General features: G+C 63.2%; 94 protein-coding genes, 1 tRNA gene, 1 pseudogene and 1 riboswitch. Of the genes and pseudogenes, 70 read left to right on the top strand and 26 right to left on the bottom strand.

Features of this window, described 5'->3' with window-relative positions; translation table 11 throughout:
* Positions 1-41 precede the first annotated feature (41 nt).
* Complete coding sequence (locus tag AC3WK8_RS20105; RefSeq protein WP_053132415.1) at positions 42-1,313, bottom strand: O-acetylhomoserine aminocarboxypropyltransferase/cysteine synthase family protein; 1,272 nt, start codon at positions 1,311-1,313, stop codon at positions 42-44.
* 256 nt (positions 1,314-1,569) lie between these two features.
* Between AC3WK8_RS20105 and AC3WK8_RS20110 the strand changes: the two genes are divergently transcribed.
* Entirely contained in the window at positions 1,570-2,415 is an 846-nt protein-coding gene (locus AC3WK8_RS20110; RefSeq protein ID WP_085595577.1) for a 23S rRNA (adenine(2030)-N(6))-methyltransferase RlmJ, read from the top strand.
* Between the two features lie 66 nt (positions 2,416-2,481).
* On the opposite strand, the gene msrA is transcribed toward AC3WK8_RS20110, so the two are convergent.
* The 4 genes from msrA to aceE all read right to left on the bottom strand — a co-directional run bounded on the left by msrA (position 2,482) and on the right by aceE (position 10,825).
* Positions 2,482-3,129: a peptide-methionine (S)-S-oxide reductase MsrA gene (gene msrA / locus AC3WK8_RS20115; protein ID WP_022640794.1), complete on the bottom strand. Its 648-nt coding sequence runs from the start codon at positions 3,127-3,129 to the stop codon at positions 2,482-2,484.
* 69 nt (positions 3,130-3,198) lie between these two features.
* Positions 3,199-5,892 (bottom strand): sensor domain-containing phosphodiesterase, encoded by a 2,694-nt coding sequence (locus AC3WK8_RS20120; RefSeq protein WP_085595575.1) that lies wholly within the window; start codon positions 5,890-5,892, stop codon positions 3,199-3,201.
* Between the two features lie 314 nt (positions 5,893-6,206).
* Positions 6,207-8,168 carry a dihydrolipoyllysine-residue acetyltransferase gene (aceF, locus tag AC3WK8_RS20125; protein ID WP_103325739.1) on the bottom strand — a complete coding sequence of 654 codons (1,962 nt, stop codon included), beginning with the start codon at positions 8,166-8,168 and terminating at the stop codon, positions 6,207-6,209.
* An 11-nt stretch (positions 8,169-8,179) separates the two neighbouring features.
* Complete coding sequence (gene aceE, locus AC3WK8_RS20130; RefSeq protein WP_053132405.1) at positions 8,180-10,825, bottom strand: pyruvate dehydrogenase (acetyl-transferring), homodimeric type; 2,646 nt, start codon at positions 10,823-10,825, stop codon at positions 8,180-8,182.
* 380 nt (positions 10,826-11,205) lie between these two features.
* Here aceE and glnE point away from each other — a divergent pair, with 380 nt between their 5' ends.
* The 15 genes from glnE to AC3WK8_RS20205 all read left to right on the top strand — a co-directional run bounded on the left by glnE (position 11,206) and on the right by AC3WK8_RS20205 (position 29,591).
* Complete coding sequence (gene glnE, locus AC3WK8_RS20135; RefSeq protein ID WP_103325738.1) at positions 11,206-14,145, top strand: bifunctional [glutamate--ammonia ligase]-adenylyl-L-tyrosine phosphorylase/[glutamate--ammonia-ligase] adenylyltransferase; 2,940 nt, start codon at positions 11,206-11,208, stop codon at positions 14,143-14,145.
* A 134-nt stretch (positions 14,146-14,279) separates the two neighbouring features.
* A complete protein-coding gene (gene waaF, locus AC3WK8_RS20140) occupies positions 14,280-15,314 on the top strand; it encodes a lipopolysaccharide heptosyltransferase II (protein ID WP_103325737.1) in 1,035 nt (344 codons plus the stop codon).
* Position 15,315: 1 nt separating this feature from the next.
* On the top strand, positions 15,316-16,377 hold the full coding sequence (waaC, locus tag AC3WK8_RS20145; protein WP_103325736.1) for a lipopolysaccharide heptosyltransferase I: 1,062 nt from the start codon (positions 15,316-15,318) through the stop codon (positions 16,375-16,377).
* Positions 16,377-17,501, top strand: coding sequence for a glycosyltransferase family 4 protein (locus tag AC3WK8_RS20150; RefSeq protein ID WP_103325735.1), 1,125 nt, complete (start codon positions 16,377-16,379; stop codon positions 17,499-17,501). Before waaC ends, AC3WK8_RS20150 begins: the two co-directional genes overlap by 1 nt.
* The gene (gene rfaP, locus AC3WK8_RS20155; RefSeq protein WP_022641021.1) at positions 17,498-18,304 is read left to right on the top strand and encodes a lipopolysaccharide core heptose(I) kinase RfaP; all 807 of its coding nucleotides are present in this window, start codon (positions 17,498-17,500) and stop codon (positions 18,302-18,304) included. Before AC3WK8_RS20150 ends, rfaP begins: the two co-directional genes overlap by 4 nt.
* Positions 18,304-19,038: a lipopolysaccharide kinase InaA family protein gene (locus AC3WK8_RS20160; protein ID WP_085595565.1), complete on the top strand. Its 735-nt coding sequence runs from the start codon at positions 18,304-18,306 to the stop codon at positions 19,036-19,038. The genes rfaP and AC3WK8_RS20160 overlap by 1 nt, the downstream gene beginning before the upstream one ends.
* Positions 19,035-19,787, top strand: coding sequence for a lipopolysaccharide kinase InaA family protein (locus tag AC3WK8_RS20165; protein ID WP_085595563.1), 753 nt, complete (start codon positions 19,035-19,037; stop codon positions 19,785-19,787). Before AC3WK8_RS20160 ends, AC3WK8_RS20165 begins: the two co-directional genes overlap by 4 nt.
* The gene (locus AC3WK8_RS20170; protein WP_103325734.1) at positions 19,787-21,241 is read left to right on the top strand and encodes a lipopolysaccharide kinase InaA family protein; all 1,455 of its coding nucleotides are present in this window, start codon (positions 19,787-19,789) and stop codon (positions 21,239-21,241) included. The genes AC3WK8_RS20165 and AC3WK8_RS20170 overlap by 1 nt, the downstream gene beginning before the upstream one ends.
* A 236-nt stretch (positions 21,242-21,477) precedes the next feature.
* A complete protein-coding gene (locus AC3WK8_RS20175; RefSeq protein WP_085595559.1) occupies positions 21,478-23,235 on the top strand; it encodes a carbamoyltransferase family protein in 1,758 nt (585 codons plus the stop codon).
* Entirely contained in the window at positions 23,219-24,349 is a 1,131-nt protein-coding gene (locus AC3WK8_RS20180) for a glycosyltransferase (protein WP_103325733.1), read from the top strand. Before AC3WK8_RS20175 ends, AC3WK8_RS20180 begins: the two co-directional genes overlap by 17 nt.
* Positions 24,349-25,245 (top strand): antimicrobial resistance protein Mig-14, encoded by an 897-nt coding sequence (locus AC3WK8_RS20185; protein WP_103325732.1) that lies wholly within the window; start codon positions 24,349-24,351, stop codon positions 25,243-25,245. Before AC3WK8_RS20180 ends, AC3WK8_RS20185 begins: the two co-directional genes overlap by 1 nt.
* Before the next feature lie 8 nt (positions 25,246-25,253).
* Complete coding sequence (locus AC3WK8_RS20190; RefSeq protein WP_103325731.1) at positions 25,254-26,678, top strand: PIG-L deacetylase family protein; 1,425 nt, start codon at positions 25,254-25,256, stop codon at positions 26,676-26,678.
* On the top strand, positions 26,675-27,631 hold the full coding sequence (locus tag AC3WK8_RS20195) for a glycosyltransferase family protein (RefSeq protein ID WP_085595551.1): 957 nt from the start codon (positions 26,675-26,677) through the stop codon (positions 27,629-27,631). Before AC3WK8_RS20190 ends, AC3WK8_RS20195 begins: the two co-directional genes overlap by 4 nt.
* A gap of 42 nt (positions 27,632-27,673) precedes the next feature.
* Positions 27,674-28,441: a glycosyltransferase family 2 protein gene (locus AC3WK8_RS20200; RefSeq protein ID WP_085595549.1), complete on the top strand. Its 768-nt coding sequence runs from the start codon at positions 27,674-27,676 to the stop codon at positions 28,439-28,441.
* A complete protein-coding gene (locus tag AC3WK8_RS20205; protein ID WP_085595546.1) occupies positions 28,431-29,591 on the top strand; it encodes an O-antigen ligase family protein in 1,161 nt (386 codons plus the stop codon). Before AC3WK8_RS20200 ends, AC3WK8_RS20205 begins: the two co-directional genes overlap by 11 nt.
* A 24-nt stretch (positions 29,592-29,615) precedes the next feature.
* Here AC3WK8_RS20205 and AC3WK8_RS20210 read toward each other — a convergent pair whose 3' ends face one another.
* Entirely contained in the window at positions 29,616-30,260 is a 645-nt protein-coding gene (locus tag AC3WK8_RS20210; protein ID WP_103325730.1) for a phosphotransferase, read from the bottom strand.
* A gap of 117 nt (positions 30,261-30,377) precedes the next feature.
* Between AC3WK8_RS20210 and msbA the strand changes: the two genes are divergently transcribed.
* From msbA to hldE, 4 genes are all read left to right on the top strand, one after another.
* The gene (gene msbA / locus AC3WK8_RS20215; RefSeq protein WP_103325729.1) at positions 30,378-32,180 is read left to right on the top strand and encodes a lipid A export permease/ATP-binding protein MsbA; all 1,803 of its coding nucleotides are present in this window, start codon (positions 30,378-30,380) and stop codon (positions 32,178-32,180) included.
* 184 nt (positions 32,181-32,364) lie between these two features.
* Positions 32,365-33,069, top strand: coding sequence for a sulfotransferase family 2 domain-containing protein (locus tag AC3WK8_RS20220; RefSeq protein WP_103325728.1), 705 nt, complete (start codon positions 32,365-32,367; stop codon positions 33,067-33,069).
* The gene (gene cysC / locus AC3WK8_RS20225) at positions 33,062-33,673 is read left to right on the top strand and encodes an adenylyl-sulfate kinase (RefSeq protein ID WP_103325727.1); all 612 of its coding nucleotides are present in this window, start codon (positions 33,062-33,064) and stop codon (positions 33,671-33,673) included. Before AC3WK8_RS20220 ends, cysC begins: the two co-directional genes overlap by 8 nt.
* A gap of 102 nt (positions 33,674-33,775) precedes the next feature.
* Positions 33,776-35,209 (top strand): bifunctional D-glycero-beta-D-manno-heptose-7-phosphate kinase/D-glycero-beta-D-manno-heptose 1-phosphate adenylyltransferase HldE, encoded by a 1,434-nt coding sequence (gene hldE, locus AC3WK8_RS20230; protein ID WP_103325726.1) that lies wholly within the window; start codon positions 33,776-33,778, stop codon positions 35,207-35,209.
* A 44-nt stretch (positions 35,210-35,253) separates the two neighbouring features.
* Here hldE and AC3WK8_RS20235 read toward each other — a convergent pair whose 3' ends face one another.
* The 4 genes and pseudogenes from AC3WK8_RS20235 to AC3WK8_RS20250 form a co-directional block, all read right to left on the bottom strand.
* On the bottom strand, positions 35,254-36,225 hold the full coding sequence (locus AC3WK8_RS20235; protein WP_053132372.1) for a hypothetical protein: 972 nt from the start codon (positions 36,223-36,225) through the stop codon (positions 35,254-35,256).
* 41 nt (positions 36,226-36,266) lie between these two features.
* Entirely contained in the window at positions 36,267-37,079 is an 813-nt protein-coding gene (locus tag AC3WK8_RS20240) for an aldo/keto reductase (protein WP_085595533.1), read from the bottom strand.
* A pseudogene (locus AC3WK8_RS20245) lies at positions 37,076-38,261 on the bottom strand (NAD(P)/FAD-dependent oxidoreductase). The gene AC3WK8_RS20240 and the pseudogene AC3WK8_RS20245 overlap by 4 nt, the downstream one beginning before the upstream one ends.
* Positions 38,262-38,373: 112 nt before the next feature.
* Complete coding sequence (locus AC3WK8_RS20250) at positions 38,374-38,706, bottom strand: DMT family transporter (RefSeq protein WP_022641336.1); 333 nt, start codon at positions 38,704-38,706, stop codon at positions 38,374-38,376.
* 104 nt (positions 38,707-38,810) lie between these two features.
* Here AC3WK8_RS20250 and AC3WK8_RS20255 point away from each other — a divergent pair, with 104 nt between their 5' ends.
* Together AC3WK8_RS20255 and waaA are read left to right on the top strand one after the other, a co-directional pair.
* Positions 38,811-39,701 (top strand): LysR family transcriptional regulator, encoded by an 891-nt coding sequence (locus AC3WK8_RS20255; RefSeq protein WP_085595529.1) that lies wholly within the window; start codon positions 38,811-38,813, stop codon positions 39,699-39,701.
* A gap of 22 nt (positions 39,702-39,723) precedes the next feature.
* The gene (gene waaA / locus AC3WK8_RS20260; protein ID WP_103325725.1) at positions 39,724-41,004 is read left to right on the top strand and encodes a lipid IV(A) 3-deoxy-D-manno-octulosonic acid transferase; all 1,281 of its coding nucleotides are present in this window, start codon (positions 39,724-39,726) and stop codon (positions 41,002-41,004) included.
* Positions 41,005-41,356: 352 nt separating this feature from the next.
* Here waaA and AC3WK8_RS20265 read toward each other — a convergent pair whose 3' ends face one another.
* Both AC3WK8_RS20265 and AC3WK8_RS20270 read right to left on the bottom strand, forming a co-directional pair.
* Positions 41,357-43,675, bottom strand: coding sequence for a molybdopterin-dependent oxidoreductase (locus AC3WK8_RS20265; RefSeq protein ID WP_103325724.1), 2,319 nt, complete (start codon positions 43,673-43,675; stop codon positions 41,357-41,359).
* Between the two features lie 647 nt (positions 43,676-44,322).
* Complete coding sequence (locus AC3WK8_RS20270) at positions 44,323-45,756, bottom strand: TolC family outer membrane protein (RefSeq protein ID WP_085595523.1); 1,434 nt, start codon at positions 45,754-45,756, stop codon at positions 44,323-44,325.
* Positions 45,757-45,952: 196 nt separating this feature from the next.
* Positions 45,953-46,057, top strand: a riboswitch (TPP riboswitch).
* A 165-nt stretch (positions 46,058-46,222) separates the two neighbouring features.
* Here AC3WK8_RS20270 and thiC point away from each other — a divergent pair.
* Both thiC and cytX read left to right on the top strand, forming a co-directional pair.
* Entirely contained in the window at positions 46,223-48,112 is a 1,890-nt protein-coding gene (gene thiC / locus AC3WK8_RS20275) for a phosphomethylpyrimidine synthase ThiC (protein WP_022641340.1), read from the top strand.
* Positions 48,113-48,230: 118 nt separating this feature from the next.
* Complete coding sequence (gene cytX, locus AC3WK8_RS20280; protein ID WP_103325723.1) at positions 48,231-49,517, top strand: putative hydroxymethylpyrimidine transporter CytX; 1,287 nt, start codon at positions 48,231-48,233, stop codon at positions 49,515-49,517.
* Here the strand turns inward: cytX and AC3WK8_RS20285 are convergent.
* A complete protein-coding gene (locus tag AC3WK8_RS20285) occupies positions 49,486-50,232 on the bottom strand; it encodes a DUF3298 domain-containing protein (protein ID WP_103325722.1) in 747 nt (248 codons plus the stop codon). The two genes, cytX and AC3WK8_RS20285, sit on opposite strands and share 32 nt — an antisense overlap.
* 224 nt (positions 50,233-50,456) lie before the next feature.
* Here AC3WK8_RS20285 and AC3WK8_RS20290 point away from each other — a divergent pair, with 224 nt between their 5' ends.
* The 9 genes from AC3WK8_RS20290 to AC3WK8_RS20330 all read left to right on the top strand — a co-directional run bounded on the left by AC3WK8_RS20290 (position 50,457) and on the right by AC3WK8_RS20330 (position 59,718).
* Positions 50,457-51,074: an NUDIX domain-containing protein gene (locus tag AC3WK8_RS20290; RefSeq protein ID WP_022641343.1), complete on the top strand. Its 618-nt coding sequence runs from the start codon at positions 50,457-50,459 to the stop codon at positions 51,072-51,074.
* Positions 51,065-51,517, top strand: a complete 453-nt coding sequence (locus tag AC3WK8_RS20295) for a DUF1249 domain-containing protein (protein ID WP_022641344.1) — start codon at positions 51,065-51,067, stop codon at positions 51,515-51,517. Before AC3WK8_RS20290 ends, AC3WK8_RS20295 begins: the two co-directional genes overlap by 10 nt.
* 119 nt (positions 51,518-51,636) lie before the next feature.
* Positions 51,637-52,452, top strand: coding sequence for a 3',5'-cyclic-AMP phosphodiesterase (gene cpdA, locus AC3WK8_RS20300; protein WP_103325740.1), 816 nt, complete (start codon positions 51,637-51,639; stop codon positions 52,450-52,452).
* Between the two features lie 65 nt (positions 52,453-52,517).
* Entirely contained in the window at positions 52,518-53,126 is a 609-nt protein-coding gene (locus tag AC3WK8_RS20305; RefSeq protein WP_085595520.1) for a YqiA/YcfP family alpha/beta fold hydrolase, read from the top strand.
* Between the two features lie 42 nt (positions 53,127-53,168).
* Entirely contained in the window at positions 53,169-55,073 is a 1,905-nt protein-coding gene (gene parE / locus AC3WK8_RS20310; protein WP_022641347.1) for a DNA topoisomerase IV subunit B, read from the top strand.
* Positions 55,073-56,056 carry an esterase-like activity of phytase family protein gene (locus AC3WK8_RS20315; RefSeq protein ID WP_103325721.1) on the top strand — a complete coding sequence of 328 codons (984 nt, stop codon included), beginning with the start codon at positions 55,073-55,075 and terminating at the stop codon, positions 56,054-56,056. Before parE ends, AC3WK8_RS20315 begins: the two co-directional genes overlap by 1 nt.
* On the top strand, positions 56,053-56,574 hold the full coding sequence (locus AC3WK8_RS20320) for a retropepsin-like aspartic protease family protein (RefSeq protein WP_103325720.1): 522 nt from the start codon (positions 56,053-56,055) through the stop codon (positions 56,572-56,574). The genes AC3WK8_RS20315 and AC3WK8_RS20320 overlap by 4 nt, the downstream gene beginning before the upstream one ends.
* A 7-nt stretch (positions 56,575-56,581) precedes the next feature.
* Positions 56,582-58,840 (top strand): DNA topoisomerase IV subunit A, encoded by a 2,259-nt coding sequence (gene parC, locus AC3WK8_RS20325; protein WP_022641350.1) that lies wholly within the window; start codon positions 56,582-56,584, stop codon positions 58,838-58,840.
* A gap of 167 nt (positions 58,841-59,007) precedes the next feature.
* Positions 59,008-59,718: a PqiC family protein gene (locus tag AC3WK8_RS20330; RefSeq protein ID WP_022641351.1), complete on the top strand. Its 711-nt coding sequence runs from the start codon at positions 59,008-59,010 to the stop codon at positions 59,716-59,718.
* A 280-nt stretch (positions 59,719-59,998) separates the two neighbouring features.
* On the opposite strand, the gene AC3WK8_RS20335 is transcribed toward AC3WK8_RS20330, so the two are convergent.
* Positions 59,999-61,531, bottom strand: coding sequence for an AhpA/YtjB family protein (locus AC3WK8_RS20335; RefSeq protein ID WP_031320620.1), 1,533 nt, complete (start codon positions 61,529-61,531; stop codon positions 59,999-60,001).
* 133 nt (positions 61,532-61,664) lie between these two features.
* Here AC3WK8_RS20335 and serB point away from each other — a divergent pair, with 133 nt between their 5' ends.
* The gene (gene serB / locus AC3WK8_RS20340) at positions 61,665-62,879 is read left to right on the top strand and encodes a phosphoserine phosphatase SerB (protein WP_022641353.1); all 1,215 of its coding nucleotides are present in this window, start codon (positions 61,665-61,667) and stop codon (positions 62,877-62,879) included.
* 73 nt (positions 62,880-62,952) lie between these two features.
* On the opposite strand, the gene asd is transcribed toward serB, so the two are convergent.
* Genes asd through AC3WK8_RS20355 form a run of 3 tightly spaced genes read right to left on the bottom strand, consistent with a single transcriptional unit; the run spans position 62,953 to position 66,230 of the window.
* Positions 62,953-63,813: an archaetidylserine decarboxylase gene (gene asd, locus AC3WK8_RS20345; RefSeq protein ID WP_053132362.1), complete on the bottom strand. Its 861-nt coding sequence runs from the start codon at positions 63,811-63,813 to the stop codon at positions 62,953-62,955.
* A gap of 19 nt (positions 63,814-63,832) precedes the next feature.
* Positions 63,833-64,648, bottom strand: coding sequence for a thiosulfate sulfurtransferase (rhdA, locus tag AC3WK8_RS20350; RefSeq protein ID WP_103325719.1), 816 nt, complete (start codon positions 64,646-64,648; stop codon positions 63,833-63,835).
* A gap of 43 nt (positions 64,649-64,691) precedes the next feature.
* Positions 64,692-66,230, bottom strand: coding sequence for an HDOD domain-containing protein (locus tag AC3WK8_RS20355; protein WP_103325718.1), 1,539 nt, complete (start codon positions 66,228-66,230; stop codon positions 64,692-64,694).
* 165 nt (positions 66,231-66,395) lie between these two features.
* On the opposite strand from AC3WK8_RS20355, the gene motA reads away from it, so the two are divergent.
* Entirely contained in the window at positions 66,396-67,247 is an 852-nt protein-coding gene (gene motA / locus AC3WK8_RS20360) for a flagellar motor stator protein MotA (protein ID WP_022641357.1), read from the top strand.
* Between the two features lie 3 nt (positions 67,248-67,250).
* Entirely contained in the window at positions 67,251-68,339 is a 1,089-nt protein-coding gene (gene motB, locus AC3WK8_RS20365) for a flagellar motor protein MotB (RefSeq protein WP_103325717.1), read from the top strand.
* Between the two features lie 72 nt (positions 68,340-68,411).
* On the opposite strand, the gene rsgA is transcribed toward motB, so the two are convergent.
* Positions 68,412-69,443, bottom strand: a complete 1,032-nt coding sequence (gene rsgA, locus AC3WK8_RS20370) for a small ribosomal subunit biogenesis GTPase RsgA (RefSeq protein ID WP_085595508.1) — start codon at positions 69,441-69,443, stop codon at positions 68,412-68,414.
* A 108-nt stretch (positions 69,444-69,551) separates the two neighbouring features.
* Here rsgA and orn point away from each other — a divergent pair, with 108 nt between their 5' ends.
* Together orn and AC3WK8_RS20380 are read left to right on the top strand one after the other, a co-directional pair.
* Positions 69,552-70,094 (top strand): oligoribonuclease, encoded by a 543-nt coding sequence (gene orn / locus AC3WK8_RS20375; RefSeq protein WP_022641360.1) that lies wholly within the window; start codon positions 69,552-69,554, stop codon positions 70,092-70,094.
* Between the two features lie 102 nt (positions 70,095-70,196).
* The gene (locus AC3WK8_RS20380; protein ID WP_022641361.1) at positions 70,197-70,808 is read left to right on the top strand and encodes a trimeric intracellular cation channel family protein; all 612 of its coding nucleotides are present in this window, start codon (positions 70,197-70,199) and stop codon (positions 70,806-70,808) included.
* On the opposite strand, the gene queG is transcribed toward AC3WK8_RS20380, so the two are convergent.
* The gene (gene queG / locus AC3WK8_RS20385; protein ID WP_053132359.1) at positions 70,790-71,869 is read right to left on the bottom strand and encodes a tRNA epoxyqueuosine(34) reductase QueG; all 1,080 of its coding nucleotides are present in this window, start codon (positions 71,867-71,869) and stop codon (positions 70,790-70,792) included. The genes AC3WK8_RS20380 and queG overlap by 19 nt on opposite strands.
* Positions 71,870-71,933: 64 nt before the next feature.
* Here queG and AC3WK8_RS20390 point away from each other — a divergent pair, with 64 nt between their 5' ends.
* The 12 genes from AC3WK8_RS20390 (at position 71,934) to AC3WK8_RS20445 (ending at position 86,276) form a co-directional block, all read left to right on the top strand.
* Complete coding sequence (locus AC3WK8_RS20390) at positions 71,934-72,794, top strand: NAD(P)H-hydrate dehydratase (protein WP_103325716.1); 861 nt, start codon at positions 71,934-71,936, stop codon at positions 72,792-72,794.
* Positions 72,782-73,252: a tRNA (adenosine(37)-N6)-threonylcarbamoyltransferase complex ATPase subunit type 1 TsaE gene (gene tsaE, locus AC3WK8_RS20395; RefSeq protein WP_031320622.1), complete on the top strand. Its 471-nt coding sequence runs from the start codon at positions 72,782-72,784 to the stop codon at positions 73,250-73,252. The genes AC3WK8_RS20390 and tsaE overlap by 13 nt, the downstream gene beginning before the upstream one ends.
* 3 nt (positions 73,253-73,255) lie before the next feature.
* A complete protein-coding gene (locus tag AC3WK8_RS20400; RefSeq protein WP_207245095.1) occupies positions 73,256-74,683 on the top strand; it encodes an N-acetylmuramoyl-L-alanine amidase in 1,428 nt (475 codons plus the stop codon).
* Positions 74,680-76,593, top strand: coding sequence for a DNA mismatch repair endonuclease MutL (mutL, locus tag AC3WK8_RS20405; protein ID WP_085595502.1), 1,914 nt, complete (start codon positions 74,680-74,682; stop codon positions 76,591-76,593). Before AC3WK8_RS20400 ends, mutL begins: the two co-directional genes overlap by 4 nt.
* A complete protein-coding gene (miaA, locus tag AC3WK8_RS20410) occupies positions 76,593-77,564 on the top strand; it encodes a tRNA (adenosine(37)-N6)-dimethylallyltransferase MiaA (protein WP_103325715.1) in 972 nt (323 codons plus the stop codon). The genes mutL and miaA overlap by 1 nt, the downstream gene beginning before the upstream one ends.
* Positions 77,565-77,656: 92 nt before the next feature.
* On the top strand, positions 77,657-77,917 hold the full coding sequence (hfq, locus tag AC3WK8_RS20415) for an RNA chaperone Hfq (RefSeq protein ID WP_007921378.1): 261 nt from the start codon (positions 77,657-77,659) through the stop codon (positions 77,915-77,917).
* 12 nt (positions 77,918-77,929) lie between these two features.
* A complete protein-coding gene (hflX, locus tag AC3WK8_RS20420) occupies positions 77,930-79,231 on the top strand; it encodes a ribosome rescue GTPase HflX (RefSeq protein WP_022641367.1) in 1,302 nt (433 codons plus the stop codon).
* A gap of 96 nt (positions 79,232-79,327) precedes the next feature.
* Positions 79,328-80,506 (top strand): FtsH protease activity modulator HflK, encoded by a 1,179-nt coding sequence (hflK, locus tag AC3WK8_RS20425; RefSeq protein ID WP_022641566.1) that lies wholly within the window; start codon positions 79,328-79,330, stop codon positions 80,504-80,506.
* Positions 80,506-81,375: a protease modulator HflC gene (hflC, locus tag AC3WK8_RS20430; RefSeq protein WP_085595497.1), complete on the top strand. Its 870-nt coding sequence runs from the start codon at positions 80,506-80,508 to the stop codon at positions 81,373-81,375. Before hflK ends, hflC begins: the two co-directional genes overlap by 1 nt.
* A 292-nt stretch (positions 81,376-81,667) precedes the next feature.
* Positions 81,668-82,855: an ATP phosphoribosyltransferase regulatory subunit gene (locus AC3WK8_RS20435; protein ID WP_085595495.1), complete on the top strand. Its 1,188-nt coding sequence runs from the start codon at positions 81,668-81,670 to the stop codon at positions 82,853-82,855.
* A gap of 54 nt (positions 82,856-82,909) precedes the next feature.
* Positions 82,910-84,202, top strand: a complete 1,293-nt coding sequence (locus AC3WK8_RS20440; RefSeq protein ID WP_022641569.1) for an adenylosuccinate synthase — start codon at positions 82,910-82,912, stop codon at positions 84,200-84,202.
* A 139-nt stretch (positions 84,203-84,341) separates the two neighbouring features.
* Positions 84,342-86,276, top strand: coding sequence for a methyl-accepting chemotaxis protein (locus tag AC3WK8_RS20445; RefSeq protein ID WP_103325714.1), 1,935 nt, complete (start codon positions 84,342-84,344; stop codon positions 86,274-86,276).
* A gap of 50 nt (positions 86,277-86,326) precedes the next feature.
* Here the strand turns inward: AC3WK8_RS20445 and AC3WK8_RS20450 are convergent, their stop codons facing one another.
* The 3 genes from AC3WK8_RS20450 to AC3WK8_RS20460 all read right to left on the bottom strand — a co-directional run bounded on the left by AC3WK8_RS20450 (position 86,327) and on the right by AC3WK8_RS20460 (position 89,180).
* On the bottom strand, positions 86,327-87,886 hold the full coding sequence (locus AC3WK8_RS20450) for an ABC transporter permease (protein ID WP_103325713.1): 1,560 nt from the start codon (positions 87,884-87,886) through the stop codon (positions 86,327-86,329).
* Entirely contained in the window at positions 87,886-88,911 is a 1,026-nt protein-coding gene (locus AC3WK8_RS20455; RefSeq protein ID WP_103325712.1) for an extracellular solute-binding protein, read from the bottom strand. Before AC3WK8_RS20455 ends, AC3WK8_RS20450 begins: the two co-directional genes overlap by 1 nt.
* A 182-nt stretch (positions 88,912-89,093) precedes the next feature.
* A tRNA-Leu gene (locus tag AC3WK8_RS20460) sits at positions 89,094-89,180 on the bottom strand.
* A 225-nt stretch (positions 89,181-89,405) separates the two neighbouring features.
* Between AC3WK8_RS20460 and rnr the strand changes: the two genes are divergently transcribed.
* From rnr to AC3WK8_RS20510, 10 genes are all read left to right on the top strand, one after another.
* A complete protein-coding gene (rnr, locus tag AC3WK8_RS20465) occupies positions 89,406-92,012 on the top strand; it encodes a ribonuclease R (RefSeq protein ID WP_103325711.1) in 2,607 nt (868 codons plus the stop codon).
* A complete protein-coding gene (rlmB, locus tag AC3WK8_RS20470; protein ID WP_022641808.1) occupies positions 92,009-92,770 on the top strand; it encodes a 23S rRNA (guanosine(2251)-2'-O)-methyltransferase RlmB in 762 nt (253 codons plus the stop codon). Before rnr ends, rlmB begins: the two co-directional genes overlap by 4 nt.
* A gap of 252 nt (positions 92,771-93,022) precedes the next feature.
* Positions 93,023-93,448, top strand: coding sequence for a 30S ribosomal protein S6 (gene rpsF / locus AC3WK8_RS20475; RefSeq protein ID WP_022641809.1), 426 nt, complete (start codon positions 93,023-93,025; stop codon positions 93,446-93,448).
* 28 nt (positions 93,449-93,476) lie between these two features.
* Positions 93,477-93,707, top strand: a complete 231-nt coding sequence (gene rpsR / locus AC3WK8_RS20480; protein ID WP_002551829.1) for a 30S ribosomal protein S18 — start codon at positions 93,477-93,479, stop codon at positions 93,705-93,707.
* Positions 93,708-93,743: 36 nt separating this feature from the next.
* Positions 93,744-94,643, top strand: a complete 900-nt coding sequence (locus AC3WK8_RS20485) for a hypothetical protein (protein ID WP_031320687.1) — start codon at positions 93,744-93,746, stop codon at positions 94,641-94,643.
* A 21-nt stretch (positions 94,644-94,664) separates the two neighbouring features.
* Positions 94,665-95,111 carry a 50S ribosomal protein L9 gene (gene rplI / locus AC3WK8_RS20490; RefSeq protein WP_007921484.1) on the top strand — a complete coding sequence of 149 codons (447 nt, stop codon included), beginning with the start codon at positions 94,665-94,667 and terminating at the stop codon, positions 95,109-95,111.
* 124 nt (positions 95,112-95,235) lie between these two features.
* The gene (dnaB, locus tag AC3WK8_RS20495) at positions 95,236-96,633 is read left to right on the top strand and encodes a replicative DNA helicase (RefSeq protein ID WP_053132335.1); all 1,398 of its coding nucleotides are present in this window, start codon (positions 95,236-95,238) and stop codon (positions 96,631-96,633) included.
* Between the two features lie 181 nt (positions 96,634-96,814).
* A complete protein-coding gene (locus AC3WK8_RS20500) occupies positions 96,815-99,112 on the top strand; it encodes a YgiQ family radical SAM protein (RefSeq protein ID WP_103325710.1) in 2,298 nt (765 codons plus the stop codon).
* Positions 99,113-99,337: 225 nt separating this feature from the next.
* Positions 99,338-100,222 carry an Ssp4 family T6SS effector gene (ssp4, locus tag AC3WK8_RS20505; protein ID WP_219738426.1) on the top strand — a complete coding sequence of 295 codons (885 nt, stop codon included), beginning with the start codon at positions 99,338-99,340 and terminating at the stop codon, positions 100,220-100,222.
* Entirely contained in the window at positions 100,219-100,680 is a 462-nt protein-coding gene (locus AC3WK8_RS20510; protein ID WP_103325708.1) for a hypothetical protein, read from the top strand. The genes ssp4 and AC3WK8_RS20510 overlap by 4 nt, the downstream gene beginning before the upstream one ends.
* 29 nt (positions 100,681-100,709) lie before the next feature.
* Here AC3WK8_RS20510 and AC3WK8_RS20515 read toward each other — a convergent pair whose 3' ends face one another.
* Complete coding sequence (locus AC3WK8_RS20515; RefSeq protein ID WP_103325707.1) at positions 100,710-101,297, bottom strand: cytokinin riboside 5'-monophosphate phosphoribohydrolase; 588 nt, start codon at positions 101,295-101,297, stop codon at positions 100,710-100,712.
* Positions 101,298-101,647: 350 nt separating this feature from the next.
* Between AC3WK8_RS20515 and azu the strand changes: the two genes are divergently transcribed.
* A complete protein-coding gene (gene azu, locus AC3WK8_RS20520) occupies positions 101,648-102,094 on the top strand; it encodes an azurin (RefSeq protein WP_022641902.1) in 447 nt (148 codons plus the stop codon).
* 57 nt (positions 102,095-102,151) lie between these two features.
* On the opposite strand, the gene nadE is transcribed toward azu, so the two are convergent.
* The 3 genes from nadE to AC3WK8_RS20535 form a co-directional block, all read right to left on the bottom strand.
* Positions 102,152-102,979: an NAD(+) synthase gene (gene nadE, locus AC3WK8_RS20525; RefSeq protein WP_085595477.1), complete on the bottom strand. Its 828-nt coding sequence runs from the start codon at positions 102,977-102,979 to the stop codon at positions 102,152-102,154.
* Between the two features lie 3 nt (positions 102,980-102,982).
* Positions 102,983-104,197, bottom strand: a complete 1,215-nt coding sequence (pncB, locus tag AC3WK8_RS20530; RefSeq protein WP_085595475.1) for a nicotinate phosphoribosyltransferase — start codon at positions 104,195-104,197, stop codon at positions 102,983-102,985.
* A gap of 128 nt (positions 104,198-104,325) precedes the next feature.
* Positions 104,326-105,219 (bottom strand): LysR family transcriptional regulator, encoded by an 894-nt coding sequence (locus tag AC3WK8_RS20535; protein WP_022641905.1) that lies wholly within the window; start codon positions 105,217-105,219, stop codon positions 104,326-104,328.
* A gap of 170 nt (positions 105,220-105,389) precedes the next feature.
* Between AC3WK8_RS20535 and amaB the strand changes: the two genes are divergently transcribed.
* The 9 genes from amaB to AC3WK8_RS20580 all read left to right on the top strand — a co-directional run bounded on the left by amaB (position 105,390) and on the right by AC3WK8_RS20580 (position 115,278).
* A complete protein-coding gene (gene amaB, locus AC3WK8_RS20540) occupies positions 105,390-106,880 on the top strand; it encodes an L-piperidine-6-carboxylate dehydrogenase (RefSeq protein ID WP_103325706.1) in 1,491 nt (496 codons plus the stop codon).
* A 71-nt stretch (positions 106,881-106,951) separates the two neighbouring features.
* The gene (gene amaA, locus AC3WK8_RS20545; protein WP_085595470.1) at positions 106,952-108,235 is read left to right on the top strand and encodes an L-pipecolate oxidase; all 1,284 of its coding nucleotides are present in this window, start codon (positions 106,952-106,954) and stop codon (positions 108,233-108,235) included.
* Positions 108,236-108,596: 361 nt separating this feature from the next.
* Entirely contained in the window at positions 108,597-109,733 is a 1,137-nt protein-coding gene (locus AC3WK8_RS20550) for a branched-chain amino acid ABC transporter substrate-binding protein (protein ID WP_022641908.1), read from the top strand.
* Positions 109,734-109,894: 161 nt separating this feature from the next.
* Positions 109,895-110,809 (top strand): ABC transporter permease subunit, encoded by a 915-nt coding sequence (locus tag AC3WK8_RS20555; protein ID WP_022641909.1) that lies wholly within the window; start codon positions 109,895-109,897, stop codon positions 110,807-110,809.
* Positions 110,810-110,811: 2 nt separating this feature from the next.
* A complete protein-coding gene (gene livM / locus AC3WK8_RS20560) occupies positions 110,812-112,107 on the top strand; it encodes a high-affinity branched-chain amino acid ABC transporter permease LivM (protein WP_053132324.1) in 1,296 nt (431 codons plus the stop codon).
* Positions 112,104-112,976: an ATP-binding cassette domain-containing protein gene (locus AC3WK8_RS20565; RefSeq protein ID WP_022641910.1), complete on the top strand. Its 873-nt coding sequence runs from the start codon at positions 112,104-112,106 to the stop codon at positions 112,974-112,976. The genes livM and AC3WK8_RS20565 overlap by 4 nt, the downstream gene beginning before the upstream one ends.
* The gene (locus tag AC3WK8_RS20570) at positions 112,973-113,689 is read left to right on the top strand and encodes an ABC transporter ATP-binding protein (RefSeq protein ID WP_103325705.1); all 717 of its coding nucleotides are present in this window, start codon (positions 112,973-112,975) and stop codon (positions 113,687-113,689) included. The genes AC3WK8_RS20565 and AC3WK8_RS20570 overlap by 4 nt, the downstream gene beginning before the upstream one ends.
* A gap of 6 nt (positions 113,690-113,695) precedes the next feature.
* Positions 113,696-113,887, top strand: coding sequence for a hypothetical protein (locus AC3WK8_RS20575; RefSeq protein ID WP_146043275.1), 192 nt, complete (start codon positions 113,696-113,698; stop codon positions 113,885-113,887).
* Positions 113,888-114,513: 626 nt separating this feature from the next.
* Positions 114,514-115,278 (top strand): SDR family oxidoreductase, encoded by a 765-nt coding sequence (locus AC3WK8_RS20580; protein WP_103325703.1) that lies wholly within the window; start codon positions 114,514-114,516, stop codon positions 115,276-115,278.
* Positions 115,279-115,343: the final 65 nt, after the last annotated feature.

Raw genomic sequence — 115,343 nt, forward strand, 5'->3', positions numbered from 1 at the left:
GGAACAAGGAGCCCCGCCGGTGCGGGCGGGGCCGGTTTGGATCAGGCTTGGCGCAGGGCCTGGTCCAGGTCTTCGAGCAGGTCCTCGATGGCTTCGATACCCACCGAGAGGCGGATCATTTCCGGCTTGACCCCGGCCTTGGCCTGTTCCTGTTCGTTCATCTGCCGGTGGGTGGTGGAGGCCGGGTGGCAGGCCAGGGACTTGGCGTCGCCGATGTTCACCAGGCGCTTGAAGATCTGCAGCGCATCGTAGAAGCGCACGCCCGCCTCGTAGCCGCCCTTGAGGCCGAAGGAGAGGATCGCCGACGGCTTGCCCTGCATGTACTTGCGCGCCAGTTCGTGGTGCGGATGATCCTCCAGGCCCGCATAGCTGACCCAGGCCACCAACGGGTGGGCCTTGAGGAACTGCGCCACCTTGAGGGCGTTGTCGGTGTGGCGCTCCATGCGCAGGGCCAGGGTCTCCAGGCCTTGCAGCAACAGGAAGGCATTCATGGGCGCCAGGGCCGCGCCGGTGTTGCGCAGCGGCACGGTGCGGGCGCGAGCGACGAAGGCGGCGGGGCCGAACTTCTCGGTATAGACCACGCCGTGGTAGGCCGGCTCGGGGGTATTGAGGCTGGCGAACTTCTGCGGGTGCTCGGTCCAGGGGAAGTTGCCGCTGTCGACGATCACTCCGCCAAGGGCGTTGCCATGGCCGCCGACGTACTTGGTCACCGAATGCACGACGATGTCGGCACCGAACTGGATCGGCTTGCACAGGATCGGCGTGGCCACGGTGTTGTCCACCATCAGCGGTACGCCACGGGCATGGGCGACCTGGGCCAGGCCTTCGATATCTACGATGTTGCCCGCCGGGTTGCCGATGCTCTCGCAGTACACCGCCTTGGTGTTGTCGTCGATCAGTTCGGCGATGGCCTCGGGGGAGTCGTCGCGGGCGAAGCGCACTTCGACGCCGAAGCTGGGCAGCAGGTGGGCGAACAGGGTGTAGGTGCCACCGTACAGCTGCGGGGTGGAGACGATGTTGTCGCCGGCCTGGGTCAGGGTCTGGATGGCGTAGTGGATCGCGGCGCTACCGGCCGATACCGCCAGCGCCGCGACTCCGCCTTCCAGGGCGGCGATGCGCTGTTCCAGCACATCGTTGGTGGGGTTCATGATCCGGGTATAGATGTTGCCTGGCACATCGAGATTGAACAGGTCGGCACCGTGCTGGGCGTTGTCGAACTCGAAGGCGACGTTCTGGTAGATGGGCACGGCCACGGCCTTGGTGGCGGGGTCCGACTTGAATCCATGGTGCAGCGCAATCGTTGCGTCTTTCATAAATTCTCAACTCAGTAGCAGTCCATTAATGAGCACAGCCAGGCAGGGTCGTGCCCGTACAGCAGTCAGTGGTCCCTTGTGTCTGAGTCGCCAGCAACCGCTTGGTGTACCTGCCCCTTGGCCACGGGCAGGCGCGTCAGTGTCCATCAGGCGTGGCGGATGGGCAAGCTGGCGCGCCGTGCTGGGCAAATGCGATGGCCTGTCCTGACGCGGTCCATGGCACAGGGTAAACTTGCGCTCCTGCGCAGGAGCAACCATGAACTATCGTCACGCCTTCCATGCCGGCAATCACGCCGACGTCTTCAAACACCTGACCCTGACCCGCCTCATCGCCCTGATGTCGCGCAAGGAACAGCCGTTCGCCTATATCGACAGCCATGCCGGCATCGGCTTGTATGACCTCAAGGGCGACCAGGCGACACGCACCGGCGAGTACCTGGAAGGTATCGCCCGGCTGTGGGGCGCGGACGACCTGCCAGAGCTGACCGCCGACTACATGCGCGTGCTGCGCCGGCTGAACCCGGATGGCGAGCTGCGCTACTACCCCGGTTCCCCGGAGCTGGCCCGGCGCCTGATGCGCAACCAGGACCGGGCGCTGCTCAACGAGAAGCATCCCGAGGATGGCCTGCTGCTCAAGGACAACATGAAGGGCGATCGGCGGGTGGCGGTACACCTGGGCGAGGGTTGGCATGTGGCCCGGGCGCTGCTGCCGGTGGCGGAGAAGCGGGCGGTGATGTTGATCGACCCGCCGTTCGAGAAGCTCGACGAGATGCAGCGTTGCGCCGCGTCGATGAAGGAGGCCATCGGTCGCATGCGCCAGACCGTGGCGGCCATCTGGTATCCGGTCAAGGACCAGCGCGCCCTGCGCCGTTTCTACCAGGACCTGGCCGGCACTGGTGCGCCGAAGCTGCTGCGGGTGGAATTGCTGGTGCATCCGCTGGATACGCCCAACAGCCTCAACGGTTCGGGCCTGGCCATCGCCAACCCGCCGTGGGGCCTGGAGGAGGAATTGCGCGAGCTGCTGCCCTGGCTGTCGCAAAAGCTCGGCCAGACCCAGGGCGGCTGGCAGATGGACTGGCTGATCGCCGAAGAGCAGCGGTAAGTTGCAAGCTGCAAGCAAGCTGCAGCGCTACCACTTGCAGCTTGAGGCTTGCAGCTTGCAGCTGCTTTAGATCGGGCAGGTCACCCCGGTGCCGCCGATGCCGCAGTAGCCTTCCGGATTCTTCGCCAGATACTGCTGGTGATAAGCCTCGGCGAAGTAGACGGTCGGCGCCTCTTCGATCTCGGTGGTGATGGTGCCCAGGCCTGCCTTGGTCAGCTCGGCCTGGAACACCTCCTTGCTGTGCAGCGCCTGCTGCAGCTGGGTCGGGTTGGTGGTGTAGATCACCGAGCGGTACTGGGTGCCGATATCGTTGCCCTGGCGCATGCCCTGGGTCGGGTTGTGCAGTTCCCAGAACATCGCCAGCAGTTGCTGGTAGCTGACCTTCTCCGGCTCGTACACCACCAGTACCACTTCGGTATGGCCGGTCAGGCCCGAGCAGACTTCCTCGTAGGTCGGGTTCGGGGTAAAGCCGCCGGCATAACCCACGCAGGTGCTGAACACCCCCTCGCGCTGCCAGAAGCGCCGTTCCGCGCCCCAGAAGCAACCCAGGCCGAAAATGGCGAAGTCCACGTTGCCCGGGAACGGGCCCAGCAGCGGATTGCCGTTGACGAAATGCTCCTCCGGGACGGTCATTGGAGTTTCACGGCCAGGCAGAGCTTGTTCTTTGGTTGGAAGCACGTTTTTGTTCACCAGAATTTCCGAGCGCAAGACCATGTAGCAGTCCTCCAGTCAGTTGGATTGTCGTTATTCAGACCTGCAGTTTGCCCGAGTGTCGCGACGCTGTCAGGCGATTGGTCCGCGCGGATAGCGCTTGAGCCTGGCGATCAGCTCGGTGCCGGGAATCGGCCGGTCGAACAGGTAGCCCTGGCCTACGTCGCAGCGATGGCGGCGCAGGAAGGCCAGCTGCTCGGCGGTTTCGATACCTTCGGCGACCACCTTGATCTTCAGGTTGTGGGCCATGGCGATCACCGCCGAGGTGATCTCCATGTCGTCCTGGTTGTCCGGGATGTCGTGGATGAAGCTGCGATCGATCTTGATGATATCGATGGGGAATTTCTTCAGGTAGCTCAGGGACGAATAACCGGTGCCGAAGTCGTCCATGGCCAGGGTCAGGCCGAGCTTTTTCAGCTGTTCGAGTTGCTGGTGGGTGTCGTCGGTGGCTTCCAGCAGCAGGCCCTCGGTCAGCTCCAGCTCCAGCAGCGACGGCGGCAGTTGCTCTTCCTTGAGGATGCCGGCGATGGAGGCCACCAGGTCCGGGTCGGAGAACTGCTTGGGCGACAGGTTGATGGCCACGTGCAGGTTGCCCATGCCGGCGGCGGTCAGTTGCTTGCTCATGCGGCAGGCCTGGCGGGCGATCCACTTGCCGATGGGAATGATCAGCCCGGTCTCCTCCGCCACGCTGATGAACTGATCCGGGCGGATCATGCCCTTCTCCGGGTGGTTCCAGCGCAGCAGCGCCTCCATGCCCAGCAGCCGGCCGCTGCGCAGGCACAGCTTGGGCTGGTAGAACACGTCCAGTTCGTTCTGGGTCAGGGCCCGGCGCAGGTTGTTCTCGACGAACAGCTTGTAGCTGGCCTCGGCGTTCAGGGCCTCAGTGAATACCTGCACCTGGTGCTTGCCGTTGGCCTTGGCCTTGTGCAGCGCCAGGCCAGCGTTGCGCATCAAGGTCTGTGGGTCGCGGCCGTGCAGCGGCGCGCTGGCCAGGCCCACGGAGCCGGTGACGCTGATCAACTGGTTGTCGACGAACATCGGCTTGTCCAGGGTCATCAGCAACTGGCTGGCGATCTGCTGGCCGGCTTCCAGGTCGGTGTTGTCCAGCAGCACGGCGAACTCGTTGCTGGCGAAGCGCGCCAGGCTGCCGCTGGGGCTCAGGCTATTGCGCAGGCGCCGGGCCAGGCTGATCAGCAGCTTGTCGCCGGTCTGGTGGCCGAGGCTGTCGTTGATCCGCTTGAAGTTGTCGATGTCCACCAGCAGCAGGCTGATCGGGGTATCGCTATCCCGGGCGAAGCGTTCGTCCAGGTTGCGGATGAATGCAGGGCGGTTGCCCAGGTTGGTCAGGTTGTCGGTGTAGGCCAGGCGCTCGATGCGCTGCTGGGCCAGCTTGGTCTGGGTGATGTCTTCGTAGATGCCGATGTAGTGGGTCAGCTCGCGGTTGTCGCCATAGACCTTGGAAATCGACAGCTGGCCCCAGTAGGGCTCGAGGTTCTTGCGCCGGCTCTTGAACTCGCCCTGCCAGCTATTGCTCTTGGCCAGGCTGGAAGGGGCGTCGAACAGCAGTTCGCTGAGGTTCTCCAGAGCCGGTAATTCCGACAGGCGGTGACCGTGGACTTCCTCGGTGCTGTATTGGGTGATCGCCGTGAAGCTGGGGTTGACGTATTCCACCACGCCGTCGCAGTTGACCAGCAGGAAGGCGTTGGCGCTTTGTTCCACGGCCCGCTGGAACAGGTGCAGGGCGCTGGTGGCGGCCCGGCGATTGTGGTTGTTGATGACCTGGGCGAACTGGTCGGCCAGCTCGCCGGCGAAGGCGATCTCGTCCGACTGCCAGGCGCGGGTGGTGCCGGTCTGTTCCAGGCACAGCACCCCGACCACCTGGCCGTCGATGCGGATGCTGGCATCGAGCATGGCGTTCACGTCCCGGGGGCGCAGGCTCTCGGCCATTTCCCGGGTACGTGGGTCGCGCATGGCGTTCTGGGCATCGATGGCGCGGCAGCTGTGCAGGGCTTCCATGTAGTCCGGGAAGCTGCTGGCGTCGATGGCGTCGGGCAGGTGGTACTCCTGGGTGGCGCGATGGTAGGCCGCGATCGGCTCCAGGCGCTGGCCTTCCAGGTCCCAGATGCTGGCGCAGTCGATCTGGTAGATGTCGCAGGCACTGCGGGTGATCAGCTCGGCGGCTTCCTTCAGGGAGTTGCCGCTGCTGTAGCGCTGGCGGGTCAGCAGCAGGATCAGGTCCTGCTGGGCCCGTACCCGCTCCAGGTGTTGCAGCTGTTCCTGCTGGGCCCGCTGGTTGAGTTCCAGGGCGATCTGCAGGCGGCTGTTCTGGGTTTCAAGGTCCAGGGTCGGTGTCGTTGGGCTATTGCCGAACAGGCCTTCGACCACCAGCAGGTAGCCACGCAGCAGGTGTCGGTTGTGCTGTTTGTAGGCTTCGCCCAGTTCCAGGATGCTCAGGGGGCCTTGGGCGGTGTGCAGGGTATAGCGGATCAGGTAATGGGAAGCACTGGCCAGTTGCTGCTGGATATTGTCATGCAGTTGATAGCGCGCTTCGGGCTCCATCAGGCTGGCGTAGGGCGAGCCGACCAGGGCGCAGAGCTCCACGGCGGGCAGGCCGAACTGGCGTTCGCAGTTGGGATCGAGAAACAGTAGCGCCCAGCTCGCTTCATTCAGCCGTTCGAAACGCAACATGCCGAGCCGCGAAGGCACAGGCAACTGCGTCACTACCTCGGCCACCATACGGCTGGCGGCATCGGGTTGGCTTTTCATGGGGAAACTCGCTTCGAAATTGCTGATCGCGCCGGGCTCACGCCCTCTTTACTGTTGCCTGCGGCAAGGTTGCATCATGGCGCATCGACTGACAAGAGAGATGAAGGCCAAGTGCTATAAACCTTTATATCGGCAGGTAAGGGGATTTCTGCAAAGTTACTTTGCGCCACTTGCATGGCTCGTTCCACAGCGGGATCCAGGTTGTTTTTCCGGAAAAAAAAGCCCCGCCAGATTGACGGGGTTGAGGTACGAGCGTGGCGCTCGAAAAAGGCTGCGATGCCAGCCCTCCCATGACAGGAGGGCTGGCTCGCGAGTTACAGCAGGATGGTGCGGATGTCCGCCAGCAGGTCGCTCAGGCGCTTGGTGAAGCGCGCGGCGGCTGCGCCGTTGATCACACGGTGATCGTAGGACAGCGACAGCGGCAGCATCAGCTTCGGCTGGAAGGCCTTGCCGTCCCAGACCGGCTGGATGGTGGCCTTGGAAACACCGAGGATCGCCACTTCTGGCGCGTTGACGATCGGCGTGAAGCCGGTGCCGCCAATGTGGCCGAGGCTGGAGATGGTGAAGCAAGCGCCTTGCATCTCGTCCGCGGAGAGTTTCTTGGTCCGGGCCTTTTCCGCCAGGGAAGCGGCTTCGGCCGCCAGTTGCAGCAGGCTCTTCTGGTCGACGTTCTTGATCACTGGTACCAGCAGGCCATCCGGGGTGTCCACGGCGAAGCCGATGTGCACGTACTTCTTGCGGATGATCGCCTTGCCGCTCGGAGCCAGCGAGCTGTTGAAGTCCGGCAGTTCCTTGAGCAGGTGGGCGCAGGACTTGAGCAGCAGCGGCAGGATGGTCAGCTTGACGCCGGCTTTCTCGGCCACGGCCTTCTGGGCAACGCGGAAGGCTTCCAGCTCGGTGATGTCGGCGGAGTCGAACTGGGTCACGTGCGGCACGTTCAGCCAGCTGCGGTGCAGGTTGGAAGCGCCGACCTGCATCAGGCGGGTCATGGCCACTTCTTCGACTTCACCGAACTTGCTGAAGTCCACGGCCGGGATCGGCGGGATGCCTGCGCCGCCGGTCGCGCCAGCGGCTGGCGCTTCCTTGGCCTTCTGCATCATGGCCTTGACGTAGACCTGCACGTCTTCCTTGAGGATCCGGCCATGGGGGCCACTGGCGCTCACGGCGTTCAGTTCGACGCCGAACTCGCGGGCCAGCTGGCGCACGGCCGGGCCGGCGTGCACCTTGGCACCTGGCTTGGCAGGCGCAGCTGCTGCGGCGACTGGTGCTGGAGCGGCTGGTGCGGCTTCGGCCTTGGCTGGCGCAGGAGCGGCAGCCGGGGCAGCCGGGGCAGGTGCGGCAGGGGCCGGAGCGGCTGCTGGAGCCGCGCCCTTTACCTTGAGCTTGAGGATCAGGTCGCCGGTACCGACTTCGTCGTCCAGCTTGATCAATACGCTTTCCACGATGCCGGCGGTTGGCGATGGGATTTCCATGCTGGCCTTGTCGGATTCGAGGGTGATCAGCGACTGGTCGGCTTCGACGCTGTCGCCGGCCTTGACCATGACTTCGATGATCTTGGCCTTGCCGGCCGAGCCGATGTCCGGAACGTGGATATCCTGCACGCTGTCGGCCGCTGCTGGCGCAGGAGCGGCAGCCGGGGCAGGGGCTGCAGCGGGCGCGGCCGCAGGGGCCTGGACTGGAGCGGCGGCAGGGGCCGCGGCACCGGCCACTTCCAGGTCCAGGATCAGGTCGCCGGTACCGACTTCATCGTTGAGCTTGACGCTGATGGCCTTGACCACGCCGGCGGCTGGCGATGGGATCTCCATGCTGGCCTTGTCGGACTCGAGGGTGATCAGCGACTGGTCGGCCTCGACACTGTCGCCGACCTTGACCTGGAGCTCGATGATCTGGGCCTTGCCCGAGGAGCCGATGTCCGGCACGTGCACCTGCTGTACCGAAGTACCGGCAGGGGCGGCGCTCGGCGCAGCGGCAGGCGCTGCCGGGGCCGGCGCGGCCTCGGCTTTCGGCGCTTGGGCGGCAGGCGCAGGGGCCGCAGCGGCGGCGCCCTCGACTTCCAGTTCCAGCAGTTCGTCGCCTTCTTTCAGGCGGTCGCCCAGCTTCACTTTCACGCTCTTGACCACGCCGGCGCTCGGGGCAGGGATTTCCATGCTCGCCTTGTCCGACTCCAGGGTCAGGATGCTCTGGTCGGCTTCGATGCGATCGCCGACTTTCACCATCAGTTCGATTACTTCACCTTCACCGCTGCCGATGTCAGGTACGCGAATGAGTTCGCTCACAGAAAGTCTCCTCAGCAGTCCAGTGGGTTGCGTTTTTCCGGGTCGATACCGAACTTGGCGATGGCCTCGGCCACGACCTTGGGTTCGATGTCGCCACGGTCAGCCAGGGCTTCCAGGGCTGCCAGCACCACGAAGTGACGGTCGACTTCGAAGAAGTGACGCAGTTTCTTGCGGCTGTCGCTGCGGCCGAAACCGTCGGTGCCCAGGACCTTGAATTCCTTGGATGGGACCCACTGGCGGATTTGTTCGGCGAACAGCTTCATGTAGTCGGTGGAGGCGATGACCGGCCCCTTGCGGCCGTTCAGGCACTCTTCGACGTAGCTCTGCTGTGGCTTCTGGCCCGGGTGCAGGCGGTTGCTGCGTTCCACGGCCAGGCCGTTGCGGCGCAGTTCGTTGAAGCTGGTCACGCTCCAGACGTCGGCGGCGACGTTGAATTCGTCACGCAGGATCTTCGCCGCTTCGCGGACTTCGCGCAGGATGGTGCCGGAGCCCATCAGCTGTACGTGGTGCGCGGCATCGCGGGTGTCTTCCTCGAGCAGGTACATGCCCTTGATGATGCCTTCCTCGACACCTTCGGGCATGGCTGGCTGCTGGTACGACTCGTTCATCACGGTGATGTAGTAGAAGACGTCCTGCTGCTCTTCGGTCATCTTCTTCATGCCGTCCTGGATGATCACCGCCAGCTCGTAGCCGTAGGTCGGATCGTAGGTGCGGCAGTTCGGGATGGTGCCGGCCAGCATGTGGCTGTGGCCGTCTTCGTGCTGCAGGCCTTCACCGTTGAGGGTGGTACGGCCGGCGGTGCCGCCGATCAGGAACCCACGGGTACGGCTGTCGCCAGCGGCCCAGGCCAGGTCGCCGATCCGCTGGAAACCGAACATCGAGTAGAAGATGTAGAACGGCAGCATCGGCTGGTTGTGGCTGGAATACGAAGTGCCGGCAGCGATGAAGGAGCTCATGGCGCCCGCTTCGTTGATGCCTTCCTCGAGGATCTGGCCCTTCTTGTCTTCCTTGTAGAACATCACCTGGTCTTTATCGACTGGCTCGTAGAGCTGGCCGACCGAGGAGTAGATGCCCAACTGGCGGAACATGCCTTCCATACCGAAGGTACGGGCTTCGTCCGGGATGATCGGCACGATGCGCGGGCCGATTTCCTTGTCCTTGACCAGCTGCGCCAGGATGCGCACGAAGGCCATGGTGGTGGAGATTTCACGGTCGCCGGAACCATCGAGGATCGCCTTGAGGGTATCCAGTGGTGGCGTCGGCACGCTGAAGCTCATGGCGCGGCGCTGCGGCACGAAGCCACCCAGCGCGGTGCGGCGCTCGCTCAGGTAGCGGGCTTCGGCGCTGCCGGTCTCCGGCTTGAAGAACGGCAGGTGTTCCAGGTCTTCGTCCTTGACCGGGATGTCGAAGCGGTCGCGGAACAGCTTCAGGCTCTCGACGTCGACCTTCTTGGTGTTGTGCGCGGTGTTCTTCGCTTCGCCGGCGCCAGTGCCATAACCCTTGATGGTCTTGGCCAGGATGACGGTCGGCTGCTCTTTGTGGTTGACCGCCTGGTGGTAGGCCGCATAGACCTTGTACGGGTCGTGGCCACCGCGGTTGAGTTTCCAGATCTCGTCGTCGGACAGATCGGCAACCATCGCCTTGAGTTCAGGGGTGTTGAAGAAGTGCTCACGGACGAACGCGCCGTCCTTGGCCTTGTAGTTCTGGTACTCGCCGTCGATGACTTCGTCCATGCGGCGTTGCAGGATGCCGTCGACGTCCTTGGCCAGCAGTGGGTCCCAGAAACGGCCCCAGATGACCTTGGTGACATTCCACTGGGCACCACGGAACACGCCTTCGAGTTCCTGGATGATCTTGCCGTTGCCGCGAACCGGGCCGTCGAGGCGCTGCAGGTTGCAGTTGATGACGAAGATCAGGTTGTCCAGCTTCTCGCGGCCGGCCAGGGAAATGGCGCCCAGGGCTTCTGGCTCGTCGCACTCGCCGTCGCCCAGGAAGCACCAGACCTTCTGCTTGCCGGCAGGGATGAAGCCACGGGCTTCCAGGTACTTCATGAAGCGTGCCTGGTAGATCGCCTGGATCGGGCCCAGGCCCATGGAAACGGTCGGGAACTGCCAGAAGTCAGGCATCAGCCATGGGTGTGGATAGGACGACAGGCCCTTGCCATCCACTTCCTGGCGGAAGTTGTTCATCTGTTCTTCGCTGATGCGGCCTTCCATGAAGGCGCGAGCGTAGACGCCAGGGGAGGTGTGGCCCTGGAAGTAGATCAGGTCGCCGCCGTGTTCGTCGGTCGGGGCCTGGAAGAAGTAGTTGAAGCCGATGTCGTACAGGGTGGCGCTGGAGGCGAAGCTGGAGATGTGACCGCCCAGGTCGGAATCCCTCAGGTTCGTGCGCATCACCATGGCCATCGCGTTCCAGCGCACCAGCGAGCGAATGCGGCGTTCCATGAACAGGTCGCCAGGCATGCGTGCTTCGTGGGTGACGGGGATAGTGTTGCGATAGGGAGTGGTGATGGCGTAGGGCAGTTGCGAGCCGCTGCGGGTCGCGAGTTCACCCATGCGGGTCATCAGGTAGTGAGCACGGTCTTCGCCTTCTTTGTCGAGAACCGATTCCAGGGCGTCCAGCCATTCCTGGGTTTCGACGGGATCGAGGTCTTGCATGGCTTGCTCCAGGGCGGAAAGGCTTCCAGAATCGGTTGCCTGAGTTTGCGACTGGCCTTGTGGGCAGACGTTATGAATTCTTGGATTGCCGGAGGTTGCTCCAGCGATGTGTAGTTTTACTACAAATCATCGGCCGTTTCAGCCTTTCGAATGTATAGACGAGTAGTAAAACTACAGAAGAATGGCTCGTGGCCTCCTGCTGTGTTGTGAGAATAATCGTTACTCTTGGTCAATGAATGACGCGAATAGATGGTGGGTTGATGCTGGCTGCTAAAAAAAATCTATTTTCAGCTATTTCTAACTTTTGTTCGACACTCCGTCGCTGCTTGTCCTCTACCTCTCCCTCAGCCTGCACGTTCCACGCCCATCAAGGATAGCCCATGAGCCTGCCCCCGCTTGCCCAAGTCCCCGCGATTCTCCTGCCACTGGTCAGCCGTGCGGAGCAATCATTTCGCAATGCGGTGGCAGCCCTGGAAAATGACTCCGCAGTGGCGCACTGGAGCACCGAGCGCTGGGGTGAATTCGCCCGGGTTTGTGCCGCCAGCGACTTCGTCATCGATCAGAGCCTGCGTGATCCTTCGATGCTGCTGGAGCTGGTCCGTTCCGGCGAGCTGGATCGCGGGTTCGCCCCGGGCGAGCTATGTGCGCAGATCGCCGCGGCGGTGCAGGCGGCCGAGACCGAAGATCAACTGGGGCGAGTGCTGCGTCGCCAGCGCACCCGGCAGCAGGTGCGTATCATCTGGCGCGACCTGACCCGCCAGGCGGACCTGGTGCAGACCTGCCGCGATCTTTCCAACCTGGCCGATGCCTGCATCGACCAGGCCTACCAATGGTTGTACCTGCGCCATTGCCAACAGTTCGGCGTGCCCACCGGCCACCGCAGCGGCGAGCCGCAGCAGATGGTCATCCTGGGCATGGGCAAGCTGGGAGCCGTGGAGCTCAACCTGTCGTCGGACATCGACCTGATCTTCGCCTACCCCGAAGGCGGCGAGACCGTCGGGGCCAAGCGGGGGTTGGACAACCAGGAGTTCTTCATCCGCCTGGGGCAGCGCCTGATCAAGGCCCTGGACCCGATGACCGTCGACGGCTTCGTGTTTCGCGTCGATATGCGCCTGCGTCCCTATGGCTCCTCGGGGGCGCTGGTCCTGAGCTTCAATGCCCTGGAGCAGTACTACCAGGACCAGGGACGTGACTGGGAGCGCTACGCGATGATCAAGGCACGGGTGGTGGCCGGCGACCAGGCATCCGGCGCCCAATTGCTGGAATTGCTGCGGCCCTTCGTCTACCGCCGTTACCTGGACTTCTCCGCCATCGAGGCGCTGCGCACCATGAAGCAGCTGATCCAGCAGGAAGTGCGGCGCAAGGGCATGGCCGACAACATCAAGCTGGGCTCGGGCGGTATCCGTGAAGTGGAGTTCATCGCCCAGGCCTTCCAGCTGATCCATGGCGGTCGCGACCTGAGCTTGCAGCAGCGTCCTCTATTAAAGGTACTGGGAACCCTGGAAGGACAGGGCTACCTGCCGCCGGCGGTGGTCAGCGAGTTGCGCGAGGGTTATGAATTCCTGCGCTACACCGAGCATGCGATCCAGGCCATCGCCGACCGCCAGACCCAGATGCTGCCGGACAATCCCCAGGATCAGGCGCGGATCGCCTTCATGCTGGGGTTCGCCGACTGGGAGGCCTTCCATGAACGGCTGATGCATTGGCGGGCCCGGGTGGAATGGCACTTCCGCCAGGTGATCGCCGATCCCGATGAGGACGAGGGGGCCCAGAGCGAGGTCGTCGTGGGTGGCGAGTGGTTGCCGTTGTGGGAAGAAGCCCAGGATGAAGAGGCAGCTTGCCGCCAGTTGCAGGAAGGTGGTTTCGTCGATGCGCCCAAGGCCTTGCGGGCCCTGGCCAGCCTGCGCAGCAGTCCGCAGTTGCGGGCCATGCAGCGCCTGGGGCGTGAACGGCTGGATGCCTTCATTCCGCGCCTGCTGGCCCAGGCGGTGGAGCATGCCAGCCCGGACCTGGTGCTGGAGCGGGTGCTGCCCCTGGTGGAAGCGGTGGCTCGGCGTTCTGCCTACCTGGTACTGCTCACCGAGAACCCCGGAGCGTTGCGCCGCCTGCTGACCTTGTGCGCGGCCAGCCCATGGATTGCCGAGCAGATCACTCGCTTCCCGCTGTTGCTGGATGAGTTGCTCAACGAAGGTCGACTGTTCAAGCCGCCCCTGGCGCCGGAGCTGGCGGCCGAGTTGCGTGAGCGCCTGACGCGGATTCCCGAGGACGACCTGGAACAGCAGATGGAGGCCTTGCGCCATTTCAAGCTGGCCCATCGCCTGCGAGTGGCAGCGTCGGAGATCGCCGGCAGCCTGCCCTTGATGAAGGTCAGCGACTACCTGACCTGGTTGGCCGAGGCGATCCTCGAGCAGGTGCTGGCCCTGGCCTGGCGCCAGACCGTGGCCCGCCATGGTGCACCGCTGCGCACCGACGGCACCCTGTGCGATCCGGGGTTCATCATCGTCGGCTATGGCAAGGTCGGCGGTATCGAGCTGGGCCACGGGTCCGACCTGGACCTGGTGTTCATCCATGATGGCGACCCCCAGGCCGAGACCGATGGGCCCAAGCCCATCGATGGCGCGCAATTCTTCACCCGGCTCGGCCAGCGCATCATCCACCTGCTGACCACCCAGACCAACTCCGGCCAGCTCTATGAGGTGGACATGCGCCTGCGGCCATCCGGCGCTTCGGGCCTGCTGGTCAGTTCCCTGGGGGCCTTCGGGCGTTACCAGGAGAACGAGGCCTGGACCTGGGAGCACCAGGCGCTGGTGCGGGCCCGGGTGCTGGTGGGCAGCCAGGATGTCGGCCAGGCTTTCGAAAAGGTCCGGGCCGCGGTGTTGGGCAAGCATCGCGACCTGGCCAAGCTGCGGCAGGAGGTCAGCGAAATGCGCGCCAAGATGCGCGACAACCTGGGTAGTCGCCTGACCGCCGCCGGTACGGCCGCCAATGCCTTCGAAGCCACGGTGCCCTTCGACCTCAAGCAGGACGCCGGAGGTATCGTCGATATCGAATTTATGGTGCAATACGCGGCCCTGGCGTGGTCCGAAGAGCACCCGTCATTGCTGCGCTATACCGATAACATCCGCATCCTGGAAGGCCTGGAAGAAGTCGGGCTGATGTCGGCGAGCGATGCCAGCCTGCTGCGCGAGGTCTACAAGGCCTACCGTTCCGCCGCTCATCGACAGGCGTTGCAGAATGAGGCCGGGATCATCACCGGTGATCAATTCGTGACCGAGCGGGGGGAAGTGTTGCGGATTTGGCGCGAGCTGGGGCTAAGCTAGGCGGCCTGACAGGGGCCGTCATGTACTCGGCGGGCCTTGCGGCTCGCCAAAACTGAACCGGCGGCTGAGGCCGCGGTGCTGGATTCTCGAGGCGGGGAGGCGTATGCCCCCCCCGGCTCGTTTATGGAAACCACATGAATATTCTGATCGTTGGGCCCAGTTGGGTCGGTGACATGGTGATGGCGCAGACACTCTTCGAGTGCCTGAAGCAGCGCCATCCTCAATGCGAGATCGACGTGCTGGCCCCCGAATGGAGCCGGCCGATCCTCGAGCGCATGCCCCAGGTGCGCCGGGCCCTGAGTTTCCCCCTGGGCCACGGGGCCCTGGAACTGGCGACCCGGCGCGGCATCGGCAAGTCCCTGGCCGGCCAGTACGATCAGGCCATCCTGCTGCCCAATTCGCTGAAGTCGGCACTGGTGCCCTTCTTCGCCGGCATTCCCAAGCGCACCGGCTGGCGTGGCGAGTTCCGCTACGGCCTGCTCAACGATGTGCGCAAGCTCGATAAAGAGCGTTATCCGTTGATGATCGAGCGCTTCATGGCCCTGGCCTACGAGCCTGGCGCCGACTTGCCTGCGCCCTATCCGCGGCCCAGCCTGCAGATCGATCCGCAGAGCCGTGACGCGGCCCTGGCCAAGTTCGGCCTGGCCCTGGACCGTCCGGTCCTGGCGCTGTGTCCGGGAGCTGAGTTCGGCGAGGCCAAGCGCTGGCCGTCGGAACACTACGCCCAGGTGGCTGAGGCCAGGATCCGTGACGGCTGGCAGGTCTGGCTGTTCGGCTCGAAGAACGATCACGCCGTGGGCGAGGAAATCCGCAGCCGGCTGATTCCCGGCCTGCGCGAGGAGTCGGTCAACCTCAGTGGCGGGACCTCCCTGGCCGAGGCCATCGACCTGCTGTCCTGTGCCGATTCCGTGGTGTCCAACGACTCCGGGCTGATGCACGTGGCCGCTGCGCTGAACCGCCCGCTGGTGGCGGTGTACGGCTCCACCTCGCCGGGTTTCACCCCGCCGTTGGCCGATCAGGTCGAAGTGGTGCGCCTGGGTATCGAATGCAGTCCGTGCTTTGACCGCACCTGCCGCTTCGGCCATTACAACTGCCTGCGCCAGCTGATGCCGCAGTCGGTGAACGAGGCCCTGCAGCGGTTGCAGGGCACTGTGGTCGAGGTTCGATAAGTTGCGGGTACTGTTGATCAAGACCTCTTCCCTGGGTGACGTGATTCACGCCTTGCCGGCTGTCACCGATGCCGCGCGGGCGATCCCGGGGATCAAGTTCGACTGGGTGGTGGAAGAGGGTTTCGCCGAAATTCCCACCTGGCACCCGGCTGTGGGCAAGGTGATCCCGGTGGCGATCCGTCGCTGGCGCAAGAATATCTGGCAGACCATCAAGAGCGGCGAGTGGCGGCGCTTCAAGCAGAGCGTGCGCTCGACCAAGTACGACCTGGTGATCGATGCCCAGGGCCTGCTCAAGAGCGCCTGGCTGACCCGCTACGTGCGTGCGCCGGTGGCCGGGTTGGACAAGGACTCGGCCCGCGAACCGCTGGCTTCGCGCTTCTATTCCCGGCGCCTGGCGGTGGCCCGTGGGCAGCATGCCGTGGAGCGGGTGCGCCAGCTGTTCGCCTTGGCCCTGGGTTATGACCTGCCCCAGGGGATGGGCGACTACGGCCTGGATGCCGAAAAGCTGGTGGAACTGCCACGCAAGAATCCTTTCGTGCTGTTCCTGCATGGCACCACCTGGGACACCAAGCATTGGCCCGAGGCTTACTGGCGCGAGCTGGCCGAGCGCATGGGCATGCTCGGGGTCGAGGTCAAGTTGCCCTGGGGCAATGCCGCCGAGAAGGCCCGGGCCGAGCGTATCGCCAGCGGCCTGAAGAACGCCACGGTACTGCCCAGGCTGAACCTGGCCGGCGTGGCCCGGGTGCTGGTCGACGCCCAGGCCTGCGTCGCCGTGGATACCGGGCTGGGGCACCTTGCCGCCGCCCTGGATGTACCCACCATCTCGCTGTTCGGCCCGACCAATCCGGGGCTGACCGGTGCCTATGGCCGGGTGCAGATCCACCTGGGGAGCAACTTCCCCTGCGCCCCGTGCCTGCAGAAGCAGTGCACCTACCAGCCGACTGCCGTGGACCGGCAGCGGTTCGATCTCAAGCGCGAGTGGCCCCTGTGCTTTACCCGCCTCAACCCCGAGCGTGTCGCCAGCCGACTGAGCGCCTTGTTACTGGCTGAGGAGCCACGCTGATGCAATTGGCTTTTGTCCTTTATAAGTATTTTCCCTTTGGCGGCCTGCAGCGCGATTTCATGCGCATTGCCCTGGAGTGCCAGCGGCGCGGCCACCAGATTCGCGTCTACACCCTGATCTGGGAAGGTGACGTACCCCCTGGCTTCGAAGTGCTGGTGGCGCCGGTCAAGGCGCTGTTCAACCATCACCGCAACGAAAAACTCAGTGCCTGGATGGCGGCCGACCTGGCCAAGCGCCCGGTGGACCGGCTGGTGGGCTTCAACAAGATGCCCGGGCTGGATGTCTACTACGCGGCCGATGGCTGCTTCGAGGACAAGGCGCAGAACCTGCGGCACTCCCTGTACCGGCGCTGGGGTCGCTACCGGCATTTCGCCGAGTATGAGCGGGCGGTGTTCGCCAAGGATGCCAAGACCGAGATCCTGATGATCTCCGAAGTCCAGCAGCCGCTGTTCATCAAGCATTACGACACCCCGCTGTCGCGTTTCCACCTGCTGCCACCCGGGATTGCCCAGGACCGTCGGGCACCGGCCAACGCGGCCGAGATCCGTGCCGGGTTTCGCCGCGAGTTCGACCTCAAGGACGACGACCTGCTGCTGGTGCAGATCGGTTCCGGGTTCAAGACCAAGGGCGTGGATCGCAGCCTCAAGGCCCTGGCGGCCTTGCCTGCGGCGCTGAAGAAACGCACACGGCTATTTGTAATCGGCCAGGACGACCCCAAGGTATTCCAGGTGCAGAGCGCCGCCCTGGGGTTGAGTGACCAGGTGCAGTTCATGAAAGGGCGCAGCGATATCCCGCGTTTCCTGTTGGGCGCCGACCTGCTGATCCACCCGGCCTACAACGAAAATACCGGGACCGTGCTGCTGGAGGCCCTGGTAGCCGGCCTGCCGGTGCTGGTCAGCGCGGTTTGTGGTTATGCCCACTACATCGCCGAGGCCGAAAGCGGCCTGGTGCTGGATGAACCGCTGGAGCAGGCACAGCTCAACCAATACCTCACCACCATGTTGACCGACGATGCTGCACGCGCGACCTGGAGCCGAAACGGCCTGGCGTTCGCCGAGACGGCCGACCTCTACAGCATGCCGCAGCACGCTGCGGATGTGATTCTGGCGGAGCAAGACCGATGAAGTTGATGCTTGCCGAGCCCTTCAAGAGCCTCTGGGCTGGACGCGATGCGTTCACCGCCGTCGAGGAGCTCAAGGGCCAGGTCTATCGCGAGCTGGAGGCGCGCCGTACCTTGCGTACGGAAGTCGCCGGCCGTGGGTATTTCGTGAAGATCCACCGGGGGATCGGCTGGGGCGAGATCGCCAAGAACCTGGTGACCGCCAAGCTGCCGGTGCTGGGCGCCGGTCAGGAATGGCTGGCCCTGGAACGCCTGCACCAGGCCGGCGTGCCCACCATGACCGCCGTGGCCTATGGCGAGCGCGGTGCCAACCCGGCGAACCAGCATTCGTTCATCGTCACCGAGGAGCTGGCGCCGACCATCAGCCTCGAGGACTTCAGTGTCGATTGGGTCAAGCAGCCGCCGGCGCCTGCGCTCAAGCGGGCGCTGATCGCCGAGGTGGCGCGCATGACCGGTACCATGCATCGCGCCGGGGTCAACCATCGCGACTGCTACATCTGCCACTTCCTGCTGCACACCGACCGGCCGATCACTCCGGGGACATTGAAGTTGTCGCTGATCGACCTGCACCGGGCCCAGACCCGCGCGAAGATCACCCAGCGCTGGCGTAACAAGGACCTGGCGGCCCTGTACTTCTCGGCCCTGGATATCGGCCTGACGCGCCGCGACAAGCTGCGCTTCCTCACGGGTTACTTCCAGCAACCGCTGCGGCGGATCCTTGCCGAGGAAGCGCCGCTGCTGGCCTGGCTCGAGGGCAAGGCCGAAAAACTCTACGCACGCAAGCAAAGGTACGGAGATGCGCTCTGATGGCTAGCTGGAACCTGGACCCTGCCTACCAGGCATTGGCACAAGATTTCGGCAGCCTGGAGGCGGTGTTCACCCTCGAGGGCGAACATCTGACCCGCGACCCGCTGTCCGATGTCGTGCGTGTCCAGCGTGATGGGGTCAACTATTACGTCAAGCGCTATACCGGTGCCGGCAAGAACCTGCGGCGCTACCTGGGCAAGCCCCGGGTCAAGTTCGAATGGCAGAACCTCAAGCGTTTCGCCAAGTGGGGCATTCCCACTGCCGAAGTGGTGGCATGGGGCCTGGAGCGACGCTGCCTGGCCTATTCCAGGGGCGCGATGATCACCCGCGAGCTGCCGCGCACCGAAGACTTGTCGGTGCTGGCCGAGCGCAACGATCCCAAGCTCAAGGACCGGCGCTGGGTCGACGGGATCAGCCGCCAGCTGGCCGCCTATACCCGGATCATGCATGACCATCGCTTCACCCATAACGATTTGAAATGGCGCAACCTGCTGGTCGATGACCAGGACCGCCTGTACCTGATCGACTGTCCGAACGGCGATTTCTGGCGTGGGTTCTGGCTCAAGTACCGGATCACCAAGGACCTGGCCTGCCTGGACAAGGTGGCCAAGTACCATCTTTCCGCCACCCAGCGCTTGCGCTTCTACCTGCAGTATCGCCAGCGCGATCGCTTGAGTGCCTCCGACAAGGAGCGCATTCGCCACGTGGTGAGATTTTTCGAGGGACGTGAATGACTGATTTCCTGGCGTCCGAGGAGCGTGCGCTGCTGGAGCGCAACGGCCTTGGCACTTTCGACCAGCTGTGGGCCAGGCAACTGGATGCGGTGGACGAACCCAATACCGGCCGTGGCGGCCATAGCAGCGTCTATCGCCTGGACGTGGAGGGGCGTGGGTTCTACCTCAAGCGGCAAACCAACTACCTGACCCGGACCCTGCGCCATCCGTTCGGCGAGCCGAGCTTCTCCCGCGAGTTTCGCAATATCCGGCGCTACCAGGAGCTGGGTATCCCGGCCTTGCAGGCGGTGTTCTTCGGCATGCGCAAGGTCGCCGGCGAGACCCGGGCGATCCTCATGACCCGGGCCCTGGATGGTTGGGACGACCTGGATGCACTGCTGGCGCAATGGGCGCAGATGCCCGAGTCCCAGCGCCAGGCCGTGCTCGAGGCCTGTGGTCAATTGGCCCGGCAGCTGCACGGCCTGCGCCAGGTACATGGCTGCTTCTACCCCAAGCATATTTTCCTGCGCCCGGAAGGCGCGGGTTACCAGGCGCAACTGATCGACCTGGAGAAAACCCGGCCATTGCTGTTCGGCCAGCGCGATCGGGTCAAGGACCTCGAGCCCTTGTTGCGCCGCGCTTCGGTGTGGAGTGTCGAGGATGTGCGCTGCCTGTTGGCGGCCTACCTCGACCAGCCCCTGGACAGCTCCCTGCTGGACGCCTGGGTCGCCCGGCTCAGTGCCCGCAGCAGCCACAAGGAATCTCGCTGATGCGTTTGTCCGAGCTGAAGCACGCAGGGCGCAATCCGGCCCTGCCCCTGAGCCTGGAGTTGGCGGACGCCGCCGGTGCGGCGCAGTTGCAGTTGTTGAGCCTGCTGCGCGTGCTGCCGGGGCAGCGTTATGTCGGTGCCGGGGTCTGGCGTGGGCGCATGGTGCTGGCCAAGTTGCTGGTCGGTCCCAAGGCGGCACGGCATTTCCAGCGGGAGCTGCAAGGTGTGCGCCTGCTGGCGGAGCAGGGGCTGACCACGCCATTGCTGCTGGCCGATGGCTTGCAGGAAGGCGAGGGCGGCTGGCTGCTCTTCGAGTTCCTGGAGGGTGCCCAGAGTCTGGGCGACGCCTGGAGCCAGGTGCAGGCCTTGCCAGTGCTGGCCGATGAGCAGGTCGAGGTGCTGGCTGAGGCGTTGGGGGCGATTGCCCGGTTGCATGCCAAGGGCCTGTGGCAGGAAGACCTGCACCTGGACAACCTGTTGCGCCACGGTGGCCAGTTGCACTTGATCGATGGTGCGGGCATCTGCGTCGAAGAGGCGGGCAAGCCCCTGTCGCGGCAGAAAGTCCTGGAGAATCTCGGGGTGTTCTTCGCCCAGTTGCCCAAGAACCTCGAGCCCTTCACCGAGGAATTGCTGGTGCATTACCTGCTGGCCAATGCCGAGCATGCGCTGCCCCTGGAGGCATTGCAGAAGCAGGTGGACAAGGTGCGAGGCTGGCGCCTGCGAGATTTCCTGAGCAAGGTCGGCCGCGAGTGCACGCTGTTCAGCGTACATCGCGGCCCCTTCGCCCTGAGGGCGATCCGGCGCGAGGAAGAGGCGGCGATGCTGCCGGTGCTGGAACAGGCCGACGCCCTGCTGGACCAGGGGCATCTGTACAAGACCGGTGGCGCGGCCAGTGTCGGGCGGATCGAGTCCGCGGGGCGCACCCTGGTGCTCAAGCGCTACAACATCAAGGGTTTCGCCCACTGGCTCAAGCGTTTCTGGCGTCCCAGCCGAGCCTGGCACTCATGGCGCGAAGGTAATCGCCTGGCCTTCCTCGGCATCGCCACGCCCAAGCCCCTGGCCGTGCTGGAGCGGCGCTTCCTCTGGCTGCGCCGGCGGGCCTACCTGGTGACCGAGTACCTGCCGGGGCCGGACATCATCGAGCGCTTCGCGCCGTTCGTCGACAGTGGCGAGGCACCTGAGCCGGAGCTGCGGGCCCTGGACCTGCTCTTCGCCAGTTTGCTCAGGGAGCGCATCAGCCATGGCGATCTGAAGGGCCATAACCTGTTCTGGCAGGAGGATCGCTGGTCCCTGATCGACCTGGATTCCATGCGCCAGCATTCCAGCGTGGGGAGTTTCGCTGCGGCTTATGCCCGTGATCGCGCACGTTTCATGCGCAACTGGCCTGAAAGCAGCAAGTTGTATCAAATGATTGATCAGCGCTTGCCCAAGGCTCCCGACGCATCTGCGGCCTGACCTGCGACCCGTGGTCGCTGCCATCGCCGCCATGAGCCCTGGAGGATCTTCCTGGGTCGTGGCGGCGATGGGGCGGGCGCGCCGCGATGTAGCCTGGCTTGTGGCTTGCCTCTAGAGGCTTGCCCCTGCTTTTACGCTATAATCCCGCCCTTTCGTTGTTTCTCGCCCTCTTGCGAGCACACTTTCTTTTCAAGGCGCTTTGCGCCCGCATGCAGACTAAACGAGGCTAGACCCCTGTGGCATTGACGATTCTTGGCCTGTCCGGCGCCCTTAGCCATGATCCTTCGGCGGCCCTGTACATCGACGGCAAGCTGATTGCCGCTGCTGAAGAAGAGCGTTTCGTGCGCGACAAGCATGCAAAGAACCGCATGCCCTACGAGTCGGCGAAGTTCTGCCTGGAGCAGGCCGGGATCAAGCCTTCCGACGTCGATGTGGTAGCGATTCCATTCGCCCCGATCAGCCTGTTCGGCAAGGCGCGCTGGCACTACGCCAAGCGCTACTGGTATGCCCCGGACCGTGCCCTGGACGCGATCCTGATGGGCAACCGTCGCTACAAGCGCTATCGCAAGAAGATCGTCTGGTGCCTGGAGCAACTGGGCTTCGATCCGAAGAAGATCAAGATCGAGCCGGTCGAGCACCACCTGGCCCACGCTTCCAGCGCCTACCACTGTTCCGGCTTCAAGGAGAAGACCGCGATCCTCGGGATCGACGGCAAGGGCGAGTACGCCACCACCTTCTTCGGTTATGGCGAGAACGGCAAGATCCACAAGATCAAGGAATTCTACGATCCGGATTCCCTGGGCGGCCTGTACGGCGCGATCACCGAGTTCCTCGGCTTCGAGATGCTCGACGGCGAGTTCAAGGTCATGGGCATGGCGCCTTACGGCGATGCCAGCAAATACGACTTCTCGCGCCTGGCCAGCTTTGAAAACGGCGAGCTGGTGATCAACACCGACTACGCCAACGTCATCGGCCTGCGTCGCTATAAAGAGAAGGGCAAGGGTTTCTACTTCTCGCCGAAGCTGATCGAGTGGCTGGGTCCCAAGCGCGAAGGCGATATCGCCGACGAGCCATACATCCACTACGCCGCCAGCATGCAGGCACTGTTCGAGAAGCTGGCCCTGCAGATGATCGACCATTACCTGGGCGACACCCTGAAGGAAACCGGCAAGCTGGCCTTCGCCGGCGGCTGTGCGCTGAACGTCAAGCTGAACCAGAAGATCATCGCCCGTGCGGACGTGAAGGAACTGTTCGTCCAGCCGGCCTCCGGCGACGCCGGTACCGCAGTGGGTGCCGCGGCCTATGTGTCCCACGCCCGTGGCGTACCGGTGGAGAAGATGGAGCACGTCTACCTCGGCCCGGCGTACTCCAACGAAGACGTGATCGCCGCCTGTGCCCGGCACCCGAACCAGCCGGCCTGGCGCCAGATCGACAACACCCCCGAGCGCATCGCCAAGATCATGGTCGATGGCAACCCGGTGGCCTGGTTCCAGGGCCGCATGGAGTTCGGCCCGCGCGCCCTGGGCGGCCGTTCGATCATCGGTTGCCCAAGCGCCTCGGGCGTGGCCGACCGGATCAACGAGCAGATCAAGTTCCGCGAGCGCTGGAGGCCTTTCTGCCCGTCGATGCTCGACACTGTCGCTCCGCAAATGATCAAGGTCGACCATCCGGCACCGTTCATGACCTTCACCTTCGAAGTGGCGCAGGAGTGGAAGACCCGGGTACCGGAAGTAGTCCACGAGGACGGCACATCCCGGGCCCAGGTGCTCAAGCGCGAATACAACCCGCGCTACTACGACATGATGAAGGCCCTGGAAGTCCTGACTGGCAACGGTGTGTCGCTGAACACTTCGCTGAACCGCCGTGGCGAACCGATGATCTGCTCGCCGACCGATGCCTTGAACATGTTCTACGGGTCCGACCTGCAGTACCTGATCATGGAAGACATCCTGGTGGTCAAAGACGGCGTGGATCCTTATGACACGGTCGGCTGAACGCCATGTGCTGCAGTTCTGCCACGGCTATGACGGGCCGTTCCTGGACTGCGCGCGGCAATATGCCAACCTGTTCGCGGGCAGCGGCTATCGGGTGACCACGGTCTTTCTGACCGGGGTCGCCGATGTCGAAGTCGCCGCGGGTTGCGCGTCCGACGAAGTGCTGTTCATGGAGTACAGCTCCAAGGCCATTCGTGGCCTGAAGCTGGGTGCCATCCGTGACCTGCGCAAGATCGCCGCATCGCGCAACTTCAGCTTCTGCATCGCCCATCGCTTCAAGCCGATCTACATCGCCCTGCTGGGCACACGCCTGCCGGTGATCGGTGTCCACCATGCGTTCAGCGACTACAAGCGCGGCAGCCGCAAGCTGTTCGCCGGGCTGTTCGGCAAGCGCCTGAGCCTGCTCGGGGTCTCCGACGCGGTGCGCGACGATATGCGTGCCTGCCTGCCCAAGTGGCCGGCGCAGCGGATCCAGACCCTGTACAACCGGATCGACCTGGAGGCCTTGCAGGCCAGCCAGCTGAACCGGGCCGCAGCCCGTGCCGAGCTGGGCCTGCCCGCCGATGCGTGGATCGTCGGCAACGTCGGGCGCCTGCATCCGGACAAGGACCAGGCCACCCTGTTGCGTGGTTTCGCCGCGGCAGCGGCGCAGCTACCCCAGGGCAGCCAGTTGGCGATCCTGGGTACCGGCCGCCTGGACAAGGACCTCAAGTCCCTGGCTCGCGAGCTGGGGATCGCCGATCGCGTGCTGTTCCTCGGCCAGGTTCCAGAGGCCCGGCGCTATTTCCGGGCGTTCGATGTATTCGCCCTGAGCTCCGACCACGAGCCTTTCGGCATGGTCCTGCTGGAGGCCATGGCCGCCGGCGTACCCTTGCTGGCCACCGCGTGCGGCGGGGCCAAGGAAGTGGTCGAGGGTGTGGGCATCCTGTTTCCCCTGGGGGATGTCGAACATCTGGCCCAGGGCCTGCAGCACCTGGCGGCGATGGACGAACACCAGCGCCGGGTCTGCGCCGAGTTGATGCTCGATCGCTTGCGCGAGCGTTTCTCCGATCGGGCCGTACGCGACGTATTCTGGCGCTTGCCACAAGTCACCGAACTGACCGCGAGGGGCTGATGCTCAATCGATTCCAAGGCTGGCGCGAACGCGGCTGGTCAGTCATTGACGCATCGACCTATGCCCAGGCCTGGCATCGTTTTGGTGGCAGCGTGGCAACCCATCCACTGGTGGTCGAGCAACTGGCGGACCTGGCGCAGATTCCCGTGCGTTACCTGGCCTGGGAGCGCAACGGCCAGCTACAGGCGGCCATCGCTACCTGGGGCCGGGACCTGGCACTGTCCAAGGATGTGCTCAAGCGCGCGGGCAAGAAAGGACTGTTCGATATCGGCAATGCCGAGCTGATCTTGCCGGCAGCGGCGCACGCCCAGGCTCCGTTGCGTCATCGTGGCCGCTACCTTTCGGCCCTCAACGAGGGGCGTTTCGCCGGCCAGCGGCCCCAGGCCGAGCAGTTGGCCATGGCTCGCACCCCGGAAGAACTGTCGAAGAAGTTCCGCTACAACCAGCGCCGTGAACTGCGCCTGCTGGAGGAGGCGGGCGGCGTGGTGCGTCCGGTGAGCGAGTTCAGCAGCCCTGAACTGGCGGCTATCTACTGCGATCTGTTCCAGCGGCGCTGGGGATTCGCCGCCACCGGTGCCGAACGCATGGCCGAGGTGCTGGAGCGTCTGCGCGAGCTGCTGATTGGCTCGGTGATCTTCCTCAACGATGCCCCGATTGCCGTGCAGCTGATCTACCGGGTCGAGGCGCCGGAGTGGATCAGCGTCGAGTATGTGAACGGTGGCGTCGACCCCGAAACCCGGGAGTTCAGTCCAGGCAGCGTGTTGAGTTTCCTCAATACCCAGGGCGCCTGGGAACAGGCTCGGGCGCTGGACAAGCCGCTACGGTTTTCCTTCGGTCGTGCCGACCGTGAATACAAGGATCGTTGGTGCAATCCTGTGCCGGTTTTCCAGGTGTGAGTCAGCCCATGAGCCGCAAGCAGCAACTGCTCAAGCGCCACCGGCGCAATAAACGAATCGCCTTGCTGCTCGGCCTGGTGCTGTTGCTGCTGGCTGGCGTCCTGGTGGCCTGGTGGTTGCCGTTGTTGCTGGCGGTGGCTGCCTGGCTGGCCCACGAGGCCTGGTTCGCCGACCACCTGTTCTATTCACCCAAGGATGACTACGACTACCAACTGAACGCCGATGAGCAGCTTTCACTGCAGCTTGTCGAGGGTAATTTGAGCCTGCCTGGCCCCTTGGCGCTGGGTGACAACGACACCTTGATCCTCAAGGTGCGCATCAAGTCCTCCTGGTTGGGGAGATTGTTCGATCCTGGAGTGCGGATACTTGGCGGGATGGCGGACTGCCAGGACTTCGAGCGCGGTGTGCAGGGAGTTCGCTACCTGAACCTGACTGGCCAGCAAGTTGCCCTGAACGAATCAAGGTTGGCGCTCGAGGGGCGTTTCTGTCGATTGGATCCCGGGGTCGAGTTGTTCATCCTGCGTCACCCCGACTATCTGGCCAAGCGAGTATTGGTGGTCGCTCCCCATGCCGATGATGCCGAGTTGGCGGCGTTCGGCCTGTACAGCCAGGCGGCGCAGAGTTGGATCGTGACCCTGACCGCCGGCGAGATAGAAGCTGAACATTACCGGCAGATGGGGCTCGATGGTGTCGAAGCGGCGCGCTTGAAGGGCTCGCTGCGGGCCTGGGACAGCATCAGCGTGCCTTTATGGGCGGGTGTCCCGCAGGAACGCTGCGTGCAGTTGGGGTATTTCTGCCTGCAGTTGGCGGCGATGCAAGCTGCGCCCGAGCAGCCGGTCGGTTCGCGAGAGGCCGATATGCTCGATACCCGTCCTTTCCGGCGCTTCAATCAATTGGGCCTGGCCAGTGATGCCAATGGGATTCCCTCCTGGCAGAACCTAGTGCAGGACTTGGTGGAACTGATCGAGCATATCCAGCCCCAGGTCATCGTTGTGCCCCATCCCCATTTCGACCCGCATCCGGATCATGTCTGTGCGCAACAGGCGGTGCTGGAGGCCCTGGGCAAGACCGGCAGCCAGCCCGAGTCCCTGCTTTATTATGCCAATCACCTGCATGACAACGATCGCTGGCCCATGGGGCAGGCCGGTAGTGGCGTGGCCTTGCCACCACAGCTGGCGGCACAGTCACCGTTGCGACCATGGGCGTTGACCGTTCTCCCGCAAAGGCAGTGGCACAAGGCCATGTCTTTGGGCATGATGCACGACCTGCAGCCGCCGCCTCCCTTCAAGCGCAAGATCCGACGCCTCATTCAGCGTTGTCTGGCTGGCCGGCATTGGCCCGCCTTTGGTGAAAACGAGTTTTTCCGCAAGGCAGTGCGTCAGCACGAGCTGTTCTGGGTCGACGAGAATCCAAGCAAAAGAGAGGAAGTGTGAGAGTTCTGTTTCTGGTTCAGAAAGAACAGCGGGCGATTCTTGATCGACTCTACGATGGCATCGCTGAGCGATGCGAATGCGATATGCGCATGCTGAGCAGTGCCGAGCAGGACAATCTGCGTAAGTACTTCCGCAAGCACGTGGACGTTGAGCGTTACGACCGGATCGTCTTCTTCCTGCGCTTCAAGAAGGAAATCAGACAGGTTAGGTTCATACAGACCCTGCCTAACCTGGTTATCCTCGAGCACGACGCGTACCAGAACTACATCCCTTGCAAGTACACCGGCAAGTTTAGTGCGCACTACCGCAAGTTGCCTTGGGCGCGGGTCATCAGCTCGGGATACATGGTCAGTCAGCGTCTGTGTGAAGAAGGTTTCGATGCGCATTTCGTGCCCAAGGGCTACGACCAGGCGTTGCTGCAGGACCGAGCCCGTGAGCGGGATATCGAACTAGGTTTTGTCGGCAGTTTGAACAGCGTGGCGTATTCCGGTCGCAAAGAAATGCTTGAGTCGATCGCTGAAGTCGAGAATCTGCTTGTCACCCGGACCAAGTCGGGTGAGGAGTATTGCGAAACCTTGAATCGAATTCGCTACTTCGTCAGTGCCGATGTCGGCATGGGCGAATACATGATCAAGAACTTCGAGGCCATGGCTTGTGGCTGCGTACTGTTCGCCTTTGACCAGGGGAACGAAGAGAACCAGGCCTTGGGTTTTATCGATATGCAGAACATTGTACTGTATCGCGATCGCGAGGAACTGAGGCTGAAACTCCAGCAATTGCGCGCTTCGCCGGAGCTCAGCCAGTCTATCGCTCAGGCGGGACAAGCCCTGGTGGAGCAGCGTTACAGCTTCCGTTCGGTCGGCCATGCAGTGGTCGAATGCATGCGTGCGCCGCTTCGTGAGCGTGCGCCGCTGAGCTGGACAGAAAGATTGCGTGTGGCATTGGGCTTCTAAGAGCCTTGTGACAACTTCCCGCTAATGACTTGGTGCTATTAAATGCTGTTTAGCGAAACTAGCGATATATCGGTGGTGGTGACCAGTTGTGGTCGCTTCGACCTGTTGAAGCGAACTTTGGAATCATTCGATCGTTTCAACACCGCGCCGATCCGCCGGGTGTTTATCACTGAAGACTCTGGTGATAAAGAGGTAGAGAACTGCATTCCGGAGCATTGGCGGGCGCACACCCAGTTTTTTGTCAATGTTCCGCGTTTGGGCCAGTTGCGCTCCATCGACCTGGCGTATGAGCACGTGCAGACTTCCTGGATCTTCCACTGCGAGGATGACTGGGACTTCTATCGTGAAGGTTTTATCGAAGAGTCCCAGGTCCTGCTGGAAAACGATCCCCAGGCGCTACAAGTCTGGCTGCGCAGCTTTCATCATGACCTGGCTGTACACAGTCCCTACATTTTCCTCAACGAGCGCAAGGTCGTCGATGGAATTCCTTTCTATTTGCTGGGTTCGCACAAGGCCGACTGGCAGGGTTTTTCACTGAATCCGGGCCTGCGACGCAAGGCAGATTACCTGCTGCACGCACCTTACTCGGCGTTTTCGGGAGAGAAGGATCTGTCGCGAATCTACGCCCGTGACAATCGTCATGGCTTGATTCTGGAAAATGACGCAGTGCTGCACACAGGGTTTGGCGAGCACGTTGAACTTCCCAAGGAGCGGGTGGACAAGCAGCGCCGCAAGCGTCGTGACCGAATCAAGTTGGCGGCGGTTTTTATTCTTGGTCTCGCATTGGGTTGGTTGATACATGGAATTTGATCGTATGAAACTGGGGAAAACAGCGCTCTACTTCAGCACGCTGTTATGCGTGTTCTTGTTGAGCTACATAGTGGGTGGTTCTTCAAAGTGGACCAACAATATCTTCTACGCCTTCATTGCCTTGCCGGGATTGGTGTTCCTGCTCAAGGGTGATGGTCGTAAGTTGCTCAGGGAGCCTTTGGCCTGGGGGTGGCTGGTCTTCATCCTGTGGTTCTTCGTGCCGGGAATCATCGCCGGAAAGGCTCAGTTCTATAAGCACATCGTCTACACCCTGTTGTTCATGTTTGCGGTCGCAGCCCTGACTGCGCCGACATTCTTCCGCAGTCCGCAGTTCATTCGCGCCCAGTTCTGGATCCTCTGCCTGTATATCTATGCCAGTGCGGTTTATAGCTGGAGTACGGGAGAATTCGCTTTTGGTAGCCGGGTCGGTCTGTTGCCGGCCCGCCTGCAGAATGTGATCTACGCCAGCATCTGGCTGTTCTGTGCGCTGGCGCTGGCCTTGCCTTGGTGGGTGCGGTCTAAGCGCTGGGTTGAGGCGGGGGCGGCGATCCTGTTGTCGGTGGTGGCCGTGACCTTTGTCCTGCAGACCCGTACGGCGTTGGTTGGTGCGGCATTCCTCTTCGGCCTGTGGGTTCTGTATGGGCTTTACCACAAGCCCAAGGCCATGGGAGCTGCGGTTGTCCTCGGATCGGCGGTTCTTGCCGCGGTCATTTGGGGCATCCACGACGAGGCGTGGTTCCAGTCCTTGTGGACGCGCGGTGATTCCTACCGGAGCGAGTTGTTCCATGTGATGGTCGGTGAGTGGCAGAACTGCGGCTGGACGCTGGGTTGCGGTGTGGGTTTCCACTCTAGCCAGTTGCTCGCTGGCTGGATGCCGATCCAGCATCCACACAACATCTTTGTCGCTCTGGGGCTGTACACCGGTGCGCCGGCGCTGCTGATCTTCATTGCCCTGATGGTGGCTTCGCTTGTCTATGCCTGGCGCCTGCGTGATGCCTGGGGCATGTACCTGGCCTGTGCGCTGGTGATGCTCAACTTCGATGGCAGTCTGTTGATCGGCAATCCGGATGAGCTGTGGCCACTGGTACTGCTGCCAGCAGCCATGATCCTTGGCCGGGTGTTGCAGGCCCGGCAAGCCCAGGGCCTGTAAGGCTGTTCCCCCAAGCGCCGCGCACTACGCCTGCTGCAAGACCGTGATCAGGTCTTGTCTCGAGCAGGTGTTCTGCGCGGCGCTGTAGCGTTCGAGAAAGGTCGCGCCCTGGTTCTTCAGCAACCACTGGCGATCTTCTGCGTAGCGCAGCATGTGTTTGAAGTTGCGCAGCCGCAGGTTCTTGCGTAACGGCCGGCGACGCACTTGCAGGTCGGCAATGTCGATCAGACCCAACTGTTTTTCCGGTGTCAGGACGATGTTGCCCAGGTGAGCCGAGCGGAAGTAGATGCCGCTTTCGTGCAGCCTAGCCATGAAGGCGCCCAACTGGGCTCGCAGTGTTTCGCCCTGCTCTTCATCCTCCAGCAACTGACGTAGGGTCTGCCCCGGCAAGGGGCTGTAGTGCACCGCGTCGCGCTCGATGCTGGCAATGCGGTAGACCTGGCGCACCTTGGGGCAAGGGATGTGCCGTTCGTCCAGGGCCTTGCAGTTGTCGGCGAAGCGTCGGGCGTAGGGATACCAGGCTGCGGAGGTCAGCAGGCGCTTGCGCCGAAAGAGCTTGAAGATCGAGCCGTCTGTCAGACGCAATACCTTGTCGCCATGGCCATCGGCCTCGAGGACTTCGGCGCCCTCGCGCAGGGTGAGGTAGCGGGCAGGGTCGAGGGCTTGCATCAATACTCCAGGGTCAACGCCGGCGGGCATGGATAGGGGCCGGTATACTACCTCAGCTCAGGCGTGAAAATGGCCTGTGTTATAGTGCGCGGCTTATTTCTCATCCCACGAGTTCTCATGACTATCCCTACTCCTGCCGCGGCGTCGAGTCTGAAGATATACCTGCGCTTGCTGTCTTATGTGCGTCCCTACTGGGGAATGTTCGCACTGAGTATCCTGGGTTTCGTGATTTTCGCTTCCACCCAGCCGATGCTGGCGGGAATCCTGAAGTACTTCGTTGATGGGCTCAGTAATCCCAACGCGGTGCTGTTCCCCGATGTTCCTTATTTGCAGGACTTGCAGTTGCTGATGGCGGTGCCGCTGCTGATCATCCTGATCGCGGCCTGGCAGGGACTGGGTTCGTTCCTTGGCAACTATTACCTGGCCAAGGTCTCCCTGGGCCTGGTGCATGATCTGCGAGTCGAGTTGTTCAACAAGTTGCTGGTCCTGCCCAATCGTTATTTCGACACCCACAACTCCGGGCACCTGATCTCGCGTATCACCTTTAACGTGACGATGGTCACCGGGGCGGCCACCGATGCCATCAAGGTGGTGATCCGCGAAGGCCTGACCGTTATCTTCCTGTTCGGCTACCTGATCTGGATGAACTGGAAGCTGACCCTGGTGATGGTGGCGATCCTGCCGTTGATCGCGGTGATGGTGAGCAATACCAGCAAGAAATTCCGCAAGCAGAGCAAAAAGATCCAGGTGGCGATGGGGGACGTGACCCATGTCGCTTCGGAAACCATCCAGGGCTATCGCGTGGTTCGCAGCTTCGGTGGCGAGGAGTACGAGCAGCAGCGTTTCGCCCAGGCCAGCCAGGGCAATACCGACAAGCAGTTGCGCATGACCAAGACCGGCGCGGTCTATACCCCCATGCTGCAGCTGGTGATCTATTCCGCCATGGCCGCGCTGATGTTCCTCGTGCTGTTCTTGCGTGGCGATGCTACAGCCGGTGATCTGGTGGCCTATATCACGGCTGCGGGCTTGTTGCCCAAGCCGATCCGCCAACTGTCCGAAGTCAGCTCGACTATCCAGAAAGGCGTGGCCGGCGCCGAGAGCATCTTCGAGCAGCTGGATGTCCAGCCTGAGGTCGATACCGGAACCGTCGAGCGTGAACGTATCGACGGGCGCCTGGAAGTACGAAACCTGAGCTTCACCTATCCTGAGACCGATCGCGAAGTACTGAAGGACATCAATTTCAGTGCCGATCCAGGACAAATGATTGCCCTGGTTGGCCGTTCCGGTAGCGGCAAGTCGACACTGGCCGGGCTGATTCCGCGTTTCTACCATCACGAATCCGGGCAGATCCTGCTAGACGGCATCGAGATCGAAGACTATCGCTTGCGCAACCTGCGCCGTCATGTCGCCCAGGTAACCCAGCACGTGACCTTGTTCAACGACACTGTGGCCAACAACATCGCCTACGGCGACTTGGCCGGGGCCCCGCGGGCGGACATCGAAAAGGCCGCCGCCGACGCCTATGCCATGGATTTCATTGCGCAACTGCCCGATGGCCTGGACACCCAGGTTGGCGAGAACGGCGTGCTGCTTTCCGGTGGCCAGCGCCAGCGCCTGGCGATTGCCCGGGCATTGCTCAAGAACGCCCCGCTGCTGATCCTCGACGAAGCCACCTCGGCCCTGGACACAGAGTCGGAGCGGCATATCCAGGCAGCCCTGGACAAGGTCATGAAAGGGCGCACGACCCTGGTGATCGCCCACCGCCTGTCAACCATCGAGAAGGCCGACCTGATCCTGGTCATGGACCAGGGGCGTATCGTCGAGCGGGGCACCCATGCCGAGTTGCTGGCGCAGAACGGCTACTACTCGCGGCTGCATGCCATGGGGCTGGAAGAACCAGTGCAAAACGGGATCGCCTGATCCCTTCCGGGAGCGGCTCGCTCCCGCTCCCATGCCCCAAGGTTGCAACGGCCTTGGGGCATATGTATCGCCTTGCTTACAGTCTTGACCAAGGCTAAATAATTCCACGCTACGCGCTTGTTATGTTTCGCGCCTGAATCGTCGATTGGATCGAGAGGGCCATCCCTTTCGCGCAGGTGTCGGAATGCTGCAACGCTTTGTCTGGAAGCTCTTACCCAAGACCCAACGCAATTTCCTGCTGGGGCGCCTGTCAGTGGTGGATCGCCAGGCTGTGAACAAATCCATGTCCGCCAACGTGCGCTTCCCTCCTGCTTTTGCCCATCACTCCTGCTTGTTCATCCATGTCCCCAAATGTGCTGGCAGCAGTGTCTGCTCCGCGCTGTTCGATGGATGGACACCTGGGCACTTGCCGCTGTACTGGTATGAACAGCAGTTTCCCAGGACGTTCTCCAGCAGTTTCAAGTTTGCCTTCGTCCGTGATCCGTTGGAGCGGGCCTATTCGGCCTATACCTTCTTGCGGGGCAATCAACTATCGCGCCGAGATCAGGCTGCCCAGGCCCTGGCCGTGCATTATCGGGATTTCGATGATTTCGTCAGTCGCTGGCTACATCCGGAGAACATCAACCGACAAATACACTTCGTGCCCCAGGCTGACTTCCTCACCGATTCCCTAGGGCATTTGTCCCTGGATTTCGTCGGCTACCAGGAACACTTGCAACGCGATTTTCAATTGCTTTGCGAGCGCCTGGGCATCAAGGCGCAGCTTCCTCATCTGAACAGTACCCAGCAACGCGAGCACGCTCCCGTCCGGGAGTTGTGTTCGGTCCGTACCCGGCGCCTGGTACGTCGGGTCTATCAACGTGACTACGAGATGCTCGGTTATGAATGAACCTGCCAGCATGCCTTTGCAGCAACCGCAGATCCGTCCCTACAACCTGGCACTGTCGGCCGCTGCCCGGGCCGCACTCAAGCACCAGCAGCCCCGCTGCCTGTGGCTGACCGGCCTGTCCGGAGCCGGCAAGTCGACCCTGGCCAACCTGCTGGAGTTGCGGCTCAACGAATTGGGCATGCATACCTTCGTCCTTGATGGCGACAATGTACGCAGTGGCCTGTGCCGGGACCTGGGAATGGGTGTCGAGGCGCGCAAGGAAAATATCCGGCGCATGGCCGAGGTGGCGCGGTTGATGGTGGAGGCCGGGCTGGTGGTGATCGTCGCGGCGATCTCGCCGTTTCGCGCCGAGCGCGATGCCGCTCGGGCGCTGTTCGCTCCCGGGCAGTTCCTGGAAGTTCATGTGAGCACGCCATTGGATGCCTGTGCCCTGCGTGATCCCAAGGGCCTCTACCGGGCCGCGCGTGAAGGACGGATCAAGGACTTCACCGGGCTCGACAGTCCCTATGAGGAGCCGCTCGAGGCCGATTGCCGGATCGATACCGCAAGCATGGCGTTACCCGAGGCGATCCGTTGCCTGCTGCAGCTTTTGCAGCGCAAATGAGCAAGGTCAATTCTTCGTCGGAGCCACGCAAGCCATAGAACTAGGCGGCGCCAACCCTGTGCTAATATCGCGCCCCTGTTCATTTTGTATGTGGGATGCTCCATGAAGTTGTCCATGCCGCGATTCGATCAAGCCCCCGTCTTGGTGGTCGGCGATGTCATGCTCGACCGTTACTGGCATGGTGGTACCTCACGGATTTCCCCTGAGGCGCCGGTGCCGGTAGTCAAGGTCGAGCAGATCGAGGACCGCCCGGGCGGTGCCGCCAACGTTGCCTTGAACATCGCCGCCCTTGGCGCGCCGGCCTCGCTGGTCGGGGTGACCGGCGACGACGAGGCTGCCGACAGCCTGGCCAACAGCCTGCAGGGTGCTGGCGTGCGGGCCTTGTTCCAGCGCATCAAGCACCAGCCGACCATCGTCAAGCTGCGGGTCATGAGCCGCCACCAGCAGTTGCTGCGTATCGATTTCGAAGAACCCTTCGCCACCGACGCCCTGGCCCTGGCAGCCGAGGTCGACACTTTGCTGGACGGCATCAAGGTGCTGGTGCTGTCCGACTATGGCAAAGGTGCGCTGCGTAATCACCAGGTGCTGATCGCCGCCGCCCGGGCCCGCGGCATCCCGGTGCTGGCCGACCCCAAGGGCAAGGATTTCTCCATCTACCGTGGCGCCAGCCTGATCACGCCGAACCTCAGTGAGTTCGAAACCATCGTTGGCGGCTGCGCCGACGAGCATGAGCTGGTCAGCAAGGGTGCCAAGCTCATGCACGACCTGGAGCTGGGTGCGCTGCTGGTGACCCGTGGCGAGCACGGCATGACCCTGCTGCGCCCGGATCATCCGCCCCTGCACCTGCCGGCCCGAGCCCGCGAAGTGTTCGATGTCACCGGTGCCGGGGATACCGTGATTTCCACCCTGGCGGCGGCGATCGCTGCTGGCGAGGAATTGCCCCATGCGGTGGGCCTGGCCAACCTGGCGGCGGGTATTGTGGTCGGCAAGCTGGGGACCGCGGCCATCAGCGCTCCCGAGCTGCGTCGGGCGATCCAGCGCGAAGAAGGCTCCGAGCGCGGCGTGCTGAGCCTCGACCAGTTGCTGCTGGCCATCGACGATGCGCGGGCGCACAACGAGAAGATCGTGTTCACCAATGGCTGCTTCGACATTCTCCATGCCGGACACGTGACCTACCTCGAGCAGGCCCGGGCCCAGGGCGATCGCCTGATCGTGGCGATCAACGACGACGCCTCGGTCAGCCGGCTCAAGGGCCCGGGCCGGCCGATCAACAGCGTCGACCGGCGCATGGCGGTCCTGGCTGGGCTGGGTGCGGTGGACTGGGTGATCAGCTTCCCCGAGGGCACCCCGGAAAACCTGCTGGCCCAGGTGCGTCCGGACGTCCTGGTCAAGGGCGGCGACTACGGCATCGACCAGGTGGTCGGGGCCGATATCGTCAAGGCCTATGGCGGTACGGTGAAGGTGCTGGGGCTGGTGGAGAACAGCTCGACCACCGCCATCGTCGAAAAGATCCGCAAGACCGACCAGGCCCAGTGAGGCTCCTGGGCTGAATCACGGCGCCCCTTGGGGCGCCGTTTTTTTTAGCCCTGGCGCCGGTTCTTGGCGGGCACCATCTTGCGCAGGATCTGCCGTGCCTTGCCGGTCAGGCGTGCCAGCTGGGTGTCCTTTTCCGCTTCGCTCAGGCCGCGCTGCCTGAGCCAGTCCTTCCAGCGAATCCGCTCATCACCGACCACCCAGCCTTCCTGCTGGGCGAAGCTCTCCGCCAGGTACAGGCCGCGGGTGCTGGCCGGATGCAGTTGATCTTTCTTCAGGGTGTACAGCTCGGCGCAGGGCTGGCCGTTTTCCAGGGGCATCAGGTACAGGTCGGGACGCTTGCGATCCAGGCGGGCCACCAGTTGGTCGCCCTCCAGGCGTTCGTCGACATGGAACAGGCTCAGGGACTTGGCTTCCTTGGGGACATCCAGGCGCAGGTCGTAGATCAGTTGCAGCGAGGCGGTGGGCAGGTGTACGTAGGCCCGGGGGCGTTCCAGCAAGTGCAGGTTGGCGCAGCGAACCGGGCGTGCCGCGCCGGACAGCGGGGTCAGGCGAAAGTGTGGCGTCTCGCGGTAATGCAGGGCCCCGGCATAGGGCGCCGGCAGCCAGGTATCGTTGAAGCGCCCGGCCAGCCAGCCTTCCGGGGTTTCCAGCAGGCATTCCTCGGCGATTTCCTGGATGGCGGTGTGCAGCGGCAGGTTCAGCTCGTGGGCCGGCACGTAGCCGGAGATCAGCTTCAGGACCACATCGCCACGGTCCTGGCGGCGCTGGCGCACCAGCACCCAATAGTCGCGGTTCTGCCAGTGCAGGGTCAGGCGTACCGAGACCCCGAGGTTCGCCAGTTCCAGGGCGAAGCGCTCGTTGTCGGCAACGCTCACCGGGCGCCGGCGTTGCAGGGTCTGGGCGAAGTTCAGCGGCATGCCGACGCTCTGGTAGCAGAGCCCTTCGGGAGTCGCTTCGACGAACAGGGGCAAGGTCTTGAAGTTGCTGGGGTTCTTTCTGATCAGCGGTCGCGACATCTCGGCTCCTTCCTGCGTCGGGGGCGGCCGCCTCGGCGGCGTCAGTTCTTGCCCAGGACCTGTGCCACGGTTGTCACGTTGTGGGCCAGGTGCAGTGGATTGATGGTCCCGACGATAGCACTGGCGACACCGGGCTGGTCAAACAGCAGCTCGAAACTGGCCCGTACCGGATCGGTGCCCGGGCTCAGGCAGACGTGGCCGCTGGCCAGGGCCTTCTTCACCAGGATGCCCTTGTGGTGGGCGGCGGCATAGTCAATGACCGCCTTCTCCGCCTGTTCGTTCAGATTGTAGGTAACCATGGCGCAATCGCCTTGCTCCAGGGCCTTCAGGCCGCCGTCGACGGTCTTGCCGGAGAAGCCGAAGCCGCGGATCTTGCCCTCTTGCTTGAGCTGGGCGAGGGCCTGGTAGGCCGCGCTGTGCTCGAGGATTTCCAGGTCGTTGCCGTCCGAGTGCACCAGCACCAGGTCGATGAAGTCGGTTTCCAGGCGCTGCAGGCTGCGCTCCACCGAGAGCCGGGTATGGGCGGCGCTGAAATCGTGGCGGGAGACGCCATCGGCGAACTCCTCGCCGACCTTGCTGACGATCACCCACTCATGACGCTGGCCGCGCAACAGCGGGCCCAGGCGCTCTTCGCTGCGGCCATAGGCCGGGGCGGTGTCGATCAGGTTGATGCCCAGGTCGCGGGTCAGCTTGAGCAGCATCCGTGCCTGTTGGTCGTCCGGGATCTGGAAGCCGTTGGGGTACTTGACCCCCTGGTCGCGGCCCAGCTTGACCGTGCCCAGGCCCAGGGGCGAAACCAGCAGGCCGGTGCTGCCCAGCGGGCGATGCAGATCGTGCAGGGTGAGTTGGCTCATGGCAGCAGTTGCTCCCAGGCCGGTTGGCCGAGCGGCGGGCGCGGCAGTTCCGGCAGCGGATCGCCGTGAGCCGGGCGGATACCATCACGTTCCAGGGCCGCCAGGACCCGGTCGGCGAAGTCCGGGGCCAGGGCCAGCTTGGTCGGCCAGCCCACCAGCAGGCGATCCTGTTCGGCGAGAAAAGCGTTGTCCGGGCGGACCAGGCCGGACTGTGCCGGTTCGGCGCGATCCACCCGCAAGGTGGCCCATTGCGCCTGGCTGAGGTCGACCCAGGGCAGCAGTTGGGCCAGTTCCTTCTGGGCGGGGGGGGGGGGCGGCGATCTGCGCCGCCGGTTCCCGGGCCACGCCCTCGGCCTCGGCGAGATCGCCGCCCAGGTACCAGACCCACTGGCCATCGGCGGCCGGGTGGGTGGTGACGGTGATCCGCGGCTTGGGGCCACCGCCCAGGCAGTGGGCGTACAGCGGCTTGAGGGTCGTGCCCTTGACCAGCACCATGTGCAGCGGCCGGCGCTGCATGGCCGGTTGTTCCAGGCCCAGGCCCTGGAGCAGATCGGCGGTGCCGGCGCCGGCACTGAGGACGATGCGCTGGGCGCGGATCTCGCGCTCATCGACCCGCAGTCCCGCCAGCTGGCCGTTTTCCACCAGGGGCTGGATCCGCTGGCCGGCCAGCAGGCTGTCGCCGGCCAGCTGGGCCAGGCGCTCGATGAGGCTGGGGACATCCACTACCAGTTCGGCCAGGCGGTAGACCTTGCCCTTGAAGCGCTTGTCCTGCAGGGCTGGCGGCAGTTGCTCGCCCTTGACCTGGTCGACCCGGCCTCGCACGGCCTTGCTGGCGAAGAAGCTGGTGAGGTTGCCGGCCAGGGTGCCGGGGGACCAGAGATAGTGGGCCTCGGACAACAGGCGCACGCCGGCCAGGTCCAGCTCGCCATTGCCGGCCAGGGCCTCGCGCCAGCGCCGCGGCATGTCGGCGATGGCCTCCGAGGCGCCGGTGAGGGCTCCGTGCAGAGCGTACTTGGCGCCACCGTGGATGATCCCCTGGGACTTGACGCTCTGTCCGCCGCCGAGGCTGGCGTTCTCCACCAGGACAGTGGAAAAACCCTGGCGTCGCAGGCGAGCGTTGAGCCAGAGACCGGCGACGCCTGCGCCGACGATCAGCACATCGGTGGAAATAGCGGATGGCATGCAGCAACCTCGGAGAACCAATCGAAGCCGCAAGTTTCTAGCTTCAAGCCTCAAGCTGCAAGCAACAACCGGCGCTTGCGCCTTCTTGTCGCTCGCGGCTTGCCGTTGTCTTTCAGTGGCCGGCGGTCTTGGAGAACAGCTGGATCACCGCCACGCCAAGGACGATCAACGCCATGCCCAGCATGGCCGGGACATCCAGCTTCTGGCCGTAGAGCACCAGCGCGGCGATGCTGACCATGACGATTCCCAGGCCTGACCACACGGCATAGGCCACGCCCACCGGGACCGTGCGCATCACCAGGGTCAGCATCCAGAAGGCCACGCCGTAGCCGGCGATGACCAACAGCAGCGGCTGCGGGGTACTCAGGCCCTTGACCGCTTTGAGAGAAACAGTGGCGATCACTTCCGCGCAGATGGCGATGGCCAGGTAGTAGTAAGCGTTCATGGGAGGGTCCTCGTGACAGGGGCTGCTTTCTGGGGTCGGCATTCTAGTGCTTGCCCAGATGGGGTAAAGTCATTTCCTATCTGAATAATAGATAGGATCGCTTCATGAATACCCAGTGGAACCTGGAACAGTTGCGGATGTTCGTCGGCGTGGCCGAATTGCGCTCGTTCTCTGCGGTGGCTCGTCAGCAGCGCAAGGCCCAGTCCGCGGTCAGCAGCGCCATCTCGCTGCTGGAGGACGACCTGGGCGTGGGCCTGTTCGAGCGTAGCAGCGGCCGTCAGCCGAAGCTGACCGAGGCGGGTAGCGCCTTGTTGCAGGAAGCCCGGGAAATCCTTCGCCAGTGCGATCGCCTCAATGGCCGGGCGCTGGCCCTGATGCGAGGCCAGGAGGCCCGGTTGCGCCTGGCCCAGGATGAGGCGATGCCCTACCAGCCGGTGCTCGACAGCCTGGAAGCCCTGGCCGAGCGTTTTCCCAGCCTCGAAGTGCAGTTGGCCAGCAGTGCCCAGGGCGACGTAGCGCGCCGGCTGGTGGAGCGCCGGGCCGACCTGGGCCTGCTGTTCCACCACGAGCAGATGCCCGAGACCCTGGAGCGCCAGGCCCTGGGCAGCGTCGAGATGGTCACCGTATGTGGCGTGGGCCACCCCCTGGCCCGCCAGGGGCGGGTCGACCGGCAGATCCTCGCCCTGCACCGGCAATTGCTCATGGCGCCGCAGCAGAGCGGTTATCCCGGCGGCGAGCCGTTCAGCCCCCAGGTGTGGCGGGCCGACAGCTTCTACGTCCTGGCCGAATGGCTGATGCGCGGCCTGGGCTGGGCCTGGCTGCCACGGCATGTGGTGCAGTACTCGGCCTACCAGCACCAGATGGTGGAATTGACCAGCGAGTGGACTCCGCCGGCGCTGGTGGTGGAACTGGCCTGGCGCCGCGACGAGCCCCTGGGGTTGGCGGCGCGTTGGCTGGCTGAACGTTTTGCCGTGCACCTGAAGGCGATCGGCTAAAAAACCGATAAACTCCGCCGCCATGAATAGAACTCTCTACACCGCACTGTTTTACCTGGGGCTGCCATTGGTGGCGATTCGGCTGTGGCTGCGCTCGCGCAAGGCGCCGGCCTATGCCAAGCGTATCGGCGAGCGTTTTTCCCTCGGCCTGCCGGCCATGCAGCCTGGCGGTATCTGGGTGCATGCGGTGTCGGTGGGCGAAAGCATCGCCGCAGCACCGATGATTCGCGGGTTGCTGGCGCGCCATCCGCAGTTGCCGATCACCGTGACCTGCATGACTCCCACCGGCTCCGAGCGGATTCGCGCGCTGTTCGCCGATGAGCCGCGGATCCAGCACTGCTACCTGCCCTACGACCTGCCGTGCGCCGCTGCGCGCTTTCTCGAGCGGGTACAGCCCCGGCTTGCGGTGATCATGGAAACCGAACTGTGGCCCAACCACATCGACCAGTGCGCTCGCCGGGGGATTCCGGTGGCCCTGGCCAATGCCCGGTTGTCGGCGCGCTCGGCCAAGGGCTATGGGCGTTTTGCCGGCCTGACCGCGCCGATGCTGGCGCAGATGAGCCTGTTTGCGGTGCAGACCCGGGCCGAAGCCGAACGTTTCCGCCAATTGGGCGCGCGTGCAGAGACGGTGGAGGTGACCGGCTCGATCAAGTTCGACCTGAACATCGACCCGCAGCTGCCAGAGCGCGCCGCCGAGTTGCGTCGACAATGGCAGGCCATGGAGCGTCCGGTATGGATCGCCGCCAGCACCCACGAAGGCGAGGATGCAGTGGTGCTCGAAGCCCATCGGCAATTGCTGGCCAGTTATCCGAATGCCTTGCTGATCCTGGTGCCGCGGCATCCGGAGCGTTTCGACTCGGTGTTCGAGCTGTGCCGGCAGCAGGAACTGGCAACGGTGCGCCGCTCCAGTGGCGAGCCGGTGACGCCGGCGACCTCGGTGCTGCTGGGGGACACCATGGGGGAGTTGCTGTTCCTCTATGCCCTGGCCGACAGCGCCTTCGTCGGCGGCAGCTTGGTGGCCAACGGCGGGCACAACCTGCTGGAGCCCGCGGCCCTGGCCAAGCCGGTGATCAGTGGCCCGCACCTGTTCAACTTCCTGGAGATCGCCGCGATGCTGCGCGAGGCCGGGGCCTTGCAGGAAGTGGACGACGCCCAGGGCCTGGCGGTGGTGGTGCAGAGCCTGTTCGAACTGCCCCAGGACGCACGCAAGATGGGAGAGGCGGGCCTGGCGGTCATGCGCTCCAACCAGGGCGCCTTGCAGCGCCTGCTCGACGGCCTGGATCGTCTGTTGCAACGCTCTTAGCACTTGTCCGAAGCCGGGGTCCAGGCTGTCACCAACTGCCTATTCCGCGCATCGCAGATCTGTTTGGCTTGCATTAGGACAGCGCGCACTTGCTGGAGTGGCGAACGCTACAAGCAGTATTGAAGAGGCTATCGAAAGCTCGGCCCAGGCGCTTGGCGATGGATGAGTTCGCGTTACTCAAAGGGCATCGCTACGCTGCCAGCGTGGTGTTGGATGCCGCTATTTGCCGGGGACGATTGACCGGATGCGGTGATCAAGCAGATGGTTGACGGCTGCCGGGAAAGCGAATTCTTTTTCATGACGATCAAGAATGACTTCCCGGCAATCCGTTAAGAACCAACAAGGGGCGCGATCATTCAGTGGCGAATGCGGGTATGTCGAATGCGGTCACTGCCGGTAGCGTTCCTGTGAACAGTTCGATGTCCACAAGAACAGACTGCGCCGCAATTGACTGAGATAGTCGGGATGTTCCTTCATCACGGGTTAACACATTCGGATTTCCATGCTTCTCCAGGGCGCCAGCCTTCCCCGGTTCAGCCGGGTCATACCAAGCTCCAGTTGCGATCAACAGCACCCCCGAAAGAAGGTCATCCACGATCTCAACACCTGCGAGCATCGCACCTCTATCATTGAAAACACGAACAACATCACCGTTCTTGAGACCCTTCGCATCTGCGTCCTTGCGGTTCATCTTGATCGGCTCGCGATCCTGAACCTTGTTCTTGCGACTTGCCGGGCTCGCGTCAAGTTGGCTATGCAACCTCCATGTCGGCTGGTTTGACAGCAGGTGAAATGGAAACTGTTTCGATATGGGGGAGCCAAGCCACTCTTTCGGTTCAATCCATGTTGGTTGCCCAGGGCAGTCGCTGTAGCCAAATCCGTCCACGGTCTCGGAGTATATTTCGATTTTTCCCGAGGGGGTTGCGAGCCGATTCGATTCCGGGTCAGCCACAAAATCAGCGAAAAGCACTTCATCACTCTCTGGGGCAGGGAACAAGTAGTCTCCGGCTTGCCAGAATTCATCGAATGGCGGAGGAGCGTATCCCCGCTCCTGCGCTGTGATTCGCGCCGTGTCGTACATATGGCGCAACCATCCCATCTCGTTGCGATTCTCGGTAAAGGCAGCACCAACCCCCACGCGCTCCGCCAAGTCGGAAAATATATCGAAGTCGTTGCGTGCGCTCTTGTAGGGTTCTACCACCTTCTTCATCGCGACCCAGCGGCTTTGCTGATCCGCGGCAAGGATGTCATTTCGCTCCATGGTGGTCGTGGTCGGGAATACGATGTCGGCGTGTTTTGCCGCCGCGTTCCACCAGATCTCGTTGACGATCACTGTATCCAGGCGCTGCCAAGCCTGCAGCAAACGGTTCGTGTTGGCATTGTGATGAAAAGGGTTGCCGCCCGCCGAATACAAGAGCTTTATATCGGGGATCTTCAAGTTCAACCCGTTGTATTCCAACTGTTCACCTGGCCGCAGGAGTAGATCATTGGTTCTACCAGCTGGACAAAATGCTTTAACCGCATTCGGTCCAAGGGACATCTTAGGTCGCGGGATGTCGCGGGCCCGTGAAGCCAGGCTTCCGTTCGTGGCCCCGAACCCGAGCGCAAAGCCTCGTCCCGGTTTGCCTATCTGGCCCAGCATCGCCGCCAGGGCCACCGTCATCCATACGGGCTGTTCTCCATGGTCAGATCGTTGAACAGACCAACTGGTGGTGATCAGCGTTCTTGAGGTGGCCATTCGCCGTGCAAGTGCCCGGATTGCGTCCGGTTCCATTCCTGAGTGTTGGGCCGCCCACTCGGGCGTTTTGGGTTGTCCATCTGTTTCACCCAGAACGTACTGCTTCAATCGATCGAAACCGACACAGCAACGTTGGAGGAAAGATTGGTCGTGAAGGGCCTCGATGATGAGTGTATGCGCCAGGGCCATCATTACGGCCGTATCAGATCCTGGGCGAATCACTTGCCACTGCGCTGCAGCTGTCTCGGGCAGGTCATCGCGAAATGGACTGATGTTTACGAACTGGATACCCGCGGCCCGCGCGCGCATGAAACCCGAACTGTTTTCATGGCTCGCCGCACCGCCGGAATCGATCTGCATGTTTTTTATGTTGGCGCCACCAAACATTACGACAAGTTCGGTGTTTTCCAATACTGAGCGCCACGATACAACCATGTCGGTGATATCGTTGCGGCCGACCACATGGGGCATGATGCCGAGCGCGGCGCCAAACGAGTGGTTTCCTCGCTTATCAACATAACCGCCGAACAGTCCAAGGAATCGCTTTAAAACACTTGGTGCGTGGTGAAGGCGCCCGGCACTGGCCCATCCATATGAGCCTCCGTAAATGGCTTCGTTGCCAAAATTCGCGCGCACGCGCAGCAATGCATCAGCCGCCAATCCTAGCGCCTTCTCCCAGCTCACTGGTACGAAAGGTTCGCCGCCACGATTATGCGGGCCGTTTGCTTCCGGGTTTTGCAGAAACCCTTGCCGTACATAGGGCTGATCTATGCGAAGCGGGCTATGTACCAAACTTTGCAAGCCACGGATCAGTGGCGAAGGCTCGGTGTCGTAAGGTGCAGGATAAGTGTTGAGTATATCGCCGCTCTCGTTTGTTTCGACGCTGTAGACGCCCCAGTGAGATGCGGTTTGGGTCAGTGTTCTTGTTCTCATATAGACCTCCCCTGATTGTCTAGATCGGATATTTGCGGCTACGACTTCATGCTGCTAGAACATCGGCTTTGACAAAACCCATGAATGACATGATCAGCATGCTTACTAAGCATCGTATTGATCAATCGAGTGACGAACTTGAGGCCGGATGGGGGCTTCCATGCCTCAAGCGCAATCTTCGAACATGTCGTTCATGGCGGTACATTCATATCGGCGACCGGTTTTTTGTAAGATCCTCGACCGGCACTGCGGTTTGGATAATCCCGCTCTCGATATAAAAACTCTGTGCTTTTATTAAACTTCCAGAGTCGAATGTTCCGACAGGGTAATCTTCTTTCTCAAGATACTTCAACCGCGAATAGGACTTCATGATGCTTGCGCTACTGTTGAGTAACAGCCATACGCTTGATTAAAAGGTGCACCCAGTGCGGATCATCGATCCTTCATTCGCCTAAGTTATTGATGGTCCTGCTAAAGCGGCTTCCGACCTGGTCCAGCGCGCGGCCAAGCTGGAGTCAGCTTGAAATAAAAAATCCGATGTTTGTTTCCAAACATCGGATCTTGCGGCCTAGAGGTTAAAGATCAATGTGTCAGTTTTAACTGAACGGCACTGACCTGGGCGGTGGCCTCTTTCTGGATAGCGGCCTTCATTGACGAGCCTTGAGCTGCTCGGCGGCGGCCTTGGCCAGGTCTGGCGGCAGGAAGTCGCGGTCCGGGTTGTAGTCGGCCTTGAGGTAGCGGGCCAGGTCTTGCAGGTCCCCGGGGTTCAGGGTGCCCGCGGCCTGCTTCAGGCGCAGGTTGTCGAGGATGTAGTCGTAGCGGCTGTTGTTGTAGTTGCGTACCGAACTGTACAGCTGGCGCTGGGCGTCGAGCACGTCGACGATGTTGCGTGTACCCACCTGGTAGCCGATTTCCGTGGCGTCCACGGCGCTCTGGTTGGAGATGATCGACTGGCGCCGGGCCTGGACCTGCTCGACGTCGGTGTTCACCGCCCGGTGCAGGTTGCGGGTGTTCTCCACCACCTGGCGCCGCAGGGATTCGCGCTGCTGCTCGGACTGGCTCAGGCGCGAATAGGACTCGCGGACCTGGGAGCTGGTCAGGCCACCGCTGTAGATCGGGATGTTCAGTTGCAGGCCGATGGAGCGCTGCTCGACGTCACTGCCATAGCGCGTCAGGGGATTGGGGTTGCTGAAGCCCAGGGCATCGTTGTCGCCCTTCTTGTATTGCACCACGGCGTCCAGGGTCGGGGCGTGGCCGGCCTTGCGCTGCTTGAGGGTTTCCTCGGCGGCGCTGACCGCGTAGTTGCTGGCCAGCAGGTTGAGGTTCTGCTTGGCGGCGGTGTCGACCCAGGCCTTGGCGTCGTTCGGGGTCGGCGTCAGTACCGGAAGGGTATGGACGATGCCCTGGATCGCTTGGTATTCGCGGTTGGTCAGGGTAATCAGGGCCTCGAAGGCATCTTCCACCTGGCGCTGGGCGACGATCCGGTTGGCCCGGGCGGTGTCGTAGCTGGCCTGGGATTGCAGCACGTCGGTCTTGTCCGACAGGCCCACGTCGAAGCGCTCGTTGGACTGGTCGAGCTGGCGCTTGAAGGCGGCTTCCTCGGCCTTGGTCGAGGCCAGGTTGTCCTGGGCGCGCAGTACCGCGAAGTAGGTCTCGGCGCTTTGCAGGATCAGGTTCTGCTCGGTGGCCGAGAGTTGCAGCGCGGCTTGTTCGTTGACGTCCTTGGCGGCTTGCAGTTGGAACCAGCGGTCGGCGCGGAACAGCGGCTGGGCCAGGGTCGCGCGGTAGACATTGCCACTGCGGGTAGAGGTCATCGACGGTTCGTCGAACTTGGTGCGGGTGTTGTTCATGTCCGCGCCGGCCGACAGATTCGGCAGCAGTCCGGCCCGGGCCTGGGGCACGATTTCTTTCTGGGCGCCGTATTGGGCGCGTGCGGCGGCCAGGTCGGCGTTGTTGTCCACCGCTTCCTGGTAGACGCTGACCAGGTCGGTACGGGTGGGAGACAAAGGCGCTTCGGCTGCCCATGCCATTCCATTGGACGCACAAGACACGGCAACAGCCAGTGAGAGTTTGCGCAGCATTCGGCGATCCCTAGTGTTGATATTACGGAGATAATCCAGGCGCCAAGGCTAAGGCGCACCCTACAGAGCGTCAAGGCTCGACACTGGGCAACGAGTGTAGAGGCGTGGCCCTGGCGCAACAATCCGTCGATTACGCCATTCATCACGCTTATCGCTCGGGTGTTGGCGTTCTGTCCCGGCTTTGTCTAGACTGGCCCGGTTCTTGTCGGGGTGCCTTGCTATGAGGCTGAGATCGGATAATCCGGATCCCGTTGAACCTGATCAGGTTAAGGCCTGCGTAGGGAACAAGATTTCTCGTCACCCGGCGAGTCCTCTTGTGCTTCGTCCGGGATCTTGTTCGACAATCGAACATTCTTCTTGAGTACCAAGCACTGCACTCACTAGTCGCCTAGACAGGGTGCGTCCGTCCGCTACAGGTTCGCTCCGACAAACTTCCACTGCCTGGATGCTGTCTGGAGAGCCCGTGATGACGACAAAACTAAAAAACGCTAGCAACCTCAGTGAGTCGGCCCAAGTCGACCAGCAATCGGTCCAGCCCTTTGCCCGCTCGCAAAAGATCTATGTCCAGGGTTCGCGCCCGGATATCCGCGTGCCAATGCGGGAAATCAGCCTGGATGTGACCCCCACCGACTTCGGCGGTGAAATCAACGCCCCGGTGACCGTCTACGACACTTCCGGTCCCTACACCGACCCCAACGTGCTGATCGATGTGCGCAAGGGCCTGGGCGACGTACGTTCGGCCTGGATCGACGACCGTGCCGACACCGAGCGCCTGGCCGGCTTGTCGTCCGACTTCGGCCAGCAGCGCCTGGCCGACGCCGAGCTGACCAAGCTGCGCTTCGCCCATGTGCGAAACCCGCGCCGGGCCAAGGCCGGGGCCAACGTCAGCCAGATGCACTATGCGCGCAAGGGCATCATCACCGCCGAGATGGAATACGTCGCCATCCGCGAGAACATGAAGCTGCAGGAAGCCCGCGCCGCCGGCCTGCTCAAGCAGCAGCACGCTGGCCACAGCTTTGGCGCCAGCATTCCCAAGGAGATCACCCCCGAGTTCGTGCGCGAGGAAATCGCCCGCGGCCGCGCGATCATCCCGGCCAACATCAACCACGTGGAGCTGGAGCCGATGATCATCGGCCGCAACTTCCTGGTGAAGATCAACGGCAACATCGGCAACAGCGCCCTGGGCTCGTCCATCGAAGAAGAAGTGGCCAAGCTGACCTGGGGCATCCGCTGGGGTTCGGACACGGTCATGGACCTGTCCACCGGCAAGCACATCCATGAAACCCGCGAGTGGATCATCCGCAACTCGCCGGTACCGATCGGCACCGTACCGATCTACCAGGCCCTGGAGAAGGTCAACGGCGTGGCCGAGGACCTGACCTGGGAGCTGTTCCGCGACACCCTGATCGAGCAGGCCGAGCAGGGCGTGGACTACTTCACCATCCACGCCGGCGTGCTGCTGCGCTATGTGCCGCTGACTGCCAAGCGGGTCACCGGCATCGTCAGCCGTGGCGGCTCGATCATGGCCAAGTGGTGCCTGGCCCACCACAAGGAGAACTTCCTCTATACCCACTTCGAGGAAATCTGCGAAATCATGAAGGCCTACGACGTCAGCTTCTCCCTGGGAGATGGCCTGCGTCCGGGCTCGGTGGCCGACGCCAACGACGAAGCCCAGTTCGGCGAGCTGGAAACCCTCGGCGAACTGACCAAGATCGCCTGGAAGCACGACGTGCAGTGCATGATCGAAGGCCCTGGCCACGTGCCGATGCAGCTGATCAAGGAGAACATGGACAAGCAGCTGGAATGCTGCGATGAGGCGCCGTTCTACACCCTCGGCCCACTGACCACCGACATCGCCCCGGGCTACGACCACATCACCTCGGGCATCGGCGCGGCGATGATCGGCTGGTTCGGCTGCGCCATGCTCTGCTACGTCACGCCCAAGGAACACCTGGGCCTGCCGAACAAGGATGACGTCAAGACCGGGATCATCACCTACAAGATCGCCGCGCATGCTGCGGATCTCGCGAAAGGTCACCCGGGCGCGCAGATCCGCGACAATGCCTTGAGCAAGGCGCGCTTCGAGTTCCGCTGGGAAGACCAGTTCAACCTCGGCCTGGACCCGGACACTGCGCGTGCGTTCCACGACGAGACCCTGCCCAAGGATTCGGCCAAGGTGGCGCATTTCTGCTCCATGTGCGGGCCGAAGTTCTGCTCGATGAAGATCACCCAGGAAGTGCGCGAGTACGCCGCCAACCAGCGTATCGAGGCGGTGGATGTCGATGTGGCCAAGGGCATGGCCGAGCAGGCCGAGCGCTTCAAGCAGGAAGGCAGCCAGCTGTACAAGAAAGTCTGAGAGGCACCGGTAAGCGCCTGACTGCAAGCGGCAAGCAAGGGCCCCAGGGTTCTTGCTTGCCGCTTGCGGTTTGCAACTGCTCCTTGCCTCTGTCCCTTTTTCTTTCGAGATCACCGCCTTGAGCAGTCCAACCAGTACCTACTCTCCCGACCTTGCGGTACCTGCCGACAAACGCGTATTCGGCGCCCGCGACCTGTTTTCCCTGTGGTTCTCCCTCGGTATCGGCCTGATGGTGTTGCAGACCGGCGCGCTGCTGGCGCCGGGGCTGGGGCTGGCCCATGGGGTGCTGGCGATCCTGCTGGGCAGTGCGGTGGGGGTGCTGTTGCTGGCGGCCGTGGGGGTGATCGGCAGCGATACGGGGTTGTCCGCCATGGCCGCCCTCAAGCTCAGCCTGGGACGCCACGGCGCCCGGTTGCCGGCGTTGCTCAACCTGTTGCAACTGGTGGGTTGGGGGTCGTTCGAGATCATCGTCATGCGCGATGCCGCCAGCCTCCTGGGAGCCCGGGCCTTCGGCGAAGGCAGCGCCTGGACCAGCCCCGTGCTCTGGACCCTGTTGTTCGGGGCGCTGGCCACCTTGCTGGCGGTCAGCGGACCCTTGACCTTCGTCCGGCGGATCTTGCGCAAGTGGGGGATCTGGCTGCTGCTGGCGGCCTGCCTGTGGCTGACCTGGAACCTGTTCGCCCGGGCCGACCTGGCGGCGTTGTGGAAACGGGCCGGGGATGGCTCGATGCCGTTCGCCGTGGGCTTCGATATCGCCATCGCCATGCCGCTGTCCTGGTTGCCGTTGATCGCCGACTACTCGCGCTTCGGCAAGAGCGCGCGGAATGTGTTCGGCGGCACAGCCCTGGGGTTCTTCATCGGCAATGCCTGGCTGATGACCCTGGGAGTGGCCTATGCCCTGGCCTTCGCGCCAGACGGCGAGGCCAATGCCTTGTTGCTGGCGCTGGCCGGGGCCGGGTTGGGAATCCCGCTGCTGTTGATCCTGCTGGACGAGTCGGAAAACGCTTTCGCCGACATCCATTCGGCGGCGGTCTCCACCGGCATCCTGCTGCGGCTGAAGGTCGAGCACCTGGCCCTGGGCATTGGCGTGCTCTGCACCCTTATCGCCTGCCTGGCGCCGTTGGCCCAGTACCAGAACTTCCTGCTGCTGATCGGCTCGGTGTTCGCGCCGCTGTTCGGCGTGGTGCTGGTGGATCACTTCATCCTGCGCCGGCGCGGTGCCCAGGCGTCGCTGGCGGCCTGGCACGGGCCGGCACTGCTGGCCTGGCTAGGTGGGGTGAGCACCTACCACCTGCTGGCCAATTTCTATCCGGATGTGGGGGCAACCCTGCCGTCGCTGTTGCTGGCAGGGCTGCTGCACGGAGTGCTGGGCTTCAGTCGGCGTCGGGAAGCAGCTCGGGCTTGAGTATGCCGCGCAGGCGCGAGTAGGGGATCTGCAGCTCGACGTGGCCCAGGGGGGCTGGGGCGATGCTGCTGACGTCATACTTGAGGGTCACCACGTTGCGGGTCAGGGCCACGTTCGGGGTCTTCTGGAAAGGCCAGGCCCTGATGAACTCCGCCTCGCGATCCAGGTGGGTGCTGATCAGCCAGTTGTTGTGGGCGACCCGGGCGGCCTTCCAGAACATCTCTTCCTGGCCTGGCAGCAGCATGTCGGCCAGGTCCAGGGCCTTGTGCTGCTGGCGCGAGTAGTTGACGAAGCCGCGGCCCGGCGTGCCGTTGGCGGTGCCGGTGTCCAGGTAGCTGGCCAGTTCGACGATCACCATGCCGTCATGCTGGTCGCGTAGCTTGGACTGCAGGTACATGCCGTGGCGGTCCGCGGCGCTGCGCAGGAACTGCTCGCGGTAGGCCACCAGGCTGGCCGGCGTCGGCGCATCGGGGCTGGTACGAGTCATCTGCAACAGGCGTTTCTCGACGATGGCATCCAGTTGCGGCTCGGCGGGGAAGTGCACGAGGTCGAGGTTGACCAGCGGACAGTCGGCGCCGCTGCAGCCGGACTTGAGTTGTTCGGATTTATCTCGGGTGACCTCCAGAGGAGCCTTGTAGCTTGGCTGGAACAGGCTCTGGCAGGCGCCCAGGGTCAGGGCGATGCAGGCCACGGAGGCGATTTTGACAAGCGACATGGGCGTCCTTCATAAACCAGGGGGAGGCGAAAGCTACCGGCTTCGACTACCTGCGGGGCAGTCGGTTCGCCACTAAGCTCAATGGAGGCAATTAGAGTAGGTTTAGCCCCTCGCCGTCTATCCCGCTGAGGGCAAAGGGGCTGCATCGGCAGGCGCGAGCGCGTTAGGATTGCGCGAAGTCGAGGAGGATCCTCGGATCGAACATGTAGTACACGAGGATTGTTATGACTGACTTTGCCCACTCCACGCCGAGTGCCGTCGAGATCATCCGGCGCGAAAACTGTTTCCAGGGTTTCTATCGGCTCGAACGCCTGCATTTGCGCCACGAGCTGTTCGCCGGCGGCATGGGGCCTGAAATCAATCGTGAAGTCTTCGTCCGTCACGATGCGGTCTGCGTACTGCCGTACGATCCGCAGCGCGACGAGGTGGTGCTGATCGAGCAGTTCCGCATCGGCGCCATGGGCAAGGCCGCCTCGCCCTGGCTGGTGGAACTGGTGGCCGGCCTGATCGACAAGGACGAGCAGCCCGAACAGGTCGCCCGTCGCGAGGCGCAGGAAGAGGCGGGCCTGGACATCTCGGCGTTGTGGCCCATGACCCGGTATTTCCCGTCGCCCGGCGGCAGTACCGAGCTCGTCCATCTGTACCTTGGACGCTGCGACAGCAGCGCCGCCGGCGGGCTGTACGGGCTGGAGGAGGAAGCGGAGGATATCCGGGTTTCGGTGATGGCCTACGAGGATGCCCAGCAGGCCATGCGTGACGGGCGGATCTGCAATGCGGCCAGCATCATTGCCTTGCAGTGGCTGGCGCTCAACCGCGCGGAAGTGAGGGGGTTATGGTCGTAAACAAGGTGCGTGATCGCTATCGGGTGGACCTCGCGGGGCTGCAAGCTTCCTGCGAGGCCAACTACGCCCGGTTGATGCGCCTGTTGCCCGACATGCGCAACCAGCCGGAGGCGCGACGCATCGCCGTGACCCAGGGCGAGCAGATGCTCGGCGTGCTGGCCCTGGAGGTGGTGCTGGCCTGTCCCTATACCACTACCTTGCAGGTGCGCCAGGAGCACAGCCTGCCCTGGCTGCCGGTCCCGCAGCTGGAGGTGCAGGTCTACCATGACGCGCGCATGGCCGAGGTGATCAGCGCCGAGCACGCCCGGCGCTTTCGCAGCATCTATCCCTATCCCAACGCCTTCATGCACCAACCGGACGAGAAGGCGCAGCTGAACATCTTCCTCGGGGAGTGGTTGAGCCATTGCCTGGCCTGCGGGCACGAGTTCGAGGCCGTGCGCTAGGCTGGCAAGCGGACAGGATGAAGATGTGAACTGGGTCCGGTTCCGCGGTTTCCCCCTGGCGACTTCCCCAGCATAATTGCCCCATTCCTCATGCCTTGGTCCTGCCCTGGGAGAACCCCTTGCCAAGCGTATCCGCTTCGCCCATCGATGATTCCGTGTTGCTGGTGCAACTGTCGGACAGCCACCTGTTTGCCGAGACGCACGGCACGCTGCTGGGCATGAACACCGCCGACAGCCTGCAACGGGTCATCGACCTGGTGCTGGCGCAACAACCCAAGATCGATCTGGTGCTGGCCACCGGCGACTTGTCCCAGGACGGCAGCCTGCAGTCCTACCAGCGCTTTCAACAGTTGAGTGGGCAGATCCCGGCACCCGCTCGCTGGCTGCCCGGCAACCACGACGAACCAGGCATCATGCAATTGGCCGCCCAAGGCAGCGAATTGCTGCAACCTGTGGTGGACATCGGCAACTGGCGCATCACCCTGCTGGATTCGTCCGTACCGGGTTCGGTGCCGGGGTTTCTCCAGGACGAGCAGTTGCAACTGCTGGCCCGTTCCCTGGATGAGGCGCCGGGGCGTCATCACCTGGTCTGCCTGCACCATCATCCGGTGTCCATCGATTGCGCGTGGATGGAGCCCATCGGCCTGCGCAATGCCGAGGCGTTGTTCGAAGTGATCGAGGGACGGTCGCAGGTCAGGGCCCTGTTGTGGGGTCATGTCCACCAGGAAATCGACCGCCGGCGCGGCGGCCTGCGACTCTTGGCCTCACCCTCGACCTGCATCCAGTTCGAGCCCCGCAGCGACGACTTCAAGGTCGAGGAGCGGGCGCCGGGTTATCGCTGGCTGCGGCTGCTGGCCGACGGACGGCTGGAAACCGGCGTGCAGCGGGTCGAGGGTTATGCCTTCACCGTGGACTACGGCAGCGACGGTTACTGAAGCCGCTTCGTAACCCGGCGCCATCCCTGTAAACTGCGGCTTTTGCCCAGGCACAGGGAGTCTGCATGCCCGCTTCCATCCTTTATATCCACGGCTTCAATAGCGCCCCGGCCTCGACCAAGGCCTCCCAGTTGCGCCGGGTCATGGAGCAGATCGGCCTGGGCGACCAGTTGCGGGTACCGGCCTTGCACCATCATCCGCGCCAGGCCATCGGCCAGCTGGAGCAGGCGATCGTCGAGCTGGGCCGTCCATTGCTGGTCGGCAGCTCGCTCGGCGGCTACTATGCGACACACCTTGCCGAGCGCCACGGTCTGAAAGCCTTGCTGATCAACCCCGCCGTCAACCCGCATCGCCTGTTCGACGGTTACCTGGGCCCGCAGCAGAACCTGTATACCGATGAAACCTGGGAGCTGACCCTCGATCACGTGGCGGCCCTGGAGGCATTGGAGGTCCCGCCGCCCCAGGATCCGGAGCGTTACCAGGTATGGTTGCAGACCGGGGACGAGACGCTGGACTATCGCCACGCCCAGGCGTATTACCGCGCTTGCGCCTTGCGCATCCAGGCGGGTGGCGACCATAGTTTCCAAGGTTTTACTGGCCAATTGCCGGCGATATTGAATTTTGCCGGTATTACCGCCGATCAGTACCAGGCGTTCGACTTCACCGCACTGTGAAGCCGCGCCCCATATTCATTGAACGACTAACGACGAGAACCCATGGCCACTCCCAGCGCTAGCTCCTATAACGCAGACGCCATCGAAGTCCTCTCGGGACTCGACCCGGTGCGCAAACGCCCGGGCATGTACACCGACACCACGCGGCCCAACCACCTGGCCCAGGAAGTCATCGACAACAGTGTCGACGAAGCCCTGGCCGGCCATGCGAAGTCGATACAGGTCATCCTGCACGCCGATCATTCCCTGGAAGTGTCCGACGACGGTCGTGGCATGCCGGTGGACATCCACCCGGAAGAGGGCGTATCCGGCATCGAGCTGATCCTCACCAAGCTCCACGCCGGCGGCAAGTTCTCCAACAAGAACTACCAGTTCTCCGGCGGCTTGCACGGGGTGGGCATTTCCGTGGTCAACGCCCTGTCCAGCCAGGTACGGGTGCGGGTCAAGCGCGATGGCAGCGAGTACCAGATGACCTTCGCCGACGGCTACAAGGCTTCCGAGCTGGAAGTGGTCGGCAGCGTTGGCAAGCGCAATACCGGTACCTCCGTATTCTTCGCCCCGGACCCGAAATACTTCGATTCGCCGAAATTCTCCGTCAGCCGCCTCAAGCACGTGCTCAAGGCCAAGGCCGTGCTGTGCCCGGGGCTGCTGGTCAGCTTCGAGGACAAGGGCACCGGCGAGAAGGTCGAGTGGCATTACGAAGATGGCCTGCGTTCCTACCTGGTGGATGCCGTCAGCGAGTTCGAGCGCCTGCCGGCCGAGCCGTTCTGCGGCAGCCTGGCGGGTAACAAGGAGGCGGTGGACTGGGCCCTGCTGTGGCTGCCCGAGGGCGGCGACAGTGTCCAGGAAAGCTACGTCAACCTGATTCCTACCGCCCAGGGCGGTACCCACGTCAATGGCTTGCGCCAGGGCCTGCTGGACGCCATGCGCGAGTTCTGCGAGTTCCGCAACCTGTTGCCGCGCGGCCTCAAGCTGGCACCGGAGGACGTCTGGGAGCGGATCGCCTTCGTCCTGTCGATGAAAATGCAGGACGCGCAGTTCTCCGGCCAGACCAAGGAGCGCCTGTCGTCCCGCGAGGCTGCGGCGTTCGTTTCCGGGGTGGTCAAGGATGCCTTCAGCCTGTGGCTCAACGCCAACCCCGAACTGGGGATGCAACTGGCGGAGCTGGCCATCAGCAACGCCGGCCGACGCCTCAAGGCCAGCAAGAAGGTCGAGCGCAAGCGCATCACCCAGGGCCCGGCATTGCCGGGCAAGCTGGCCGATTGTGCCGGCCAGGACCCGATGCGTTCCGAGCTGTTCCTGGTGGAAGGTGATTCCGCCGGTGGTTCGGCCAAGCAGGCGCGGGACAAGGAGTTCCAGGCGATCCTGCCGCTGCGCGGGAAGATCCTCAACACCTGGGAAGTGGACGGCAGCGAGGTCCTGGCCAGCCAGGAAGTGCATAACATCGCCGTGGCCATCGGTGTCGACCCAGGCGCCGAGGACATGAGCCAGCTGCGCTACGGCAAGATCTGCATCCTCGCCGACGCCGACTCCGACGGCCTGCACATCGCCACCTTGCTCTGCGCCCTGTTCGTGCAGCATTTCCGCCCGTTGGTGGATGCCGGCCACGTCTACGTAGCCATGCCACCGCTGTACCGGATCGACCTGGGCAAGGAGATCTTCTACGCCCTGGACGACGCCGAGCGTGACGGCATCCTCGATCGTCTGGTGGCCGAGAAGAAACGCGGCAAGCCGCAAGTCACCCGATTCAAGGGCCTGGGTGAAATGAACCCGCCGCAACTGCGCGAGACCACCATGGACCCCAATACCCGGCGCCTGGTGCAGTTGACCCTGGACGACGTCGAGGCCACCGCGGAAATCATGGACATGCTGCTGGCCAAGAAACGCGCCGGCGACCGCAAGTCCTGGCTGGAGTCCAAGGGCAACCTGGCCGAGGTGCTGGCCTGATGCACAAAGGCCTGGTCCTGGCCCTGGCGCTATCGGCAACCTCGGCGGTGGCCGCGCCGGCCCCCGAGCTGACCCTGCTGTCCGAGCATCCGGTAGAAGGCATGCGCGGCGGCAACCTCTCGGGGCTGGCGCTGTGCGGCCAGCAGCTGTGGACCGTGTCGGATCGCGACGACGACCAGATCTACCGGCTCGATACCCGCGACAGCGTCTGGCAGGCCGAGACGGTCAAGCTGGAAGTGCCACCGGTACCCGATATCGGTTTGCCCTGGGGGCTGAAGTCACGGACCTGGGCGGCGTCCTTCGTGCGTGGCGGGGACCTGGACTTCGAAGGCATCTCTTGCGATGCCGCCGGCAACAAGTATGTGATCAGCGAGGCCCATGCCTCGGTGTTGCAGGTACCGGCCCAGGGCGCGCCCGAGTGGTTGGAGATTTCCCCGCTGATGGTCCGCGAAGCCCGGGCCAGTGGCATGCTGCTGCACTTCAACGCATTGTTCGAGGGGCTGGCGGTGAACCCGGCCGGAGATCGTATCTGGCTGGCGGCGGAGCGTGAGCGGCGTGGCCTGTTGCTGATCAAGCGCGGGCAGAGCACCTGGGATTGCGATGGCGGTTGCGTGCTGCTCAGCGAAGCCGGCCTGCAGATGCAGCCCGAGCAGGTGCCCCATGCCAAGGCCGTGACCCGTGACTTCGCCGATCTTTCGCTGTTCGACGGCAAGCTGTTCACCCTGGAACGCAACGCCTACCAGATCTGTCGCCGCGATGCGCAGAGCGCCAAGGTCGAGCAGTGCTGGTCCTTCGCTGCCGAAGCGCTGGTGGAGTCACGGCGTTATCCACAGCCCTACGGCCTGGCCGAAGCCCTGGTGGTGGATGCCGAAGGCGCCTGGATCGGCCTGGACAACAACAATGGCGCCCGCGCCGATGGTGAAAGCCGACCGATCGTCTGGCGCTTTGCCGCGCCGCAAGGCGGCTGGAGTGCCAAGCCGTGAGCCAGCAACCGGGGCACAGTGCCGGCAGAGTGTTGTTGATCCTGGCCTGGGCGGCGGGACTGTTCCTGGCCACGCGGTTCTTCGCCGATTGGGAAGCGCGCCAGGAGAACCCCAACACTGTCGTCAGTTCGCAACACCATGAGGGTTACATCGAAGTGAAGCTGGTCGGCAACGGCCAGGGGCATTTCGTCGCCAGCGGCCATATCGACGGCCAGCCGGTGCAGTTCATGCTCGATACCGGCGCCACCGAAGTCTCGATCCCCTCCGGGCTGGCCGAGCGCCTGGGCCTGGAGCGAGGACTGCCGGTGACCCTGAGCACTGCCAACGGTCGCAGCGAGGGCTACCGGACCCGTATCGAGCGCCTGCAGCTGGGCGATATCACCCTGCACGATGTCCGGGCCCTGGTGGCTCCAGGGCTCGACGGGGACCAGGTCCTGCTGGGCATGAGCGCTTTGAAGAAACTTGAATTTACTCAGCGCGGCGGCACCATGCTGCTGCGCCAGACCACGAACCAATGAGGCCCGCATGAGCGACTCCCTTGATCTCAGCCTGGATGGCGTAGAACGCCGGTCACTGGCTGACTTCACCGAAAATGCCTACCTCAACTACTCCATGTACGTGATCATGGACCGTGCGCTGCCGCATATCGGCGACGGCCTGAAACCGGTACAGCGGCGTATCGTCTACGCCATGAGTGAGCTGGGGCTGGATGCCGATTCCAAGCACAAGAAGTCCGCCCGTACCGTGGGTGACGTGCTCGGCAAGTTCCACCCGCACGGCGACTCCGCCTGCTACGAAGCCATGGTGCTGATGGCCCAGCCGTTCAGCTACCGCTACACACTGGTGGACGGCCAGGGCAACTGGGGTGCGCCGGACGATCCCAAGTCCTTCGCGGCCATGCGCTACACCGAGGCGCGCCTGTCGCGCTACTCCGAGGTGCTGCTCAGCGAGCTGGGCCAGGGCACCGCGGACTGGGGGCCGAACTTCGACGGCACGCTGCAGGAGCCGCTGGTACTGCCGGCGCGCCTGCCGAACATCCTGCTCAACGGCACCACCGGCATCGCCGTGGGCATGGCCACCGACGTACCGCCGCACAACCTGCGGGAAGTGGCTTCGGCCTGCGTACGCCTGCTGGACGAGCCCAAGGCCACGGTGGAACAGCTGTGCGAGCACATCCAGGGGCCGGACTATCCAACCGAGGCGGAGATCATCACCCCGCGTGCCGACCTGCTGAAGATCTACGAGACTGGCCGTGGCTCGGTGCGCATGCGCGCCGTGTACCGGGTCGAAGATGGCGACATCGTGGTTTCCGCGTTGCCGCACCAGGTCTCCGGAGCCAAGGTGCTGGAGCAGATCGCTGCCCAGATGCAGGCCAAGAAGCTGCCGATGGTGGCTGACCTGCGGGACGAGTCGGACCATGAGAACCCGTGCCGCATCGTGATCATCCCGCGCTCCAACCGGGTCGATCCGGGCGAACTGATGCAGCACTTGTTCGCCACCACCGATCTGGAATCCACCTATCGGGTCAACGTCAACATCATCGGCCTGGACGGCAAGCCGCAACTGAAGAACCTGCGCGCGCTGCTGGTGGAATGGCTGGAATTCCGGGTCGCCACCGTGCGCCGCCGCTTGCAGTTCCGCCTGGACAAGGTCGAGCGCCGCCTGCACCTGTTGGACGGCTTGCTGATTGCCTACCTCAACCTGGATGAAGTGATCCACATCATCCGTACCGAGGACCAGCCACGGGCCAGGCTGATCGAGCGTTTCGCCCTCAGCGAGATCCAGGCCGACTACATCCTCGACACCCGCCTGCGGCAACTGGCGCGACTGGAAGAGATGAAGCTGCGGGCCGAGCAGGACGAACTGCTCAAGGAACAGGCCAAGCTGCTGGCGCTGCTCAACAGCGAGGCCAAGCTCAAGAAGCTGGTGCGCACCGAGCTGCTGCAGGATGCCGAGACCTATGGCGACGACCGCCGTTCGCCGATCGTCGAGCGTGCCGAAGCCAAGGCCCTGTCGGAAAACGAGCTGATGCCGACCGAGCCGGTGACTATCGTTCTGTCGGAAAAAGGCTGGGTCCGCTGCGCCAAGGGGCATGATATCGACGCTACTGGCCTGTCCTACAAGGCCGGCGATGGCTACAAGACCGCTGCGGCCGGGCGCTCCAACCAGTTCGCGGTGTTCATCGACTCCACCGGCCGCAGTTATTCGGTGGCGGCCCACACGCTGCCATCGGCCCGTGGCCAGGGCGAGCCGCTGACGGGCCGGTTGACGCCGCCGCCAGGCGCGACTTTCGAGTGCGTGCTGCTGCCGGACGATGAGGCGTTGTATGTGATCGCTTCCGATGCCGGTTATGGCTTCGTGGTCAAGGGCGAGGACTTGCAGGCCAAGAACAAGGCGGGCAAGGCGCTGCTGAGCCTGCCGAACAATGCCAAGGTCCTGGCGCCAAGGCCGGTGGCCGATCGCGAGCAGAACTGGCTGGCTTCGGTGACCACCGAGGGTCGCCTGCTGGTGTTCAAGATCAGCGACCTGCCGCAGCTGGGCAAGGGCAAGGGCAACAAGATCATCGGTATTCCCGGTGAGCGGGTCGCCAGTCGCGAGGAGTATGTGACCGACATCGCGGTGCTGCCGGAAGGCGCGACCCTGGTGCTGCAGGCGGGCAAGCGCACCCTGTCGCTCAAGGCCGACGACCTGGAGCACTACAAGGGCGAGCGCGGGCGCCGCGGCAACAAGCTGCCACGGGGTTTCCAGCGAGTGGATGCATTGTTGGTAGAGCCTCTCAGTTGAGAGGCGCGATCAGCCATTTAACTGGTCGATCGTTGTTGGAACACTGGAGTCATGGCGCATATTCACGGATGATATGCGCTTTCAAACGCCGGCCTGGTCCGGCGTTATTCTGTTTTTTTGAGTATTTTCACTGTGGCTGGCCTGGTGGCCGCCACCTGGATGGGATGATGACTGTTCTGCGCCTTCCTTTTATTTTCCTGCTCGCGGGCGTTCTCGGCCTGGCGGGTTGCAGCGTTCACCAACCGGTGTCGCTGTATCAGCTGGACAGCGGAAGTCCAGCCCAGCCGGCCAGCACCGGCATGTCGGTATTGCTGGGTCCGGTGCTGATTGCCGATTACCTGCAACGTGAAACCCTGCTGCAGCGCCAGGATGATGGCAGCCTGCAGGCCGCGACCGACGGCCGTTGGGCCGGCAGTCTCTCTTCGGATATCGACCAGTTGCTGCTGCGCCAGGTAGCCGGCCACCTGGACAGCCAGCGAGTGGTGCTGGCCCCGGCCACCAACGGCTTCACTCCGGATGTGCAGGTCCTGCTGTCGATCACCCGCCTGGACTCCGGCAAGACCCAGCCGGCGGTACTGGATGCCCAGTGGCGCCTGATCGACCGTCGCGGCCAGGTACGCGACAACCGCATCGTTCACCTGCAGGAACAGCATGCGGGGACCACCGCGTCCCAGGTGCAGGCGCAAGGCGTGCTGTTGCAGCGCCTGGCCGAACAGCTGTCCGGTGCCCTCAAGCCCCTGGCCAACCAGCCTGCGGTAGCCGAGGTGCCGCGCAAGGCGCCAGCGGCGCCGGCGCCCAAGCCGGCTGAGCCGGAAAAGCGGCCGAAGATGCCGATGGCCACGCCGATCCGTACGGATATGGAAGTGTTCCGGTTCTGATGTGATCCGCAGCAAGACAAGGCCCGCCATTGGCGGGCCTTGTGGTTTCTGGGGTGCAGGCACAAAAAGCCTGTGCAGGGCTAAGCCGATCAGCTAAGGAGACTGTAGGCGCGAGGCTTGCCCGCGATGACTGCAGGGCGCTGCGTGTATCCGGTCGACACGTGCGACCGTTAACGAGCATTGCGAGCAATCGAGCGTCGACTGGCTGCTCCTGCAGGGATCGCCTGGCTTAACTGATCGGGATCACGCATCGGGCACGCTTCGTTGAACAGGGCAGGCGTTACAGCTTGGCCCGGGTCTCGTGCATGCGCGCCAGCTGGCGTTCCAGCATCGACGGGTAGGGTTCCATCAGGCGCTCGACGCAGCAGGCACCTTCCGGGCTGGCGATCGGGCGGATACGGGCCCGTTGGCGCAGCAGCACATCGTCGTTGACCTTGCGTTCCACCAGCAGCAGGTTGCGGCTGTGCTGGGACAGTGCCAGGGCGTCCTGGGCGGTTTCGGTCAGCAGCAGGTCGATCTGGCTCAGGCCGAACAGCCCTTCGCCCAGGGTCAGGCCCAGCTGCAGTTGCAGGGTGATGCCGCTGTCCGCCACTTCGATCTGCAGGGCGTGGCCCAGGGCGCGCAAGAGCTCGCCGCAGCAGATGGCGTTGGTCAGGTAGTCATCGCCGCTGTCTTCGCTGTGGAACAGCATCAGCGTGCTGCCATCGTTCAGGGTGTGCAGCTCGCTCTGGTACAACGAGGCCGCCTGGTCGAGGCAATCACGATAGCGTTCGAGCAATTCCGTCAGGCGCGCCCGGGGCAGGCGCCGCAGCTGTTCCTGGGCGCCCAGTTGCACCGCCAGCACGGCGCTGTGCTGGGGTTCGGCGGGGACCTCGGGCTGCGCCTGGGGCTTGGCCAGTGGCGCCGAGGGCGAGGAATGATCGCGCAGGTCGGCGAACGGGTCTTCTTCGTCCAGTTCGTCTTCCTCGGCACTGACCAGGTGCCGTGGCGCTGGTTTCAAGCCGGCCACCGGGGCGCTTTCATCGAAGCTCGGATCGCGCAGGTTGCGGATCTCGAAAGCCGGGGCGTCTTCTTCCTCGTCCTGTTCTTGCGGTTCGGGCTGTGGCTCGGGCTCGGGGATTTCCGGGGCCAGGCGGGCATGCAGCTGGCGCGCCAGGTCGCCGATTTCGTCCTGGCGCTGGATCGCCGGGGTATGTTCGTCCAGGTCCCGCAGCCAGACCCGCAGCTGCAGCAGCGGGGTGGAGATATGGCGACCCAGGCGCAGGCTCAGGGCGAGCGCCAGTGCCAGCAGGATGGCACTGAGGATGCCCATGCTCTGCAGGCTGATGGTCATCGGCTGCTGGAACTGGGCCATGTCCAGGCTGATCCGCAGGTTGCCGGCGGTGACATCCTGGAAGGTGATCTTGGTCTGGTACACACCCTCGGTTTCGCCCAGCAGGCTGCTCTTGGGCCGTTGGCCGGCCTCGGCGAGGATGCGGTTGTCGACGCTGTAGATCGCCGCGTGGGCCACCAGCGGATTCTTGGTCAGGTTGTTGAGCAAGACATTGAGGCTGAGGATGTCGTTGGACACCAGCAGCTCGGTGGCCGAGGTGGCGGTCTGGGTGGTCAGGCTCTGGCCCAGGGCGTCCGCCTGCTCATGCATGGCTTGCTTGAACTGCAGGCCCATCACGCCGGCATAGATCACCAGGGCCAGGGCGACCAGGATCACGTTATGGCTGGCAATACGCAATGCAATCGGTACACGGCGGTGGCGCAGTGCACGGAAGATCAGCAAGAAGAAGTTATCGTTTTTAACTGGCGTGGGCCGGTTCACTGAGCTCGGCTCTTTAGTCCGTGAAGTTGACGCGCAGTATAGCGAGAGGCCCTAGGCCGGCAAAGCGCTGGCTGTGCCCGATGGTCAGCGAAAGTGGGTAGAATGCGCTTTTTTTCCACCTCGGGGGTGCGCCTTGCGCGAAATTGTCCTGATAAACATCACCGGCGAAGATCGCCCCGGTCTGACTGCGGCCATTACCGGCGTCCTGGCCCAGGGTGGTGTGAACATTCTTGACATCGGTCAGGCGGTGATCCACGACGCCTTGTCGTTCGGCATCCTGGTCGAGATCCCGGATGACGAGCGCAGCTCCTCGGTGCTCAAGGACATCCTGTTCACCGCCTACAAGCTCGACCAGCAGGTGCGCTTCACCCCGGTCTCCGAGGAGGATTACCAGCAGTGGGTGGCAGGGCAGGGCAAGCAGCGCCACATCGTCACCCTGCTGACCCGCAAGGTCACCGCCGAGCAGTTGCAGCGGGTGAGTTCGATCACTGCCAAGTACGGCTTGAACATCGACCATATCGATCGCCTGTCCGGGCGCATGCCCCTGGATATGCCCGCCGACCAGGGCAAGGGCTGCATCGAGTTCTCGGTGCGCGGCGAAGCTGCCGATCCCCAGGCGCTGCGGGCCGAATTCCTCAGCGTGGCCCAGGAGTTGAACGTCGACATCGCCTTCCAGGAAGACTCGCTGTTCCGCCGTAACCGGCGCCTGGCGGTGTTCGACATGGACTCGACGCTGATCGAGGCCGAGGTCATCGACGAGTTGGCCAAGGCCGCCGGGGTCGGCGATCGGGTCGCGCAAATCACCGAGCGAGCCATGGCCGGCGAGCTGGATTTTCGCGCCAGCTTCAAGGAGCGCCTGGCCCTGCTCAAGGGGCTGGACGTCAGCGTGCTGGACTCCATCGGCGCCTCCCTGCGCCTGACCGAGGGCGCCGAGACCCTGTTCGCCGAACTCAAGCGCCTGGGCTACAAGACCGCGATCCTGTCCGGTGGCTTCACCTATTTCGCCAAGCAGCTGCAAGCCAAGCTGGGCATCGACTACGTGTTCGCCAACGAGCTGGAAGTGGTGGATGGCAAGGTCACCGGCGTGGCGGTGGAGCCGATCGTCGATGCACAGCGCAAGGCCGACCTGCTGCGTGAACTGGCCCAGAAGGAAGGCTTGCGCCTGGAGCAGACCATCGCGGTCGGCGACGGTGCCAACGACCTGCCGATGTTGGGTATCGCCGGCCTGGGCGTGGCGTTCCGCGCCAAGCCGCTGGTCAAGCAGTCGGCCAAGCAGGCGATCTCGACCCTGGGCCTGGACGGCGTGCTGTACCTGTTGGGCTTGCGCGATCGTGACGGGCAGCCTTGATCGGGAACGAGTCTTCGCACATGAAAAACGCCGCTGATCAGCGGCGTTTTTTGTTTGCGGTGTCAGCCAGGCATCAAGCCTTGGGCGCGCCCAGGCCTTGGCCCATGCGGACTGGCGAACCGGCCGCCAGCCCTTCGGCCCACTGCACCTGGTCTGGGCCGAACAGCACGATGGCGGTGGAGCCCAGCTTGAAGCGGCCCATCTCGGCGCCTTTCTCCAGGTGGATCGGAGCGCGGGCGGCCTCGTCGTAGCGCACGGTCTTGAGCTCGCGTTTGGGTGGCGTCACCAGGCCGGCCCAGACGGTTTCGATCGAGGCGACGATCATCGCGCCCACCAGCACCAGGGCCATGGGGCCGCGCTCGGTGTCGAAGATGCACACCACACGCTCGTTGCGGGCGAACAGCTCGGGGACGTTTTCCGCGGTGGTCTGGTTGACCGAGAAGATCCGTCCGGGGACGTAGACCATTTCCCGCAGGGTGCCGGCCAGCGGCATGTGCACGCGATGGTAGTCCTTGGGGGACAGATAGATGGTGGCGAAGTCGCCGCCCATGAACGGCGCAGCCAGGGTCGGATCACCGCCCAGCAGCTCCAGGACGCTGTAGCTGTGGCCCTTGGCCTGGAATACCCGGCCATGTTCGATCGGCCCGAGCTGGCTGACGGCGCCGTCGGCGGGGCTCAGCACCGCGCCTGGAGTCGGGTCCAGCGGCCGTGCGCCGTCTTTCAGGGCGCGGGTGAAGAAAGCGTTGAAGTGCTCGTAGGCGGTCACGTCCTCGACCTGGGCCTCGGACATGTCTACCTGGTACTGCTTGGCGAACCAGCTGGTGAAGGCATTCTTGAACCAGCGCACGCGGCACTCGGCGATGCAGCCGGCCAGGCGCGACAGCAGGTGGTGAGGCAGCAGGTACTGGCTGATGATGAACAAACGCTTTTTCATTGGGTGTCCTTAAAAAACCTTAAATCTCTACGGGCGTATCGGGATGATTGCCCCATTCGCCCCACGAGCCGGCGTAGCCTTTGACCCGTGGATAGCCCAGCGCCTTGGCCACCAGGTAGGTGAAGCCGGAGCGGTGGTGGGTCTGGCAGTGGGTGATCACTTCTTTGTCTTTGCTGATGCCCAGGCTCTCGAGGATCTGCGGCATGTCACGGCGGATGCGCAGGTGGCGGGCCTGGTCCATGCCGGCGGTCCATTCGAAATTCACTGCGCCGGGAATATGCCCGCCCTTGGCGGCCAGGACCTTCTCGCCCGAATACTCCAGCGGGCCGCGGGCGTCCCAGATGGCCAGGTCGGCAGCGCCGAGGCGGCTCTGCAGGTATTCGCGGGTGGCGGTAGGTTCGTCGTGCAGGGTCAGGGGCACCGGGCCGCCGACTATTTCCGGTACCTCGGTGGATACCGGCAGGCCTTGCGCCAGCCAGGCCGGCAGGCCGCCATCGACGTAGTGATAGTGGCGGTGGCCGATCACATCCAGCAGCCAGATGAAGCGTCCGGCCCAGCCGCCGCCTTCATCGTCATACACCACGTAGACCGCGTCGGGGTTGTGTCCGAGTTCACCGAACAGCGCCTCGAGGGCGGCCTTGGGTGGCAGCAGTCCCGGGGCTGGCGCCTGGCCGAGCTGGGTACGCTTGGGGTCGACGAAGCGTGCCCCGGGAATATGCCCGGTGCTGTAGCGGGCGGCGCTGGTCAGGTCGACCAGGATCAGTTCGCGGGCGTCGAGGCGGGCGAGCAGGTCGCCGGGTTCGATGACCAGCGGCAAGCCGGAAAAATCAGACATGTCAGGTCCCCAGGGCACAAAGGGTGGAATTGTAGCGCAAGCGTTACTGGCTGCGGTTGGTAAAGCTGTGCAAGGCCTTCTCGATGCACTGGGCGGTCTTGCCGAAGGCCTGGACGCTGGTTTCGGCGAAGGGCACGCCGTCCTGGTCGGCGATCGCCAGCAGTAGAACCCGACCATTGCAGGACAGCGAGCGGATCAGCAGGTGCTCGCCACGGAACAACTGGCGCAGGGCCCCGGGCAGGTGGGGAGCGAATTGCCGATAGTTGTCCGGGGTCAGGCGGATCTGCGCGGATTTCTCCAGCAAGCGCTGTAGCAGCGGGTTTTGCTTGGCTTGCAGGCTCAGCCCGGCGGCTTCCCTGGGCAGGCCATGCAACTGTTGCACTCGCAACTGGCTGTGGCTGCGATCGACCATCAGCAGCATGATCCGCCGCATGCCACATGCCGCCAGGGCATCCCGGGCAAACCCGGTGAGGTGCACGGCATTGGTGAAGGGACTCGGTTCGAGCAGCAGCTCGCTGCACAGCTGGCGCCACTTGGCCAGTTCCAGGGGCGTTGGCGCAGGTGCCGGCAGCTCGCCGTTGTGCAGGCGGCGCACGTTCCAGGGCCAGAGCAGGGCCTGGGCCGGGTGCCAGAGATCGGGCTGGCTGTCGTTGCGGGCGCTGTTGGCGGCTTGTTGGTGCAACTGTTGCTGGACCTCGGCGACCGGTATCTGCAGGTACAGGGCGGTGAGGTTCTGCCAGCGTTGGCCGTGGGGGTTGTTCCAGGAAAATTGCGCCGCCAGGGCCATGCCGTTGGCCAGCAGGACGCAGTTGGCCGGCTGGTTCAGCCAGCGCCGCAGCTCCGGGTCGTCGTCCAGGCGCTGTTGCTGGCGCAGCGGGTTATCGCTGTCGCGGGCGATCAGCATGACCTTGGCCAGCAGGTGTTGCTCGCTGGTCAGCAGGCGGTAGCCCTGTTGCACCCAGATTGGCAGGTGCCAGGCTTGAACCAGGGCTTGGCAGACCTCCATCAGGCGTACGCCGAACAATTGCAGTTCAACCTTGCGCGCTGGCTCGTGCTTATAGATGACCCGCAGCTCCCACTCTTCCATCAGCTTGGGGTAGCTCAAGGCGATGGCCCATAGAGGCGAGAGGAACAGCAGGCTGCCCCAGTGGATGTCCTGCCACAAGCGGGCCAGGCGCCCGGCAAAGAAACCGTTGGCTTGTTGGGTGGCGTGCTGGCTGATCAGCTGCAATTGCCGCAAGGCCTGGGGAATTTGCTCTTCGGGCAGGGTCGGCAGTTGTTCCAGCAGTTCCTGGGTACGCTTGAGGCCCAGGCGGTTGACCGCGATCTCCAGGTTCTCCGCCGGCTCGCTCATGCTGCCATGGGTGTGCCGGTTGGCCTCGCGGATCACGCTGAGGGCCAATGCCGGGCTATTCTGCATCAGGTCGGCGATTTCCCGCAGCGAACTGCGGTTGTTGGCGATGGCCTTGCAGACCCGGTCATGGCTGGCTTGCGGCACCGGCAGGCGCACGGCGCAGAGAAGCTTGACCCAGGCCTCTAGAGAGCTGGGGGCAGAGTGCGGGGTGCTGGTTTCATTGGACATGGTCGGGCGCAATCATCGTCTGCTGTGAACACGCCCTGAGCGGGCCAAACTGGCTTTTCACCTTAACTGGCTATAGTCTGGCGCAGTTTTGCCGATAAGTAGAAGAAGAGTTTTAAGAACTTCCGAATATGACCTTGAACCCGACTCATAAGTACTCTCCTATCTATGGCTAAAATCATCGGCATCATCGTCGTATTCGCTAGCGTGCTCGGCGGATACGTGCTTTCCCATGGCAAGATCGCAGCGCTGATCCAGCCTTTCGAGGTATTGATCATCGGTGGTGCGGCCTTTGGTGCATTCCTCCAGGCCAACCCCGGCTACATGACGATGCACGTCGTCAAGAAATCCCTGGGGATGTTCAGCTCGCGTTTCACCCATACCTTCTACCTGGAAGTGCTGGGCCTGATCTACGAGATCCTCAACAAGAGCCGCCGCGAAGGCATGATGGCCATCGAGGGCGACATCGAGGACGCGGCAGCCAGCCCGATCTTCGCCAAGTACCCGGCGGTGCTCAAAGACGAGCGCATGACCGCCTACATCTGTGATTACCTGCGCATCATGTCCTCCGGCAACATGGCTCCCCACGAGCTCGAAGGCCTGTTCGACATGGAGCTGTTCAGCCTCAAGGAAGAACTCGAGCACCCCTCCCATGCGGTGACCGGCATCGCCGACGGCATGCCCGGTTTCGGTATCGTCGCGGCGGTACTGGGTATCGTGGTGACCATGGCGTCCCTGGGCGACGGTGACCAGAAGTCCATCGGCCTGCACGTGGGTGCGGCGCTGGTAGGTACCTTCTTCGGTATTCTGGCGGCCTATGGTTTCTTCGGCCCGCTGGCCCATTCCCTGGCCCACGATGCCAAGGAAGAGCTGAACGTCTACGAAGCCATCAAGGCATCCCTGGTGGCCTCCGCTTCCGGCATGCCGCCTTCGCTGGCGGTGGAGTTCGGGCGCAAGGTCCTGTACCCGGCGCACCGTCCGAGCTTCGCCGAGCTGGAACAAGCGGTTCGCGGTCGCTAAGTCATGGAAAACAATCAGCCGATTATCATCAAGCGCGTCAAGCGCTTCGCTGGCGGTCATCACGGGGGCGCCTGGAAAATCGCCTTCGCCGACTTCGCCACGGCGATGATGGCGTTCTTCCTGGTGCTGTGGCTGTTGTCCACGGCCACCCCGGAACAGAAGATCGCCATCGCCGGTTACTTCAAGGACCCGATCGGCTTTTCCGAAAGCGGTACGCCCTACATCATCGACCTGGGCGGCTCGCCGGAACTGGCGCCGGAAAACACCCTGAATCCCGAGATCCAGTCCCAGCCACAGCCGGACAAGGTCACGGTGGACTCCGAGCAGGTGGAGGGCATGGCCGAGCAGGTCGAGCGCGAGCGTCTCGAACTGCTGCTGCAGGAGCTGCAGAACAAGGTCGAGGAAAACCCCCAACTGCAGAAGTTCAAGGACCAGATTCTTTTCGAGATCACGCCTGACGGCTTGCGCATCCAGATCATGGACGCCGAGAACCGGCCGATGTTCGACTCCGGCAGTGCCCGCCTGAAGCCGTATTTCGAAGACATCCTGCTGGCCATGGCCGACACCATCAAGGCGGTGCCGAACAAGATCAGCATCAGCGGCCATACCGATGCCACGCCTTATTCGGGCAGCGGCGAGTTTGGCAACTGGGAGCTGTCGGCCAACCGTGCCAACGCCGCTCGTCGAGCACTGGTGGCCGGTGGTTATCCTGATCCGCAAGTGGCGCGGGTAGTGGGTTTTGCTTCTTCGGCGCTGTTCGATCGCAAGGATCCGTTCAATCCGGTCAACCGGCGTATCGACATCGTGGTGCTGACCAAGCGCGCCCAGCGCGCCATCGAGGGCGAACAGGGCGACCAGAAGGCTCCGGCGCCGACCCAGGGCACTGGAGCCCCTGGCGAAGTACCGGCTGCAGCGGCCGATCCGCACGCCTTGCCGCCGGGCAGCGAGCCACTGCCGGCCCACGAAGTGCGCCAGCGCCTGAACATCTTCGAAGACGGCGTGCTGAAGATGGATGAGCAGGGCGCAGCGGGCCAGGCTCCTGCACCTGCACCTGCACCTGCACCTGTGGCGCCGGCAGCGGCGCCCCGGTGACACTGGGGACTGCCAGGTAAAAACCACAAGGCCGCGATCATCGCGGCCTTGTGGTTTCTGCGTGGGGCAGGGTCAGTAGCTGTCGTCGGGCAGGCTGGCGATGATCGAGCGGTAGCTGTTCATCCGCTGTTGCTGGATGCGGCCATCTTCCAGGGCCTTGAGCAGGGCGCAGCCGGGCTCGCGGTCGTGCTTGCAGTCACGGAAGCGGCAGGTGCCCAGCAGGTCGTTGAACTCGATGAAACCCGCCTCGACGTCGGCGCGGCTGACGTGGCCCAGGCCGAACTCACGAATACCGGGGGAGTCGATCAGTTCGCCGCCACCGGGGAAGTGGAACAACCGGGCGGTGGTGGTGGTGTGGGTGCCCTGTCCGGAAAACTCCGACAGCGGGCCGACCCGGGTGAAGACGTCCGGCAGCAGGCTGTTGACCAGGGACGACTTGCCCACCCCCGACTGGCCGACGAACACGCTGATGCGACCATCGAGCAGCGCTTGTAGTTGCTCCATGCCGTCGCCGTGATGGGCCGAGACTTCCAGCAGCGGATAGCCCAGCTGGCGATAGACCGCCAGCAGGGCGTTGAGCGCCGGGGCGTTCTGCTCGTCGATCAGGTCGGCCTTGTTCAGCAGCAGCAAGGGGCGGATCCCGGCGTGCTCGGCGGCCACCAGGTAACGGTCGATTAGGTTGGCATGGGGTTCTGGCATGGGCGCGAAGACGATCACGATCATGTCGACGTTGGCCGCTACCGGCTTGAGCTGGCCACGGCTGTCGGGGCGGCAGAGCTCGGTGCTGCGGGGCAGTTGGGCGACGATCACCCCGATGCCCTGGTTGCCGGCGCGCCAGACCACCTGGTCGCCGGTCACCAGCGCTGGCAGGTTGGCCCGCAAGTGGCAGCGAAACACCTGGCCGGCCAGTTCGCCTTCGCGGGCCTCGACTTCGACCTGGACGCCGAAGTGGGCGATCACCAGGCCGGTCTGTTCCGGACCCAGGTCGCCCCCTTCCAGCGCCTCCATGACGGAGGACTCGCGTTTGGCGGCGCGGGCTGCGCGCTCACCCTGGATCTTTTCGATGCGCCAGTTCTGGCGACGATTGAGCTGGCGTTTGGCCATTGATGTTCCGTGTCGATAATTACGGCGATTGGGTAAAACGGCGGCGAGTTTAGCACGCCGGGCAGGCCCTCTAGGCTAAACTGCGCAACTACGCCGAGGAGCCCACCCATGCAGAACCCGCAGAACCTGATTTGGATCGATCTGGAAATGACCGGTCTGAACCCCGACACCGACGTCATCATCGAGATGGCGACCATCGTCACCGATAGCAACCTGAACACCTTGGCTGAAGGACCGGTCATCGCCATCCACCAGAGCGACGAGATCCTTGCCGGCATGGATGAGTGGAACACTCGCCAGCACGGCAATTCCGGCCTGACCCAGCGGGTGCGTGAAAGCCGCATCGACATGGCCGAGGCCGAAGCCCAGACCATCGCCTTCCTGGAGCAATGGGTGCCCAAGGGCAAGTCGCCGATCTGTGGCAACAGCATCTGCCAGGACCGGCGCTTCCTCTATCGCCACATGAAGAGCCTGGAAAGCTATTTCCACTACCGCAACCTCGACGTCTCGACCCTCAAGGAACTGGCTGCCCGCTGGGCACCCGAGGTACGCGACAGCTTCAAGAAGGGCAGCACTCACCTGGCCCTGGATGACATCCGCGAATCCATCGCCGAGCTGCAGCACTACCGCAAGCACTTCATCAAGCTCTGAACATGCAGGCGAGCGGGCGGGCTGCCTCGCGCCCGCTGCCGCCCTCTTTTGGTGCCCGCGCCAACTGAGTAGACTGCGCGCCTTCTTGAAGGGACCGCCAACATGTTGCTGATGCTTTATCTGATCGCCATTACCGCCGAAGCCATGACTGGCGCCCTTTCTGCCGGACGTCGCGGCATGGACTGGTTCGGCGTGGTGCTGATCGCCTGCGTCACCGCCCTGGGCGGCGGTTCGGTACGCGATGTGCTGCTCGGGCACTACCCACTAACTTGGGTCAAGCATCCCGAGTACCTGGTGCTGACATCGGTGGCGGCCCTGGTGACGATCTTCATCGCCCCGTTGATGCGCCACCTGCGCTCGCTGTTTTTGGTGCTCGATGCGGTCGGCCTGGTGGCCTTCACCCTGATCGGCTGCATGACGGCCCTGGAGATGGGCCACGGCATGCTGGTGGCTTCGGTCAGCGGGGTGATCACCGGGGTCTTCGGCGGCATTCTCCGGGATATCTTCTGCAACGATATTCCGCTGATTTTCCGTCGTGAGCTGTACGCCAGCGTGTCCTTCGCCGCTGCCTGGTGCTACATGCTGTGCATCTATCTGCAACTACCTAGCGAACAGTCGATCCTGATCACGTTGTTCGGCGGCTTCCTGCTGCGCTTGCTGGCGATTCGCTTTCACTGGGAAATGCCCAAGTTCGTCTACAACGACGAGCATTGACGGCTGGCATGCTGGGCCAGGGCCCACTGCACATGTTCGCGCACCAACTCCGACGGGTAGTCCTGGCGGGCCTTGAGGGCCTCCAGTACTGGAATGGTGGATGGCGCGTTGCCCAGGCCCACCGCGAGGTTGCGCAACCAGCGCTCGTAGCCGGCGCGCCGCAGCGGTGAGCCTTCGGTGCTGCTGAGAAACTGCTCTTCATCCCACAGGAACAGCTCCGCCAGCTCGGCGTTGTCCAGGTTGTGCCGGGGCTTGAAGTCGCCCTCGCCCGAGGTGCGGGCGAAACGGTTCCAGGGGCAGACGATCTGGCAGTCGTCGCAGCCAAATACCCGGTTGCCGATCAGCGGGCGCAATTCTTCGGGGATGGCGTTCTTCAGCTCGATGGTCAGGTAGGAAATGCAGCGCCGGGCATCCAGCTGGTAGGGGCCGACGAAGGCGTTGGTCGGACAGATATCCAGGCAGGCGCTGCAACGCCCGCAATGCTCGCTGGCATGGGGCTCGTCCACTGGCAGCGGCAGGTCGACGAACAGTTCGCTGAGGAAGAAGTAGCTGCCGGCCTTGCGGTTGAGGACCAGGGTGTTCTTGCCGATCCAGCCCAGGCCGGCCTGTTCGGCAATGGCTTTTTCCAGCACTGGCGCACTGTCGACGAAGGCGCGGTAGCCGAAGGGCCCGATGACCTGCTGGATGCGCTCGGCCAGTTGCTGCACGCGCTTGCGGATCAGCTTGTGGTAGTCGCGGCCCAGGGCATAGCGCGAGACGTAGGCCTTGGACGGCTGGGCCAGGCGCTGGGCCATCTGGGTGTCGCCGGGCAGGTAGTCCATGCGCAGCGAAACCACGCGCAGGGTGCCGGGCACCAGTTCCGCAGGACGCGAGCGCTTGTTGCCGTGGGCGCCCATGTATTCCATTTCACCGTGGTAGCCAGCGGCGAGCCAGCGTTCCAGATGGCTTTCGTGTTCGGCAAGGTCCAGGCCGCTGATGCCGACTTGCTGGAAGCCCAGTTCGCGGCCCCAGTCCTTGATGGATTGGGCGAGGGCGGGAAGATCCTGGGTGATGACGGACATGAGGCGAGAGAAACCGACTACTGAGGTGCGTATAATTCTGCCAGACATCGGAGCCGGAAGACGCATGCCGCAGACAAAACACCCCTTGCCAGACATCCAACTGCTGACGGCCGGTCAGTTGCCGCGCCTGGCTGCCCGTCCAATGGACGCCCATAAGGGCCAGTTCGGCCATGTGCTGTTGATCGGTGGCGACCGGGGTTTTGCCGGCGCTGCGCTGCTGGCGGCCGAAAGTGCCTTGCGCAGCGGTGCGGGCCTGGTGTCGCTGGCCACTCGCAGCGAGCACGTGGCGGCAGCCGGCGCCCGGCTGCCCGAGGTCATGACCCTGGGTACGCACTCGGCCAACCAGTTGCTGGAGCTGCTGGCCCGGGCCACGGTGTTGGTCGCCGGTCCTGGCCTGGGCCAGGGCGCCTGGGGGCGCAGCCTGCTGTCGGCGGCGGCCAATGCACCGTTGCCCCAGGTCTGGGATGCCGATGCCCTGAACCTGCTGGCCCAGGGTGGCCTGCAGGTGCCGAGCGGCAGCGTGATGACCCCGCATCCGGGGGAAGCGGCGCGGCTGCTGGGGCTGGCCACTGCGGATATCCAGGCCGATCGCCCGGCGGCGGCCCTTGCCTTGAGTCGCAAGTATGGTGTGGTGGCGGTGCTCAAGGGTGCGGGCAGCCTGGTGGCCAGCCCCGATGGGCGTTTGGCCCGCTGCGATGCCGGGCATCCGGCAATGGCTACGGCCGGCCTGGGCGATGTCCTGGCTGGTTTGCTCGGCGCGTTGCTGGCCCAGGGCCTGCCGGCGTTCGAGGCAGCTTGTCTGGCGGTCTGGCTGCATGCCAGTGCCGGCGAGCAGCAAGGAAAAATGGGCCGTGGGCTGGCGGCCAGTGATCTGATTCCAGCCATTCGTCAGTTGTTGGAGGAGCAAGCACCGTGTCTGAGTTAACCCTTTATCTGGCCGACGAGCAGGCCATGGTGGAATTTGGTGCACGCATTGCTCAAATCACCGGTGGCGTGGGGGTGATCTTTCTCGAAGGGGACCTGGGGGCTGGCAAGACTACCTTGTCCCGGGGGATCATCCGCGGCCTGGGGCACACCGGCGCGGTGAAGAGCCCGACCTTCACCCTGGTGGAGCCCTACGAGATCGGTGCGGTGCGGGCCTTCCACTTCGACCTGTATCGCCTGGTCGATCCGGAGGAACTGGAGTACCTGGGGATCCGCGACTATTTCGAAGGCGATGCCCTGTGCCTTCTGGAGTGGCCCCAGCGCGGTGCAGGCTTTTTGCCAAAGCCCGACCTGACCATTACCATTACCCCGCAAAACAATGGGCGTTGCGTACATCTATTGTCCCAAGGCTCGCGAGGCGAGTCCTGGTGTGCCGCTTTGGCGTTGGAATTCAAATAATTGATGGGGTTAGGTATGCGCATTCGCGCGTTGGTTGCTGTCGTAGGACTGTTGCTTACGGCATTGGCCGTCGATGCTGTGGCCGCTACACAGGTTCGCAGCGTCCGCCTCTGGCGGGCACCGGATAACACGCGATTGGTATTCGACCTCTCCGGCCCGGTTCAACACAGCGTCTTTACCCTCACGGCCCCAGATCGCCTGGTGATCGATATCAATGGCGCCACCCTCGGTGGTTCGCTGAATGTCGCCATGGCCAATACCCCGATCACTGCCATGCGTTCGGCGCAGCGGACTCCCACGGACCTGCGGGTAGTGGTGGACCTGAAGAAGGCCGTCACGCCGAAGAGCTTCACCCTGGCCCCCAATGCCCAGTACGGCAACCGCCTGGTGGTCGACCTGTTCGACAACCCGGCCGACGCAGCGCCGCCGACTGCGCCGCCGCCAGCCGTGGCTACCGTCCCGGCAGTGCCTGTCACGCCGGCAGAACCGGCGATCAAGCTGCCTCCGGCCCCGGCGGGCAAGCGCGACATCATCGTGGTGATCGATGCCGGCCACGGCGGCGAGGACCCGGGCGCGTCCGGGTCCCGTGGCCAGCACGAGAAGGACGTGGTGCTGTCCATCGCCCGCGAACTGCAGCGCCAGATCAACGGCGTCAAGGGCTACCGTGCCGAGCTGACCCGTACCGGCGACTACTTCATTCCTCTGCGGGGCCGGACCGAGATCGCCCGCAAGAAGGGCGCCGACCTGTTCGTTTCGATCCACGCCGACGCCGCGCCGTCCACGGCGGCTTTCGGTGCCTCGGTGTTCGCCCTGTCCGAGCGCGGTGCCACTTCGGAAACCGCGCGCTGGCTGGCGGATAGCGAAAACCGTTCCGACTTGATCGGCGGTGCCGGCAACGTCAGCCTCGATGACAAGGACCGGATGCTGGCCGGGGTACTGCTGGACCTTTCGATGACCGCATCCCTGACCTCCAGCCTGAACGTCGGGCAGAAGGTGTTGAACAACATCGGCCGGGTCACGCCACTGCACAAGCAGCGGGTGGAACAGGCCGGGTTCATGGTGCTCAAGTCGCCGGACATTCCTTCGATCCTGGTGGAGACCGGCTTCATCTCCAACTCCAACGAGGCCTCGAAACTGGCCACCGCCAGCCACCAGCAGGCCCTGGCGCGCTCCATCAGCAGCGGCGTGCGACAGTTCTTCCAGCAGAATCCGCCCCCAGGCACCTATATCGCCTGGCTGCGGGATTCCGGAAAGATCGCCCAGGGTCCCCGTGACCACCGGGTCAACCCGGGAGAAACCCTGGCCATGATCGCGGTGCGCTACCAGGTTCCGGCCGCTGCCTTGCGCAGTGCCAACAACCTCAAGGGCGATGAATTGAAAGTGGGGCAGGTCCTGACCATCCCCGGTACTGAACTGGCGGCCAAGGAATGAGTGAGTCAGTAGTCGGCGGTTCGCGCATCGAGCTGCTCAGCCCGCGCCTTGCCAACCAGATCGCCGCCGGCGAGGTGGTCGAGCGCCCGGCCTCGGTGGCCAAGGAACTGCTGGAAAACAGCCTCGACTCCGGCGCCCGGCGGATCGAGGTGGAGGTCGAGCAAGGTGGCGTGAAGCTGTTGCGGGTACGTGATAACGGCGGTGGTATCGCCCCTGACGACTTGCCGCTGGCCCTGGCGCGCCACGCCACCAGCAAGATTCGTGAGCTGGAAGATCTCGAAGGCGTGCTCAGTCTCGGTTTTCGCGGCGAGGCCTTGGCGTCGATCAGTTCGGTGGCCCGGCTGACCCTGACTTCACGTACTGCCGAGGCCAGCGAGGCCTGGCAGGTGGAGACTGAAGGCCGCGACATGACCCCGCGGGTGCAGCCTGCGGCGCATCCGGTCGGCACCTCGGTGGAAGTGCGCGACCTGTTCTTCAATACCCCGGCCCGGCGCAAGTTCCTCAAGGCCGAGAAGACCGAGTTCGATCACCTGCAGGAAGTCGTCCGGCGCCTGGCGCTGGCGCGCTTCGACGTGGCTTTTCACCTGCGCCACAATGGCAAGACCATCTTCAGCCTGCACGAGGCCGCCGACGAGATGGCCCGGGCCCGGCGCGTGGGCACCATCTGCGGTCCGGGCTTCCTCGAGCAGGCGCTGCCGATCGAAGTCGAACGCAACGGCCTGCGCCTGTGGGGTTGGGTCGGCTTGCCGACCTTCTCGCGCAGCCAGGCGGACCTGCAGTACTTCTTCGTCAACGGCCGCGCGGTCCGCGACAAGCTGGTGGCCCATGCGGTGCGCCAGGCTTACCGTGACGTGCTGTTCAACGGCCGGCACCCGACTTTCGTGCTGTTCCTAGAGCTCGATCCCACCGGGGTCGACGTCAACGTGCATCCGACCAAGCACGAAGTACGCTTTCGTGAAGGCCGGATGGTCCACGACTTTCTGTATGGCACCCTGCACCGGGCCCTGGCTGACGTGCGTCCGGAGGATCAGCTGGCGGCTCCTGCCTCGACTGCCGAAATGGTCCGCCCAAGCGGCCTGCAGGCTGGTGAGTTCGGGCCCCAGGGCGAGATGCGCCTGGCTTCGCCGGTACTCGAGCAGCCCCAGGGCGAGCAACGTCCGGCGTTTTCCTCGAGCGCAGCGGGTGCGGGTTATCAATATCAGTACACGCCACGCCCTGCGCAGCCAGTGAATGCCGGGGAGAGCCAGGCGGTCTACCGCGAATTCTATGCGCCGCTGGAAAATGCCCCGAGCGCGAGCGGCGCGTTGCCGGAAAGCCAGGGCGACATTCCTCCCCTGGGGTATGCCCTGGCCCAGCTCAAGGGCATCTATATCCTGGCCGAGAACGCCATTGGCCTGGTGCTGGTGGACATGCATGCCGCCCATGAGCGGATCATGTACGAACGGCTGAAGGTGGCCATGGCCAGCGAGGGGCTCAGTGGCCAGCCGTTGTTGGTGCCCGAGTCGCTGGCATTGAGCCAGCGCGAAGCCGATTGCGCCGAGGAGCACGCCCAGTGGTTCCAGCGCCTGGGCTTCGAGTTGCAGCGCCTGGGCCCTGAGAGCCTGGCGATCCGGCAGATTCCCGCGTTGCTCAAGCAGGCCGAGGCCAACCGCCTGGTGCAGGACGTACTGGCGGACCTGATGGAGTACGGTACCAGTGATCGTATCCAGGCCCACCTCAACGAACTACTGGGAACCATGGCCTGCCATGGTGCCGTGCGTGCCAATCGGCGCCTGGCCATCCCGGAAATGAATGCACTGCTGCGCGACATGGAAAACACCGAGCGCAGCGGCCAGTGCAACCACGGCCGGCCGACCTGGACCCAGATGGGCCTGGACGATCTGGACAAACTCTTTTTGCGCGGCCGTTGATGACCCAGCTTCCTCCCGCGATTTTCCTGATGGGCCCGACCGCGGCGGGCAAGACCGACCTGGCCATCGAGCTGACCAAGGTATTGCCCTGCGAATTGATCAGTGTCGACTCGGCGCTGGTCTACCGCGGCATGGATATTGGTACCGCCAAGCCCTCCAAGGAGCTGCTGGCGCAGTTTCCCCATCGCCTGATCGATATCCTCGACCCGGCCGAAAGTTATTCGGCGGCGGATTTTCGTACCGATGCCCTGGCGGCGATGGCCGATATAACCGCTCGGGGCAAGATTCCGCTGCTGGTGGGGGGCACCATGCTGTATTACAAGGCGCTGCTCGAAGGCCTGGCGGATATGCCGCCGGCGGACCCGCAGATCCGCGCCGAGCTGGAAGAAGAGGCGGCGCGCCTTGGTTGGCAGGCGCTGCACGACCAGTTGGCGGCGGTAGACCCGGAGTCTGCGGCGAGAATCCATCCCAATGATCCCCAGCGTTTGACCCGGGCATTGGAAGTCTATCGGGCCAGTGGCCTGACGATGACGGCCCATCGTCAGCGTCAATTGGCGCAAAGTACCGAAGCAGGCGCTTCGGGACACGGCCAATTGCCCTATACTGTCGCCAATCTGGCCATCGCTCCGGCGAATCGCCAGGTACTGCACCAGCGTATTGCACAAAGATTCACACAAATGTTGGAACAGGGATTCATCGATGAGGTCGTAGCACTGCGTTCGAGAAGTGACCTGCATGCCGGGTTGCCGTCTATACGTGCAGTGGGCTACCGCCAAGTCTGGGATCACCTGGATGGCAAGTTGACGTTCGCCGAAATGCAGGAGCGGGGCATCATCGCCACGCGCCAATTGGCGAAACGCCAGTTTACCTGGTTACGCAGCTGGTCCGGCCTGCAATGGTTGGACAGCTTGGATTGCGACAATCTGCCACGCGCCTTGAAATACTTAGGGACGATCTCCATATTGGGCTGAGTCCTTGCAATTGCCGTCTATCCTTGGGGGTGTGACGGCTTTGGCCATCTGTTTTCCGGTTTTTATTATTGATCCTTAAAGGAGTGCGGCACATGTCAAAAGGGCATTCGCTACAAGACCCTTACTTGAATACATTGCGTAAAGAGAAAGTTGGGGTTTCCATCTACCTGGTCAACGGCATCAAGCTGCAAGGCACGATCGAGTCCTTCGACCAATTCGTCATCCTGCTGAAAAACACCGTCAGCCAGATGGTGTACAAGCACGCTATCTCGACAGTGGTTCCAGTTCGCCCGATTCGCCTGCCTAGTGCATCCGAATCCGAACAGGGTGACGCTGAGCCAGGTAACGCCTGATAGGAGTCTCCTTTGTTCTTTGAGCGCCACGGTGGTGGTGAGCGAGCCATCCTCGTTCACTTGGAAGGTCAGGACCCTGAGGCGCGCGAAGATCCGCAGGAGTTTCAGGAGCTGGCAGTATCGGCCGGCGCCGAGACCGTCGCGTTTATCAGCGTGCCGCGTCATCGGCCAACCGCCAAATACCTGGTTGGCAGCGGCAAGGTCGAGGAATTGCGCGACCTGGTCAAAGCCGAACAGGTAGACCTGGTGATTTTCAATCACGTCCTCACGCCCAGCCAGGAACGCAACCTCGAACGCGCATTCGAGTGTCGCGTGATCGACCGCACGGGGCTGATTCTCGATATCTTCGCTCAACGAGCCCGTACTCATGAAGGCAAGCTCCAGGTCGAACTGGCCCAGCTTGAGCACATGAGCACCCGATTGGTTCGTGGCTGGACTCACCTCGAACGACAGAAAGGCGGTATCGGTCTGCGTGGTCCGGGCGAAACCCAGCTGGAAACCGACCGACGCCTGCTGCGAGTGCGTTTGCGCCAGATCAAGGCGCGCCTGGAAAAGGTCCGCAGCCAGCGTGAGCAGGCTCGTCGCGGCCGCAAACGGGCCGATATCCCCTCGGTATCGCTGGTGGGTTATACCAACGCCGGCAAATCCACCCTGTTCAATGCTGTCACCGTGTCCGATGTCTACGCGGCAGACCAGCTTTTCGCCACCCTGGATCCTACCTTGCGCCGGCTTGAGCTGGATGACTTGGGGCCGATCGTGCTGGCCGATACCGTGGGCTTCATTCGCCACTTGCCGCACAAACTGGTCGAGGCGTTCCGTGCGACTCTCGAAGAGTCGAGCAACTCCGACTTGCTGCTGCATGTGATCGACGCCCATGAGCCTGAACGCATGGCCCAGATCGAGCAGGTCATGGTGGTGCTGGGGGAGATCGGGGCTCAAGACTTGCCGATCCTGGAGGTCTATAACAAACTCGATTTGCTCGAGGGGGTTGAGCCGCAGATCCAGCGTGATCCCGATGGCAAGCCGCAGCGGGTCTGGCTTTCGGCCCGTGACGGGCAAGGGCTTGACCTGCTCAAGCAGGCCATCGCCGAGCTTTTGGGTGAAGATTTGTTCGTGGGCACCTTGCGCTTGCCCCAGCGTTTTGCTCGACTGCGAGCACAGTTTTTCCAGTTGAACGCTGTGCAGAAAGAAGATCACGACGACGAGGGTGTCAGTTTGCTGGCCGTTCGCCTGCCCCGTACCGAGTTGAATCGGCTGGTCAGTCGCGAAGGATGGCAACCGTCGGACTTCATCGAGCAACACACTTTGCAATAAAAGCCTGGGCATGCGGTTGTGCCGCTGTAGCAGGCATTCTGTAGCATTGGCCGGCGCGCCGTGGGCGCGTCTTTGCTTTATCAGATGGAGAGCGCTATGGCTTGGAATGAGCCGGGTGGCAACTCGAATAATCAGGACCCTTGGGGCGGTAAGCGCCGCAATAACGGCGATCGCAAGGGCCCGCCAGATCTCGACGAGGCCTTCCGTAAGCTGCAGGAAAGCCTGAATGGGTTGTTCGGTGGTGGTAAGAAACGTGGTGATGACGGCCCCAGCTCCGGCAAGGGCGGTGGTTTCGGCTTGCTGGGCATTGGTCTTGTGGTGTTGGCGGCGGCATGGCTGTACAGCGCCGTCTACGTCGTCGACGAGCAGGAGCAGGCCGTGGTGCTGCGCTTCGGCAAGTATTACGAGACCGTTGGCCCGGGCCTGAACATCTATTTCCCGCCGATCGATCGCAAGTACATGGAAAACGTCACGCGTGAGCGTGCCTACACCAAGCAGGGCCAGATGCTGACCGAGGACGAGAACATCGTCGAGGTGCCACTGACCGTGCAGTACAAGATCAGTAACCTGCAGGACTTCGTGCTGAACGTCGACCAGCCGGAGATCAGTCTGCAGCACGCGACCGACAGTGCCCTGCGCCATGTGGTGGGCTCCACCGCCATGGACCAGGTGTTGACCGAGGGTCGTGAGCTCATGGCCAGCGAGATCAAGGAGCGTCTGCAGCGTTTCCTCGACAACTATCGCACCGGTATCACCGTGACCCAGGTGAACGTGCAGAGCGCGGCGGCCCCGCGTGAAGTGCAGGAAGCCTTCGACGACGTGATCCGTGCTCGTGAAGATGAGCAGCGTTCGCGCAACCAGGCTGAAACCTACGCCAACGGCGTGGTTCCTGAAGCTCGCGGCCAGGCCCAGCGCATTCTCGAGGATGCCAACGGTTACCGCGACGAGGTGGTCTCGCGCGCCAAGGGTGAGGCCGATCGCTTCACCAAGCTGGTCGCCGAGTACCGCAAGGCGCCAGAGGTCACTCGCCAGCGCCTGTACCTGGACACCATGCAGGAAGTCTTCAGCAATACCAGCAAGGTGCTGGTGACCGGTGGCAAGGGCGGGCAGAACAACCTGCTGTACCTGCCGTTGGACAAGATGATCGACAGTGGTCGTAGCGGTGGCTCCTCGGTAACGGGCTCTGCTTCTACTTCCAGCAATGAAGCGAATGCGCGCGCGGCGGTTGAGCATATGCAGCAACAGCAGCAGACGCGTTCTAGGGAGAGTCGCTGATGAGCAATAAATCGCTGATCGCCCTGATCGTGGGTGTAGTCGTGGCGGTGGTTGCCTGGAACAGCTTCTACATCGTGGCTCAGACCGAGCGCGCGGTGTTGCTGCAGTTCGGTCGTGTGGTCCAGGCCGATGTCCAGCCTGGCCTGCATGTGAAAGTGCCCTACGTGAACCAGGTGCGTAAGTTCGATGCACGCCTGATGACCCTGGATGCACCGACTCAGCGCTTCCTGACCCTGGAAAAGAAAGCGGTGATGGTGGATGCCTACGCCAAGTGGCGGGTGAAGGACGCCGAGCGTTTCTACACCGCGACTTCCGGTCTCAAGCAGATCGCTGACGAGCGCCTGTCCCGCCGCCTGGAATCGGGCCTGCGCGACCAGTTCGGTAAGCGCACCCTGCACGAAGTGGTGTCGGGTGAGCGCGATGCGCTGATGGCCGACATCACCGGCTCGCTGAACAAGATGGCGGAGAAGGAACTGGGCATCGAAGTCGTGGATGTCCGGGTCAAGGCCATCGACCTGCCCAAGGAAGTGAACCGCAGCGTGTTCGAGCGGATGAGCACCGAGCGTGAGCGTGAGGCTCGCGAGCATCGCGCCAAGGGTAACGAGCTGGCCGAAGGTATCCGTGCCGACGCCGATCGTCAGCGCCGTGTACTGCTGGCCGAAGCCTATCGTGAGTCCGAAGAGGTGCGCGGTGATGGCGACGCCCAGGCTGCGGCTATCTATGCCAAGGCCTACGGCCAGGATCAGGAGTTCTACGCGTTCTACCGTAGCCTGCGAGCCTACCGTGAAAGCTTCGCGAACAAATCCGACGTCATGGTCTTGGATCCGAGCAGCGACTTCTTCCACTACCTGGAAAAGTCCAAGCCTTGACCCGCCCTTGGCCCAAGGGCACCCCGCCGGGCGGCTAAAACGCCTCGCGGGGTGATCCTTTGGGAAAACGGGTGTATGATGCGGCAGCCGGGAAATTCCCGGCTTTTTTGCGTCTGCATGTTTGATTGGCCGTGGCTCGTTCAAGAGTCCGGCGAGATTTTTCGAGGAAAAGGGTCTGTACAGCCGATTTCTGGCTGCCTGTCCGGCTGAGCTCGCGTCGGATGCGACTGTTTTCTGCTTCACTCTAAGGCTGGCCCCAGGCTTGCCGCCCGGACCATAGGGGAATGGCGTAATGGCAACGGTAGACCGCTGGCTGCTGCCAGATGGCATCGAAGAAGTATTGCCGCCGGAAGCGGCGCGCATCGAAGTAGCGCGTCGTCAGGTGTTGGATCTGTTTCAGAGCTGGGGTTACGAGTTTGTCGTCACTCCCCATATCGAATACCTGGAATCCCTGTTGACGGGCGCCGGCCAGGACTTGGACCTGCGCACCTTCAAGGTCATCGATCCGCAATCGGGCCGGCAAATGGGGTTCCGTGCCGACATCACGCCACAAGTGGCGCGTATCGACGCCCACACCCTGCGTCGTGAAGGGCCGAGCCGCCTGTGCTACGCCGGCAGCGTGCTGCATGCCCAGCCGCGGGCCCTGTCGACTTCCCGTAGCCCGATCCAGCTGGGTGCCGAGTTGTACGGCGACGCCAGCCCAAGCAGCGACGTCGAGGTCATCAGCCTGATGTTGGCCATGCTGCAGCTGGCCGAAGTGCCGGATGTGCACATGGACCTGGGCCACGTGGGGATCTACCGTGGCCTGGCCCAGGCTGCCGGCCTGTCCGGCGCCGTGGAGCAACAATTGTTCGACGCCTTGCAGCGCAAGGCGATCGATGAGGTCATCAGCCTGACCGAAGGGCTGCCGGCGGACCTGGCGCAGATGCTGCGTTCCCTGGTGGACCTGTGCGGTAGCCGTGAAGTGCTGAGCGATGCTCGCCGTCGCCTGGCCGGTGCGCCGACTCCGGTGCTGGTGGCCCTGGATGAGCTGCTGACGATTGCCGAGCGCCTGTCGGTGCGTTTCCCGGATCTGCCGCTGTATTTCGATCTTGGTGAACTGCGTGGCTATCACTACCACACTGGCGTGGTGTTCGCGGTATTCGTCCCTGGCGTGGGTCAATCCATCGCCCAGGGCGGTCGCTACGATGACATCGGCGCGGATTTCGGGCGTGCCCGGCCGGCTACCGGTTTCTCCACCGACCTCAAGACCCTGGTGACCCTGGGGCGTGCCGAGATCGAATTGCCGTCGGGTGGTATCTGGATGCCCGACAACACCGACGCAGCACTCTGGCAGACCGTCTGCCAGTTGCGCAGCGAAGGCCAGCGCGTTGTCCAGGCCTTGCCTGGGCAACCCTTGGCCGCTGCCGCGGAAGTGGACTGCGACCGGCAATTGGTTCAGCAAGATGGTATTTGGCAAGTATTGCCACTGGTTTCCTGAGTTTTCCTGCCGGCTCTCGCCGGCACCAAGTTTGCGCGAATGAGGACAAATGTTATGGGTAAGAATGTCGTAGTCCTGGGCACCCAGTGGGGTGATGAGGGCAAAGGCAAGATCGTTGATCTGCTGACCGAACATGCCGCCGCCGTAGTGCGCTACCAAGGTGGCCACAACGCCGGCCATACCCTGGTGATCGACGGTGAGAAGACCGTTCTGCACCTGATCCCGTCCGGCGTGCTGCGCGAGGGCGTGCAGTGCCTGATCGGCAACGGCGTAGTGGTGGCTCCGGATGCCTTGATGCGTGAAATCGTCAAGCTGGAAGAAAAAGGCGTACCGGTACGCGAGCGCCTGCGCATCAGCCCGTCCTGCCCGCTGATCCTGTCCTACCACGTAGCGCTGGACCAGGCCCGCGAGAAAGCCCGCGGCGAAGCCAAGATCGGCACCACCGGTCGTGGCATCGGCCCGGCCTACGAAGACAAGGTGGCTCGCCGCGGCCTGCGCATCGGCGACCTGTTCCACCGCGAGCGTTTCGCCGCCAAGCTGGGCGAGTTGCTGGACTACCACAACTTCGTCCTGGTCAATTACTACAAAGAGCCGGCCATCGACTTCCAGAAGACCCTGGACGAGTGCATGGAGTACGCCGAGCAGCTCAAGCCGATGATGCTCGACGTCACCGCCGAACTGCACCAGCTGCGTCGCGACGGCAAGGACATCATGTTCGAAGGCGCCCAGGGTTCGCTGCTGGACATCGACCACGGCACCTATCCGTACGTCACCAGCTCCAACACCACCGCTGGCGGCATTGCCACCGGTTCTGGCGTGGGTCCGATGTACATCGACTACATCCTGGGCATCACCAAGGCCTACACCACTCGTGTTGGCTCGGGCCCATTCCCGACCGAGCTGTTCGATGACGTCGGTGCCTTCCTGGCCAAGCGTGGTCACGAGTTCGGCGCCACCACTGGCCGTGCCCGCCGCTGCGGTTGGTTCGATGCCGTGATCCTGCGTCGCGCCATCGACGTCAACAGCATTTCGGGCCTGTGCCTGACCAAGCTGGACGTACTGGACGGCCTGGAAACCATCAACATCTGCGTTGGCTACAAGAACCAGGATGGTGCAGTCATCGACGCGCCAACCGACGCCGACAGCTACATCGGCCTGGAGCCGGTGTACGAGCAGATGCCGGGCTGGAGCGAGTCGACCCTGGGCGTCAAGACCCTGGAAGAGCTGCCGGCCGCCGCCCTGGCCTACATCAAGCGCATCGAAGAGCTGGTCGGCGCGCCGATCGACATTATCTCGACAGGCCCGGACCGCAACGAGACTATCGTACTGCGCCATCCGTTCGCTTGATAAGCTGTTGATGTAGCAAACAAAGGGCCCCTAATGGGGCCCTTTGTCGTTTCTGCCTGCCGCACGGCACGACCCTTGCTGGGAAATCCACTTCTAGAGTGCCATCAGAATAATGGCGTCAAAAGTAGAGGGATTTCCTGTGTCGGCCGTTCTCTCACTGTTACAAAGCCGTTTACTACGGCCTGTATTCGTTACTCTCGGTATCGCCCTTTTGGTGCAAGTGCTGGTCGCCGTTGCCCTGACCCGGAGCACGGTGACAGCCCTGGAGGCAAACCTGGCTTCGCGCCTGGGCGGTGACAGCCAGAAACTCGCGGGGGAGCTGGAGCAGGCGGGCAAGGAGGTCACCTCCAGCCTGGAGAGCCTGTCCGCCAGTACTCGCCAGCGGCTTACGGCTGGCTTGTCGTCGCGGCTCAAGGAGGAGCAGGTACAGCTGCGCGACGCGCTGGAGAAAGACCTGAAGGATTCCGCCAACGATATGGCCCAGTTGCTGGCCTCGGTGGCGCCTCGGGCCATGTGGGACAACGATGTGCCAACCTTGTCCGAGTTCGCGCGGCGGGCCCAGCGCAATCCTAGCGTGCTCTTCGTGGTGTATGACGATGCCACGGGTGCGCACCTGACTCGCTACCTGAACCGTGAAAACCCCATCAACCGCGCCCTGCTGGAGAAGGGCAAGGGCGATCGGGCCCTGGACAAGGTCCTGGATGCGGCGAAGAACGATCCTTCGGTCTACTACATCGAGGCCTCGATCAATCCCAATGGGGTGGAGATCGGCAAGGTGCTGATGGGGGTATCCACGGCATCCGTGGAGGCAGACATCGCGGCGCTGGACCAGCGCTTCACGGCCTTGATCGCGAGCAGCGACCAACTCGTTGGCGACAGTCTCAAGGGGGCTTCCGCCGACAGTTCGGCGGCGATGCGTTCACGGCTGCAGTCGGCCCAGGGCACGGCGGCCCAGATGCAGGCCAACACTGCCAGTACCGTGCAAGAGGCGGCGGCCACCCTGCGTTGGCAGATTGGCGTAGGCCTGGCCTTGGTAGGCCTGGCGTTGCTGCTGTTGCTGGCGGTGGTGCTGGGGCGGCGGGTGGTCAACAAGCTGCACCTGCTGATTGCCGCGCTCAATGACCTGGCGGCCGGTGAGGGCGACCTGACCAAGCGCGTGCCACTCAACAGCAACGATGAGATCGGCGACATGGCCTCGGCGGTGAATCGCTTCGTCGACAAGTTGCAGCCGATCGTCCGTGAGGCGGGTGATGTGGCGCAGCGCACTGGCGTCGAGATTGGTGCGATGAGTTTGCGTAATGCCGGTGCCGATGCGGCGGCCGAGGCCCAGCGCGACGAGGTGGCGGAGAGCCTGCGGGCCCTGTCGCACATGGCTGACGAGGCCCAGGCGGAAAGCCAGGCCATGCAGGCCGCGTTGCAGCAGGTGGTGGAGATCCGCCAGGCCACCGACGAGACCACCCGGACTTCGGAGCAGGTCGGTAACTTGATCGAGGCCCTGGCCGGGCAGGTGGATACCGGGGCCAAGGTGATCGAGCGCTTGGCCCAGCAGAGCGAGCAGATCGAGGTGGTGCTGACGGTGATCCATGGCATCGCCGAGCAGACCAACCTGCTGGCGCTGAACGCGGCGATCGAGGCGGCGCGGGCCGGGGAGACCGGGCGCGGTTTTGCGGTAGTGGCGGACGAAGTGCGGGCCTTGGCCAGCAAGACCCAGAGTTCCACTGGCGATATCCAGGCCCATATCGGCGCTTTGCAGCAAGGTGCGCGCGAAGCGGTGGCGGCTATCGGCCAGGCTGGGCGCCAGGCCAGCGAAGGCTTGCTGGTGCTGCGCGACAGCGCTCGATTGCAGCAGTCGGTGCAGTCGTCGGTGGAGCAGGTGCACGCTGCCATTGGCTTGGCTACCCAGGCTGCGGCGCAACAAGCCCAGGGCGCGCAGGCGGTGCGTGGACGAGTGGAGACCATTCATGCCCAGGCCGAGCGTGCGGCCCAGGCGGTGGTGGAAACCACCGCCAGCGGCAAGGTGCTGGACGGCCTGGCGGCGCAGCTCAAGGCCAGCCTGGGCCAGTTTCGCGCCTGAGGTCGGTACTGGCTGATGGCTCTGGCGAGCCATTGGCCGGCAGGGTGTTCTCAGCGGCTCAGGTACATGCGCGTCGTCAGCAGATACACCGGCAGGCCCGAGACCAGGATCAACAGCACCGCATAGGGCGCCGCTGCGGCGAACTCCAGGTTCGAGGTATGGGCCCAGACTGCGGTGGCCAAGGTGTTCAGCCCTGTGGGACTGAGTAGCAGGGTTGCGGTGAGTTCCTTCATCGCATCCAGGAACACCAGGGCGAAGGCCGCACCCAGTGCCGGGAAGATGATCGGCAGGGTGACCCGGCAAAAGGCCCCGAACGACGAAGCTCCCAGGGTTCGCGCCGCCTCTTCCAGCTGTGGTGCTGCCTTGTTCAAGGCTGTGCGAATCGGTGCCTGGGCCAGTGGCAGGAACAGCAAGGCGTAGGCGATCAGCAGCAGCGCCGAGGTCTGGTACAGCGCCGGCACATAGTGCAAGGCGAAGTACACCAGGGTCAGGGCGATCACCAGGCCTGGCAAAGCGTGCAGCAAGTAAGGCAGGCGTTCGGCCCAGATCGCCAGTCGCCCTTTGTAGCGCACCACCAACAGGCCCACCGGCACCGCCAGCAGCAGGCACAGCGCCGCGCCGCCAAGGGAGAGCGCCAGGGATGAAAGCAGGGCTTCACCGATGGCGGCGATGGGAAAGGCGGCCGATGAACCTATCGCCAGCCAGTAGGCCAGCATTACCAGGGGAACGCCGCTGCCGATCAGTGCCAGTACCAGGCAATAGAGCTGTCCGGGCAGGCTCCAGGCTCCCAGGCGCACCTGTTCGGCATGGCGGGCGACTCCCTGGCCGATGCGTACGTGTCGGCCCTTGCCGCGGGCTCGCAGCTCCAGCCACAGCAGGGCCAGGCACAACAGCAGCAGGACGGCCGACAGCATCGCCGCGTTGGCGTTGCTGAATTCCAGCTCGAATTGCTGGTAGATCGCCGTGGTGAAGGTCTGCAGGCCCATGATCGACAGGGCGCCGAACTCCACCAGCATGTGCAAGGCAATCAGCAGCGATCCGGCCAGTAGCGATGGCCAGAGCAGGGGCAGGGTGATCTTGAAGAACACTCCCCAGCGGTCCTGCCCCAGGGTGCGCGCGGATTCCTCCAGGGATGGGTCGAGATTGCGCAGGGTGGCGGCTACTGGCAGGAATACCAGCGGGTACTTGGAGAGGGTCATCACCAGGATCGCCCCGCCCAATCCTTCGAAGCTGGCGCTCAGGGATACCCAGGTGAAACTGCTGACGAAAGCCGGCACGGCGAACGGCAGGCACAGCACCACGCCCCAGATCCTCCGGCCCGGCAGGTCGCTGCGCTCTAGCAGCCAGGCCAGGGACAGGCCGATGATCGCGCAGGCGCCGGTCGTTCCGAGCATCAGCAACAGCGTGTTGCGTAGCAGGCGGAATACGTAGGGGCGCCATAGCAGGTGCCAGGCTTCTGCCCAGCCGGCTTGCCAGGCCTTGAGCACCACATAACCCAGGGGCAGGAGGCTCAGGCAGACCAATAGCAGGACCGGCAGTAGCAGCCAGGCAGGAGGGGGCTTGCGCCCCGGTGCGCGATGGGCGCGTGCTGCGGAAAACGAAGGGCCCATCAGTTCAGGCCGACATCACGTTCCAGCTCCAGGGCCTGTTCGGCATTGCCCAGGTCGGCGGGTGTCACCCGTGGAGGGTTCAGCTCGCTGAAGGGCTTGAGACCGCGGTTGGACTCCATGCCCTTGTGCAGCGGATATTCCGCGGTGGTCTGGGTGATGACGCGCTGGCCTTCTTCGCTGGCTATGTAGGCGAGGAATTGCTGGGCTTCCTTGGGATGCTTGCTGGACTTGAGTACCGCAGCACTGGAGACGGTGATCAGGCCGCCGGCGTCGCCATTGGTGAAGTAGTGCAGCTTGGAGTCCAGCTGGCCTCTTTCCCGTTGCAGGGCGAACCAGTAGTAGTTGTTTGCCAGGACCGCGGCCACTTCGCCGTTTTCCACGGCCTTGAGCGCGACCATGTTGTTGCTGTAGACCTTGCCGAAGGCTCGTAGCCCGGTCAGCCATTCTTCGGCTGCGTCCATGCCGTGCAGCTTGATGATCGCCACGGCCTGTTCCTGGAAGGCGCCGCTGGTGGGGACGAAGCCGATCTTGCCTTGCCATTGGGGCTGGGAGAATTCCAGTACCGATGTGGGCAGGTCCTTTTCGGCGACTAGCTTGGGATTGAAGGCCACCACGCGGACGCGGGCGGTGATGCCGATCCAGGTACCGTTGCTGGCCACATACTCCTTGGGCAGTAAGGCCAGGGTGGCGGTGTCGGTCTGGGCCAGCAGGCCCTGTTCCCCCAGTTTGTTCAGGGGTGGGGATTCTTCGGAATAGATCACGTCGGCGGGGGAGCGCTCGCCTTCTTCGACTACCTGGCTGGCCAGCTGGTTGCTGCTGCCCTTGCGAACATTGACGTGAATGCCGGTCTTGGCTTCGAAGGCCTTGGCGACCGCTTCGCCGACTTCCTTGTGCTGGCCGTTGTACAGGGTCAGGGAAACGGGTTCAGCGGCCTGGGTGATTGAGGTTGCCAGGGTCAATCCCAGCAAAGTGATGGTCAAGCCACGCAGAAGGGATGTTGGTAGGAGGGTATTTCTGAACATCATTCGCAGGTTTCCTCACTCTTGCATTGCAAAAACTTGTAACAATCATAAACGATATCGTTTCTCATGTGCGCTTTGCGGAGGGCGAGTCTGGTGGAGAGAGGGAAAAACTGGAGGGCAGAAACGCAAAAACCCGCTTTCGCGGGTTTTTGTGAGACTTCAAAAAAAATCCTGAAGCTTTGAATTGGTGCCCAGAAGAAGACTCGAACTTCCACGGCCTTGCGGCCACCAGCACCTGAAGCTGGCGTGTCTACCAATTTCACCATCTGGGCAGTATCGCTGACGTCTCCGTCGTCGATGGCGCGCACTATACGGACGCTGTTTTGAGCTGTAAACCCCTGGATTCAAAAAAGTTTGAAAAAATGCTCCGGGGGTAGACGGAAGGATGTATCAGGGGAGTGACGAGGTGTTTTCCAGCTTTGTCCAAGCCTGAAATTTCCCGTTTCAATACGCGTATGCCAAACTAACCGGGATATAGACAAGGTGAAATCTATCTAATGGCCGATTGGCAGTCCCTCGATCCCGAGGCCGCTCGTGAAGCGGAAAAATACGAAAACCCTATTCCTAGCCGCGAACTCATCCTCCAGCATCTGGCTGACCGGGGTTCGCCAGCTAGTCGCGAGCAGTTGGTGGAAGAGTTCGGTCTGACCACCGAAGACCAGCTCGAAGCCCTGCGCCGCCGCCTGCGTGCCATGGAGCGCGACGCTCAACTGATCTATACCCGCCGCGGCACCTATGCGCCGGTGGATAAACTCGACCTGATTCTCGGCCGCATCAGCGGTCACCGCGACGGTTTCGGCTTCCTCGTGCCGGACGACGGCAGCGAAGACCTGTTCATGAGCCCGGCGCAAATGCGCCTGGTATTCGACGGCGACCGGGCTCTGGCCCGGGTTTCCGGCGTGGATCGCCGCGGTCGTCGTGAAGGCGTGATCGTCGAGGTGGTATCGCGCGCCCATGAAAGCATCGTGGGTCGCTACTTCGAAGAAGGCGGGATCGGCTTCGTGGTCGCGGACAATCCGAAGATCCAACAGGAAGTGCTGGTGACCCCGGGCCGCAATGCCAATGCCAAGATCGGCCAGTTCGTCGCGGTGAAGATCACCCATTGGCCAACTCCGCGCTTCCAGCCGCAAGGCGATGTAGTCGAAGTGGTCGGCAACTACATGGCGCCGGGCATGGAGATCGATGTCGCCCTGCGTACCTACGATATCCCCCATGTCTGGCCCCAGGCCGTGCTCAAGGAAGCCGGCCGGCTCAAGCCGGAGGTAGAAGAGAAGGACAAGGAAAAACGCATCGACCTGCGAGACCTGCCCTTCGTCACCATCGACGGCGAGGACGCCCGGGACTTCGACGATGCGGTCTATTGCGAAGCCAAGCCCGGCAAGCTGCGCCTGTTCGGCGGTGGCTGGAAGCTGTACGTGGCGATCGCCGACGTCTCCAGCTACGTGAAGATCGGTTCGGCCCTGGATGCCGAGGCCCAGGTGCGCGGCAACTCGGTGTACTTCCCCGAGCGCGTGATTCCGATGCTGCCTGAGGAGTTGTCCAACGGCCTGTGCTCGCTGAATCCGAAGGTCGATCGCCTGGCCATGGTCTGTGAAATGACCATCTCCAAGTCCGGCGAAATGACCGACTACCAGTTCTACGAAGCGGTGATCCACTCCAAGGCGCGCCTGACCTACAACAAGGTCAGCTCGATGCTCGAGCACCCCAAGACCGGCGAAGCCAAGCAACTGCGCGGCGAATATGCCGACGTGGTGCCGCACCTCAAGCAGCTCTACGCGCTGTACAAGGTGTTGCTGGGCGCGCGCCATACCCGTGGCGCCATCGATTTCGAGACCCAGGAAACCCGGATCATCTTCGGCTCCGAGCGCAAGATCGCCGAGATCCGGCCGACTACGCGCAACGATGCCCACAAGCTGATCGAGGAGTGCATGCTGGCGGCCAACGTGGCCACCGCCGAGTTCCTCAAGAAGCATGAAATTCCAGCGTTGTACCGGGTGCACGATGGCCCGCCGCCGGAGCGCCTGGAAAAACTGCGGGCCTTCCTCGGCGAGCTTGGCCTGACCCTGCACAAGGGCAAGGAAGGTCCGACGCCGAAGGACTACCAGGCCCTGCTGGAAAAAATCAAGGATCGCCCGGACTACCACCTGATCCAGACCGTGATGCTGCGCTCGTTGAGCCAGGCGGTGTACAGCGCCGATAACCAGGGCCATTTCGGCCTGAATTACGAAGCCTATACCCACTTCACCTCGCCGATCCGTCGCTATCCGGACCTGTTGACCCATCGGGCCATTCGCAGCGTCATCCACTCCCGGCAGGAGACGCCGCATGTGCGTCGTGCTGGCGCGACGAGCATCCCCAAGGCGCGTATCTATCCATACGACGAAGCCATCCTGGAGCAGCTCGGCGAGCAATGCTCGATGAGCGAGCGGCGTGCCGACGAAGCCACGCGGGACGTGGTGAACTGGCTCAAGTGCGAGTTCATGAAGGATCGCGTAGGCGAATCCTTCCCAGGTGTGATCACCGCCGTGACTGGTTTCGGCCTGTTCGTCGAACTGACCGATATCTATGTCGAGGGCCTGGTGCACGTCACCGCGCTGCCGGCGGACTACTATCATTTCGACCCTGTGCACCACCGCTTGGCGGGTGAGCGCACGGGTCGCAGCTTCCGCCTGGGTGACACGGTGGAAGTGCGGGTCATGCGCGTCGACCTGGACGAGCGCAAGATCGACTTCGAAATGGCGGAAAAAACCTTCAGCGCCCCTGTTGGCCGCAAGAAGCGCGGCGCGGCCGATGCTCCGGCGAGCAAGGTGGTCGAGGAGCGCGCTCCGGCCAAACCCGCTCGGCGCAGTTCCAGCAAGGAAAAGGCCTCCGATGCCTACCGTCCCAGCGATGCCGCGGCGAAAAACGCCGAGGTGCGCAAAAGCCGGGAGATGAAGAAGGCGTTGCTGGCCGAGGCCAAGGCCGGCGGCAAGCCCGCGGCTGGAAAGTCCGGCAAGCCGGCGTTCGACAAGCCTGCCAAGCCCACCAAGCATCGCAAGGGGCCGTCCAAGTCAGGCTCCGGCGCAAAGAGCGGTGGGGCGCGTAAACCTAAGGCCAAGCCATGAGTCAGTTGGAAAAAATCTACGGCGTACATGCCGTGGAAGCATTGCTGCGTCACCATCCCAAGCGGGTCAAGCAGATCTGGCTGGCCGAAGGCCGCAGTGATCCCCGGGTCCAGGTGCTGTTGGACCTGGCGGGGCAGAACCGGGTTGCGGTCGGCCAGGCCGAGCGTCGTGAGATGGACGCCTGGGTCGAAGGCGTGCACCAGGGCGTGGTGGCGGAAGTCAGTCCCAGCCAGGTCTGGGGCGAAGCCATGCTCGATGAACTGCTGGATCGCACTGAGGGTGCACCGCTGTTGCTGGTGCTCGATGGCGTGACCGATCCGCATAACCTCGGTGCCTGCCTGCGTACCGCCGATGCTGCGGGGGCCTTGGCGGTGCTGGTGCCCAAGGACAAGTCGGCGACCCTGACGCCAACCGTGCGCAAGGTCGCTTGTGGCGCTGCAGAAGTGATTCCACTGGTGGCGGTGACCAACCTGGCCCGTACCCTGGAGAAGCTCCAGCAGCGTGGCCTGTGGATCGTCGGTACTGCCGGCGAAGCCGAGCAGGAACTGTACGATCAGGACCTGACCGGGCCGACCATCATCATCATGGGGGCCGAGGGCAAGGGCATGCGCCGCCTGACCCGCGAGCACTGCGACTATCTGGTGCGCTTGCCGATGGCCGGTAGTGTCAGCAGCCTCAACGTCTCCGTGGCCACAGGCGTCTGCCTGTTCGAAGCCATGCGCCAGCGCGGCGCCAAGGCCAAGGCCGCGCGCAAGTAACAGGCGGCGAGTCATGGGCGGCAGGTGCTATTGCCTGTCGCTCGCGACCCATGGCTTGCAGTTGTTGTTCAAATATTCACCAATTTCCTTGCGCCGCTGTTTCCCCTTCTCTACAATTGCGCCCCTTGCCGTACGGCAGGTATCCCTTTGTTCGTTTCTTGGGGGCCTGCGACCAGGCAAGACACACAAAGTGTCATTCACTCCTTGTCTGACCGCTTACAGGCGGCAGGCTACAACCCGTAAGGAGCATTCATGCGTCATTACGAAATCATCTTCCTGGTCCACCCGGATCAGAGCGAGCAAGTCGGCGGCATGGTTGAGCGTTACACCAAGCTGATCGAAGAAGACGGCGGCAAGATCCACCGTCTGGAAGACTGGGGCCGTCGTCAACTGGCCTACGCAATCAACAATGTTCACAAGGCTCACTACGTGATGCTGAACGTTGAGTGCACCGGTAAAGCCCTGGCTGAGCTGGAAGACAACTTCCGTTACAACGATGCAGTGATCCGTAACCTGGTCATCCGTCGCGAAGAAGCCATCACTGGCCAATCCGAGATGCTCAAGGCCGAAGAAAACCGCAGCGAGCGCCGTGAGCGTCGCGACCGTCCTGAGCATGCTGACAGCGCCGATGGCGACGACAGCAATGACAGCGACAACAGCGATAACGCTGACGAGTAATCCACGGATCTTTTGAGGAGCCAATCACATGGCACGTTTCTTCCGTCGTCGTAAATTCTGCCGCTTCACCGCTGAAGACGTGAAAGAGATCGATTACAAAGATCTCAACACTCTGAAAGCCTACGTATCCGAGACCGGCAAAATCGTTCCAAGCCGCATCACCGGTACCAAAGCTCGTTATCAGCGTCAGCTGGCCACCGCTATCAAGCGCGCCCGCTTCCTGGCCCTGCTGGCCTACACCGACAGCCACGGCCGCTGAGACCGGGCAGTCGACAAGTAGTAAGGGATTGAATGCATGCGCGCCTTAGCTGAGTTCATCATGCGCGGTCGTGTGCAGGCCACTCTGGTAGTGGCTGGCTGTTCGGCATTGCCGTTGTTGTATTGGTTGGGTGCTGCCGCTGCAAGCCTTGTGCTGCTGCGGCGCGGATTGCAGGGCGCCATTGGTGTCCTGGCTCTGGGAGTGCTGCCGGCGTTGCTCTGGTGGCTGACGTTCGATGATCCACGAGCGCTTCTGGTGCTGCTGGGGTCTTCGAGCCTTGCGTTGGTTTTACGCGCAAGCGAATCCTGGAACCGCGTGCTGCTGGTCAGCATAGCGATGGGGTTGGTGTTCGCTGGAGTCCTGGGTGCGGCATTCCGCCCTCAGATCGAAGCGCTGTCACAGGAACTGATCAAGATCCTGCCGATGGCCTTGGGTGAGGTCTACCAGCAGCTTTCGGTGGAAGAGCGAGCGCGCCTCGCCACGCTGATCGCCCCGATCCTGACCGGACTGATAGCGGCCTTGCTGCAAGCCATCAGCGTGCTGAGCCTGATTCTTGGGCGTTACTGGCAAGCTGTGTTGTATAACCCGGGTGGTTTTGGTCGCGAGTTTCGCGCCATCAGAATCCCCCTTGGGCCAGCGATGTTGCTGCTGGCGTGCATGCTGGTCGGGCCGAGCTTCGGACCGCAACTGGCCATGCTGACGCCGATGTGCAGTGTGCCGCTGGCCTTCGCCGGGCTGGCCCTGATCCACGGGCTGGTGGCGCAAGGGCGACTAGCCAGGTTCTGGCTGGTTGGGGTGTACATCACGATGCTGCCGTTCATGCAGCTGATCTATCCGTTGCTCGTGGTCCTGGCCATTGTCGACAGCCTGATTGATTTTCGCGGTCGTTTGGCGCCGAAAGACGCCGATAACGGTTCTGCGAACGGTGAAGGTTAAAAGTTAAGAGGTTATTACCAAATGGAACTGATCCTGCTGGAAAAAATCGCCAACCTGGGCAACCTGGGCGATAAGGTAAACGTTAAGGCTGGTTACGGCCGTAACTACCTGCTGCCTTTCGGCAAAGCCACCGCTGCTACCGCTGCCAACCTGGCTGCATTCGAAGCGCGTCGTGCCGAGCTGGAAAAACTGGCTGCAGAGAAGAAGGCTTCTGCCGAAACTCGCGCTGCGCAACTGGCTGAGCTGGAAGTGACTATCACTGCCACCGCTGGTGACGAAGGCAAGCTGTTCGGTTCGATCGGCACCCACGACATCGCTGACGCACTGACCGCCTCTGGCGTTGAAGTTGCCAAGAGCGAAGTTCGTCTGCCGAACGGCACCATCCGTAACGTGGGCGAGTTCGACGTAGCCGTGCACCTGCACGCTGAAGTCGAAGCTACCGTACGCGTTGTCGTGGTGGCTGCTTAAGCAGTACTAAATCGTCTGGCACCTCGTGTGGCTGACGGTTAACATCGGGCACGATCCTGTTCACAGGTCGTGCCCTTTGTCTTTCTGCCGATCCTGATTTCCGTCTCTAGAATTCCAAGTGGCCATGAACGATATTTCCGCTCCCGAGCAATACGATCTGCAAACCGCTGCCCTGAAGGTGCCGCCGCACTCCATCGAGGCCGAACAGGCCGTGCTCGGTGGTTTGATGCTGGACAACAACGCCTGGGAGCGTGTGCTGGATCAGGTCTCCGACGGCGACTTCTATCGACATGACCACCGCCTGATTTTCCGCGCCATCGCCCGCCTGGCCGACCAGAACCTGCCCATCGACGTGGTGACCTTGTCCGAGCAACTGGACAAGGAAGGCCAGACCTCCCAGGTCGGTGGCCTCGGCTATCTGGGCGAACTGGCGAAGAACACCCCGTCGGTCGCCAACATCAAGGCCTATGCGCAGATCGTTCGCCAGCGGGCGACCCTGCGCCAGCTGATCGGCATCAGCAACGAGATCGCCGACAGCGCGTTCAACCCCGAGGGGCGTACCGCCGAGGAGATCCTCGATGAGGCCGAGCGGCAGATCTTCCAGATCGCCGAAGCGCGGCCCAAGACCGGCGGTCCGGTGGGTGTCAACGAACTGTTGACCAAGGCCATCGATCGCATCGATACGCTGTTCAACACGTCCGACGCCATTACCGGCCTGTCCACCGGCTATACCGACCTTGACGAGAAGACCAGCGGGCTGCAGCCAGCCGACCTGATCATCGTCGCCGGCCGTCCATCCATGGGCAAGACCACCTTCGCCATGAACCTGGTGGAGAATGCGGTGCTGCGTAGCGACAAGGCCGTCCTGGTGTACTCCCTGGAGATGCCAGGCGAATCGCTGATCATGCGTATGCTGTCCTCCCTCGGCCGGATCGACCAGACCAAAGTCCGTTCCGGCCAGTTGGAAGACGATGACTGGCCGCGCCTGACCTCGGCGGTCAACCTGCTCAACGATCGCAAGCTGTTCATCGACGACACCGCGGGCATCAGCCCTTCGGAAATGCGGGCCCGGACCCGGCGCCTGGTGCGTGAGCACGGTGACATCGGCCTGATCATGATCGACTACCTGCAGCTGATGCAGATCCCGGGCTCCAGCGGCGACAACCGGACCAACGAGATTTCCGAGATCTCCCGTTCCCTCAAGGCCCTGGCCAAGGAATTCAACTGCCCGGTGGTGGCGCTGTCCCAGCTCAACCGCTCCCTGGAGCAGCGTCCCAACAAGCGTCCGGTGAACTCCGACCTCCGGGAATCCGGAGCGATCGAGCAGGACGCCGACGTGATCATGTTCGTGTACCGGGACGAGGTGTATCACCCGGAGACCGAGCACAAGGGCATCGCCGAAATCATCATCGGCAAGCAGCGGAACGGTCCCATCGGCTTCATCCGCCTGGCCTTCATCGGCAAGTACACGCGCTTCGAGAACCTGGCCCCGGGCAGCTACAACTTCGACGACGACGAGTAACCGCGTCTCTTGCGGCACTGGCTGAATGCGGCGAGAGCGCAGGTCTATTCGTCGCGGATTGCCCTGGCCATGAATTCCGACTGGCGCAGTCGGAATTGGTCATTTTTTGTGCTATATTCCGCGCCCGCGAATTTCCCTGTCATTCAGCGCGTCCTTATCTGCGCCAACACCGGTCATCGACATGCAAGCAGCCAAGCCGTTATTCGACTATCCAAAGTACTGGGCCGAATGTTTCGGGCCAGCACCGTTCCTGCCCATGAGCAGGGAGGAGATGGATCAGCTCGGCTGGGACTCCTGCGACATCATCATCGTCACCGGTGATGCCTATGTCGATCACCCGTCCTTCGGCATGGCGATCATCGGCCGGCTGCTGGAAGCCCAGGGCTTTCGCGTAGGGATAATCGCCCAGCCCAACTGGCAGTCCAAGGACGACTTCATGAAGCTCGGCGAGCCGAACCTGTTCTTCGGTGTCGCGGCGGGCAACATGGACTCGATGATCAACCGCTACACCGCCGACAAGAAGGTTCGCTCCGACGATGCCTACACCCCGGGTGGCCTGGCGGGCAAGCGTCCGGACCGCGCCAGCCTGGTGTACAGCCAGCGCTGCAAGGAAGCCTACAAGCATGTGCCGATCATCCTCGGTGGCATCGAGGCTTCCCTGCGCCGAATCGCCCACTACGACTACTGGCAGGACCGGGTGCGCAACTCGATCCTGATCGATGCCTGCGCCGACATCCTGCTCTACGGCAACGCCGAGCGCGCCATCGTCGAGGTGGCCCAGCGCCTGTCCTACGGCCAGAAGATCGAAGACATCACCGATGTGCGCGGCACCGCGTTCATCCGTCGTGACACGCCCAGGGACTGGTACGAAGTGGACTCCACCCGCATCGACCGTCCGGGCAAGATCGACAAGATCATCAACCCCTACGTCAACACCCAGGACACCGCCGCCTGCGCCATCGAGCAGGAAAAGGGCCCGGTCGAGGATCCGAACGAAGCCAAGGTGGTGCAGATCCTGGCCAGCCCGAAGATGACCCGGGAAAAGACCGTGATCCGCCTGCCGTCCATGGAAAAGGTGCGTAACGACCCGGTGCTCTATGCCCACGCCAACCGCGTGCTGCACCTGGAGACCAACCCGGGCAACGCCCGTGCGCTGGTGCAGAAGCACGGTGAACAGGATGTCTGGTTCAACCCGCCACCGATCCCCATGACCACCGAGGAAATGGACTACGTGTTCGGCATGCCTTATCAGCGCATCCCGCATCCGGTCTATGGCAAGGAGAAAATCCCGGCCTACGAGATGATCCGCTTCTCGGTGAACATCATGCGTGGCTGCTTTGGTGGCTGCACTTTCTGCTCCATCACCGAGCACGAAGGGCGGATCATCCAGAACCGCTCCGAAGAGTCGATCATCCGCGAGATCGAAGAAATTCGTGACAAGGTCCCGGGTTTTACCGGGGTGATCTCCGACCTTGGCGGCCCAACCGCCAACATGTACCGCATCGCCTGCAAGAGCCCGGAAATCGAATCCGCGTGCCGCAAGCCGTCCTGCGTGTTCCCCGGCATCTGCCCGAACCTGAACACCGACCATTCGTCGCTGATCCAGCTGTACCGCAGTGCCCGCGCCTTGCCTGGCGTGAAGAAGATCCTCATCGCTTCCGGCCTGCGTTACGACCTGGCGGTGGAATCGCCGGAATACGTCAAGGAGCTGGTGACCCACCACGTCGGTGGCTACCTGAAGATCGCCCCGGAACACACCGAGGAAGGTCCGCTGAACCAGATGATGAAACCTGGGATCGGCACCTATGACCGCTTCAAGCGGATGTTCGAGAAGTACTCCAAGGAAGCGGGCAAGGAGCAGTACCTGATTCCGTACTTCATCGCCGCCCACCCGGGCACCACCGACGAGGACATGATGAACCTGGCCCTGTGGCTCAAGGGCAACGGCTTCCGCGCCGACCAGGTGCAGGCGTTCTATCCGTCGCCGATGGCCAGCGCCACCGCCATGTACCACTCGGGCAAGAACCCGCTGCGCAAGGTCACCTACAAGAGCGACGCGGTAACCATCGTCAAGAGCGAGGAGCAGCGCCGTCTGCACAAGGCATTCCTGCGCTATCACGATCCCAAGGGCTGGCCGATGCTGCGCGAGGCCTTGCTGCGCATGGGCCGTGGCGACTTGATCGGTTCGGGCAAGCAGCAACTGATCCCGGCGCACCAGCCGTCTACCGACAGCTACCAGAGTGCCCGACGCAAGAACTCGACACCGGCCGGCAGCCACAAAGTAGCCAAGGAAACCCGGATCCTGACCCAGCACACCGGCTTGCCGCCGCGTGCCAGCGATGGCGGCAACGCCTGGGACAAGCGCGAACAGGCCAAGGCCGCAGCCTTCGCCCGCAACAAGCAAGCTGCCAAGGAGCGTGCCGACGCAGCCAAGGGCAAGAGCAAGAAGCCGACCCGCAAGCCGGTAGTGCCGCGCTGATACAACAAGACGCCAGCTATGAAGCTGGCGTCTTGCTTTTGCCCCCAGGGATTTTTAACGGGCACAGGGCAACAAAAGCCTGGCGCTTTGTTAAGGTTGGCGACCTTCATTCAGTGCATGCCGAGGTGGCCTCAAGCCATCAGGCAACCATCCACCGCCAGACCAAGGACGAATCACGTGGCCAGCGTTATCGACGGAGTCACCAGGGACCTCAACATCACCCAGATGCTCGCCCGCCAGCGGATCGAAAGCCAACTCAACCTGCCACGGCTGTTCGCCGCCATCGATACCGATCCATCGATCGCCGGGGCGGGGGTGGTGTACATCGATGCCGACTTCAACGTGATTACCCTGCGCGAGTTCAGGCCGATTTGCAGCATCACCCCCAAGCGTGTGGTCCTGCGGGAAGCGAAGCGGTACATCGCGCCCCAGCAGTTCGTCGACCAGGTGAAGAACAACCCCCGCGAGTCACGCCTGGCTACCGAATCCTTCAATACCTCGCTGTCCTGTGCCGCCGCGGTGATCGGCTGGCTGGTGGTCTTCAGCGGGACCGTCGCCGTGCCCTTCACCGCCGGCGCCAGTGCCTGGATGGTGGCGCTCGGGGTGTCGGCGGCGGTAGCCGGGACCGCCCAGTGCGTGATCGGCGGGGCGCGGGTGATCAACGAGATCCAGGACCCGGCGGCCAACGACCGGATGGACGATGCCGAGTGGTACACCATCGTCTCGCCGATCCTGGATGGCATTTCCCTGGTAGGCGTCGGGGGCTCCGCGCTGACCACGGTCAAGCTGCTCAAGGCCAGCAAGGCGGCCAATACCGGCAAGAGCTGGACCCAGTTGCTCAAGGGCCTCAACCGCCAGGAGCGTGCCAGGCTGACCAAGGAGCTCTTGACCCTGCGCGATCCGAGCCTGACTCCCAAGTTGCTGAAGCTCAAGCAGCGCACCGAAGGATTGACCAAGCGCTATTCGACGACGCAGATCAGGCACGCGACCCTGACGCAGATGCAAGATGCCCTGGGCGCGGTCCTGAGCACCACCGGCAGCATTCGCTCCGGCAACCTGGGCACGGCGAAGACCCTGGCCGTGGGGCTCTACGAGGAGTTCGACGAATGATCGGCGGGGGCAGCATGCGTGAGTTCCTGGCGCGCTATTTCCCGACCTTCATGCTCACGGTGCTGCTGGGCTGCTTCAGCGCATCGTTGCTGTTGTCGCTGGCGCAAGTCACCTACTGGCGCGGCATGGCACCAGAGCAGAGCAACGACTACACGGGCCTGGGCCTGCTGGGGCTGATTGTGTTGCTGGTGGTTGGCAATCTGCTGGTGGTGCGCGGGATTGCCTGGGGCGTGTGGCTGGTGGCCGGTTACTTCGCCCTGTGCCTGGCCCTGGTGGCGCCGATGTTCCAATACCATCCGCACCAGGGCATCTACCTGGTGGGGCTGTTGCTGCCCTTGCTGGGATTGCTTTTGCTCAACAGCCGCCGTCACCGGCAAATGCGTGGAAAGCTGCTGGAGATCCGTCATCAGCGGCAACGGCTCAAGGCGTCGTTGAAGCCGCAGCGCAAGCGCCCCTGAGAATCACTGTGGGGCGCCTGGGGGAGGGTTCAGCTCGGCTTTGAGTCGACCCACTTGGCCGAGACCGAAGGTTGCCAGGCGCTCAGGGCATCCAGCAGGCCGGCCGGCGACTGGTTGATCTGCAGCATCTGGCGGTGCGCAGTACTGACGAACCCCTCGCCGACGATATGGTCGAGGAAGCCTCCGAGTTTTTCGTAGAAGCCGTTCACTTCCAGCAGCCCCAGGGGCTTGCGGTGGTAACCCAGCTGGCCCCAGGTCCAGACTTCGAACAGTTCCTCCAGGGTGCCAAGGCCCCCGGGCAGGGCAATGAAGGCATCGCTGAGTTCGGCCATGCGTGCCTTGCGCGCATGCATGCCATCCACCACTTCCAGGCGGGTCAGGCCGTTGTGGCCGATCTCGATGTCTTTCAGGCTTTGCGGAATGATGCCCACGACTTGCCCGCCAGCGGCCATGGCCGCATCGGCGACGATGCCCATCAGGCCCACCGCGCCACCGCCGTAGACCAGGGTCAGGTTGCGTTCGGCGATGGCCCGGCCCATGGCCTGGGCGGCTTCACGGTAGGCAGGATTGGCGCCGGCGCTGGCGCCACAAAATACACAGACAGAAGTTAACGACATGTCTTGCTCCCAGCTCAAAGATCGCCTCAGGGTAAAGGCTCGATGAGTCGAGTCCAAGCATTAAACGTCGCGTTGCGGGGTCTCGTGGGTGCCACTGGCACCACAGGCGTAGGCGGCGAGCAAGCTGCGAAACAGGCTGTTGAACGACATAATCCAGGCTCCGGTGGGGTGGTGGCGGTGATTCTAGGGACAGCTCCCGAGGCTGGCTGCTTGATTGTTTCGATCGGCCTGATAGCAGAGAGTTGTATACAGTTTCTTGATGCAAATCATAGGCAGTAGCGAGAAATTCAGGCAGTCTTGCCTCCCATGGATTCAGATGGATTTTGTTAACCCTGCCTTGGAGATTCACCATGTTTGCCAAACTCGTTGCAGCATCCCTGTTGACACTGGCCAGCAGCCAACTGATGGCCGCCGAGTGCAAGATCGACGTCGACTCTACCGACCAGATGTCCTTCAGCACCAAGGAAATCACCATCGACAAGAGCTGCAAGACCTTCACCGTGAACCTGGGCCACTCCGGCAGCCTGCCGAAGAACGTCATGGGTCATAACTGGGTACTGAGCAAGACCGCAGACATGGCTGGCATCGCTGCCGACGGCATGGCCGCTGGCATCGACAAGAACTACCTGAAGGAAGGCGACACCCGCGTCATCGCCCACACCAAGATCATCGGTGCCGGTGAAAAGGATTCGGTGACCTTCGACGTGTCCAAGCTGACCGCTGGCGAGAGCTACCAGTTCTTCTGCTCGTTCCCAGGCCACAACTCGATGATGAAAGGCGCCGTGATCCTGAAGTAATCAGGCCCGGCTGCAACGAAAAAGCGCCCCTAGGGGCGCTTTTTTTGTGCCTGGCGCTCAGGGCGCGAAGGGCATGACCCGCTTGTGGTGGGTCTTGCGATAGGTGTCGCAGATGGTCTTGAAGGCTTCCTCGCGCACTGGCTGGCCGTGCAGGAAGGCATCGATCTCGGCATAGGTGACGCCATGGGAGGCTTCGTCCGGCTTGCCCGGCGACAGGTCCTCGAGATCGGCGGTGGGGATCTTCTCCACCAGCGACTCGGGGGCCCCGAAATACCGGGCAATGGCGCGCACCTGGTTTTTCACCAGGCCGCTCAGGGGGGCCAGGTCGCAGGCGCCGTCGCCGAACTTGGTGAAGAAGCCCATCACCGCCTCGGCGGCATGGTCGGTACCGATCACCAGGCCCTGGGTGGCGCCGGCGATGGTGTACTGGGCGACCATGCGCATCCGCGCCTTGGTGTTGCCCAGTACGAAGTCCCGGGATACCGCGTGCTGGCCTTCGAAGGCCGCCACTTCATTGGCCAGGGCCTTGACCGCCGGGCCGATGTTCACCGTGTGGCGCTCGTCGGGGTTGATGAAGTCCACCGCGGCCTGGGCGTCGTGCTCGTCGAACTGGGTCTCGTAGGGCAGGCGCACGGCGATGAAGCGGTAGCGCTGGTCGCCACTGCTGGCACGTAGCTCGACCATGGCCCGCTGGGCCAGCAGGCCGGCGGTCAGCGAGTCGACCCCGCCGCTGATGCCCAATACCAGGCTCTTGAGGCCGGAATTGACCAGGCAGTCCTGGATGAAGCGCACGCGCCGGGCGATTTCCGCTTCCAGGGCGGCGTGGTCGGGAAAAGGTGCTTGGACCTTGAGCTGCTGCGCAATCTCAAGCTGTACGGCTTGCATGATTCACTCCTTGCCAGGTTGGGCAGGTACTTGGAAAACGTGGCGCAAATAGGCGACGAAGTTCGGGTCCTTGCAATGGGTCTTGCCCGCTTCGTCGGAGATCTTGGCGACGGGCTGGTCATTGCAGGCGGCCATTTTAAGCACGATGCTCATCGGCTCCACACCGGGGATGTCACAGGTCAGGTTGGTGCCGATGCCGAAGCTGACGTTGATCCGCCCGCGCAGCGCCCGGAAGATCTCCAGGGAGCGCGGCAGGGTCAGGCTGTCGGAGAACACCAGGGTCTTGCTCATCGGGTCGATGCCCAGCTTGTGGTAGTGGGCGATGGCCTTTTCCGCCCAGAGGATCGGGTCCCCCGAGTCATGGCGCAGGCCGTCGAACAACTTGGCGAAGAACAGGTCGAAATCCCCCAGGAAAGCATCGGTGGTGATGCAGTCGGTCAGGGCGATGCCCAACAGGCCCCGGTACTCGCGGACCCAGCAATCGAGGGCGGCGATCTGGCTGTCGATCAACCGTGGCCCCAGCTGCTGGTGGGCCATGATCCATTCATGGGCCATGGTGCCCAGGGGCTTCATGCCCAGCTCGCGGGACAGGTGCACGTTGCTGGTGCCGACGAAACGTCCGGGGAAGTCATGCTTGAGCACATTCACCACCTCTTCCTGGACGCGATAGGAAAAGCGCCGGCGAGTGCCGAAGTCGGCCACCTGCAGTTCGCCCAGCTCCTCGCTGCTGGCATTGGCGGTCAGCCAGTCGAACTTGCGATACAACTGCTCACGGGCCTGCACCAGCTGGGTTTCCCGGTAGCGGTAGCGATTGCGCACTTCGCTGATGATGGCCAGCATCGGCACTTCGAACAGGATCACATGCAGCCATGGGCCACGCAGGCGAATGAACAACTCGCCGTTCTCGATGCCGGTGTGCACGTAGCGCAGGTTGAAGCGGAACAGCCCGAGAAAGCGCAGGAAATCCGCCTTGAGGAAACTGATGCGCTCGAGAAAGCCCAGCTGGTCGGGGCTCAGGCTCAACTCCGCCAGGTGCTCGAACTGATAGCGGATCTCTGCCAGGTAGGGCCGCAGATCCTCGCTGTTACGGCAGCGAAACTCCCATTCCACCTCGGCGTTGGGGTAGTTGTGCAGCACCGCCTGCATCATGGTCAGTTTGTAGAAGTCGGTGTCGAGCAGGTTCTGCACGATGCGATCGGCAAACACACTCTCGCTCATAACGGGAATCTCCATGCTGGCCGCGACTGACAGGTGCGGCACTCAGCTCTTTCAGTGAAGGCGCTAGTGGCGCATAGACGCCTTGGGCTTTGCCAGTGTTTTTTCGGCCCGGGGCTGAAGTCGGGGAACTACGGATCGATCCGCTCCAGCATCCAGCGCACGAAATCGCGAACCTTGGGCACTTCCGCCGCATGCTCGGGGTAGGCCAGGTAGTAGGCATCCTGGCTGGGCATGGCGTACTCCCAGGCGATCACCAGCTTGCCCTCGGCCAGTTCTTCCTCCACCAGGAACCGCGGCAGCAGGGCCACGCCGCAGCCGACCTGGGCGGCGCGGATGCACATGTAGAAGGTCTCGAAGCGCGGGCCGTGGTAGCTGTGCTCGGTCTGGTAGCCCTGCTGCTCGAACCACTCGTGCCAGCCCTGGGGCCGCGAGGCGTTTTGCAGCAGCACCAGGTCGGCCAGTTGCCGGGGATCGGTGAGCGGTTCGGCCGGCAGGCTGTCGGGGGCGCATACCGCCACCAGTTCCTCGCTGAACAGCTTCAGGCTCTCGGTGCCGGGGCGCGCGCCCTGGCCGAAGTAGAACGCCAGGTCGCTATGGCCCTGGAGCAGTTCGTCGGGCTCCTGTTCGTTGCACAGGTCCAGGTGGATGTGCGGGTGGCGCAGGCGCCAGCCCTTGAGCCTTGGCACCAGCCAGCGGGCGCCGAAGGTATAGGGCGTGGAGACCCGCAGTACTTCGGTCTCGCCGCCGTAGGAGCGCAGGTAGTGGGTGGACATCTCCACCTGGGTGAGGATCTTGCGCACTTCCACCAGGTACAGGTCGCCGGCCGGGGTCAGCTGCAGGCGCCGGCGCACGCGGCGGAACAACAAGTGCTGGAGCAGCTCTTCCAGCTGCGCCACCTGCTTGCTCACCGCGCTCTGGGTCAGGTTCAGCTCCTCGGCCGCGCGGGTGAAGCTCAGGTGCCGGGTCACGGCCTCGAAGCACTGCAGGGCCGTGATCGACGGCAGGTAGCGTTTGTTCAGCATGGCTTGTCCTTGTTCTTATCGGTGCTGGATGCCGGCCCAGCATGAATAAACGGAATGATATCTCGCTTAAAGGTCGTTTGTTGGCAAGTCTGCGGCCAGCTACAACTACAGGTCTCGACGACCGCCACGGCGGTCCTGGTCTTTCGCTTGCCACCTGTAAGGAGTCACCCATGGTTGCCGCATTGCTTGATCGTCTGGGCGTGAACCCGGCCCTCTACCAGTCGGGCGCACACCCTGTGCATTCGCCCATCGACGGCAGCCGGATCGCCGCGGTGAACTGGCAGGGGGGCGCCGAAGTGGAGCAGCAGGTCAGTCGCGCCGAGCATGCATTCGCCCTCTGGCGCAATGTCCCGGCCCCTCGCCGTGGCGAGCTGGTGCGGCAGTTCGGCGAAGTGCTGCGCGAGCACAAGGCCGACCTCGGCGAGCTGGTGTCCTGGGAGGCCGGCAAAATCACTCAGGAAGGCCTGGGGGAAGTGCAGGAGATGATCGACATCTGCGACTTCGCCGTCGGCCTGTCGCGCCAGCTCTATGGCCTGACCATCGCCTCCGAGCGCCCCGGCCACCACATGCGCGAAACCTGGCATCCACTGGGGGTGGTGGGGGTGATCAGCGCCTTCAACTTCCCGGTGGCGGTCTGGTCCTGGAACACCGCCCTGGCCCTGGTCTGCGGTAACCCGGTGATCTGGAAACCCTCGGAAAAGACTCCGCTGACCGCCCTGGCTTGCCATGCCTTGCTGGAGCGAGTGCTGAAGAACTTCCATGACGCCCCCGAATACCTGAGCCAGGTGATCATCGGCGGTCGCGATGCCGGCGCGGCGCTGGTGGACGATCCGCGCGTGGCCCTGGTCAGCGCCACCGGCAGCACCCGCATGGGCCGTGAAGTGGCGCCCAAGGTCGCGGCGCGCTTCGCCCGCAGCATTCTCGAACTGGGTGGCAACAACGCCATGATCCTCGGGCCCAGCGCCGACCTGGACATGGCCGTGCGCGCGATCCTGTTTAGCGCCGTCGGCACCGCCGGCCAGCGTTGCACCACCCTGCGCCGCCTGATCGCCCATGAATCGGTGAAGGAAGAGATCGTCGCTCGCCTCAAGACCGCCTATGCCAAGGTACGCATCGGCCACCCGCTGCAAGGCAACCTGGTCGGCCCGCTGATCGACAAGCACAGCTTCGAGGCCATGCAGGACGCCCTGGAGCAGGCGCTGAGCGAGGGCGGGCGGGTGTTCGGCGGCCAGCGCCAGTTGCAGGACCAGTACCCCAACGCCTACTACGTGTCGCCGGCGATCGTGGAAATGCCCGAGCAGAGCGACGTGGTGTGCAGCGAGACCTTCGCCCCGATCCTCTACGTGATCGGCTACCAGGACTTCGATGAGGCCCTGCGCCTGAACAACGCCGTGCCCCAGGGCCTGTCCTCGTGCATCTTCACCACCGATGTGCGTGAGGCCGAGCGCTTCATGTCGGCGGTGGGCAGCGACTGCGGCATCGCCAACGTCAACATCGGCCCCAGCGGTGCGGAAATCGGTGGCGCCTTCGGTGGCGAGAAGGAAACCGGCGGCGGGCGCGAGTCCGGCTCCGACGCCTGGCGTGGCTACATGCGTCGCCAGACCAACACCGTCAACTACTCCCGCGAGCTGCCGCTGGCCCAGGGCATTACCTTCGACTGAGCCCCTGGCACGCCTGCCGGCCAGGCGTGCCAGGGGCGGTTGGTCCATGTGGGTTGATTTCGGAGTTGGCGATGGCACTACAAGAACAATGTCTATGGGAACGATTGACTCCGCAAAGGCCTGACCACGCACCGCTGCGGGGCGAGCAGACGGCGGATGTCTGCATCATCGGCGCCGGCTTCACCGGCTTGTCGGCGGCGGTGCATCTGCTGGAGCAGGGCAAGCGCGTCTGCGTGGTGGAGGCCCAGCGTGCCGGGCAGGGGGGCTCGGGGCGTAACGTCGGCCTGGTGAATGCCGGCATGTGGATTCCACCGGACGAGATCGAGGCCGGCTTCGGCGAACAAGTCGGCAGCCAGCTCAATCGCATGCTCGGTGCGGCGCCATCGCTGGTGTTCAGCCTGGTGGACAAGTACCGCATCGATTGCCAGTTGCGCCGCGAAGGCACCTTGCACATGGCCCACAACGCCCGGGGCGAGGCCGACCTGCGCAGCCGCGAGCAGCAATGGAAGCGTCGGGGCGCGCCGGTGGAGTTGCTCACCGGTGCGGCCTGTGAAACCGCCACCGGGACCAGGAAGATCGCCGCGGCCTTGCTCGATCGCCGGGCCGGGACCATCAACCCCATGGCCTATGTCAGCGGCCTGGCCAAGGCGGCGGCCGACCTGGGCGGCCGGCTGTTCGATCATTCGCCGGTAACCCGCCTGGAGCGCCAGGGCCAGCGCTGGTCGGTGCAGACCGACCAGGGCTCGGTGCTGGCCGAGCAGGTGGTGATCGCCTCCAACGCCTACACCGAGGGCGACTGGACCGAATTGCGGCGCAATTTCTTCCCGGGTTACTACTACCAGGTGGCCTCGGTGCCGCTGACCGAAGAGGCTGCCCTGCAGATCCTGCCCGGTGGCCAGGGTTCCTGGGATACCCGCCAGGTGCTGAGCAGCATCCGCCGGGATGCCGAGGGCCGCTTGCTGCTGGGCAGCCTGGGCAATGGCAACCAGAAGCCCCTGTGGTTCCTCAAGGCCTGGGCCGACCGGGTGCAACAGCATTACTTCCCCTACCTCAAGCCCGTGGAGTGGGAATGCACCTGGACCGGCTGCATCGCCTTCACCCCCGACCACCTGATGCGCCTGTTCGAACCGGCTCCGGGGCTGGTGGCCGTCACCGGTTACAACGGCCGCGGGGTGACCACCGGCACCGTGGTCGGCAAGGCTTTCGCCGATTACCTGTGCAATGGCGACCCGCAGGCCTTGCCGATTCCCTTTGCGCCCATGCAGCCGTTGCCTGGCGCGGCCCTGCGCAGTTGCCTGTACGAGGCCGGGTTCTCCCTCTACCACGCCGGCCAATGCCTGCGAATCGTTATCTGAATGAGGAAATGCACAGCCATTGACGACGCTTTTCGATGCAGCGACTAGCCTGTAGTGGTGCGGCTCGTAGCAGTTGCGCACCACGGGTGTGCAGTTCGGTGACGCAGGCTGTTACAAGAGGGTTGCACGTTGAATTGTGTCGCGGTTGCAATGATGGCACGAGTGGGTTGCGCCCACTGGAAAACAGGGTTTTACCTTCCGCGGTTTAGACGGTTGCACGCCCAATGAAAATGGGCTCGAAACAGTCGAAATAACAATAAGACAGCGACTTTTCTAAGAATAAAAAACCACTGGCACGGCGCTTGCTCTGAGCATTGATGTAAGTCGCAGTGCCAACTAAAAAACCTTGGAGCATCACCTCATGTCCCAGACGTTTTACAAGAAAGGCTTCCTGGCCCTCGCAGTGGCAACTGCGCTGGGTGTTTCTGCGTTTGCTCAAGCCGACCTGAAGATCGGCGTAGCGGGTCCCATGACAGGCGCCAACGCGGCATTTGGCGAGCAGTACATGAAGGGTGCACAGGCAGCGGCTGACGAAATCAACGCCAAGGGCGGGGTCAACGGCGAGAAGATCGTGCTGGTCAAGGGCGACGACGCTTGCGAGCCGAAGCAGGCGGTCGCCGTGGCCAACCGCCTGGTGGACCAGGACAAGGTGGCCGGCGTGGTCGGGCACTTCTGCTCCTCGTCGACCATCCCGGCTTCCGAGGTCTACAGCGACGCCGGGGTGATTGCCATCACTCCGGGCTCCACCAACCCCCAGGTCACCGAGCGCGGCCTGTCGGCGATGTTCCGCATGTGCGGGCGTGACGACCAGCAAGGCGTGGTGGCCGGCGACTACATCATCGATGTGCTCAAGGGCAAGAAGGTCGTGGTGCTGCACGACAAGGACACCTACGGCCAGGGCCTGGCCGACGCCACCAAGGCGCAGTTGACCAAGCGCGGCGTGACCCCGGTGCTGTATGAGGGCCTGACCCGGGGCGAGAAGGACTTCAGTGCCGTGGTGACCAAGATCCGCGCCGCCGGTGCCGACGTGGTGTACTTTGGCGGCCTGCATCCCGAGGCCGGCCCGTTGGTGCGCCAACTGCGCGAGCAGGGCCTGAAGGACGTCAAGTTCATGTCCGACGACGGTATCGTCACCGACGAGCTGGTGACCACTGCCGGTGGCCCGCAGTACGTCGATGGCGTGTACATGACCTTCGGCGCCGACCCACGCCTGCTGCCGGACAGCAAGGCCGTGGTGGACGCCTTCCGCAAGGCCGGCACCGAGCCCGAGGGCTACACCCTGTACGCCTACGCCTCGATCCAGGCCCTGGCCGCCGGCTTCAATGGTGCCAAGTCGAACAAGGGCGAGGACGCCGCCAAGTGGCTCAAGGCCAATCCGGTGAAGACCGTGATGGGCGAGAAGACCTGGGACGCCAAGGGCGACCTGAAGGTCTCCGACTACGTGGTCTACCAGTGGGACAAGGACGGCAAATACCACCAGCTGGAAAAACAGAAGTGACATGAGTCCGCACGGACCGATACCGGCCCCTGGTATCGGTCCGTACTCGTGCAGTACTTGCCTTTTCTCGTAGAGCTGCACAACGGACGTGTTGCGCGGATGGGTGATCCCTGTCCGGCGTCGACGCCCTGTGCCGTCTCTCAAGTCCGTGAGATTGCGTTATGGATGGTATTTTCCTGCAGCAACTGATCAACGGACTGACCCTCGGGTCCGTCTACGGTCTGATCGCCATCGGCTACACAATGGTCTATGGCATCATCGGCATGATCAACTTCGCCCATGGCGAGGTGTACATGATTTCCGCCTACCTGGCGGCAATCAGCCTGGCCTTGCTGGCCTACTTCGGCATCGAATCCTTCCCGCTACTCATCCTCGGCACCCTGATCTTCACCATCGTGGTCACCGGGATCTACGGCTGGGTCATCGAGCGCGTCGCCTACAAGCCCCTGCGCAACTCCACCCGCCTGGCGCCGCTGATCAGCGCCATCGGCATCTCGCTGATCCTGCAGAACTACGCGCAGATCAGCCAGGGCGCCAAGCAGCAGGGCGTGCCCACCCTGCTGGCCGGGGCCTGGAAGGTGGATATCGGCAGTGGCTTCGTGCAACTGACCTACACCAAGATCTTCATCCTGGTGGCGGCTTTCGCCGGCATGGCACTGCTGACCTACATCATCAAGTACACCAAGCTCGGGCGCATGTGCCGGGCCACCCAGCAAGACCGCAAGATGGCCTCGATCCTGGGGATCAACACCGACCGGGTGATCTCCTACGTGTTCATCATCGGCGCGGCCATGGCCGCCCTGGCCGGGGTGCTGATCACCATGAACTACGGCACCTTCGACTTCTACGCCGGCTTCGTCATCGGCATCAAGGCCTTCACCGCCGCGGTGCTCGGCGGCATTGGCTCGCTGCCCGGGGCCATGCTCGGCGGGATCATCCTCGGTATCTCCGAGTCGTTGTTCTCCGGCTTGATCAACTCCGACTACAAAGACGTGTTCAGCTTCTCGCTGCTGGTGCTGATCCTGATCTTCCGTCCCCAAGGCCTGCTGGGTCGCCCACTCGTGGCGAAGGTGTAAGTATGTCTGCTGCCAATAAACCGATCGATATCAAGAAGAGCGTCGTCGACGCCGTGCTCGCCGGGCTGATCTCGCTGATCGTGTTCGGCCCCATCGTGGGCGTGGTCCTGGACGGCTACAGTTTCAACCTGGAACCGACCCGGGTCGCCTGGCTGGTGGCTATCGTCATGGCCGGGCGCCTGGCCCTGAGCCTGTTCCTGCAGACCCCGCGCGGGCTGAAGATCCTCCAGGGTTTCGAAAGCAGCGGCTCGGGCGTGCATGTGCTGGCGCCGGACTACAAATCGCGGCTGCGCTGGATCATTCCGGCGCTGATCGTGATCGCCATCGTCTTTCCGTTCTTCGCCAACAAGTACCTGCTGACCGTGGTGATCCTCGGCCTGATCTACGTGCTGCTGGGCCTTGGGCTGAACATCGTGGTGGGCCTGGCCGGGCTGCTGGACCTTGGCTACGTGGCGTTCTACGCCATCGGCGCCTACGGCCTGGCCCTGGGCTACCAGTACCTGGGCCTGGGCTTCTGGACGGTGCTGCCGCTGGCGGCGATCGCCGCGGCACTGGCGGGATGCATATTGGGCTTCCCGGTGTTGCGCATGCATGGCGATTACCTGGCCATCGTGACCCTCGGGTTCGGCGAGATCATCCGCCTGGTGCTCAACAACTGGCTGTCCTTCACCGGTGGTCCCAACGGCATGCCGGTGCCGTCGCCGACCTTCCTGGGCCTGGAGTTCGGACGCAAGGCCAAGGACGGTGGAGTGCCGTTCCATGAGTTCTTCGGCCTGGAATACAACCCCAACCTGAAGTTCCTGTTCATCTACATCGTGCTGTTCCTGGTGGTGCTGCTGGTGCTCTACATCAAGCATCGGCTGACCCGCATGCCCGTGGGCCGGGCCTGGGAAGCCTTGCGCGAGGACGAGATCGCCTGCCGCGCCATGGGGCTGAACCATGTACTGGTGAAGCTCTCGGCCTTTACCCTGGGTGCCTCCACCGCGGGCCTGGCCGGGGTGTTCTTCGCCAGCTACCAGGGCTTCGTCAACCCGTCGTCCTTCACCTTCTTCGAGTCGGCGCTGATCCTCGCCATTGTGGTGCTGGGGGGCATGGGCTCCACCGTGGGCGTGGTGATCGCCGCATTCGTGCTCACCGTGGCGCCTGAACTGCTGCGTAGCTTCTCCGAATACCGGGTGTTGCTGTTCGGCATCCTCATGGTGTTGATGATGATCTGGCGGCCGCGGGGCTTGATCCGCATCAGCCGCACCGGGGTGACCCCGCGCAAAGGTGTTTTGACCCCAAGGAGCGCGCCATGAGCGAATACATTCTTTCGGTCGAGAACCTGATGATGCATTTCGGCGGCATCAAGGCCCTCAGCGATGTCAGCCTCAAGGTCAAGCGCAACTCGATCTTCGCCCTGATCGGCCCCAACGGTGCCGGCAAGACCACGGTGTTCAACTGCCTCACCGGTTTCTACAAGGCATCCGGTGGCCGCATCGAACTCAATACCCGAGGCCAGCAGACCAACGTCATCAAGCTGTTGGGCGAGCCGTTCCGGGCCAGCGACTTCGTGTCGCCGAAAAACTTCTCCAGCCGCCTGTACTACAAGATGTTCGGCGGCACCCACCTGGTGAACCGGGCCGGCTTGGCGCGGACCTTCCAGAACATCCGCCTGTTCCGGGAAATGTCGGTGGTGGAGAACCTGCTGGTGGCCCAGCACATGTGGGTCAATCGCAACCTGCTGGCGGGAGTGCTCAACACCAGGGGCTATCGCAAGGCGGAAAGCGATGCCCTGGACCAGGCCTTCTACTGGCTGGAAGTGGTGGACCTGGTGGACTGCGCCAACCGCCTGGCCGGCGAGTTGTCCTACGGCCAGCAGCGGCGCCTGGAGATCGCCCGGGCCATGTGCACGCGGCCGCAGGTGATCTGCCTCGACGAACCGGCCGCGGGCCTCAACCCCCAGGAAACCGAGGCGCTGAGCGCGATGATCCGGTTGCTGCGCGACGAACATGACCTGACCGTGGTGTTGATCGAGCACGACATGGGCATGGTGATGAGCATTTCCGACCATATCGTGGTACTGGACCACGGCAACGTGATCGCTGAAGGCGGGCCGGAGGCGATCCGCAACGATCCGAAGGTGATCGCCGCCTACCTGGGTGCCGACGAAGAGGAACTGGCATGACTCAACCTATCCTCGAGCTCAAGGACCTGGATGTGTACTACGGGCCGATCCAGGCCTTGAAGAAGGTCTCGCTGCACATCGACGAAGGGGAAACCGTGAGCCTGATCGGCTCCAACGGCGCTGGCAAGTCGACCCTCTTGATGTCGATTTTCGGCCAGCCCCGGGCCGAGTCCGGACAGATCCTCTATCGCGGTGTGGACATCACCCGCAAGTCGTCCCACTACATCGCGTCCAACGGCATCGCCCAGTCCCCTGAAGGGCGCCGGGTGTTCCCCGACATGACCGTGGAGGAAAACCTGCTGATGGGCACCATTCCCATCGGCGACCAGTACGCGAGCGAGGACATGCAGCGCATGTTCGAGTTGTTCCCCAGGCTCAAGGAGCGGCGCAACCAGCGGGCCATGACCATGTCCGGCGGCGAGCAGCAGATGCTGGCCATCGCCCGGGCCTTGATGAGCCGGCCCAAGTTGCTGTTGCTGGATGAACCGAGCCTGGGCCTGGCGCCGATCGTGGTGAAGCAGATCTTCGCCACCCTGCGGGAGCTGGCGGCCAGCGGCATGACCATCTTCCTGGTGGAGCAGAATGCCAACCATGCGCTCAAGCTGTCCGACCGCGCCTACGTGATGGTCAACGGCGAGATCCGCCTCAGCGGCAGCGGCAAGGAACTGCTGGTCAACGAGGAGGTGCGTAACGCCTACCTGGGCGGCCACTGACCGGCTGTGGATGAAAAGGCCCTGCCGGTTCGCGCCGGCGGGGCCTTTTTTATCCACACCCGCAGGTTCAGCCTGATTTCCGGGGCTGGCTTTGAGGAGGGTGCTGATTTGCGTCCGACAATTGTGGAAAACCTCTTGGGCAAGTTGCCGGAACGCCGCATGAAGATGCCGCAAACGGTTGTTTTTCCACCGTTTTGAGTTGTCCCCGTTTGTTGTGGAGCGGGCTGTGGGTAACGTGGGAGTAGCTGGCTGAAAGCCTTGCAGGACGTGGCTTGCAAGCAATCGTTGGTTTTTTGATCAGCGGCTTTTGGCGATCTTCAGGACGGCTTTGTCAACCTTTTTATTGTCGCAGCAGGCGGTGGACGAAGCCCTGTACAAGCCTGTGGATAAGTCTGTGGTTAAACTCTGGAAAGAACTCCCGGGGCGGCGTGGTTACTGGCCTCTGGCCTTCTATTGTTTGACCGTTCGGTCATCTTTTCAGGCTGCGGCGGCACGGACGGCCGGCCCAGGTCAAGGGAAAAACTTTGCCTGTGCCTGCGCAGGCCTTGTGGATCGTGGCCTGGAATATTTGCCAGTTGCCCCCAAAGACTGTGGACCGCCCTGTGGATAAGGTGCGCGCACCTGGCTACAGGCCACGCAGGGCCTGGATTTGCGCCTGGTGGTTGTTTTTTGTACAGCATCCTGGGGATATCCACAGCGGCTGCAGGCGCTGTGGCCATGAAGCTTCCTGGGTACAGGGCCAGTTGCCGCCCGAAGCCGGGCCGGGCATGCTGCGAAACGTTTTTTTATTGAAATGGCGGCCCGCCCCCAGCAAGGAGAACACCATGACTTCCACTCTGTTCATCACAGGCGCGACTTCCGGTTTCGGCGAGGCCTGTGCCCGGCGCTTTGCCGAGGCCGGCTGGTCGCTGGTACTGACCGGTCGCCGCCAGGAGCGCCTCGATGCCTTGTGCGCGGAGCTCTCCAAGCAGACCGAAGTCCATGGCCTGGTGCTGGACGTGCGAGACCGCAAGGCCATGGAACAGGCCATCGACAACCTGCCGCCGACGTTCGCCAAGCTGCGCGGCCTGATCAACAACGCCGGCCTGGCCCTGGGGGCGGACCCTGCGCCCAAGTGCGACCTGGACGACTGGGACACCATGGTCGATACCAACATCAAGGGCCTGATGTACAGCACCCGCCTACTGCTGCCGCGGCTGATCGCCCATGGCCGTGGTGCCGGGATCGTCAACCTGGGCTCCGTCGCTGGGAACTACCCCTACCCCGGCAGCCACGTGTATGGCGGCACCAAGGCCTTCGTCAAGCAGTTCTCCCTGAACCTGCGCTGCGACCTGCAGGGCACCGGGGTACGGGTGACCAACATCGAGCCGGGCCTGTGCGAAAGCGAGTTCTCGCTGGTGCGCTTTGGCGGTGACCAGGCCCGTTATGACGCCACCTACGCCGGCGCCGAGCCGATCCAGCCCGAGGACATCGCCGAGACCATCTTCTGGGTCATGAATACTCCGGCCCACGTCAACATCAACAGCCTGGAACTGATGCCGGTCAGCCAGTCCTGGGCCGGTTTCGCCATCGACCGCGCCAAGGCCTGACCTGCCAGGGTGCAGCTTCGCTGGCAGTGCGCGGTACTTTTGCCGCTGCTGAGCTGGCGAGGCTG

This window comes from Pseudomonas sp. FW507-12TSA, from assembly GCF_058781435.1.

Coding starts and splice junctions, on each gene's coding strand:
- AC3WK8_RS20440 (WP_022641569.1), top strand. CDS start 82,910: ATGGGTAAGAATGTCGTAGTCCTGGGCACCCAGTGGGGTGATGAGGGC.
- rlmB (WP_022641808.1), top strand. CDS start 92,009: ATGAGTCAGTTGGAAAAAATCTACGGCGTACATGCCGTGGAAGCATTG.
- queG (WP_053132359.1), bottom strand. CDS start 71,869: ATGTCCGTCATCACCCAGGATCTTCCCGCCCTCGCCCAATCCATCAAG.
- orn (WP_022641360.1), top strand. CDS start 69,552: ATGCAGAACCCGCAGAACCTGATTTGGATCGATCTGGAAATGACCGGT.
- mutL (WP_085595502.1), top strand. CDS start 74,680: ATGAGTGAGTCAGTAGTCGGCGGTTCGCGCATCGAGCTGCTCAGCCCG.
- AC3WK8_RS20235 (WP_053132372.1), bottom strand. CDS start 36,225: ATGTCGCGACCGCTGATCAGAAAGAACCCCAGCAACTTCAAGACCTTG.
- AC3WK8_RS20555 (WP_022641909.1), top strand. CDS start 109,895: ATGGATGGTATTTTCCTGCAGCAACTGATCAACGGACTGACCCTCGGG.
- AC3WK8_RS20515 (WP_103325707.1), bottom strand. CDS start 101,297: ATGTCGTTAACTTCTGTCTGTGTATTTTGTGGCGCCAGCGCCGGCGCC.
- AC3WK8_RS20220 (WP_103325728.1), top strand. CDS start 32,365: ATGCTGCAACGCTTTGTCTGGAAGCTCTTACCCAAGACCCAACGCAAT.
- AC3WK8_RS20400 (WP_207245095.1), top strand. CDS start 73,256: ATGGGGTTAGGTATGCGCATTCGCGCGTTGGTTGCTGTCGTAGGACTG.
- rsgA (WP_085595508.1), bottom strand. CDS start 69,443: ATGGCCAAACGCCAGCTCAATCGTCGCCAGAACTGGCGCATCGAAAAG.
- rpsR (WP_002551829.1), top strand. CDS start 93,477: ATGGCACGTTTCTTCCGTCGTCGTAAATTCTGCCGCTTCACCGCTGAA.
- rnr (WP_103325711.1), top strand. CDS start 89,406: ATGGCCGATTGGCAGTCCCTCGATCCCGAGGCCGCTCGTGAAGCGGAA.
- AC3WK8_RS20185 (WP_103325732.1), top strand. CDS start 24,349: ATGCTCAATCGATTCCAAGGCTGGCGCGAACGCGGCTGGTCAGTCATT.
- rpsF (WP_022641809.1), top strand. CDS start 93,023: ATGCGTCATTACGAAATCATCTTCCTGGTCCACCCGGATCAGAGCGAG.
- rfaP (WP_022641021.1), top strand. CDS start 17,498: ATGAAGTTGATGCTTGCCGAGCCCTTCAAGAGCCTCTGGGCTGGACGC.
- parC (WP_022641350.1), top strand. CDS start 56,582: ATGAGCGACTCCCTTGATCTCAGCCTGGATGGCGTAGAACGCCGGTCA.
- parE (WP_022641347.1), top strand. CDS start 53,169: ATGGCCACTCCCAGCGCTAGCTCCTATAACGCAGACGCCATCGAAGTC.
- AC3WK8_RS20285 (WP_103325722.1), bottom strand. CDS start 50,232: ATGTCGCTTGTCAAAATCGCCTCCGTGGCCTGCATCGCCCTGACCCTG.
- motA (WP_022641357.1), top strand. CDS start 66,396: ATGGCTAAAATCATCGGCATCATCGTCGTATTCGCTAGCGTGCTCGGC.
- thiC (WP_022641340.1), top strand. CDS start 46,223: ATGACGACAAAACTAAAAAACGCTAGCAACCTCAGTGAGTCGGCCCAA.
- AC3WK8_RS20435 (WP_085595495.1), top strand. CDS start 81,668: ATGGCAACGGTAGACCGCTGGCTGCTGCCAGATGGCATCGAAGAAGTA.
- waaF (WP_103325737.1), top strand. CDS start 14,280: ATGAATATTCTGATCGTTGGGCCCAGTTGGGTCGGTGACATGGTGATG.
- rplI (WP_007921484.1), top strand. CDS start 94,665: ATGGAACTGATCCTGCTGGAAAAAATCGCCAACCTGGGCAACCTGGGC.
- AC3WK8_RS20120 (WP_085595575.1), bottom strand. CDS start 5,892: ATGAAAAGCCAACCCGATGCCGCCAGCCGTATGGTGGCCGAGGTAGTG.
- miaA (WP_103325715.1), top strand. CDS start 76,593: ATGACCCAGCTTCCTCCCGCGATTTTCCTGATGGGCCCGACCGCGGCG.
- AC3WK8_RS20265 (WP_103325724.1), bottom strand. CDS start 43,675: ATGAGAACAAGAACACTGACCCAAACCGCATCTCACTGGGGCGTCTAC.
- AC3WK8_RS20550 (WP_022641908.1), top strand. CDS start 108,597: ATGTCCCAGACGTTTTACAAGAAAGGCTTCCTGGCCCTCGCAGTGGCA.
- cysC (WP_103325727.1), top strand. CDS start 33,062: ATGAATGAACCTGCCAGCATGCCTTTGCAGCAACCGCAGATCCGTCCC.
- ssp4 (WP_219738426.1), top strand. CDS start 99,338: ATGCTCGCCCGCCAGCGGATCGAAAGCCAACTCAACCTGCCACGGCTG.
- AC3WK8_RS20485 (WP_031320687.1), top strand. CDS start 93,744: ATGCGCGCCTTAGCTGAGTTCATCATGCGCGGTCGTGTGCAGGCCACT.
- AC3WK8_RS20180 (WP_103325733.1), top strand. CDS start 23,219: ATGACACGGTCGGCTGAACGCCATGTGCTGCAGTTCTGCCACGGCTAT.
- livM (WP_053132324.1), top strand. CDS start 110,812: ATGTCTGCTGCCAATAAACCGATCGATATCAAGAAGAGCGTCGTCGAC.
- hfq (WP_007921378.1), top strand. CDS start 77,657: ATGTCAAAAGGGCATTCGCTACAAGACCCTTACTTGAATACATTGCGT.
- AC3WK8_RS20390 (WP_103325716.1), top strand. CDS start 71,934: ATGCCGCAGACAAAACACCCCTTGCCAGACATCCAACTGCTGACGGCC.
- dnaB (WP_053132335.1), top strand. CDS start 95,236: ATGAACGATATTTCCGCTCCCGAGCAATACGATCTGCAAACCGCTGCC.
- AC3WK8_RS20570 (WP_103325705.1), top strand. CDS start 112,973: ATGACTCAACCTATCCTCGAGCTCAAGGACCTGGATGTGTACTACGGG.
- amaA (WP_085595470.1), top strand. CDS start 106,952: ATGGCACTACAAGAACAATGTCTATGGGAACGATTGACTCCGCAAAGG.
- AC3WK8_RS20200 (WP_085595549.1), top strand. CDS start 27,674: ATGCTGTTTAGCGAAACTAGCGATATATCGGTGGTGGTGACCAGTTGT.
- asd (WP_053132362.1), bottom strand. CDS start 63,813: ATGAAAAAGCGTTTGTTCATCATCAGCCAGTACCTGCTGCCTCACCAC.
- rhdA (WP_103325719.1), bottom strand. CDS start 64,648: ATGTCTGATTTTTCCGGCTTGCCGCTGGTCATCGAACCCGGCGACCTG.
- AC3WK8_RS20380 (WP_022641361.1), top strand. CDS start 70,197: ATGTTGCTGATGCTTTATCTGATCGCCATTACCGCCGAAGCCATGACT.
- AC3WK8_RS20290 (WP_022641343.1), top strand. CDS start 50,457: ATGACTGACTTTGCCCACTCCACGCCGAGTGCCGTCGAGATCATCCGG.
- AC3WK8_RS20500 (WP_103325710.1), top strand. CDS start 96,815: ATGCAAGCAGCCAAGCCGTTATTCGACTATCCAAAGTACTGGGCCGAA.
- AC3WK8_RS20580 (WP_103325703.1), top strand. CDS start 114,514: ATGACTTCCACTCTGTTCATCACAGGCGCGACTTCCGGTTTCGGCGAG.
- AC3WK8_RS20205 (WP_085595546.1), top strand. CDS start 28,431: ATGGAATTTGATCGTATGAAACTGGGGAAAACAGCGCTCTACTTCAGC.
- AC3WK8_RS20450 (WP_103325713.1), bottom strand. CDS start 87,886: ATGGGCCCTTCGTTTTCCGCAGCACGCGCCCATCGCGCACCGGGGCGC.
- AC3WK8_RS20170 (WP_103325734.1), top strand. CDS start 19,787: ATGCGTTTGTCCGAGCTGAAGCACGCAGGGCGCAATCCGGCCCTGCCC.
- AC3WK8_RS20305 (WP_085595520.1), top strand. CDS start 52,518: ATGCCCGCTTCCATCCTTTATATCCACGGCTTCAATAGCGCCCCGGCC.
- msbA (WP_103325729.1), top strand. CDS start 30,378: ATGACTATCCCTACTCCTGCCGCGGCGTCGAGTCTGAAGATATACCTG.
- AC3WK8_RS20190 (WP_103325731.1), top strand. CDS start 25,254: ATGAGCCGCAAGCAGCAACTGCTCAAGCGCCACCGGCGCAATAAACGA.
- AC3WK8_RS20270 (WP_085595523.1), bottom strand. CDS start 45,756: ATGCTGCGCAAACTCTCACTGGCTGTTGCCGTGTCTTGTGCGTCCAAT.
- AC3WK8_RS20105 (WP_053132415.1), bottom strand. CDS start 1,313: ATGAAAGACGCAACGATTGCGCTGCACCATGGATTCAAGTCGGACCCC.
- AC3WK8_RS20510 (WP_103325708.1), top strand. CDS start 100,219: ATGATCGGCGGGGGCAGCATGCGTGAGTTCCTGGCGCGCTATTTCCCG.
- azu (WP_022641902.1), top strand. CDS start 101,648: ATGTTTGCCAAACTCGTTGCAGCATCCCTGTTGACACTGGCCAGCAGC.
- pncB (WP_085595475.1), bottom strand. CDS start 104,197: ATGAGCGAGAGTGTGTTTGCCGATCGCATCGTGCAGAACCTGCTCGAC.
- hldE (WP_103325726.1), top strand. CDS start 33,776: ATGAAGTTGTCCATGCCGCGATTCGATCAAGCCCCCGTCTTGGTGGTC.
- AC3WK8_RS20165 (WP_085595563.1), top strand. CDS start 19,035: ATGACTGATTTCCTGGCGTCCGAGGAGCGTGCGCTGCTGGAGCGCAAC.
- motB (WP_103325717.1), top strand. CDS start 67,251: ATGGAAAACAATCAGCCGATTATCATCAAGCGCGTCAAGCGCTTCGCT.
- AC3WK8_RS20535 (WP_022641905.1), bottom strand. CDS start 105,219: ATGCTGAACAAACGCTACCTGCCGTCGATCACGGCCCTGCAGTGCTTC.
- AC3WK8_RS20295 (WP_022641344.1), top strand. CDS start 51,065: ATGGTCGTAAACAAGGTGCGTGATCGCTATCGGGTGGACCTCGCGGGG.
- AC3WK8_RS20150 (WP_103325735.1), top strand. CDS start 16,377: ATGCAATTGGCTTTTGTCCTTTATAAGTATTTTCCCTTTGGCGGCCTG.
- AC3WK8_RS20255 (WP_085595529.1), top strand. CDS start 38,811: ATGAATACCCAGTGGAACCTGGAACAGTTGCGGATGTTCGTCGGCGTG.
- AC3WK8_RS20210 (WP_103325730.1), bottom strand. CDS start 30,260: ATGCAAGCCCTCGACCCTGCCCGCTACCTCACCCTGCGCGAGGGCGCC.
- msrA (WP_022640794.1), bottom strand. CDS start 3,129: ATGGTCTTGCGCTCGGAAATTCTGGTGAACAAAAACGTGCTTCCAACC.
- amaB (WP_103325706.1), top strand. CDS start 105,390: ATGGTTGCCGCATTGCTTGATCGTCTGGGCGTGAACCCGGCCCTCTAC.
- glnE (WP_103325738.1), top strand. CDS start 11,206: ATGAGCCTGCCCCCGCTTGCCCAAGTCCCCGCGATTCTCCTGCCACTG.
- AC3WK8_RS20110 (WP_085595577.1), top strand. CDS start 1,570: ATGAACTATCGTCACGCCTTCCATGCCGGCAATCACGCCGACGTCTTC.
- AC3WK8_RS20250 (WP_022641336.1), bottom strand. CDS start 38,706: ATGAACGCTTACTACTACCTGGCCATCGCCATCTGCGCGGAAGTGATC.
- aceE (WP_053132405.1), bottom strand. CDS start 10,825: ATGCAAGACCTCGATCCCGTCGAAACCCAGGAATGGCTGGACGCCCTG.
- nadE (WP_085595477.1), bottom strand. CDS start 102,979: ATGCAAGCCGTACAGCTTGAGATTGCGCAGCAGCTCAAGGTCCAAGCA.
- waaA (WP_103325725.1), top strand. CDS start 39,724: ATGAATAGAACTCTCTACACCGCACTGTTTTACCTGGGGCTGCCATTG.
- AC3WK8_RS20240 (WP_085595533.1), bottom strand. CDS start 37,079: ATGAGCCAACTCACCCTGCACGATCTGCATCGCCCGCTGGGCAGCACC.
- AC3WK8_RS20455 (WP_103325712.1), bottom strand. CDS start 88,911: ATGATGTTCAGAAATACCCTCCTACCAACATCCCTTCTGCGTGGCTTG.
- hflC (WP_085595497.1), top strand. CDS start 80,506: ATGAGCAATAAATCGCTGATCGCCCTGATCGTGGGTGTAGTCGTGGCG.
- AC3WK8_RS20565 (WP_022641910.1), top strand. CDS start 112,104: ATGAGCGAATACATTCTTTCGGTCGAGAACCTGATGATGCATTTCGGC.
- AC3WK8_RS20355 (WP_103325718.1), bottom strand. CDS start 66,230: ATGTCCAATGAAACCAGCACCCCGCACTCTGCCCCCAGCTCTCTAGAG.
- hflK (WP_022641566.1), top strand. CDS start 79,328: ATGGCTTGGAATGAGCCGGGTGGCAACTCGAATAATCAGGACCCTTGG.
- AC3WK8_RS20315 (WP_103325721.1), top strand. CDS start 55,073: ATGCACAAAGGCCTGGTCCTGGCCCTGGCGCTATCGGCAACCTCGGCG.
- AC3WK8_RS20330 (WP_022641351.1), top strand. CDS start 59,008: ATGACTGTTCTGCGCCTTCCTTTTATTTTCCTGCTCGCGGGCGTTCTC.
- AC3WK8_RS20160 (WP_085595565.1), top strand. CDS start 18,304: ATGGCTAGCTGGAACCTGGACCCTGCCTACCAGGCATTGGCACAAGAT.